General features: G+C 59.3%; 99 protein-coding genes. 53 read left to right on the forward strand and 46 right to left on the reverse strand.

All coding sequences use genetic code 11. The features are described from left to right. Positions 1-33 precede the first annotated feature (33 nt). Complete coding sequence (locus TU84_RS17085) at positions 34-1089, reverse strand: HAD family hydrolase (RefSeq protein ID WP_048371028.1); 1056 nt, start codon at positions 1087-1089, stop codon at positions 34-36. Between the two features lie 228 nt (positions 1090-1317). Between TU84_RS17085 and TU84_RS17090 the strand changes: the two genes are divergently transcribed. Next, complete coding sequence (locus TU84_RS17090; protein WP_048371029.1) at positions 1318-2709, forward strand: L-cystine transporter; 1392 nt, start codon at positions 1318-1320, stop codon at positions 2707-2709. Between the two features lie 95 nt (positions 2710-2804). On the opposite strand, the gene TU84_RS17095 is transcribed toward TU84_RS17090, so the two are convergent. Further along, on the reverse strand, positions 2805-3317 hold the full coding sequence (locus TU84_RS17095; protein ID WP_048371031.1) for a dihydrofolate reductase: 513 nt from the start codon (positions 3315-3317) through the stop codon (positions 2805-2807). Positions 3318-3415: 98 nt separating this feature from the next. On the opposite strand from TU84_RS17095, the gene TU84_RS17100 reads away from it, so the two are divergent. Together TU84_RS17100 and TU84_RS17105 are read left to right on the forward strand one after the other, a co-directional pair. Next, positions 3416-4795, forward strand: a complete 1380-nt coding sequence (locus TU84_RS17100; protein ID WP_048371205.1) for a DUF2868 domain-containing protein — start codon at positions 3416-3418, stop codon at positions 4793-4795. Continuing rightward, positions 4788-6152 carry a GTPase/DUF3482 domain-containing protein gene (locus TU84_RS17105; protein WP_048371033.1) on the forward strand — a complete coding sequence of 455 codons (1365 nt, stop codon included), beginning with the start codon at positions 4788-4790 and terminating at the stop codon, positions 6150-6152. The genes TU84_RS17100 and TU84_RS17105 overlap by 8 nt, the downstream gene beginning before the upstream one ends. Positions 6153-6258: 106 nt before the next feature. Here TU84_RS17105 and TU84_RS17110 read toward each other — a convergent pair whose 3' ends face one another. The 7 genes from TU84_RS17110 to TU84_RS17140 all read right to left on the reverse strand — a co-directional run bounded on the left by TU84_RS17110 (position 6259) and on the right by TU84_RS17140 (position 15248). After that, positions 6259-6816 carry a phosphonate degradation HD-domain oxygenase gene (locus tag TU84_RS17110; protein WP_048371034.1) on the reverse strand — a complete coding sequence of 186 codons (558 nt, stop codon included), beginning with the start codon at positions 6814-6816 and terminating at the stop codon, positions 6259-6261. After that, a complete protein-coding gene (locus TU84_RS17115) occupies positions 6816-7937 on the reverse strand; it encodes a TIGR03364 family FAD-dependent oxidoreductase (RefSeq protein WP_048371038.1) in 1122 nt (373 codons plus the stop codon). The genes TU84_RS17110 and TU84_RS17115 overlap by 1 nt, the downstream gene beginning before the upstream one ends. Before the next feature lie 117 nt (positions 7938-8054). After that, complete coding sequence (locus TU84_RS17120; protein WP_048371040.1) at positions 8055-9077, reverse strand: putative 2-aminoethylphosphonate ABC transporter substrate-binding protein; 1023 nt, start codon at positions 9075-9077, stop codon at positions 8055-8057. 25 nt (positions 9078-9102) lie between these two features. Continuing rightward, the gene (locus TU84_RS17125) at positions 9103-10827 is read right to left on the reverse strand and encodes a putative 2-aminoethylphosphonate ABC transporter permease subunit (protein WP_048371042.1); all 1725 of its coding nucleotides are present in this window, start codon (positions 10825-10827) and stop codon (positions 9103-9105) included. Between the two features lies 1 nt (position 10828). Further along, positions 10829-11905: a putative 2-aminoethylphosphonate ABC transporter ATP-binding protein gene (locus TU84_RS17130; RefSeq protein ID WP_048371044.1), complete on the reverse strand. Its 1077-nt coding sequence runs from the start codon at positions 11903-11905 to the stop codon at positions 10829-10831. 195 nt (positions 11906-12100) lie between these two features. Continuing rightward, positions 12101-12964 carry a LysR family transcriptional regulator gene (locus TU84_RS17135; protein ID WP_048371046.1) on the reverse strand — a complete coding sequence of 288 codons (864 nt, stop codon included), beginning with the start codon at positions 12962-12964 and terminating at the stop codon, positions 12101-12103. A gap of 16 nt (positions 12965-12980) precedes the next feature. Then, positions 12981-15248, reverse strand: coding sequence for a heavy metal translocating P-type ATPase (locus TU84_RS17140; RefSeq protein WP_048371047.1), 2268 nt, complete (start codon positions 15246-15248; stop codon positions 12981-12983). An 84-nt stretch (positions 15249-15332) separates the two neighbouring features. Here TU84_RS17140 and cadR point away from each other — a divergent pair, with 84 nt between their 5' ends. Continuing rightward, positions 15333-15782, forward strand: coding sequence for a Cd(II)/Pb(II)-responsive transcriptional regulator (gene cadR / locus TU84_RS17145; protein ID WP_048371049.1), 450 nt, complete (start codon positions 15333-15335; stop codon positions 15780-15782). Between the two features lie 120 nt (positions 15783-15902). On the opposite strand, the gene TU84_RS17150 is transcribed toward cadR, so the two are convergent. The 3 genes from TU84_RS17150 to TU84_RS17160 are packed head-to-tail and all read right to left on the reverse strand — an operon-like array spanning position 15903 to position 18526. Next, a complete protein-coding gene (locus TU84_RS17150) occupies positions 15903-16874 on the reverse strand; it encodes a thymidylate synthase (RefSeq protein ID WP_048371051.1) in 972 nt (323 codons plus the stop codon). Between the two features lie 50 nt (positions 16875-16924). Continuing rightward, entirely contained in the window at positions 16925-17731 is an 807-nt protein-coding gene (gene lgt, locus TU84_RS17155; protein ID WP_048371053.1) for a prolipoprotein diacylglyceryl transferase, read from the reverse strand. Between the two features lie 12 nt (positions 17732-17743). Continuing rightward, positions 17744-18526 (reverse strand): sulfite exporter TauE/SafE family protein, encoded by a 783-nt coding sequence (locus TU84_RS17160; protein WP_048371054.1) that lies wholly within the window; start codon positions 18524-18526, stop codon positions 17744-17746. 120 nt (positions 18527-18646) lie between these two features. On the opposite strand from TU84_RS17160, the gene TU84_RS17165 reads away from it, so the two are divergent. Next, on the forward strand, positions 18647-19396 hold the full coding sequence (locus TU84_RS17165; RefSeq protein ID WP_048371056.1) for an NRDE family protein: 750 nt from the start codon (positions 18647-18649) through the stop codon (positions 19394-19396). Between the two features lie 121 nt (positions 19397-19517). Here the strand turns inward: TU84_RS17165 and ptsP are convergent, their stop codons facing one another. Further along, on the reverse strand, positions 19518-21797 hold the full coding sequence (ptsP, locus tag TU84_RS17170; RefSeq protein ID WP_048371058.1) for a phosphoenolpyruvate--protein phosphotransferase: 2280 nt from the start codon (positions 21795-21797) through the stop codon (positions 19518-19520). Between the two features lie 21 nt (positions 21798-21818). Then, positions 21819-22298, reverse strand: a complete 480-nt coding sequence (locus TU84_RS17175; protein WP_019828104.1) for an RNA pyrophosphohydrolase — start codon at positions 22296-22298, stop codon at positions 21819-21821. Positions 22299-22441: 143 nt separating this feature from the next. Here TU84_RS17175 and TU84_RS17180 point away from each other — a divergent pair, with 143 nt between their 5' ends. Continuing rightward, a complete protein-coding gene (locus tag TU84_RS17180; RefSeq protein WP_048371060.1) occupies positions 22442-23098 on the forward strand; it encodes a histidinol-phosphatase in 657 nt (218 codons plus the stop codon). Positions 23099-23180: 82 nt separating this feature from the next. Here TU84_RS17180 and TU84_RS17185 read toward each other — a convergent pair whose 3' ends face one another. Both TU84_RS17185 and ilvA read right to left on the reverse strand, forming a co-directional pair. Further along, positions 23181-23609, reverse strand: a complete 429-nt coding sequence (locus TU84_RS17185) for a DUF2269 family protein (RefSeq protein WP_048371066.1) — start codon at positions 23607-23609, stop codon at positions 23181-23183. Positions 23610-23649: 40 nt separating this feature from the next. Continuing rightward, positions 23650-25164: a threonine ammonia-lyase, biosynthetic gene (gene ilvA / locus TU84_RS17190; protein WP_048371068.1), complete on the reverse strand. Its 1515-nt coding sequence runs from the start codon at positions 25162-25164 to the stop codon at positions 23650-23652. Positions 25165-25296: 132 nt separating this feature from the next. Between ilvA and rpiA the strand changes: the two genes are divergently transcribed. Beyond that, on the forward strand, positions 25297-25968 hold the full coding sequence (rpiA, locus tag TU84_RS17195; RefSeq protein ID WP_048371069.1) for a ribose-5-phosphate isomerase RpiA: 672 nt from the start codon (positions 25297-25299) through the stop codon (positions 25966-25968). Between the two features lie 88 nt (positions 25969-26056). Here rpiA and TU84_RS17200 read toward each other — a convergent pair whose 3' ends face one another. Both TU84_RS17200 and TU84_RS17205 read right to left on the reverse strand, forming a co-directional pair. Further along, complete coding sequence (locus tag TU84_RS17200) at positions 26057-26965, reverse strand: SdiA-regulated domain-containing protein (protein WP_048371071.1); 909 nt, start codon at positions 26963-26965, stop codon at positions 26057-26059. Positions 26966-27037: 72 nt separating this feature from the next. Further along, the gene (locus TU84_RS17205; protein ID WP_048371073.1) at positions 27038-27970 is read right to left on the reverse strand and encodes an SdiA-regulated domain-containing protein; all 933 of its coding nucleotides are present in this window, start codon (positions 27968-27970) and stop codon (positions 27038-27040) included. A gap of 637 nt (positions 27971-28607) precedes the next feature. On the opposite strand from TU84_RS17205, the gene TU84_RS17210 reads away from it, so the two are divergent. The 8 genes from TU84_RS17210 (at position 28608) to TU84_RS17245 (ending at position 36705) form a co-directional block, all read left to right on the forward strand. Continuing rightward, positions 28608-29372, forward strand: a complete 765-nt coding sequence (locus TU84_RS17210; RefSeq protein ID WP_048371074.1) for a hypothetical protein — start codon at positions 28608-28610, stop codon at positions 29370-29372. Positions 29373-29579: 207 nt separating this feature from the next. Continuing rightward, a complete protein-coding gene (locus TU84_RS17215) occupies positions 29580-30821 on the forward strand; it encodes an SfnB family sulfur acquisition oxidoreductase (RefSeq protein ID WP_048371076.1) in 1242 nt (413 codons plus the stop codon). A gap of 11 nt (positions 30822-30832) precedes the next feature. Then, positions 30833-32029, forward strand: coding sequence for an SfnB family sulfur acquisition oxidoreductase (locus TU84_RS17220; protein WP_048371078.1), 1197 nt, complete (start codon positions 30833-30835; stop codon positions 32027-32029). After that, a complete protein-coding gene (locus TU84_RS17225; protein WP_048371080.1) occupies positions 32029-33384 on the forward strand; it encodes an LLM class flavin-dependent oxidoreductase in 1356 nt (451 codons plus the stop codon). The genes TU84_RS17220 and TU84_RS17225 overlap by 1 nt, the downstream gene beginning before the upstream one ends. Before the next feature lie 107 nt (positions 33385-33491). Next, positions 33492-34283: a MetQ/NlpA family ABC transporter substrate-binding protein gene (locus tag TU84_RS17230; RefSeq protein WP_048371082.1), complete on the forward strand. Its 792-nt coding sequence runs from the start codon at positions 33492-33494 to the stop codon at positions 34281-34283. A gap of 2 nt (positions 34284-34285) precedes the next feature. After that, positions 34286-35407, forward strand: a complete 1122-nt coding sequence (locus tag TU84_RS17235) for a methionine ABC transporter ATP-binding protein (protein WP_048371084.1) — start codon at positions 34286-34288, stop codon at positions 35405-35407. Then, positions 35397-36041, forward strand: coding sequence for a methionine ABC transporter permease (locus TU84_RS17240; RefSeq protein ID WP_048371085.1), 645 nt, complete (start codon positions 35397-35399; stop codon positions 36039-36041). Before TU84_RS17235 ends, TU84_RS17240 begins: the two co-directional genes overlap by 11 nt. A gap of 40 nt (positions 36042-36081) precedes the next feature. Beyond that, the gene (locus TU84_RS17245; RefSeq protein ID WP_048371087.1) at positions 36082-36705 is read left to right on the forward strand and encodes a class I SAM-dependent DNA methyltransferase; all 624 of its coding nucleotides are present in this window, start codon (positions 36082-36084) and stop codon (positions 36703-36705) included. A gap of 93 nt (positions 36706-36798) precedes the next feature. On the opposite strand, the gene TU84_RS17250 is transcribed toward TU84_RS17245, so the two are convergent. The 9 genes from TU84_RS17250 to TU84_RS17290 form a co-directional block, all read right to left on the reverse strand. Next, complete coding sequence (locus tag TU84_RS17250; protein WP_048371089.1) at positions 36799-37257, reverse strand: REP-associated tyrosine transposase; 459 nt, start codon at positions 37255-37257, stop codon at positions 36799-36801. A 186-nt stretch (positions 37258-37443) separates the two neighbouring features. Further along, positions 37444-37659 carry a TOBE domain-containing protein gene (locus TU84_RS17255; RefSeq protein WP_003444581.1) on the reverse strand — a complete coding sequence of 72 codons (216 nt, stop codon included), beginning with the start codon at positions 37657-37659 and terminating at the stop codon, positions 37444-37446. A gap of 31 nt (positions 37660-37690) precedes the next feature. Next, positions 37691-38497 carry an aliphatic sulfonates ABC transporter ATP-binding protein gene (gene ssuB, locus TU84_RS17260; RefSeq protein WP_048371090.1) on the reverse strand — a complete coding sequence of 269 codons (807 nt, stop codon included), beginning with the start codon at positions 38495-38497 and terminating at the stop codon, positions 37691-37693. After that, positions 38494-39300, reverse strand: coding sequence for an aliphatic sulfonate ABC transporter permease SsuC (gene ssuC / locus TU84_RS17265; protein WP_048371091.1), 807 nt, complete (start codon positions 39298-39300; stop codon positions 38494-38496). Before ssuC ends, ssuB begins: the two co-directional genes overlap by 4 nt. Positions 39301-39307: 7 nt before the next feature. Continuing rightward, complete coding sequence (gene ssuD, locus TU84_RS17270; RefSeq protein WP_048371092.1) at positions 39308-40456, reverse strand: FMNH2-dependent alkanesulfonate monooxygenase; 1149 nt, start codon at positions 40454-40456, stop codon at positions 39308-39310. 31 nt (positions 40457-40487) lie between these two features. Beyond that, the gene (locus TU84_RS17275; RefSeq protein ID WP_048371094.1) at positions 40488-41453 is read right to left on the reverse strand and encodes a sulfonate ABC transporter substrate-binding protein; all 966 of its coding nucleotides are present in this window, start codon (positions 41451-41453) and stop codon (positions 40488-40490) included. Between the two features lie 103 nt (positions 41454-41556). Continuing rightward, on the reverse strand, positions 41557-42150 hold the full coding sequence (gene ssuE, locus TU84_RS17280; protein WP_048371096.1) for an NADPH-dependent FMN reductase: 594 nt from the start codon (positions 42148-42150) through the stop codon (positions 41557-41559). A gap of 201 nt (positions 42151-42351) precedes the next feature. Continuing rightward, the gene (locus TU84_RS17285; protein WP_048371098.1) at positions 42352-42990 is read right to left on the reverse strand and encodes a peroxiredoxin; all 639 of its coding nucleotides are present in this window, start codon (positions 42988-42990) and stop codon (positions 42352-42354) included. 311 nt (positions 42991-43301) lie between these two features. Beyond that, the gene (locus tag TU84_RS17290; protein ID WP_048371100.1) at positions 43302-44669 is read right to left on the reverse strand and encodes an OprD family porin; all 1368 of its coding nucleotides are present in this window, start codon (positions 44667-44669) and stop codon (positions 43302-43304) included. Positions 44670-45167: 498 nt separating this feature from the next. On the opposite strand from TU84_RS17290, the gene tauA reads away from it, so the two are divergent. The 4 genes from tauA to tauD are packed head-to-tail and all read left to right on the forward strand — an operon-like array spanning position 45168 to position 48689. Then, on the forward strand, positions 45168-46148 hold the full coding sequence (tauA, locus tag TU84_RS17295) for a taurine ABC transporter substrate-binding protein (protein ID WP_048371102.1): 981 nt from the start codon (positions 45168-45170) through the stop codon (positions 46146-46148). A gap of 27 nt (positions 46149-46175) precedes the next feature. Then, positions 46176-46970, forward strand: a complete 795-nt coding sequence (tauB, locus tag TU84_RS17300; protein WP_048371104.1) for a taurine ABC transporter ATP-binding subunit — start codon at positions 46176-46178, stop codon at positions 46968-46970. Beyond that, the gene (gene tauC / locus TU84_RS17305; protein ID WP_048371105.1) at positions 46967-47800 is read left to right on the forward strand and encodes a taurine ABC transporter permease TauC; all 834 of its coding nucleotides are present in this window, start codon (positions 46967-46969) and stop codon (positions 47798-47800) included. Before tauB ends, tauC begins: the two co-directional genes overlap by 4 nt. Before the next feature lie 55 nt (positions 47801-47855). Beyond that, positions 47856-48689 carry a taurine dioxygenase gene (tauD, locus tag TU84_RS17310; RefSeq protein ID WP_048371106.1) on the forward strand — a complete coding sequence of 278 codons (834 nt, stop codon included), beginning with the start codon at positions 47856-47858 and terminating at the stop codon, positions 48687-48689. On the opposite strand, the gene TU84_RS17315 is transcribed toward tauD, so the two are convergent. The 3 genes from TU84_RS17315 to TU84_RS17325 all read right to left on the reverse strand — a co-directional run bounded on the left by TU84_RS17315 (position 48686) and on the right by TU84_RS17325 (position 53874). Then, a complete protein-coding gene (locus TU84_RS17315) occupies positions 48686-51592 on the reverse strand; it encodes an RHS repeat-associated core domain-containing protein (protein WP_082148747.1) in 2907 nt (968 codons plus the stop codon). The two genes, tauD and TU84_RS17315, sit on opposite strands and share 4 nt — an antisense overlap. Positions 51593-51738: 146 nt before the next feature. Beyond that, the gene (locus TU84_RS17320) at positions 51739-52383 is read right to left on the reverse strand and encodes a TetR/AcrR family transcriptional regulator (RefSeq protein ID WP_048371107.1); all 645 of its coding nucleotides are present in this window, start codon (positions 52381-52383) and stop codon (positions 51739-51741) included. 114 nt (positions 52384-52497) lie between these two features. Continuing rightward, a complete protein-coding gene (locus TU84_RS17325) occupies positions 52498-53874 on the reverse strand; it encodes a glutamine synthetase family protein (protein WP_048371112.1) in 1377 nt (458 codons plus the stop codon). A gap of 278 nt (positions 53875-54152) precedes the next feature. Here TU84_RS17325 and TU84_RS17330 point away from each other — a divergent pair, with 278 nt between their 5' ends. The 8 genes from TU84_RS17330 (at position 54153) to TU84_RS17365 (ending at position 63394) form a co-directional block, all read left to right on the forward strand. Then, complete coding sequence (locus TU84_RS17330; protein WP_048371115.1) at positions 54153-54929, forward strand: gamma-glutamyl-gamma-aminobutyrate hydrolase family protein; 777 nt, start codon at positions 54153-54155, stop codon at positions 54927-54929. Between the two features lie 36 nt (positions 54930-54965). Further along, positions 54966-56324: a glutamine synthetase family protein gene (locus tag TU84_RS17335; protein WP_048371116.1), complete on the forward strand. Its 1359-nt coding sequence runs from the start codon at positions 54966-54968 to the stop codon at positions 56322-56324. 58 nt (positions 56325-56382) lie between these two features. Next, positions 56383-57747, forward strand: a complete 1365-nt coding sequence (locus TU84_RS17340) for an aspartate aminotransferase family protein (RefSeq protein WP_048371118.1) — start codon at positions 56383-56385, stop codon at positions 57745-57747. A 184-nt stretch (positions 57748-57931) separates the two neighbouring features. After that, entirely contained in the window at positions 57932-59044 is a 1113-nt protein-coding gene (locus tag TU84_RS17345) for a polyamine ABC transporter substrate-binding protein (RefSeq protein ID WP_048371120.1), read from the forward strand. A 239-nt stretch (positions 59045-59283) separates the two neighbouring features. Beyond that, positions 59284-60378, forward strand: a complete 1095-nt coding sequence (locus tag TU84_RS17350) for a polyamine ABC transporter substrate-binding protein (protein ID WP_048371121.1) — start codon at positions 59284-59286, stop codon at positions 60376-60378. A gap of 69 nt (positions 60379-60447) precedes the next feature. Continuing rightward, positions 60448-61590, forward strand: coding sequence for an ABC transporter ATP-binding protein (locus tag TU84_RS17355; protein ID WP_048371122.1), 1143 nt, complete (start codon positions 60448-60450; stop codon positions 61588-61590). After that, positions 61587-62507: an ABC transporter permease subunit gene (locus tag TU84_RS17360; protein WP_048371123.1), complete on the forward strand. Its 921-nt coding sequence runs from the start codon at positions 61587-61589 to the stop codon at positions 62505-62507. The genes TU84_RS17355 and TU84_RS17360 overlap by 4 nt, the downstream gene beginning before the upstream one ends. Continuing rightward, a complete protein-coding gene (locus TU84_RS17365; protein WP_048371124.1) occupies positions 62504-63394 on the forward strand; it encodes an ABC transporter permease subunit in 891 nt (296 codons plus the stop codon). The genes TU84_RS17360 and TU84_RS17365 overlap by 4 nt, the downstream gene beginning before the upstream one ends. A gap of 170 nt (positions 63395-63564) precedes the next feature. Here TU84_RS17365 and TU84_RS17370 read toward each other — a convergent pair whose 3' ends face one another. Beyond that, on the reverse strand, positions 63565-66348 hold the full coding sequence (locus TU84_RS17370; protein ID WP_048371125.1) for a C2H2-type zinc finger protein: 2784 nt from the start codon (positions 66346-66348) through the stop codon (positions 63565-63567). A 152-nt stretch (positions 66349-66500) separates the two neighbouring features. Next, a complete protein-coding gene (locus tag TU84_RS17375; protein WP_048371131.1) occupies positions 66501-66878 on the reverse strand; it encodes a COG4315 family predicted lipoprotein in 378 nt (125 codons plus the stop codon). A gap of 151 nt (positions 66879-67029) precedes the next feature. Here TU84_RS17375 and phoB point away from each other — a divergent pair, with 151 nt between their 5' ends. From phoB to TU84_RS17415, 8 genes are all read left to right on the forward strand, one after another. Next, complete coding sequence (phoB, locus tag TU84_RS17380; RefSeq protein ID WP_048371134.1) at positions 67030-67722, forward strand: phosphate regulon transcriptional regulator PhoB; 693 nt, start codon at positions 67030-67032, stop codon at positions 67720-67722. A gap of 88 nt (positions 67723-67810) precedes the next feature. Then, a complete protein-coding gene (gene phoR, locus TU84_RS17385) occupies positions 67811-69133 on the forward strand; it encodes a phosphate regulon sensor histidine kinase PhoR (RefSeq protein WP_048371136.1) in 1323 nt (440 codons plus the stop codon). Positions 69134-69256: 123 nt separating this feature from the next. Continuing rightward, the gene (locus tag TU84_RS17390) at positions 69257-70597 is read left to right on the forward strand and encodes a hemolysin family protein (protein WP_048371137.1); all 1341 of its coding nucleotides are present in this window, start codon (positions 69257-69259) and stop codon (positions 70595-70597) included. Positions 70598-70828: 231 nt separating this feature from the next. After that, positions 70829-72487: a Na/Pi cotransporter family protein gene (locus tag TU84_RS17395; protein ID WP_048371139.1), complete on the forward strand. Its 1659-nt coding sequence runs from the start codon at positions 70829-70831 to the stop codon at positions 72485-72487. A gap of 109 nt (positions 72488-72596) precedes the next feature. Further along, on the forward strand, positions 72597-73979 hold the full coding sequence (locus TU84_RS17400; protein WP_048371141.1) for a M16 family metallopeptidase: 1383 nt from the start codon (positions 72597-72599) through the stop codon (positions 73977-73979). A gap of 89 nt (positions 73980-74068) precedes the next feature. Further along, positions 74069-74995, forward strand: coding sequence for a serine O-acetyltransferase EpsC (gene epsC / locus TU84_RS17405; RefSeq protein WP_048371143.1), 927 nt, complete (start codon positions 74069-74071; stop codon positions 74993-74995). A 515-nt stretch (positions 74996-75510) separates the two neighbouring features. After that, the gene (locus tag TU84_RS17410; protein WP_053225260.1) at positions 75511-75936 is read left to right on the forward strand and encodes a BRO-N domain-containing protein; all 426 of its coding nucleotides are present in this window, start codon (positions 75511-75513) and stop codon (positions 75934-75936) included. 471 nt (positions 75937-76407) lie between these two features. Continuing rightward, on the forward strand, positions 76408-76833 hold the full coding sequence (locus TU84_RS17415) for a BRO-N domain-containing protein (protein ID WP_053225261.1): 426 nt from the start codon (positions 76408-76410) through the stop codon (positions 76831-76833). A gap of 94 nt (positions 76834-76927) precedes the next feature. Here the strand turns inward: TU84_RS17415 and trpA are convergent, their stop codons facing one another. Together trpA and trpB are read right to left on the reverse strand one after the other, a co-directional pair. After that, positions 76928-77740, reverse strand: a complete 813-nt coding sequence (gene trpA / locus TU84_RS17420; RefSeq protein ID WP_048371145.1) for a tryptophan synthase subunit alpha — start codon at positions 77738-77740, stop codon at positions 76928-76930. Further along, entirely contained in the window at positions 77740-78960 is a 1221-nt protein-coding gene (gene trpB / locus TU84_RS17425; protein ID WP_048371147.1) for a tryptophan synthase subunit beta, read from the reverse strand. Before trpB ends, trpA begins: the two co-directional genes overlap by 1 nt. A 113-nt stretch (positions 78961-79073) precedes the next feature. Between trpB and TU84_RS17430 the strand changes: the two genes are divergently transcribed. Continuing rightward, positions 79074-79964, forward strand: a complete 891-nt coding sequence (locus TU84_RS17430) for a LysR family transcriptional regulator (RefSeq protein WP_048371148.1) — start codon at positions 79074-79076, stop codon at positions 79962-79964. Here the strand turns inward: TU84_RS17430 and TU84_RS17435 are convergent. Beyond that, a complete protein-coding gene (locus tag TU84_RS17435) occupies positions 79961-80284 on the reverse strand; it encodes a DUF883 family protein (RefSeq protein ID WP_048371150.1) in 324 nt (107 codons plus the stop codon). The genes TU84_RS17430 and TU84_RS17435 overlap by 4 nt on opposite strands. A gap of 155 nt (positions 80285-80439) precedes the next feature. Between TU84_RS17435 and TU84_RS17440 the strand changes: the two genes are divergently transcribed. Beyond that, a complete protein-coding gene (locus TU84_RS17440) occupies positions 80440-80655 on the forward strand; it encodes a dodecin (RefSeq protein ID WP_048371152.1) in 216 nt (71 codons plus the stop codon). Between the two features lie 118 nt (positions 80656-80773). Then, positions 80774-80998: a DUF1161 domain-containing protein gene (locus TU84_RS17445; RefSeq protein ID WP_048371153.1), complete on the forward strand. Its 225-nt coding sequence runs from the start codon at positions 80774-80776 to the stop codon at positions 80996-80998. A gap of 77 nt (positions 80999-81075) precedes the next feature. Here the strand turns inward: TU84_RS17445 and TU84_RS17450 are convergent, their stop codons facing one another. Then, positions 81076-82080 (reverse strand): LLM class flavin-dependent oxidoreductase, encoded by a 1005-nt coding sequence (locus TU84_RS17450; RefSeq protein ID WP_048371155.1) that lies wholly within the window; start codon positions 82078-82080, stop codon positions 81076-81078. Positions 82081-82295: 215 nt separating this feature from the next. Here TU84_RS17450 and TU84_RS17455 point away from each other — a divergent pair, with 215 nt between their 5' ends. Together TU84_RS17455 and TU84_RS17460 are read left to right on the forward strand one after the other, a co-directional pair. Further along, positions 82296-82727 (forward strand): OsmC family protein, encoded by a 432-nt coding sequence (locus TU84_RS17455; protein WP_048371157.1) that lies wholly within the window; start codon positions 82296-82298, stop codon positions 82725-82727. 145 nt (positions 82728-82872) lie between these two features. Further along, entirely contained in the window at positions 82873-83106 is a 234-nt protein-coding gene (locus tag TU84_RS17460; protein WP_048371159.1) for a DUF1161 domain-containing protein, read from the forward strand. A gap of 4 nt (positions 83107-83110) precedes the next feature. Here the strand turns inward: TU84_RS17460 and TU84_RS17465 are convergent, their stop codons facing one another. After that, complete coding sequence (locus TU84_RS17465; protein ID WP_048371212.1) at positions 83111-83527, reverse strand: PA0061/PA0062 family lipoprotein; 417 nt, start codon at positions 83525-83527, stop codon at positions 83111-83113. Between the two features lie 125 nt (positions 83528-83652). On the opposite strand from TU84_RS17465, the gene TU84_RS17470 reads away from it, so the two are divergent. Further along, entirely contained in the window at positions 83653-84720 is a 1068-nt protein-coding gene (locus tag TU84_RS17470) for an aminopeptidase (protein ID WP_048371160.1), read from the forward strand. Here TU84_RS17470 and TU84_RS17475 read toward each other — a convergent pair. Beyond that, positions 84717-85355: a dual specificity protein phosphatase family protein gene (locus TU84_RS17475; protein WP_048371163.1), complete on the reverse strand. Its 639-nt coding sequence runs from the start codon at positions 85353-85355 to the stop codon at positions 84717-84719. The two genes, TU84_RS17470 and TU84_RS17475, sit on opposite strands and share 4 nt — an antisense overlap. 296 nt (positions 85356-85651) lie before the next feature. Between TU84_RS17475 and TU84_RS17480 the strand changes: the two genes are divergently transcribed. Genes TU84_RS17480 through TU84_RS17490 form a run of 3 tightly spaced genes read left to right on the forward strand, consistent with a single transcriptional unit; the run spans position 85652 to position 89451 of the window. After that, on the forward strand, positions 85652-86398 hold the full coding sequence (locus tag TU84_RS17480; RefSeq protein ID WP_048371165.1) for a gluconate 2-dehydrogenase subunit 3 family protein: 747 nt from the start codon (positions 85652-85654) through the stop codon (positions 86396-86398). Between the two features lie 2 nt (positions 86399-86400). After that, a complete protein-coding gene (locus TU84_RS17485) occupies positions 86401-88185 on the forward strand; it encodes a GMC family oxidoreductase (protein WP_048371167.1) in 1785 nt (594 codons plus the stop codon). Between the two features lie 12 nt (positions 88186-88197). After that, complete coding sequence (locus TU84_RS17490) at positions 88198-89451, forward strand: cytochrome c (RefSeq protein ID WP_048371168.1); 1254 nt, start codon at positions 88198-88200, stop codon at positions 89449-89451. 50 nt (positions 89452-89501) lie between these two features. Here the strand turns inward: TU84_RS17490 and TU84_RS17495 are convergent, their stop codons facing one another. Then, on the reverse strand, positions 89502-90002 hold the full coding sequence (locus TU84_RS17495; protein ID WP_048371214.1) for a transporter substrate-binding domain-containing protein: 501 nt from the start codon (positions 90000-90002) through the stop codon (positions 89502-89504). 138 nt (positions 90003-90140) lie between these two features. Between TU84_RS17495 and TU84_RS17500 the strand changes: the two genes are divergently transcribed. Further along, positions 90141-90566 carry a DUF4399 domain-containing protein gene (locus tag TU84_RS17500; protein ID WP_048371171.1) on the forward strand — a complete coding sequence of 142 codons (426 nt, stop codon included), beginning with the start codon at positions 90141-90143 and terminating at the stop codon, positions 90564-90566. Between the two features lie 56 nt (positions 90567-90622). On the opposite strand, the gene serA is transcribed toward TU84_RS17500, so the two are convergent. Next, positions 90623-91852, reverse strand: a complete 1230-nt coding sequence (serA, locus tag TU84_RS17505) for a phosphoglycerate dehydrogenase (RefSeq protein WP_048371173.1) — start codon at positions 91850-91852, stop codon at positions 90623-90625. Positions 91853-92058: 206 nt separating this feature from the next. Between serA and TU84_RS17510 the strand changes: the two genes are divergently transcribed. The 7 genes from TU84_RS17510 (at position 92059) to TU84_RS17540 (ending at position 98947) form a co-directional block, all read left to right on the forward strand. Continuing rightward, the gene (locus TU84_RS17510) at positions 92059-93453 is read left to right on the forward strand and encodes an FAD-binding oxidoreductase (protein WP_048371175.1); all 1395 of its coding nucleotides are present in this window, start codon (positions 92059-92061) and stop codon (positions 93451-93453) included. Between the two features lie 23 nt (positions 93454-93476). Continuing rightward, the gene (locus tag TU84_RS17515) at positions 93477-94142 is read left to right on the forward strand and encodes a fumarylacetoacetate hydrolase family protein (protein WP_048371177.1); all 666 of its coding nucleotides are present in this window, start codon (positions 93477-93479) and stop codon (positions 94140-94142) included. A gap of 176 nt (positions 94143-94318) precedes the next feature. After that, positions 94319-95362, forward strand: coding sequence for a DUF5924 family protein (locus tag TU84_RS17520; protein ID WP_048371179.1), 1044 nt, complete (start codon positions 94319-94321; stop codon positions 95360-95362). Positions 95363-95441: 79 nt separating this feature from the next. After that, entirely contained in the window at positions 95442-96572 is a 1131-nt protein-coding gene (locus tag TU84_RS17525; protein WP_048371181.1) for an ABC transporter permease, read from the forward strand. Then, positions 96569-97372: an ABC transporter ATP-binding protein gene (locus TU84_RS17530; protein ID WP_048371183.1), complete on the forward strand. Its 804-nt coding sequence runs from the start codon at positions 96569-96571 to the stop codon at positions 97370-97372. Before TU84_RS17525 ends, TU84_RS17530 begins: the two co-directional genes overlap by 4 nt. Before the next feature lies 1 nt (position 97373). After that, on the forward strand, positions 97374-98312 hold the full coding sequence (locus TU84_RS17535; RefSeq protein WP_048371185.1) for an MlaD family protein: 939 nt from the start codon (positions 97374-97376) through the stop codon (positions 98310-98312). Then, positions 98309-98947: an ABC-type transport auxiliary lipoprotein family protein gene (locus tag TU84_RS17540; protein WP_048371187.1), complete on the forward strand. Its 639-nt coding sequence runs from the start codon at positions 98309-98311 to the stop codon at positions 98945-98947. The genes TU84_RS17535 and TU84_RS17540 overlap by 4 nt, the downstream gene beginning before the upstream one ends. Positions 98948-99053: 106 nt before the next feature. Here the strand turns inward: TU84_RS17540 and TU84_RS17545 are convergent, their stop codons facing one another. From TU84_RS17545 to exbB, 6 genes are all read right to left on the reverse strand, one after another. Further along, a complete protein-coding gene (locus TU84_RS17545; RefSeq protein WP_048371216.1) occupies positions 99054-100454 on the reverse strand; it encodes an aminoacyl-tRNA deacylase and HDOD domain-containing protein in 1401 nt (466 codons plus the stop codon). 80 nt (positions 100455-100534) lie between these two features. Beyond that, positions 100535-102610, reverse strand: coding sequence for an ATP-dependent DNA helicase RecG (recG, locus tag TU84_RS17550; protein ID WP_048371189.1), 2076 nt, complete (start codon positions 102608-102610; stop codon positions 100535-100537). A gap of 9 nt (positions 102611-102619) precedes the next feature. After that, entirely contained in the window at positions 102620-103540 is a 921-nt protein-coding gene (locus tag TU84_RS17555) for a hydrogen peroxide-inducible genes activator (protein ID WP_048371191.1), read from the reverse strand. Between the two features lie 266 nt (positions 103541-103806). Next, on the reverse strand, positions 103807-104553 hold the full coding sequence (locus TU84_RS17560; protein WP_048371193.1) for a TonB family protein: 747 nt from the start codon (positions 104551-104553) through the stop codon (positions 103807-103809). Then, positions 104550-104975 (reverse strand): TonB system transport protein ExbD, encoded by a 426-nt coding sequence (exbD, locus tag TU84_RS17565; RefSeq protein WP_019828186.1) that lies wholly within the window; start codon positions 104973-104975, stop codon positions 104550-104552. Before exbD ends, TU84_RS17560 begins: the two co-directional genes overlap by 4 nt. Positions 104976-104981: 6 nt before the next feature. After that, a complete protein-coding gene (gene exbB, locus TU84_RS17570) occupies positions 104982-105962 on the reverse strand; it encodes a tonB-system energizer ExbB (RefSeq protein ID WP_048371195.1) in 981 nt (326 codons plus the stop codon). Between the two features lie 189 nt (positions 105963-106151). Here exbB and TU84_RS17575 point away from each other — a divergent pair, with 189 nt between their 5' ends. Further along, positions 106152-107006, forward strand: coding sequence for an SDR family oxidoreductase (locus TU84_RS17575; RefSeq protein ID WP_048371197.1), 855 nt, complete (start codon positions 106152-106154; stop codon positions 107004-107006). Positions 107007-107447: the final 441 nt, after the last annotated feature.

The following is a 107447-nucleotide window of genomic DNA, read 5'->3' on the forward strand; positions in this document are numbered from 1 at the left end:
ATCGCGAGGCAAGCTCGCTCCTACAACAGAGAGTTACTGAATTTCATCGGGCTTGACGATCACCCAGTTTTTGTCCGCCGTCACCGCCAAGCCGGCTTTGGCCTGGGCCGCTGCGTTTTTGGCAATCATGCCTCGCAGCTGCGCCATGTATTTGTCTTTACGGTTTATCCACAGGTGGATCCCGCCTTTGTCCACGTCAACGCTGTGGAACAACATGTAGCCGTCACTCGATGGCGTATCGCCGCCCACCAGCACCGGTTTTTTCCATTGGTCGATGTAGGTCAGGATCGCCGCCTGTTTGCCTGCCATCCAGGTGGCCGGGGTCCAGAGGTAAGGCGTGAGTTCCAGGCCCATGTTGGCCTCTTCGTTGTACGTGCCCGCGCTGATCTGTTTACGCGCCGTGGTCAGCTCGCCGGTGTCGCGGTTTTTCAGCAGGGTGCTGACACCGATGACGTTCTGCGGTTTGACGTTATAGCCGTACTTGGGATCGGCCGCGACCATGCGCACCAGCTCTTCTGAAGCAGCGGTCATGACGTAAACGTCGATGCCGTTTTCCATCAGCTTGTTGAACAGTTCAACCTGACCGGCAAACACCTTGGGCGGCTGGATTTCAGCAGTCTTGACCGTGTCGCCTTCGTAGTAAGACACCGGGATCGGCTGGCCGGACGCCATTAACTCATCCACATAGCCTTTGAGCTGTTGCAGGGTGAAGCCCGAAAACACCTGCGCCACCCACGGGTAGCAGACCATGTCGTCGATTTCGCACAAACGGTAGTAGTAGCTGAACAGGCTTTCCTGGTGCTCAGCCGTGTCTTTGAACGGGATCAGCTTGAGGGACGGGTCCAGGCTGTCACGGGTGATCAGGCCGAGGTTTTCCATGTACGGCAGCAACGCTTCTTCAAGGTCGTTGCGGTAGCTGGTGTTGTCCATGTCAAAGACCGCGAAGTTTCCTTTGTTCGCGTTGGCCGCAATCATGGCGTTCAATTGCTTCGCCTGATCGGCCGGCCAGTGTTCCAATTCGGTTGCCAACACCTGCCCGGCCAAGCCCAAACACAGGGTTGCAGCTATCAACTTCGCCGTCAGCCTCATCGACTATGCTCCTTAAGAAAGGCGACGACGCTAGCAAACCTCTGTGACAGTTTTAGCGTGGATGCGACCTCGACCGTCTTGATAACGCCATGCGCTTATTCCAAAAGTGAAGGTAGTCATTCCAGAACGATATATTTCGAGCTATATCAACCTGTTAGCATTTCCGGTTCGAAAATTTTATCGCTTGAAGACGTCACCTGCGTCGTCCCCCTCTCCCCCGGAGCCCTCATGAATGTCCCGCTGATTCTCAATCTGCTGGTGTTCCTCGCGTTGCTGTTCGGCTTGTCGCTGACCCGCCACACCGCGTGGAGCCTGGCAAAAAAAGTCCTGCTGGCGCTGGTTATCGGCGTGCTCTTTGGCTTGGGCTTGCACCTGGTCTACGGCACGGACAGCCAAACCCTTAAAACCTCCATTGGCTGGTTCGAACTGGTCGGCAGTGGCTACGTGCAACTGCTGCAGATGATCGTCATCCCGCTGGTCTTTGCCTCGATCCTGAGCGCCGTGGCGCGCCTGCATAACGCCTCGTCGCTGGGCAAGATCAGTTTCCTGACCATCGGCACGTTGCTGTTTACCACCATGATCGCGGCGCTGGTGGGCATCGGCCTGACCAACCTGTTCGGCCTCACCGCCGATGGCCTGGTCGCGGGCGCTGCCGAAATCAGCCGCCTGCACGTGATCCAGAGCGACTACGCCGGCAAGGTCTCAGACCTTAACGTGCCGCAGTTGCTGCTGTCGTTTATCCCGCAGAACCCGTTCGCTGACCTGGCCCGCGCCAAGCCGACGTCGATCATCAGCGTGGTGATCTTCGCCGCCTTCCTTGGCATTGCCGCCCTGCAACTGTTCAAGGACGAGCCGGAAAAAGGCAGCAAAGTGCTCAACGCCATCGACACCCTGCAAGCCTGGGTGATGCGTCTGGTGCGTCTGGTGATGAAACTGACCCCGTACGGCGTGTTGGCGCTGATGACCAAAGTGGTCGCCACCTCCAACCTGCAAGACATCCTCAAGCTGGGCAGCTTTGTGGTGGTGTCGTACATCGGCCTGGCGCTGATGTTCGTGATTCACGGGGTGATTTTGTCGATGTCGGGGGTTAACCCGCTGCGCTTCTTCCGCAAAGTCTGGCCGGTGCTGACCTTCGCCTTCACCAGCCGTTCGAGCGCGGCGAGCATCCCGCTGAGCATAGAAGCGCAAACTCGCCGCTTGGGCATTCCGGCTTCGATTGCCAGCTTTGCGGCCTCGTTTGGCGCGACCATCGGGCAAAACGGCTGTGCAGGTCTGTACCCGGCCATGCTCGCGGTGATGGTTGCCCCCACGGTCGGCATCAACCCGATGGACCCGGTGTGGATCGCTTCGTTGGTGGCCATTGTGACCATCAGTTCGGTGGGCGTTGCGGGCGTGGGCGGCGGTGCAACCTTCGCGGCCCTGATCGTGCTCCCGGCCATGGGCTTGCCGGTGTCATTGGTGGCGTTGCTGATCTCGGTTGAGCCGTTGATCGACATGGGCCGCACGGCGCTGAACGTCAGCGGCTCGATGGTCGCCGGTACGGTCACCAGCCAAGCGTTGCACCAGACCGACAAGGCCATTCTGGCCGAAGACGATCATGGTGATCTGGCGCACGCCTAACCCTCAATCCCTTGTAGGAGCGAGCTTGCCTCGCGATCTTTTAGAAGATCAAAAGATCGCGAGGCAAGCTCGCTCCTACAGGGGATGTGTCAGCCTTACAGCCGCTCCCACACCTCAAAGCTGAACGCCGGTTTTCCCTCTGCGGCGTCATGCTTGTCTTCTGACACCAACGTCCACTGCGCCTGATCGAACTCAGGAAACCACGCATCCCCTTGCGGGCTCAGATCCACACGCGTCAGGTACAGCCGGTCGGCATCCGCCAGCCCTTGGGTGTACAACTGCGCGCCGCCAATCAGCATCAGCTCGTTCACTTCGTGCTCAATGGCCCAGGCTTCGGCGCGCTCGACGGCGGCCTCAAGCGAAGCAAACACTTCGGCACCTTCGAGCTGCAAGCCGGTCTGACGACTTACCACCAGGTTCAAGCGCCCCGGCAGCGGGCGGCCCAGCGAATCCCAGGTCTTGCGACCCATGATGATCGGCTTGCCCAAGGTGGTGGCCTTGAAATATTTGAAATCCGCCGGCAAATGCCACGGCATGCTGTTGTCGACGCCGATCACACGGTTTTCACCGAGGGCCGCAATCAGGCAGAGGGGGAGTGATTTTTTCATGCCGCCGAGGATACCAGAGCCGCCGGCGCTGTCAGTACCCCGCCTGACTAACTGGCATACAGCGGTTATGCTCATGACTCACTTGAATGGAATGCCGCGTGACTGAACTTTCCCCGTTGCAACGTCTTTGGCTGACCGAAACCGTGCGCCTGCGCGAAGAACACGCAGGCCCGCTGGACGATCTGGAAGCCAACCGCCGCGCCCGCAACAGCGCCGGTGATCTGAGCACACGCCTGCAAAACCGTGCGCTGTGGCTGGCCGAGCGCGATGGCCTGGTCACGGCCATGCGCCATTGGCTGCAAGGCTCACGCCTGGCGCTGCTGGGCCTCGCCGTGCTGGCCGTCATCAGCGGCGGCGGGCTGGCCTTTGCCGCGCTGGGCAATGGGCAAACCCCGGTCAATGTGTTCTGGGCACTCGGCAGCCTGCTCGGCATCAACCTGATTTTGCTGATCAGTTGGCTGCTGGGGCTGGTTTTCGCCGGTGAACACAGCGCCAGCCTTGGCCGTTTGTGGCTGTGGCTCAGCGACAAGTTTGCCCGCGACGCCAAGGCTGCGCAGTTGGCCCCGGCGTTGTTGCTGGTGCTGCAACGGCAAAAACTCAATCGCTGGGCGCTGGGTACCTTGGTCAATGGCTTGTGGCTACTGGCAATGCTCAGCGCGCTGACGCTCATGCTCTTGCTGATGGCCACCCGCCGTTACGGCTTTGTCTGGGAAACCACCATTTTGAGCGCCGATGTGTTTGTCAGCGCCACCCGCGCCTTGGGCGTGGTGCCCGGGTGGCTTGGGTTTAGCGGGCCGACCGAAGCGATGATCCGCGCCAGTACCGACACCGCTTACAGCAGCGAAGCCGTGCGTCAGGCCTGGGCCGTGTGGCTGGTGGGCGTAGTCGTGGTCTACGGTGTGTTGCCGCGTCTGTTGCTCGCGGCCTTCTGCCGTTGGCGCTGGATCCGGGGGCGCAACGCGCTGCAACTGGACCTCACCCTGCCCGGCTACAGCCAACTGCGCGAACGCCTGATGCCGAGCAGCGAGCGCCTTGGGGTCAACGACGTAGCCCCCGAGCAGTTGCATAACGTGCACGCCGGGCAGACCGACCTGGACACCGATGGCGCGCTGATCGTCGCCATCGAGCTGGACGACCAGCACCCGTGGCCGCCCAAATTGCCGACCACGGTCAAAGACGCGGGCATCCTCGACAGCCGCGAGTCCCGGCAAAAACTGCTGGAGCAAATGACCCGCTTCCCGCCTGCACGGCTGGCGATTGCCTGCGACCCACGGCGCTCGCCCGACCGGGGCAGCCTTGCACTGATCGGCGAACTGGCGCGCAGCGCAGCCGCCACCCGCATCTGGCTGCTGCAAGCACCACCCGGCCAGGCGCTGGACGCCGACCGCCTGAGCGACTGGCACCATGCCCTGGAAAAACTCGGGCTGCCGTTTGCCACCAGCGCACCCATCAACTGGCTGGAGACAGGCCATGACTAAGCCACTGACGCTGGCCGTGGTCGGCCACACCAATGTCGGCAAAACCTCGCTGCTGCGCACCCTCACCCGCGATGTCGGCTTTGGCGAAGTGTCCCATCGCCCCAGCACCACCCGGCATGTGGAAGGCGCGCGGTTGTCGGTGGACGGCGAACCGCTGCTGGAGTTGTACGACACGCCGGGGCTGGAAGACGCCATCGCCCTGCTCGACTATCTGGAACGCCTCGACCGCCCCGGCGAGCGCCTTGACGGCCCGGCGCGGGTTGCACGGTTTCTCGACGGCAGCGAAGCGCGCCAGCGGTTTGAACAAGAAGCCAAAGTGCTGCGCCAGTTGCTGGCCTCGGACGCCGGGCTGTATGTGATCGACGCCCGCGAGCCGGTGCTGGCCAAATACCGCGACGAACTCAGCGTACTGGCCAGTTGCGGCAAGCCGCTGTTGCCGGTGCTCAACTTTGTCAGCAGCCCGCAGCACCGCGAGCCTGAATGGCGCGACGCCTTGGCCCGGCTCGGCCTGCATGCGCTGGTGCGTTTTGACAGCGTGGCCCCGCCGGAAGACGGCGAGCGCCGCCTGTATGAAAGCCTCGCCTTGCTGCTGGAGCATTCACGCGGCGCGCTGCAACGCTTGATCACTGATCAGGAGGCTCAACGCGAAGCACGCAAACACAGCGCCCTGCGCATGATCGCGGAACTGTTGATTGACTGCGCCGCGTGCCGGCGTAGCGTGGCCAGCGAAAAAACTGTCGAGCAACAGGCCATCAATCAACTGCGCGAAGCGGTTCGCCAGCGTGAACAACGCTGCGTCGAGGCGCTGCTCAAGCTGTACGGTTTTCGCCCCCAGGACGCGGCGGCCAGCGACTTGCCGTTGCTGGACGGACGTTGGGGCGACGACTTGTTCAACCCCGAAACCCTCAAGCAATTGGGGGTGCGCGTGGGCAGCGGGATTGCCGCCGGCGCCGCTGCCGGGGCGGGTGTGGACTTAATGGTCGGCGGCCTGACCCTGGGCGCCGCAGCACTGGCCGGGGCGATTGCCGGAGGCGCGCTGCAAACGGCGCGCAGCTATGGCAGCCGCTTGCTGGGCAAGCTCAAGGGCCAGCGCGAACTGACTGTGGACGACAGCGTATTGCGCTTGCTGGCCTTGCGCCAACGCCAGTTGCTGCACGCGCTGAACGCTCGCGGGCATGCGGCCGTCGACAGCATCCAGGTCGCCACCCCGCAGGACAAAACCTGGCGCGAAGGCAAACTGCCCGAGCCGCTCAATAAAGCCCGGGCGTACCCGCAATGGTCATCGCTCAACCCGCACCCCAAATTGAGCCAGGCCGAGCGCCAGGAGCAGATCGAGTTGCTGGCCGAGCAAATCTGACTACGGCACCTCTTCTGTGGGAGCGGGCTTGCTCGCGATACAGGCAACACGGTGCATCCGCTAAAACGCGGTGATTTCATCGCGAGCAAGCCCGCTCCCACAAGGGTTAGGTGTTTAACAGGTTCAAGGCTTTGGCCTTGAGCAGTTGCAGGTCGATGAGCGGGGTGTGCAATTGCTTGGCCTGTTCATCCCACAGGCGCATGCGCAGGCTAAGCCCGCACAGCGGGTCTTGCTCAAAGGCATCGGCCTCGGCTTCGCTCATCACGCCGCCCTGGTAACCCAACGTCCTGATACTGGCTTCGCTCAACAGGTCGTAATAGCCGGGCTGACGCAACGTCAGGTAGCGCTTGGCCTGCACGTGGTATTCCACCAGTTTGGCCATGCGCTCACTAAAACCCGCCTGGCGCAGGTAATCGGCGCCCACCTGTTCATGGCTGACCACGCCGTATCCGCCCATGTTCGGCGCATCTTTGACGCACAAATGCCCAATGTCATGAAAGAACGCGGCCAATACCACTTCATCGTCATGCCCTTCGGCAATCGCCAACTGCGCCGCCTGGGACATGTGTTCGAGCTGTGACACCGGCTCGCCGATATAATCGTCGGTGCCGAACTGCTGATACAAGGCAAAAACCCGTTCTACCGCCAGTTGTGTCGGGGTCATCACGCCTCCTCCAGTAAACGCGCGATGTTGCGCTCGGCCATCGCCGGACCCACGCTCATGCCCACGCCGGTTTGCATCAAGGCGGCGCTCAGGCCCGGCGCCACCGGCAGCCAAGTAAACGGCTTAGCCCCGCGCGCGCCATAAACGCCTTGCCAGCGCTCCATCACCTGCACTTCACAGCCCAGTGTGTCTTCGCACAGTTGCAGCATCCAGTTATCGACCTGTTCGGCGTTAAACGGTGATGGATCGCTGCCGTAATTATGTGAATCACCGACGATCAACTCGCCGTAGGGCGTCGGACTGATCAACAAATGAATGCCGTGCTCATCCAGGTACGGGCTGTCGCGCAGAATCTCGGCCTGCACCGCGGTCGCTTCCGGCAAATCGGCAAAGGCGCCGTAATGCACGCAGCTCAGGCCGGTGAGCAAGGCGTGTTGCAGCTGCAAGTCGATTGTTGGCCGCACTCGCAGCATTTGCAGGCGACAAACCTGTGGGTTGAGCGTCGCCAGTGGCTCGGCCAGCAGGGTTTGATAGTCGTGCCCTGAACAGACAATCACCTGCGCGCCTTTAAAGCTGCCCGCCGTGGTGTGAACCTGCCCCGGCTCGACGTCGCGCACCAGGGTTGAAAAGTGAAACTCGACGCCGAAGTCGCGCTGCAGGTACTGCACCAGCGCCGGAATGGCCTCACGCGAATACACCTGCTGGTCGTCCAGCCCGTGCAACGCGGCGCGATGGTGGTTGAACTGGCCGCCGTAGAGGGCGTCCAGTTCGGCACCGCGCAGCAGTTCGGCGCGATAACCGTGTTCACGGGCACGGCCTTGGCAAAAGGCCTCCAGCAGGTGTTCTTCAGCCTCGGTGCGGGCAAACAGGTACGCGCCGTTGCGTTTGAGGTCAAAGCCCGCCTGCTGCGCCCACTCGCCCCAGATACCCCGGCTGGCCCGGGCCAGATCGAGCATCACCCCCGGTGGCTGGCCGGTGACCAGCGCCTGGCCGAAGTTGCGCACCGACGCGCCCAAGGGCGTGTGTGTGCGTTCGAAGACATGGACCTTAAGCCCGCGTTTGGCGGCCGCGTAGGCATGGGACAAACCCAGAATGCCAGCGCCGACGATAAGAATAGTCATACACCTGTCCTGAAGAGCACATCCAATCCCTGTAGGAGCGAGCTTGCCTCGCGATTTTTTAAAAGATCAAAAGATCGCGAGGCAAGCTCGCTCCTACAGGGTCAGGTTACTGAAGAGTTATTCGGCCACTTTCTCGGACTTGCCGTCATAGCGTTTGCGCCATTCGGTCAAAATGTGATCGCGGTTTTTTGAGGCCCAGGCGAAGTCGTTTTTGATCAGGCGTTGCTCGTAGTCAGCCGGCAATTCTGTCTGCGGCTTGGCAATTCCAGGCTGCGCGAGCACGGCGAAGTTCTCTTTATAAAGCTCCATCGCCGCCGGGCTGGCTGAGAAGTCAGCGAGCTTTTGTGCCGCCGCTTCATGGGGCGTGCCTTTAATCACGGCCGTGGCTTCGATCTCCCAGCCCAGGCCTTCTTTAGGCAGGATGATGTCCAGTGGCGCGCCCTGGCGCTTGAGCTGCACAGCCGGGTATTCAAACGAAATGCCAATCGGGAACTCGCCCGAGGCGGCCAATTTGCATGGCTTGGAACCGGAGTGAACGTATTGGCCGATGTTCTGGTGCAGGCCGTCCATGTACACCCAGCCCTGCTTCTCGCCAAAGGTTTGCAGCCACGCGCTCACGTCCAGAAAACCCGTGCCGGACGACGCCGGGTTCGGCATCACGATCTTGCCCTTGTACTCGGGCTTGGTCAGGTCTTGCCAGCTCACCGGCTTGCTCAGGCCCTGCTTTTCGGCCTCAACCGTGTTGAAGCAAATGGTCGCGGCCCACACGTCCATGCCGACCCAGGCCGGTGGATTGGCCGGGTCACGGTAGTTGGGGCCGATTTTGGCCAGGTCTTGCGGTGCGTAGGGTTGCAGCATGCCTTGCTGATCAAGGATCGCCAGGCTCGACGCGGCCAGGCCCCAGACAGCATCCGCCTGCGGGCGGTCTTTTTCAGCGAGCAGTTTGGCGGTGATGATGCCGGTGGAGTCACGCACCCACTTGATCTCAACGTCCGGGTTGGCCTTCTCGAAAGCTTGTTTGTAGCTCTTCAGTTGCTCGGCTTCGAGGGCGGTGTAGACGGTTAGCTCGGTCTTTGCAGCAAACGCGTTAACGCTCAAAGCGGTGAGGACAGCAGCGACAAGAGCAAGAGGCTTGAACATGGTGCGGTTCCTTGAGGTGGAAGGGTTATTGCGCCGGTGCGCCTTGGCGCCAGGCTTGGGAGCGGCGCAACACGCCGCGTGAAGCCCAGGCCAGGAGCAGGGACACGCCAATGGAGGTCAGCAAAATCAGGGTCGACATGGCCGCCGCGCCGCCAACGTTGCCGGCGTCGTCCATGTTCAGCACCGCCACCGCCGCGAGGATGGTGTCGGGGCTGTAGAGGAAGATCGCCGCCGACACGGTGGTCATTGCCGAGACGAACAGGTAGCGCACGATGTCCAGCAGCGCGGGCAGGCAAATCGGTACGGTGACGCGCCAGTAATGGCGGTACAGCGGCGCCTTGAGCGACAGCGCAGCGGCTTCGAACTCGCCGTCAAGCTGGCGCAATGCAGTGGTGGCGGTCATTTGCGCAGTGGTCAAATAGTGAGCAATGGTGCACACCACCAGCAGCGCCATGGTCCCGTAGAACACATGCAGCGGATTACCCGGCAGGTTGAAGAAAAACACGTAGCCCAACCCCAGCACCAAACCCGGCACCGCCATGGGGATGAAGCTGAGCATGCGCAGCACCAGGTTCAGGCGCTTCTGGGTGTGGGTTTTTTCCATCAGGTAGGCGCCGGTGAAGATCACCGCGCTGCCGATCAGCGCCGTGCACAGGGCCATGGTCACGCTGTTGCGGTAGGCCAGCCAGCCGCCACCGGCGGTGTCATTGAACTGGTAGTGGTTGAGGGACAGCGACAGGTTGTACGGCCAAAATTTGACCAGCGATGAGTACACCGCCATCCCGAACACCAGCAGCAAGGCGGCGCAGATCAGCAACACGATGGCCAGGTAGCAGCCATCTCGCAGCCTCGAAGGCACCGGCTTGAACACCTGGGCACGGCCGCTCATGGCGTCGCCGTGCTGACGGCGCAGCCAGGCATCGACGCCGAAGCTGAACAGCGCGGGCAACAGCAAGACCATGCCAATCAAGGCGCCGCGACCAAACTGTTGCTGCCCGACCACCGCTTTGTAGGCTTCCAGCGCCAGCACCTGATAGTCGCCACCCACCACCACGGGCACGCCGAAGTCGGTGATGGTCAGGGTGAACACCAGGCAAAACGCGGCGAACACGGCCTGACGCGTCCCCGGCCAGGTGATGCTGCGAAAGGCTTTGAATGGCCCCGCGCCCATGCTCGATGCCGCATCAAATAACCGGGCATCGGCCAGCGACAAGGCGGACAGCAGAATCATCAAAGCATGAGGAAAGGTGTAGATCACCTCGCCAAGGACGATGCCCCAGAAACCGTAGATGTTGTCTGCAATCAGCCCGCGAAGCAGGCCCTGATTGCCGAACAAATACACCAGGGCAATGCCCGGCAACATCGACGGCGCCATCAGTGGCAGCAACGACAACCCGCGCCAGACGCGCTTGCCGGGGATCAAGGTGCGTTGCAACGCGTAGGCAAACAGGTACGCCAGCGGCACGACTATCGCCGCCACGCTGAGCGACACTTTGAGGCTGTTACCCACCAGCCAATGAAAGTTATCGCTGGTCACCAACTCCCGCGCGGCGACCCAGCCACCGCCCTGGCCGTCTTGCGCACTGAAACCACGCCAGAAGATCGCCAGCAACGGCATCAGCACGGCAATGGCCAATAACAGCAGCAACAGCAGTTTGCCGCCGAGGACAAACAACGTGTCGCCCCGTTCAGCCCGCGCAGCGTTACGGGCCAGGGTGTCGGACAGGGGCAAGGTCATTGGCGCGGCCATGTCAGGCAAACACCTGAAGGCTGTTCGGCGGCAAGGCGACGAAGATGTCCTGGGCGCCGAGACGCGGCAAATCCTGGCTGCCGACTTCGGCGGTGAGCGGGTGGCCCGGCAGGTGGTTGAGTTCGAAGCTCATGCGGCAGCGATTGCCGAGGAAGGTGATGTCCCGCACCCGTGCCGGGAACAGGTTTTCTTCGTGCAGCACCGGGTTCACGCTGATTGCCTCGGGGCGACAAAACAGCCGCCCCGACTCGACGCGCCCCGCGTCGGCCGCCAAGCGCATATTGACCCCGCCGACCTGCGCGTAGGTGCCGCTGTTATGGTCAAACGGCAGCCAGTTGCCTTGCCCGACAAACTCGGCAACAAAGGGCGTGGCGGGCTTGTTGTAGATCTCTTGCGGGGTGGCGTACTGCTCGACCTTGCCGTTGTTCATCACGGCGATGCGGTCGGCCATCAGCATGGCTTCGTCCTGGTTGTGGGTCACCATCAAAGTGGTGATGCCCAGGCTGCGCTGCAATTGGCGCAACTCGGTGCACAAATGCTCGCGCACCCGGGCATCCAGGGCCGACATCGGTTCGTCGAGCAAGAGCAGCGACGGTGCAGGCGCCAAAGCGCGGGCCAGGGCGACTCGCTGCTGCTGACCGCCGGACAGTTGGCCGGGGAATTTCTTTTCGCTGCCCGTGAGGCCCACCAGTTCGAGCATCTCGCTGACGCGCTTGCGCACCACGTCGCGGTTGCTGCCAGCCAGGCCGTAGGCGATATTGGCCTCAACGGTCAGGTTGGGGAACAGTGCGTAGGACTGAAACAGGATCCCGTAGTCCCGGGCTTGCGGGGCGAGGTCTGAGACATCCCGTGAACCGAGGTACAAAACGCCTTCGTCCTGACGCTCCAGCCCAGCGATGCAGCGCAGCAAGGTGGTTTTACCGCACCCCGAAGGCCCGAGCAGACACACCAGCTCACCCGCCGCCACCTCCAGCGAGACGTTGTCCAGCGCGGTAAAAGCGCCAAAGCGCTTGCTCACGTTGCGCACCTTCATCGGCACGCCGGGTTGGGTCAAAGGGGTTGCGTTCGAGCGGTTCATGGATGCACCTCATCAAGCAGATGGGGTCATCCTAGAGGCGCTATGCGTACAAGATGTGGCAGTCAGGCAAAAGCTGCCGATAGAGGTATTGGTGGATTTGGGAGTAATGCTCACAACATCCCTGTGGGAGCGGGCTTGCTCGCGAGCTTTTAAAAAGATCAAAAGATCGCGAGGCAAGTTCGCTCCTACAGGGGGTCAGGCCGGGGCCATTTCCTGCGCCAGCCCCAGAAAAGCCGCAGGCAAGCGCGCTGATTTTCGCTCTTTGAGGCAGTACAAATACTCGGCGATCAGCGGCGCACCTTCGAGGGTCAGTACGCGCAGTTGCGGGTCGTGGGGGACTTCCTGGCGGGCGATGATGCTGATGCCGATACCGCGCAGCACCGCTTCGCGGATCGACTCGCGGCTGCCAATTTCCAGCAGCGGGCCAAAGCCGACCCCGGCGCTGCTGAGCAGTTCTTCGGTCAATTTACGCGTGGTCGAGCCTTGCTCGCGCATCAACAGGCAATGCCCGGCCAAGGCACTCAGCGGCACGTGATCGAGCTTGGCCAGCGGGTGATTGCGGTGCACCGCCACCACCAGCGGGTCGGAGCCCAGAACCCGGCGTATCAGCCGTGGGTCTTCGAGCAGTTGCGACGAGGCGGCGATGTCGACGCGGTATTCGTCCAGCGCTTCGAGCACTTGCTGGGAATTGCCAATGTCTACCGACACGACAATCTGCGGCAGGCGCTCGCGGAAGGCTTTGACCAGATCAAGGATGTAATACGGCGCGGTGGCGGCGATGCGCAACGTGCCGGTGCCGTGACCGCTGTTGCGCAAAAAGAACTCGATATCGGCTTCTTGCTGCAACAGCGTTTTAACCATGGGCAGCAAGCGCACGCCTTCATCGCTGAGGGTCAGGCGCCGCCCGCCACGGTAGAACAGTTCTACACCGTACTGGCTTTCGAGCTGGCGGATCTGGGTGGTCACGGTCGGCTGGCTCAACCCGAGCTTTTTCGCCGCCTGTGTGATGCTGCCCAACTGGGCCACCCGGTAAAACGCTTTCAGCTCGGCACTCAGCACTGTGGCCTCTCTTGATCTATTTGCGCACCAGGCGCAACCCGTTAAACACCACCAACAGGCTCACGCCCATGTCAGCAAAGACGGCCATCCACATGGTGGCCAAGCCCATGAAGGTTACCGCAAGAAAGATCGCTTTAATGACCAATGCCAAGGCAATGTTCTGTTTAAGGATGCTCGCGGTGTCCCGTGACAAGCGAATGAAAGCCGGTATTTTGCGCAGATCGTCGTCCATCAGGGCGACATCTGCGGTCTCAATAGCGGTATCCGTACCCGCTGCCGCCATGGCAAAACCGATCTCGGCGCGAGCCAACGCCGGGGCGTCGTTGATGCCGTCACCGACCATGCCCACGTGATGGCCCTGTGCATAAAGGGCTTCGATGGCTTTGAGTTTGTCCTCCGGCAGCAGGTTGCCCTGCGCCTGGTCGATGCCCACCTGGGCCGCAATCGCGTTGGCGGTGTGCGGGTTGTCGCCGGTCAGCATCAGGGTTTTGACCCCCAGCGCGTGCAACTCGCGGATTGCTTCGCGGCTGGTTTGCTTGACCGTGTCGGCCACGGCGAACAACGCCATGGGGCCTGCGCTGTCGATCAGCAAGATCACGGTTTTACCTTGCTCTTCCAACGCAAAGAGCTTCTCTTCAAGGGCGGGCGAACACAGGCCCAGCTCTTCGATCAGGCGGTGGTTGCCCAAGTGGTAAACCTTGCCGTCGATGTCGCCACGCACGCCACGCCCGGCCAGCGCCGTGAAGTTATCCACAGTGCACAGCGCGAGGTTTTTATCCACAGCGGCATTGGCCACGGCCATTGACACCGGGTGATCTGAACGCGAAGCCAGGCTTGCAGCCAGCAACACCGCGCTCTCAGTGTGCAGCGGGTCGAGCGGCAGGTAGTCGGTTTGCACCGGCTTGCCGTGGGTGATGGTGCCGGTTTTATCCAGCGCCAAAAAGTCCAGCTTGTGGCCGCTTTCGAGGTACACACCGCCTTTGACCAGGATGCCTTTACGCGCAGCGGCCGCCAGACCGCTGACGATGGTTACCGGGGTCGAGATCACCAGCGCGCACGGGCACGCCACCACCAGCAGCACCAGCGCACGGTAGATCCAGTCGAACCACGCCTCGCCCATAAACAGCGGCGGGATAATCGCCACAGCCAGAGCCAGCAGGAACACCACCGGGGTGTAGATTTTGGAGAAGCTGTCAACAAAACGCTGGGTCGGCGCACGGGCACCCTGGGCTTGTTCCACAGCGAGGATGATGCGTGCCAGGGTCGAGTGGTTGGCCGCCGCGGTAACGCGGAACTCCAGCGAACCGGCCTGGTTGATGGTGCCCGCAAAGACTTTATCGCCCACGGTTTTTTCCACCGGCAGGCTCTCGCCGGTAATCGGCGCCTGATCGATGCTTGAGCTGCCCGCCACCACTTCGCCGTCCAGGCCAATGCGCTCGCCGGGTTTAACCCGCACGATGGCGCCCAGCTCGACGTCTTTAACCTCACGTTCCAGCCATGTGCCGTCGGCTTGCTGCACGGTGGCTTTGTCCGGGGCCATTTGCATCAGGCCGCTGATGGCGTTGCGCGCACGGTCCAGGGACTTGGCTTCGATCAGCTCGGCCACGGTAAACAGGAACATCACCATCGCCGCTTCGGGCCATTGGCCGATCAGCAGGGCGCCGGTCACGGCGATGCTCATCAGCGCGTTGATGTTCAGGTTGAAGTTTTTAAGGGCAATCCAGCCTTTTTTGTAGGTGGTCAGGCCGCCGCTGAAGATCGACACCAGCGCCACCAAAGCAATCACCCAGGTCGGCGCAGCGCCGGTGAAGTGCAGCACTTCTGCCGCCAATGCACCGACACCGGACACCGCCAACGGCCACCAATGCTTTTTCGGCGCAGGCGGCAGCGGCGCGTCAGCATCGGCGCCGGTTTGCAGCGGGTCGGCCTGCATGCCCAGGGATTTAATGGCCGCGACAATCGGATCAGTCGACGGCAGGTCGTGGGTCACCACCAGCACGCGATTGATCAGGTTGAACTCCAACTGCTGCACACCGGCCAGCTTGCCCAGCTTGTTCTGGATCAGGGTTTGCTCGGTCGGGCAGTCCATGGCTTTAATGCGGAAACTGCTCAGGCGCGCGCCCACGGTGGGCGTGGCGCTGAGTTTGATCACGCTCGGCCCGGCAGCGCTTGAACAGCAACTGTGCGCGTGGCTGGCGTGGTCGTGCTTTTCCTCATGGCCGTGGTCATGGTCATGGTCATGGTCAGCGTGTGGTGTGTGCGGAGTGTGAATGGAGTCGCTCATCGGGTGCGTCCAAAAAGGTGCCTGTTGCCAAGTAAAGACCCTGTAGCCACTATAGGGTCAAGCATCCTTTGGGAGATAAGCGCGATGAAGATTGGTGAACTGGCGAAATTGACCGATTGTCAGGTCGAAACCATCCGTTATTACGAGCGTGAAGGCTTGTTGCCAGAGCCTGCGCGCAGTGACGGCAACTACCGTTTGTACACCCAGGCGCATGTCGAGCGGCTGACGTTTATCCGCAATTGCCGCAGCCTGGACATGACCCTCGAAGAAATCCGCAGCCTGCTCAACCTGCGCGATAGCCCGCAGGACCAATGCGAAAGCGTGAATGCGTTGATCGACGAGCACATCCACCACGTCAAGGCGCGCATTGATGGCTTGCAAGCTTTGCAGGCGCAACTGCTCGACCTGCGCCAACGCTGTGGCGAAGGGCCGGGGATGGATCAGTGCGCGATTTTGCAGCGTCTGGAAGTCAGCGGTTCAGTGGCAGCGCCAGAAGGCGAGCCAAGCCATGTGGGCAGAAGCCACGGGCATTAGCCCAACACCCTCGCCCCGTGGGAGCGGGCTTGCTCGCGATACAAACGACTCGGTGCTCTTTTAGACCACAGCGATTCGATCGCGAGCAAACCCGCTCCCACAAGGCGCGAGGGACGCGGGTTACACCGCCATCGGCGCGGTCATGGGAGCGTGGTGCTGGTAGCCTTCGAGGCTGAAGTCGCCCGGCTCGATCAGTTCCAGCCACTCCGGCTGGTAAACGCCGGTCTTGGCGAATTCCGGTACGCGGTCCGAGATCACCAGTTTTGGCATCGGGAACGGTTCGCGGGTCAGCTGTTCGTTGAGCATGTCCAAGTGGTTTTCATACACGTGGGCATCGCCAATGAAGTAGGTGAACCAGCGCGGCGTGTAGCCGGTCAGGCGGCCGATCAGGCTCAGCAACGCGGCGCCTTCGGTCAGGTTGAACGGCGTGCCCAGGCCCAGGTCGTTGGAACGGATATAGAGAGTCAGGGAGATTTCCTTGGTCTCGACGTTCGGGTGGAACTGGTACAGCAGGTGGCACGGCGGCAGGGCCATTTCGTCGAGCTGGGCGCAGTTCCAGCCGTGGAACAGAATACGGCGGCTGCCCGGGTCATTGATGATCGTGTCGACGCACTGGCGTACCTGGTCGATGGCTTTGTACAGCACCACGTAGGCCGCGCCGTCTTCTTCACCTTCGGCGATCTGGCGATAACCCTGGCTCAGGCACAACTCGATGGCGGCCTGGTTGCTGCGCGCCACTTGCTTGTAGGCTGGCCACTTGCGCCATTGCACGCCGTAGATCTCGCCCAGGTCGTCTTCGCCCTGACGGAACGGGTTGGCCAGCCATTGGGCGTTTTCGTTGGCGTTCTGGTCCCAGACCTTGCAGCCCAACTCACGGAAGTCAGCGGCGCTGTTGACCGGGCGCAAAAAGCCGCACATCTCGCCAATCGCCGATTTGAACGCCATGCGGCGCGTAGTGATGGCCGGGAAGCCTTCTTTGAGGTCGTAGCGCAACATGGCGCCCGGCAGACTGATGGTCTTCACGCCGGTACGGTTGGCTTGCAAGGTGCCGTTTTTAATGACGTTGGCAACGAGGTCAAGATATTGCTTCATGGTTTTCCTAGCGTTTGAATGCAGGGCCGCGCAGGCCCTGCGATTCGAATTTAATGCGCAGCTTTTTGAGCCGCCGGATCACGGTTGTAGGCCAGCCAGATCAGGAACAGGCCGCCCGCGATCATCGGCAGGCAGAGGATTTGCCCCATCGTTACCCAGCCGAACGCCAGATAGCCTAGCTGAGCGTCCGGCACGCGGACGAACTCGACGATGAAACGGAAGATCCCGTAAAACAGAGCAAACATCCCGGAAACCGCCATTGTAGGGCGAGGTTTGCGCGAGTACAGCCACAGCACCAGGAACAGTGCCACACCTTCCAGGGCAAACTGGTAAAGCTGCGACGGATGGCGCGCCAATTGTTGTGGGTCGGTGGGGAAGATCATTGCCCACGGCACGTCGCTGGCCTTGCCCCACAACTCGCCGTTGATGAAGTTACCAATGCGCCCTGCGCCCAGACCAATCGGCACCACAGGGGCGATGAAGTCGAGGATCTGGAAGAACGATTTGCCGTTGCGCTTGCCGAACCACCAGGTCGCCAGCATCACACCGATCAGACCGCCGTGGAACGCCATGCCGCCTTTCCACACTTCAAAAATCAGCAGCGGGTTGGCGATGTAGGCGCTCAGGTCGTAGAACAGCACGTAGCCCAGGCGGCCGCCGACTATCACGCCCATGGCCACCCAAAACACCAGGTCCGAGAGTTTCTCTTTGTCCCAGGTCGGGTCGAAGCGGTTGAGACGTCGCGACAGGATCAGCCAGGCGGCGCCAATGCCGATCAGGTACATCAAGCCGTACCAATGGATTTTCAGCGGTCCGATAGCCAATGCCACCGGGTCAATCTGCGGGTAAGGCAGCATTGCGACTCCTCGTTAGATCAGGAAACTCAAACCGACACAGAACAACAGTGCGGCAAACAGCCGTTTCAGCAGGCGCGGCGAAAGTTTGTGGGCCAAACGCGCACCGAAACGGGCAAAAAACATGCTGGTCAGGGCGATCCCGACCAACGCGGGTATGTAAACAAACCCGAGACTATGCGCGGGCAAGTCAGGGTTGTGCCAGCCAATCATCATGAAACTTAACGCACCGGCAACCGCGATGGGCAAACCGCAGGCCGACGAAGTGGCCACGGCTTGCTGCATGGTCACGCCGCGCCAGGTCAAAAACGGCACGGTCAGCGAGCCGCCGCCGATACCGAAAATCGCCGACGCCCAGCCAATCACGCTACCGGCCAAGCTCAGACCCACCTTGCCCGGCACCGTTCGGCTGGCCTTGGGTTTTAAGTCCAGGGCCATTTGCAGGGCGATGATCACGGCAAACACGCCAATGATTTTCTGCAAGTGCGGGCCTGAGATCGCCTCGGCGGTCAATGCGCCTATCCCGGCCCCGACCAGAATGCCCAGGCTCATCCAGGCAAACAGAGGCCACAGCACCGCGCCTTTGCGGTTGTGCGCAATCACTGAGTTGATCGAGGTAAAGATAATGGTCGCCAATGACGTGCCAACGGCCAAATGGGTCAACACCTCGTTGCTGAAACCTTGCAAGGTGAAACTGAACACCAGCACCGGCACGATGATCAGCCCGCCACCGACTCCGAACAATCCGGCCAGTACCCCAGCGAAGCCCCCCAACACCAGATAGAGCAGAAATTCCATGACGCCCCCTATTTTTGATCCGCATGGTAACGGAGCAAGGGCTCGGGCTCCATCCCGCATGGCGTAACACGCAGGGGCAATCTATAAGTACAGTGATTAAAAAAACATTAAGGACTGCCCATGTGCCTGATTGTCTTCGCTTGGCGCCCCGGCCACGCACAGCCTCTGGTCGTTGCGGCCAACCGCGATGAATTTTATGCGCGCCCCACTAAACCGCTGGCCCAGTGGGTTGAAGCACCGCAGGTGTTTGCCGGGCGTGACCTGCAGGCAGGCGGCACCTGGCTCGGCATAGGGGCCAATGGCCGCTTTGCCGCACTGACCAATATCCGTGAACCGCACCAACCGCCCGGGCGGCATTCGCGGGGTGAGCTGGTGTCTGATTTTTTGAGTGGCAATCAGCCCATTGCTGAGTATTTCGAGGATGTTGACCGACGAAGGCTGAGTTATGCCGGTTTTAATCTGCTGCTGGGGGATGGTGACCAGCTCTGGCATTTCAATTCCAAAGAGCTGGTGCCGCAGCCCTTGAGTGCGGGGATTTATGGCTTGTCGAATGCCGGGCTGGACACCCCGTGGCCCAAGCTGCTCAGGGCCAAGGCGGCGCTGGCCGAGGTGCTGAACGACCCGCAGCCGCAAGCCTTGCTGGCCCTGCTCAAAGACCCGCAAGCAGCGCCCTTCAATAAATTGCCGGACACCGGCGTCGGGCTGGCCACGGAGACGTTGTTGTCGAGTGTGTTTATCGCCAGCCCCAATTACGGCACCCGCGCCAGCACGGCGCTGATCGTCAATGCCGATGGTTCACGGGTGATGGTGGAGCACAGCTTCGGGCCGCTGGGCGGGCGTTTGGGTGAGGTGCGGCTGGAACACCCCTGACTCATGCCAAAACCTGTAGTCGCTGCCGAGGCACGAGGCTGCGATACGGGCCGCAGGCCCGCTGTATGGGGTCGCTGCGCAACCCATCGCAGCCTCGTACCTCGGCAGCGACTACAGGGTTTTAATAAGGCTTGATCGCCGCCGGGTTCATCATGCGCGTCAGGCCCATGTTTTTCAGGGCCAGCTGGATGGTACTGCGGATGACTTGCGGGTTGTCGATGGTCATGACTTCAGCCAGCAACTCCTTGGCCCGGCTCAGGCTAACCTGGCGCAACATCCACTTCACCTTGGGCAAGTTGGTGGCGTTCATCGACAGGCTGTCAAAACCCATGGCCATCAACAAGATCGCAGCCGCCGGGTCACCGGCCATTTCACCGCAGATACTCGCAGGCTTGCCTTCGGCGTGGGCGTCACGCACCACCGCCTGCAAGGCTTGCAGCACGGCCGGGTGCAGGTAGTCGTACAAATCGGCCACCCGCGGGTTGTTGCGGTCCACCGCAAGCAGGTACTGGGTCAAGTCGTTGGAACCTACCGACAAAAAGTCCACCTGACGGGCCAGCTCTTTGGTCTGGTACACCGCCGCTGGGACTTCGATCATCACGCCAATCGGCGGCATCGGCACGTCGGTGCCTTCGTCGCGCACTTCACCCCAGGCACGGTGCAGCAGGTGCAGGGCTTCTTCGAGTTCGTGGGTGCCGGAGATCATCGGCAGCAAGATGCGCAGGTTGTTCAGGCCTTCGCTGGCCTTGAGCATGGCCCGGGCCTGCACCAGAAAGATTTCCGGGTGGTCGAGGGTCACGCGGATCCCGCGCCAGCCCAGGAACGGGTTGTCTTCTTTGATCGGGAAGTACGACAGCGACTTGTCGCCGCCAATGTCCAGGCTGCGCATGGTCACCGGCTGCGGATGGAAGGCCGCCAACTGCTCGCGATAAATCGCCAGTTGCTCTTTTTCGCTCGGGAAACGCTGGTTGATCATGAACGGCACTTCGGTGCGGTACAGACCTACGCCTTCTGCGCCCCGCTGTTGCGCGCGCGCCACATCGGCCAACAGGCCGGTGTTGACCCACAGCGGCATGCGGTGGCCGTCCGGGGTGATGCACGGCAGCTCGCGCAGGGCGTCGAGGCCCTGGGACAACTGGCGTTCTTCTTCAACTACGTCGGCGTATTGCTTGCGCAACACGTCGCTGGGGTTGGTGTAGACCTCACCGTGGTAGCCGTCGACGATCAACTGGATGCCGTCGACCTTGGAGTACGGCAGGTCAACCAGGCCCATCACGGTCGGGATGCCCATGGCACGGGCCAGAATCGCCACGTGGGAGTTACCCGAACCCAATACCGAAACCAGGCCCACCAGCTTGCCTTCAGGCACTTCGCCGAGCATGGTCGCGGTCAGTTCTTCACTGACCAGAATGGTGTTGTCGGGGTAGACCATGGTTTGCTGGTGATCGTGCTGCAAATAGGCCAGCAAGCGGCGCCCGAGGTCACGCACGTCCGACGCCCGCTCGCGCAGGTAGTCGTCGTCCATCAATTCGAAACGGTTGACGTGATCAGTCACCACCTGACGCAGCGCGCCCTGGGCCCACTGACCGGTCTTGATCACATTTTTGACTTCGCTGCCCAGCGAGGCGTCGTCGAGCATCATCAGGTACACGTCGAACAGCGCCTGCTCTTCGGGGCGCAGTTGCGTGGCGAGCTTTTTCGACACCGCGCGCATGTCGTTGCGCACGCCTTCGAGGGCGTTTTTGAACAGCGCTATTTCGGCAGGAATATCGGTGATGGTCTTGTCGGGCACCACGTCCAGATCGGCCGGAGGCAGCATGACCACCGCGGTACCGACCGCGGCGCCGGGCGAACCGGGCACGCCGACGAACTTGGCTTCCTGGATACCTTTGCCCTGACGCCCCAGGCCACGAATCGACCCCGTGGCTTCTGCGTGGGCAATAACCCCGGCCAATTGCGCGCTCATGGTCACGAGGAAGGCTTCTTCACCTTCATCGAACTGGCGGCGTTCTTTTTGCTGAATGACCAACACCCCCACCACACGGCGGTGGTGGATAATCGGCGCGCCGAGGAATGAGGCATAGCGCTCCTCACCGGTTTCGGCAAAGTAGCGGTAGCGCGGGTGATCGGCGGCGTTTTCGAGGTTCAGAGGCTCTTCGCGGGTACCCACCAGACCGACCAGGCCTTCGTTGGGTGCCATGCTGACTTTGCCGATCGAGCGCTTGTTCAAGCCCTCGGTGGCCATCAGTACAAAACGGTTGGTCTCTGGATCAAGCAAATAGACCGAGCAGACCTGGCTGCCCATGGCCTCTTTGACGCGCAACACAATAATCCCCAACGCCGCCCTGAGATCTTTGGCAGCGTTTACTTCCTGGACGATCTTGCGCAGCGTATTGAGCATGGCTCGGGGTCGAACTCCGTGTCAGGCGCGCGTTAATAGGCGCGGTGCAAGTTCTTTGAGCGCGCGACGGTAGACCTCGCGCTTGAATGTCACCACCTGGCCCAACGGATACCAATAGCTGACCCAGCGCCAGCCATCGAATTCCGGTTTACCGGTTAAATCCATCCGCACCCGTTGCTCATTCGAGACCAGGCGCAGCAAAAACCACTTTTGCTTCTGGCCGATGCACAGCGGTTGGCTGTGGGTACGGACCAGGCGTTGCGGCAAACGATAACGCAACCAGCCTCGCGTGCAGGCGAGTATTTCTACATCTTCGCGTTCCAGGCCAACTTCTTCGTTCAGCTCGCGATACAAGGCGTCTTCCGGCGTCTCATCAGGGTTGATTCCGCCCTGTGGAAACTGCCACGCGTCTTGATTGATACGGCGAGCCCACAGTACCTGTCCGGCATCATTTGTCAGAATAATCCCGACATTAGGACGGAAACCATCGGGGTCGATCACGGCAACAACCTCGCAAACGCATGTCGCCGCATTGTTCCACAAAGGTTGTGAAAGCAGCAACGCGCCTTCCTGCCTTATGTGCACTCTTATTAAAAGACCGTATTCTTGTGGGCTTTCAACCGACAGCTCAGCGGGTAATTGCAATGCGTTTGGCTTTATTCGACTTGGACAACACCCTTTTAGGCGGCGACAGCGACCACGCGTGGGGCGATTACCTCTGCGAACGCGGCATTCTCGACGGTGACGCCTACAAAGCCCGTAACGACGAGTTTTACAAGGATTACCTGGCCGGCAAGCTCGACAATGCCGCCTATCTTAATTTCAGCATGGAAATTTTTGGCAAAAATGACATGGATCAACTCGATCAATGGCACCGAGAATTCATGCACGACTGCATTGGCAAACTGATGCTGCCAAAAGCCCAGGCACTGTTGGCCAAACACCGCGACGCGGGCGATACGCTGGTGATCATCACCGCGACCAACCGTTTTATCACCGCACCCATTGCGGCAAAGCTGGGCGTGGAACATTTGATCGCCACTGAATGCGAGATCGTTGATGGCCGTTACACCGGCCGCAGTACCGACGTGCCGTGCTTCCGTGAAGGCAAAGTGACACGCCTGAACCGCTGGATGGCAGAAAACGGCCACAGCCTCGAAGACAGCTACTTTTACAGCGATTCGATGAACGACCTGCCATTGCTGGAGCAAGTGACCCACGCCGTGGCCGTCGACCCGGATGAAAACTTGCGGGCAGAAGCGGTTAAACGTGGCTGGCCAGTGATTTCGCTGCGCGATTAAACCCAATCCTGTAGGAGCGAGCTTGCCTCGCGATCTTTAAAGTCAAAAGATCGCGAGGCAAGCTCGCTCCTACAGGGGGTGGTTAAACCGGTTTTGCGCCCATCATGGCCGCAATCGCAATAAAGCAAATCGCACAAAAAGCCGCCAGCACCACGGTAAAGCCCGGGTGTTTGGCCATTCGCCCCAGCCGCAAGCGGTTGAGGCGTACCAACAGCCACAACCAGCTCAAGCCACCCAGCAGGTACAAACTGCTCCCGCCCAGCAACCACAGCTGGCTCAGCGGCCAACCCGCCATGTGCACCAAAAACCAGCCACTCACCGGCAGCGCCAGCAGGCACAGGCCCATCAGCCCCCAGAGAAACGCCCACGGGCGGCGCACCAGGCCACCCGCCAGGAAGGCGTCACCGGCACGCCGACGGCGAATCACCACAACCAGCAATACAAGCGCACTGACAAACAGCAGCAGTGTCGACACGCCATGCAGCAGTTTTAACGCGGTGAACGTTTCCATTTGATTTATCTCTTGAGCCGTTCAATCAGCGTAGCGTTTATCAGCCAAGAAACAGCTGATACGCCGGGTTATCGCTTTCATCCCAGTACGGATAGCCGATTTCCGCCAGCGCCGCAGGCACCAGATGGCGTTCATCGGCGGGCACTTGCAGACCGGCCATCACCCGGCCATCTGCCGCGCCATGGTTGCGGTAATGGAACATCGAGATGTTCCAGCGCCCGCCCAGCTTGCTGAGGAAGTTGAACAGCGCCCCCGGGCGTTCCGGGAATTCAAAGCGGAACAGCAACTCATCGCTGACCTTGGCCGCGTGCCCGCCCACCATGTGGCGGATGTGCAATTTGGCCAGTTCGTTTTCAGTCAGGTCGACCACCGGGAAGCCCTGCTCGGCCAGGCTGGCCAGCAATGCGCTACGCGGGTCGTTCTCGGGATGGGTCTGCACCCCGACGAATATGTGGGCTTCGCTGCCGGTGTGGTAGCGATAGTTGAATTCGGTGATCTGGCGTTTGCCGACCGCCTGGCAGAACGCCTTGAAGCTGCCCGGCACCTCGGGGATGGTCACGGCTATGATCGCCTCGCGACCTTCACCCAATTCGGCCCGCTCGGCCACATGGCGCAAACGGTCGAAGTTAACGTTGGCGCCCGAGTCGATGGCCACCAGCGTCTGGCCGCGCACACCGCGTTGCTCGACGTATTTTTTGATCCCGGCCACGCCCAGCGCACCCGCAGGCTCGGTGATCGAGCGGGTGTCATCGAAGATGTCCTTGATGGCCGCGCAGATTTCATCGGTGCTCACGGTGATGACTTCGTCGACGTAGTCTTTGCAGATATCAAACGTGTGCTGGCCGATCTGGCCCACGGCAACGCCGTCGGCGAAGATCCCGACGCTTGGCAAGACCACGCGCTCACCGGCCGCCATCGCGGCTTGCAGGCAGTTGGAGTCATCGGGCTCGACGCCAATGACTTTAATATCTGGCCGCAGGTACTTCACATACGCCGCAATACCGGCAATCAATCCGCCACCGCCCACCGGCACGAAGATCGCATCCAGCGGCGTCGGGTGCTGACGCAGAATTTCCATCGCCACGGTGCCCTGCCCGGCGATGGTGTGCGGGTCATCGTAGGGATGTACGTAAACGTAGCCTTTTTGTTCAACCAGTTGCAGCGAGTACGCCAGGGCTTCCGGGAAGGAGTCACCGTGCAGCACCACAATACCGCCACGTGAACGCACGCCTTCAATCTTGATCTCGGGGGTGGTTTTGGGCATTACGATGGTGGCTTTCACCCCCAGCACCTTGGCGGCCAGCGCCAGGCCTTGTGCATGGTTACCGGCCGAAGCGGTGACGACGCCGCAGGCACGCTCGGCGTCGGTCAATTGCGTGAGCTTGTTGTAAGCGCCACGAATCTTGAACGAAAACACCGGCTGCAAATCTTCGCGTTTGAGCAAAATCTGGTTGCCCAGACGCGCAGACAATTGATTGGCAGGCTGCAATGGGGTTTCTACCGCGACGTCATAAACGCGCGAGGTGAGTATCTTCTTAACGTACTGTTCGAGCATCGGAAAGCTTCACTGGGCGGTTAGCAGGGACCAAGGAGTCTACCCCAGCGTTTACACGGGCGACCATACGAATCCAAAGGTTTTAGTTATACTCCACGCCCTTCTGTTTACCCTTCCCGCCCCGGAGCCCGCATGACCCAGGATCAACTCAAACAAGCCGTAGCCCAGGCGGCTGTCGACTTCATCCTCCCGAAACTGGATGACAAGAGCATCGTTGGGGTCGGCACCGGCTCCACGGCCAACTGCTTCATTGACGCGCTGGCCTTGCACAAAGGCGCTTTCGACGGTGCCGTGGCCAGTTCCGAAGCCACCGCCGCACGCCTCAAGGGCCACGGTATTCCTGTGTACGAGCTGAACACCGTGAGCGATCTGGAGTTCTACGTGGACGGCGCCGATGAGAGCGACGAACACCTCAACCTGATCAAAGGCGGCGGCGCCGCCCTGACCCGTGAAAAAATCGTCGCGGCCGTGGCCAAAACCTTTATCTGCATCGCTGATGCCAGCAAGCTGGTGCCAGTGCTGGGCGCGTTCCCGCTGCCGGTTGAAGTGATCCCGATGGCCCGCAGCCACGTGGCCCGCGAACTGGTCAAACTGGGCGGCGACCCGGTGTACCGCGAAGGTGTGCTGACGGACAACGGCAACATCATTCTTGACGTGCACAACCTGCAAATCGTCGACCCGGTGAAACTGGAAACTCAGATCAACGCCATCGTCGGTGTGGTGACCAACGGTTTGTTCGCTGCGCGCCCGGCGGACCTGTTGCTGCTGGGGACGCCTGAAGGCGTGAAAACCCTGAGCAAATAACCCGTAACCGTGCAGGAGCGAGCTTGCCTCGCGATCTTTTAAACGATCAAAAGATCGCGAGGCAAGCTCGCTCCTGCGCGGTGTTGATTCAGGGCTTTTTGAACACGTAAAACAGGTTCGGCTCACTCACCAGATACAACGTCCCTTCGTCGTCCATGGCGACACCTTCCGCTTGCGGCACTGACTCTTGCAGACCATTGCGGCCCTTTTTCAGCGACAACGTGCTGAACGGGCGGCCACTGATGTCCAGTTCCAGCAGCAACTTCGATTCATCCGACAGCGCCAGCAAATGGCCGCTGCGCTCATCAAACTGCAAGCTCGACAAATCACGCACAAACAGTCGCGCATCACGTCGCGGGTTGGTAATCACGTGGGTGGCATAGGGTTGTTGCGGGTTGTCATGGGGAAAGCCGCGCACTTCGTAAATCAGCATCGGGTCGCGCTCTTTGGTCACAAACAGGCGCTTGCCTGCCGAATCGTACGCCAGCCCTTCGAACCCTTTGTTGCCCGACGGGCTGATGCCCAAGGTCAGTTGCTCGGCATCTGCGGCATTGAGCTCGCGGGTGGCCTCGTCGATTTTCACTTTGATCAGGCGCTGGGTGTATTCATCGGTGATCACGTAGGTGTTCTCATCAATGAACTCTATGGCCTCGGCATCACCAAACCCGGTCAGTTTTATCCGCCGCACTATCCGCCCATCCAGCGATAACTCCACCAGCTCCGGGTTTTTATTGGTCACGGTAAACAGGCTTTTGCGCACCGGGTCGTAGGTCAGGGCCGAGACATTGTCTTCAAGCCCCTCAATCACCCGGCCTTGCAGCACCGCACGGTAATCGCCCAGGTTGATGGCATTCGGGTTGGCAGGCTGCCACAGCAGGCTGAGGTTGAACCAGGTTCGGTCGAACAGGCGGTAATGCTGGGCCGCGAAACCCGCGGCCAACAGCGCCACGAGCAACACGCCCAGAAAAAGCGGGGTAGAACGGCTGACACGCGACATAAGGACAAGCTCTTGAAAAATCAGTCGGATGAAATATCACGGCTGCATGAATTCAAGCTTAATCCGTCATGGCTATTTGGCTTTCTTTTCGAAACGGTAGAAAAGATTGGGCTCGCTGACCATGTACAAGGTGCCGTTGTTATCAATCGCCACGCCTTCGGCCCGAGGGATGGTGCTCTTGAGGCCATTGAAGCCGCGCAGCAGGGTCATGAAGCTGACCTGCTCGCCCAGTTCATCGAGCTCCAGCAGCAGGTGTGAATCGGCCGAAAGCACCAGCGTGTGGCCCGTGCGCGGGTCAATGCTCAGACCCGACAAGTTGCGCAGGTCGAGCTCATCGCTCGGCACTTTCTGCTTGTTGCCCAAAAGGGTCTGGCTACCGTCGCTTTTCCACACATACATCGCCGGTGGGCGCTCTTCACCCAGCAGCAACTGCTGACGGCGCGGGTCCCAGGCAATGGCCTCGAAGGCTTTGTTCTGATCTTTGGAAGGGCCAAGGTCGTACTTGGGGAAGTCCTTGATGTTCAGGGTCTTGGTATCGGCGTCGACTTTGACGATGGTCAATAAATGATCACGCTCATCGACGATACCCAGCAGGCCGTTCTCCATCACGGTCAAGCCTTCAGGGTTGCTCCAGCCCTCCAGGGGGATTTTGCGCAGCACATCGCCCTCAAGGCTGAGCTCAACCAGAAACGGGTTTTTGCCCATGACTGAAAACAGCGTGTTGGTCTTGGGGTTATATGACAGGTCCGAGGCCTCGTCCTTCTCCAGCCCTGTCATCGGCTTGCCATCAATGACCACGCGGTAGTTTGGCAGCCAGACACTCTCATTTTGATCGTTCTGGCTCTCGAACTGCTCCAGCACCCACAGTGCACCCCGGTCGTCCCAATGCAGAATTGACGCGATCCCATAGAACAGCGCAGCCAGCAGAAAAAGCCAGGAATACCAACGCAAGCGAAAGCGCGAAGGTCGCGGGTCAGACGAGGTCTGCAGAGGGTCTGTGGCCATTAACGTGATCATCCAGGAAATTTTGCTACGTCTAAATAACACAAAGCGGGCAAAATCGATTGCCCCTCCCGCGGGTATTATGCAGAGAGTGTGTGAAATTATTGCTAAGAAGCACCGCCCTCGGTTCTCCTTCGATAGAGCGCTGCCTCAACTCAGCCCTTGCAACTTACCTGCCCGAATACATCAGCACATTCGTAGGAGTTGTCTTTAATTATTTGAAGTAACAAGCGCGCATTCATCCAACCCCCTTTTAAAAATCCACATTTGGTTTAAATGACGTACGACTTGTGCCCACGTCTTTAACACATTCCCTCGCCTGCTAATTATTCACAAACCCCCTAGACTGCCGCCGCTCACGTCACATTAAACGTCTTGCCAGTAGGAACTTTCTGAATATGACTCAGAGATTAATAATTGCAAGATCGCTCCTTGACACTCTTGCAGCAAGACTCTTATCTAATAAACAACCTGACTCACCCGCACCCAACCTCACTATTGAACACGCTATAACGGTGCACACGGATTGTTAAACCGATTACTCCGGTAACACAGCACCCGCGCCCTTGGACGCCACCGTCCGGACTCACTCAATTGCCGTGCTCTGTGCCGCCTAAAAGTTAGACAGGAGTTTACATTTATGCCATTTACCTCACACGCCCAAAAGTTGGCAGCCCCCACACTTGCACAATCGAACAAGCAGACTATTTGTGCCCGTGCTGCCGAACAACTGTTTGTCAGCATCGCGCCCTATATAAATATGGAAGAAGGTGACTTGATTGAATTGTTCTGGGACGGCTGTTATGTATCTTCACGGCAACTTTACCGGGCCGATATAGGGCAACCGGTATCACTGCGAGTGCCTGAAAGTTTTATTCAAAACGGCACCGCCCGTCTTTATTATCGCGTGATGCACATTGGCAGCAGCCCTGCTCTTTCCGCGCAACTTAAAGTACTGGTCAAACTTGACTGCCCTGGCGGAGTGGCCATCGGAGAAGAGAATCAGGGCCTCGCGCCCTTGATGATCCCGGAGCAAATCCAACGCTACGGGGTCAATCCCAGCCAGATGAAACGCGGGGTGCCGCTGACCATCGAGCCTTATCGCAACATGGCCGGCGAAGATGAAATCACCTTGCTGTGGGGGGACGTGCGCCTCGACCTGCCCAAGTTGCGCCACATCGACATCAACAAGCCCGTCAGCGTGTTCGTGCCCCCTGAAATCATCCAGGAAGCCGGTGAAGACCCGAAACTTGAAATCACCTACTGCGTGATTGATCGCGTGGGCAACAACTCACGCTGGGCACCGACCCGCACGCTGAAGGTGGGCGCCAACAAGCGTTACATCAACTCTGCCCCTCGCGAAATCCTGCGGGCTGCCGAAACACGGCCCAACTGGCGCGACTGACCCTGGCGGGCAGCACGAATCATCTATCCATATTCCGAAAAGTTAGTTCTTTTAATTTTTATACTCAATTAGGGTATATGCACCGGACCACCGGACTCTCTTGCTTTACATCGCGCCGCTCAAGCGGCGCTCCAAAGATGAGGTAGGTATGGTCAGCAACACAATTACCCTTTACGGGGCATTGCGTGCAGCCAAGGAGCGGAACTAATGACTCTCTTGGCAACTGCACAACTGCAAAGCGACCTGGATGTCGCGCCCCTGTTGTTAGCAGCGCACGTCCTGCGCACCGACAACGAAGCCCTTCAAGCCGCCCACGCCCTGGCTGACGCCGCGCGTGAGCACGCTGCAAAACGCGATCAGCAACGCAAGCTGCCGTGGTCACTCATAGAAACCTTCACCCGCAGCGGATTGGGCGGTATTTCGATAGCCCGTGAATTTGGCGGCGCTCAGGTGTCGTTTGTGACCTTGGCTGAAGTCTTCGCGATCATCTCGGCGGCCGACCCGGCGCTGGGGCAGATCCCGCAGAATCAGGTCGGGCTGCTCAACCTGATTGCCAGCGTCGCGAGCCCTTCGCAAAAAGAGCAGTTGTTCACCAGCGTGCTGCAAGGCTGGCGCATAGGTAATGCGGGCCCTGAGCGCGGCACCAAAAACACCCTCGAATTGAAGGCCCGGATCACCGCCGACGGCGATGATTTTGTGATCAATGGCCAGAAGTTTTACTCCACCGGCGCGCTGTTTGCGCACTGGATCGCCGTCAAGGCACTGAACCACGATGGCAAACAGGTCATGGCCTTTGTCCGCCGTGGCACGCCCGGCTTGCGCGTGGTCGATGACTGGTCCGGTTTCGGCCAGCGCACCACCGCCAGCGGCACGGTCCTGCTGAACAACGTAGCCGTTGAAGCAGAACTGGTGATCGACAACTGGCGCCTGGCGGAGGTGCCGAATATTCAAGGCGCGATTTCGCAGTTGATTCAGGCCGCCATTGACCTGGGCATTGCTCGCGGTGCCATTGCCGACACCATCAGCTTTGTCCGCGAGCGATCGCGCCCCTGGGTGGATGCCAAGGTCGAGCGCAACAGCGATGACCCTTACGTGATCGCCGACATCGGCAAGTTACACATCGAGTTGCATGCCGCCGAAGCGCTGTTGCGCAAGGCCGGTCGGGTGCTCGACGAGGTCGGCGCGGCACCGATTGATGCAGGCGCTGCGGCCCGCGCCTCGATTGCCGTGGCCGAAGCCAAGGCGCTGAGCACTGAGCTGTCGTTACTGGCCAGTGAAAAGCTGTTCGAACTGGCGGGCAGCCGCGCCACCCTTGCCGAGTTCAACCTGGACCGCCATTGGCGCAACGCACGGGTACACACCCTGCACGACCCGGTGCGCTGGAAATACCACGCCATCGGCGCCTATCGCCTCAACGGCACTTTGCCTGCACGGCATTCCTGGATCTAACGGAGACACCCATGTCACTGATATCCAAACAGGTCCCGGTCATCCAGAGCGATGCCGAGGCCCTGAGCGTAGCGCGTGAGCTGGCCGCCCATTTCAAACGCGAAAGCACCGTGCGAGATCGCGAACGGCGCCTGCCTTTTGATGAGCTGGAACTGTTTTCCCACACCGGTCTGTGGGGCATCACCGTGCCCAAGGCCTATGGCGGCGCAGGCGTATCCAACGTCACCCTCGCCGAAGTGGTCAGCCTTATTTCAGCGGCCGACAGCTCGCTGGGGCAAATCCCGCAGAACCATTTTTATGCCCTCGAAGTGCTCCGGGTAAACGGCAGCGAGGCGCAAAAACAACGGCTGTACACCGAGGTGTTAAACGGCCAGCGCTTTGGCAATGCCCTGGCCGAACTGGGCACCAAAACCGCCCACGATCGCACCACGCATTTGGCCAAGACCGAACACGGCTATCGCATCAATGGCCGCAAGTTCTACGCCACCGGCGCGCTGTATGCGCAGCGTATTCCGACCTCGGTAGTAGATGACCACGGCGTGCAGCACCTGGCGTTTGTGCGCAGCGACAGCGACGGCCTGAACGTGATCGACGACTGGAGCGGCTTCGGCCAGCGCACCACGGGCAGCGGCTCGGTGGTGTTCGACAACGTGTTTGTTGCCAGCGATGACGTGATCCCGTTTCAAAGCGCCTTTGAACGGCCAACCCCAGTGGGCCCGCTGGCGCAGATTCTGCACGCGGCCATCGACACCGGCATCGCCCGCGCCGCCTTTGAAGACGCGCTGAACTTTGTGCGGCACAAAACCCGGCCCTGGATCGACGCCAGCACCGACATTGCCAGTGAAGACCCGCTCACCCTTAAAAGCTTCGGCCAGTTGAGCGTGCGCCTGCATGCGGCTGAAGCCTTGCTGGAGCGCAGCGGCGAGTTCCTCGACATCGCCCAGACCAACACCACCGCCAGCACCGTCGCAGCCGCCTCGATTGCTGTAGCCGAAGCCCGCGCCATCAGCACCGAAGTGGCCCTGAGCGCGGCCAGCACCCTGTTTGAACTGGCCGGCAGCCAGGCCACCCTGGCCGAATACGGCCTTGACCGCCACTGGCGCAACGCCCGCGTGCACACCCTGCACGACCCGGTGCGCTGGAAGTACCACGCTGTCGGTAACTACTACCTCAACAGTGAAAACCCACCGCTGCGGGGGACCATCTGATGAGCAAAAAGAAAATCCTGCTCAATGCCTTCAACATGAACTGCATCGGGCATATCAACCACGGGCTGTGGACGCATCCGCGCGACACCTCAACGCGCTACAACACCCTGGAATACTGGACCGAGCTGGCGCAACTGCTGGAACGCGGGCTGTTTGACGGGCTGTTTATCGCTGACATCGTCGGCGTGTACGACGTTTATCAACAGTCAGTTGATGTTCCGCTTAAAGAATCCATCCAGCTGCCGGTCAACGACCCATTGCTGTTGGTTTCAGCCATGGCCGCCGTCACCAAAAACCTCGGTTTTGGCTTGACCGCCAACCTCACCTACGAGCCGCCGTATCTGTTCGCACGGCGCATGTCGACCCTCGACCACCTGACCCGTGGCCGCGTGGGCTGGAACATCGTCACTGGCTACCTGGACAGCGCCGCCAAGGCCATGGGCCTGACCGAACAAGTGGAGCACGACCGCCGTTACGACCAGGCCGACGAATACCTGGAGGTGCTGTACAAACTCTGGGAAGGCAGCTGGGAAAACGACGCCGTGCTCAACGACCCCGCGCAGCGCATCTACGCCCAGCCCGACAAAGTGCACAAGGTCAAACACGCGGGCGAGTTCTATCAGGTCGAGGGTTATCACCTCTGCGAGCCGTCGCCACAGCGCACCCCCGTGCTGTTTCAGGCGGGCAGCTCGGACCGTGGGCTGGCCTTTGCCGGGCGCCATGCCGAGTGCGTGTTCATCAGCGGGCAGACCAAGGCCGCGACCAAACTCCAGGTCGACCGGGTCCGCGCCAGCGCGGCTGCATCGGGCCGCAACCCGGATGACATCAAAGTGTTTATGGGCCTGAACGTGATCGTCGCGCCGACCGAAGCCCAGGCGCTGGCCAAGCGTGAGGAATACCTGGCCTACGCCAGCGCCGAAGCCGGGGTCGCGCATTTTTCCAGCTCCACCGGCATCGACTTTGCCGATTACGAGCTGGACGAGCCGATCCAGTACGTGAAAAGCAACGCCATCCAGTCCGCGACCAAAGTGCTGCAAAACAACGACTGGACGCGCCGCAAGTTGCTGGAACAACACGCCTTGGGCGGGCGCTACATCACCGTGGTCGGCTCCCCCGAACAGGTCGCCGATGAGCTGGAGTCATGGATCGAGCAAACCGGCCTGGACGGCTTCAACCTGACCCGCATTGTCACGCCCGAAAGCTACGCCGACTTCATTGATTGGGTGATCCCCGAGCTGCAACGCCGGGGCTCTTACAAAACCGCCTATGACACCGGCAGCCTGCGGCAAAAACTGTTTGTCGAAGGCGATGCGCACCTGCCTGAACGGCATACCGGCGCCTCTTTTAGACCTTAAAAACTGTAGGAGCGAGCTTGCCTCGCGATCTTTTAAAGATCAAAAGATCGCGAGGCAAGCTCGCTCCTACAAGACCGAATGATGCCCTTTTTGACCGGAAAAATTTCATGAACAAAAAACACGCTCTGGTTCTCGCGCTCGGCCTGTTCAGCAGCCTTGCCTTCGCCGCCGAAAAACCGCTCAAGGTCGGCACCACCGCCGCCTTCGCCATTCCGCTGGAAGCCGCTGTGGCTGAAGCGGACAAACAAGGCCTGAAAGTTGAACTGGTGGAATTCACCGACTGGATCGCCCCCAACGTCAGCCTCGCCAGCGGTGACATTGACGTGAACTACTTCCAGCACATCCCGTTCCTGGAAAACGCCAAGGCCGCCAGCGGCTTTGATCTGGTGCCGTACGCACCGGGCGTGATCAACAACGTGGGCCTGTATTCGAAGAAGTACAAAAGCTTTGATGAACTGCCCACCGGCGCCACCGTGGCCATCGCCAACGACCCGATCAACAGTGGCCGTGGCCTGCAATTGCTGGCCAAGGCCGGACTGATCACGCTCAAACCCGGCGTGGGTTACAAAGCCACCGAAGAAGACATCACCGACAACCCGAAAAAACTGAAAATCCTGCAAGTCGAAGCCGTGCAACTGGTACGCGCCTACGACGATGCCGACCTGGTGCAGGGCTACCCGGCTTACATCCGCCTGGCCAAAACCTTCGATGCCACCTCCGCGATCCTGTTCGACGGCATCGACCACCCGGAGTACGTGATTCAGTTCGTCATCCAGCCCAAGAGCAAAGACGACCCGCGCCTGGCCAAGTTCATCGACATTTACCAGCACTCACCGGTGGTCAAAGCCTCGCTGGATAAAACCTACGGCACCCTGTACCAACCTGGCTGGAAGAACTGACGATGAACCTGGCCCTTGATCGCGCCCGCCTCGACGAGCCGCAGCCCGATGCCGTTCGCACCGAACTGCACCCGGAGCTGACCAACGCCCACGTGCGCTTTATTGGCGTGGGCAAAACTTATGACGGCCGCCAAGGCCCGGTAGACGCCCTCAAAGGCATTGATCTGGCGATTCAGCGCGGTGAAATCTTCGGCATTATTGGCCGCAGCGGCGCCGGTAAATCGTCGTTGATTCGCACCATCAACCGCCTTGAACAGCCCAGCAGCGGGCGGGTGTTGATTGATCAAATCGACATCGGCGGGTTTGACGAAGACAAGCTGGTGGGATTGCGCCGCAAGATCGGCATGATCTTTCAGCACTTCAATCTGATGTCGGCCAAGACCGTGTGGCAGAACGTCGAGTTGCCGCTCAAGGTAGCGGGTGTGCCCAAACCGCAACGCGAACAAAAGGTCCGCGAACTGCTGGAACTGGTGGGTCTGCAAGGCAAGCACACGGCCTACCCGGCGCAACTCTCCGGCGGGCAAAAGCAACGTGTGGGCATTGCCCGCGCACTGGTTCACGACCCGCAGATTTTGCTCTGCGACGAGGCTACCTCGGCCCTCGACCCGGAAACCACCCAGTCGATCCTCGGCTTGCTGCGCGAGATCAACCAGCGCCTGGGCCTGACCATCATCCTCATCACCCACGAAATGGCGGTGATCCGCGACATTTGCCACCGCGTGGTGGTGCTGGAGCAAGGCCGTGTCGTGGAGCAAGGCCCGGTGTGGCAAGTGTTTGGCGACCCGCAACACGAGGTCAGCAAAACCTTGCTCGCACCCCTGCAAGACAACCTGCCCGAGGCGCTGCAACACCGCATCAGCGCAACGCCACAGTCGTCGCAATCAAGCGTGATTCTGCGTCTGCGCTTTACCGGCGGCCAGGCCCAGGAGCCCGATTTGGGCGCGCTGTTTAACGCGCTGGGCGGCCAGGTGCGTTTACTCCATGGCGGCGTCGAGCAGATCCAGGGGCATGCCCTGGGGCAACTGCTGCTCAGCGTGACCAGCGCCTCACTGGGGGCAGAAGAACTGCGCAAGCGCGCTGAACAATGGGCACAACAGGTCGAGGTGCTGGGCTATGGGGTTTGATCGTTTATGGCAGGGCGTGATCGACACCTTTTTGATGGTCGGCGTGTCGTCACTCATTGCGTTGATTCTGGGCATTCCGCTGGCAGTGATTCTGGTCACCAGCGGCAAGGGCGGCATCTATGAAGCCCCGGCGCTGAACAAAGCCCTGGGCGCGTTTGTAAACCTGTTCCGTTCCATCCCGTTTCTGATTTTGATGGTGGCGCTCATTCCGTTTACCCGGCTGATTGTCGGCACCACTTACGGTGTGTGGGCGGCCGTCGTGCCGCTGACCATCGCCGCCACGCCGTTTTTTGCGCGCATTGCCGAAGTGAGCCTGCGCGAGGTGGATCACGGGCTGATCGAAGCTGCCCAGGCGATGGGCTGCAAACGGCATCACATCATCTGGCACGTACTGCTGCCAGAAGCGTTACCGGGCATTGTCGGGGGTTTTACCATCACCATCGTCACCATGATCAACTCCTCGGCCATGGCCGGGGCGATTGGTGCCGGGGGCTTGGGCGACATTGCCTACCGCTACGGTTACCAGCGCTTTGACACCCAGGTCATGCTCACCGTGATTGTTTTGTTGGTGGTGCTGGTGGCGGTGATTCAGCTCGGCGGCGATCGTTTGGCGCGTGTGCTGAACAAACGCTGAGGTATAGTCGGCGGCAACACCGCCGCCGACCGAGCCTGCAATGACCCTGGACCCCACCACCCTCGAACAGATTGCTGCCACCACCCTGGCGCATTACCAGCAGAGTGCCGAAGGCTTTCGCGAAGGCACGCGCGACCACGACGTCAGCCAGAACATCGACGCTTTGCTGCGCCACCTTCAAGGTGCGGCGCCGTTCACGATTCTGGATTTCGGCTGTGGCCCTGGCCGCGACCTGCAAGCCTTCACCCGCTTGGGGCATGTCGCTATCGGCCTGGACGGTACCGAGCGCTTCACCCAAATGGCCCGCGAAGACAGCGGCTGTGAAGTGTGGCACCAGGACTTTCTCAAGCTAGATCTACCGGCTGAGCGCTTTGACGGCATCTTCGCCAACGCCTCGTTGTTTCATGTCCCAACCCAAGAACTTGAGCGCGTGCTGAGTGAACTGCACGCCAGCCTCAAACCGGGCGGTGTTCTGCTCAGTTCCAACCCACGCGGCGACAACCGCGAAGGCTGGAATGGCCAGCGCTACGGCGCGTACCACGACCTCGAACACTGGCGCGCGCTGCTCACTGCGGCAGGTTTTGCCGAGCTGGAACACTACTACCGCCCCACCGGCCTGCCCCGCGACCAGCAACCATGGCTGGTGAGTGTTTGGCGTAAGTAACCCCTTTTTTTTGTAGGAGCGAGCTTGCCTCGCGATCTTTTGATCGTTTAAAAGATCGCGAGGCAAGCTCGCTCCTACAGTGGGGCGGTGTGTTTATAGCCAGATGGCATCCCAGTGAGGGTAGTCACCCAAACGCTTGACCAAGCCTGCCCGCAAGGGGTTGGCAACGATATAGCGGGCAGCATGAACCACATCTTCGTCATAACGGATTGCCCGGTCGTGATAGCCCTTTTGCCAAAGCTTGAGCGGGCTTCCTTGTGCAACGCCGATGCTCATGGCAGCACGTGATTTTGTCCGTTGCATCACCGTTGAAAGACTGGCGTGCTTGAGCTCGATCAGCCAATGAAAGTGATCCGGCATCACAACCCACGCCAGTGATGTGACGTTACGTTCTTGATGAGTTCGCTTCAGTTCATTGACCAATAAGCGAGCGACAAGAAAATCACTGAAAAACGGCTCACGATTTTTCACCACTGCAGTGACCAGATAAATACGGCCACTTTCGGAATATCTTCCTGTTCGTAACCGACATCCATGAGCCGAATCTGCCATTCCCTTTCCTTGTGAATAAGCATCAAAAGAAAAAGGTTAGTGTCGTCGCGGCAATAGCGGACCCCGCCTGTGGTTCTGAATATGTCCAAAACCCTCTGTAGGAGCGAGCTTGCCTCGCGATCTTTTCATCCCATAAAAAAACCCCGAAGGGCTCGCGCCTTTCGGGGTTGTGGGTCTTGGCATGGGTTACAACTTGGCGATGGACACTTCGGTGGATTTTACGAAGGCGATCACTTCGCTGCCGACCACCAGTTCCAGCTCTTTGACCGAGCGGGTGGTGATGACGGAGGTGACGATGCCGGAGGCGGTTTGTACGTCGATTTCGGACAGTACGTCGCCCAGGACGATTTCTTTGATGTGGCCTTTGAATTGATTACGAACGTTGATGGCTTTGATGGTCATGGTGTCGATTCCTGTCTTGAGAAAAGTAGGTTTAAAGCGCCCAACGCAGTTGCGTAGGCAGCGGTGCAACAGGGTCTGGCTCAGGTGGCGAGCCAGGTAAAGCGAGCACTCGGTGAAGCACTTCGGTTTCCAGTGCCGCCAGTCGATGTGAACCACGCACCCGAGGGCGCGGCAGTTCGACGGTGAGGTCGAGCCCCACTTCACCGTCTTCGATCAGGATGACCCGATCAGCAATCGCAACCGATTCGCTGACGTCATGGGTCACCAGTAATACGGTAAAGCCATGCTGGCGCCACAGGCGTTCGATCAGTTGTTGCATCTCGATGCGGGTCAGCGCATCCAGTGCACCCAAAGGTTCGTCCAGCAAGAGCAAACGCGGTTGGTGGATCAAGGCGCGGGCTAGCGCTACACGCTGCTTTTGCCCGCCCGACAAGGCCGCCGGCCATTCATTGGCGCGCTCGGCCAGGCCGACTTCTTCCAGCGCCTTGAGGGCTTTTGGCCGCCAGTCGCCTTTGAGGCCAAGGCCCACGTTGTCGATGACTTTTTTCCAGGGCAGCAAGCGCGCTTCCTGAAACATTAAGCGTGTGTCTTCACGGGCTTCTTGCAGCGGCGCGCTGCCAGCCAGCAGTTCGCCGCCCGTGGGCTGGTCAAGCCCGGCCAGCAGGCGCATCAAGGTGCTTTTGCCGCAACCGCTGCGGCCTACAATGGCGACAAACTGGCCTGCCGGAATGTGCAGGTTGATGCCTCGCAGCACCAGACGATCACCAAAGGCTTTTTGCAGGCCCTTGACCACCAGCGGGATGCCCTGACGCAAATGCGGAGGTTGTTGAGCTGTCATGCGGCACCGCCTTTTGGCACTTGATAAGCCGGGTGCCAGCGCAACCAGACACGTTCCAGACCTCGGGCGGCAGTGTCTGCCAGCTTGCCGAGGATCGCGTACATCACAATGGCCAATACCACCACGTCGGTCTGTAGGAACTCCCGGGCGTTCATCGCCAGGTAGCCAATGCCGGAGCTTGCGGAGATGGTTTCAGCCACGATCAGCGTCAGCCACATAAAGCCCAGGGCGAAGCGCACGCCAACCAGAATCGACGGCAACGCGCCCGGCAGGATCACTTGCCAAAACAGGCTGAAACCCGACAACCCGTAGCTGCGCGCCATTTCTACCAGCGCCGGATCGACGTTACGGATGCCGTGATACGTGTTGAGGTAGATCGGGAACAAAGTGCCCAACGCCACCAGAAAAATCTTCGCTGACTCGTCGATGCCGAACCACAAAATCACCAGCGGGATCAGCGCCAGGTGCGGCACGTTACGGATCATTTGCACCGAGCTGTCGAGCAGGCGCTCGCCCCACTTCGACAGGCCGGTGATAAAGCCCAGCGCCAGGCCGATGCTGCCGCCGATCGCGAAGCCCACACCGGCGCGCCAGCCGCTGATGGCGAGGTGTTTCCAGATCTCGCCACTGCGCACCAACTCCACGCCCGCTTCAATCACTGCAATGGGTGAGGGCAGGATCCGCGTCGACAACCAGCCCGCCGACACCGACAACTGCCACACCGCCAACAGCAACACGGGCAATGCCCAGGGGGCAAACGTGTGGGCGACTTTATGAAGGCTTGTAGCCTTTGCCGTACTCATGCTCGCCTCAGCTCTGCGACGCAGCTTTAGGGAGGATGTCGTTGGCGACCATTTCGCCAAACGGGCTCACGTAGCCTGCGCTTTTGGGCAGTTCCGGGCGCTCGATGTCCAGGTGCGGGAACAGCAGTTCAGCCACGCGGTACGACTCTTCCAGGTGGGGATAACCCGAGAAAATAAAGGTGTCGATGCCCAGGTCTGCGTATTCCTTGACCCGCGCCGCAACGGTTGGGCCGTCGCCGACCAGTGCCGTGCCCGCGCCGCCGCGAACCAGGCCCACGCCCGCCCACAGGTTAGGGCTGACTTCGAGGTTGTCGCGGCTGCCGCCGTGCAGCGCAGCCATGCGCTGCTGGCCTACCGAGTCAAAGCGCGACAGTGATGCCTGGGCACGGGCGATGGTGTCGTCGTCCAAGTGCGAGATCAGTTTGTCGGCGGCTTTCCATGCCTCTTCGTTAGTTTCACGCACGATCACGTGCAGGCGAATACCGAAGCGCACGGTGCGGCCGAGCTTGGCGGCTTTGTCGCGCACTTGCTGGATTTTTTCTGCGACCGCAGCCGGCGGCTCGCCCCAGGTCAGAACCATTTCAACCTGTTCGGCGGCCAGGTCTTGCGCTGCTTCTGACGAGCCACCGAAGTACAGCGGCGGACGCGGTTGCTGGATCGGCGGGTAGAGCAGCTTGGCGCCTTTGACCTGGATGTGCTGGCCGTCGTAGTCAACGGTTTCGCCTTCCAGTACGCGGCGCCAGATGCGGGTGAATTCCACCGAGGCCTGATAGCGTTCTTCGTGGCTCAGGAACAGGCCGTCACCGGCCAGTTCGTCCGGGTCACCGCCGGTGACAAGGTTGAACAGGGCACGGCCACCGGACAGTCGGTCCAGGGTCGCCGCCTGGCGTGCCGCCACGGTGGGCGAAATAATGCCGGGGCGCAGGGCCACCAAAAATTTCAGGCGCTGGGTCACCGGGATCAGCGAGGCGGCCACCAGCCAGGAGTCTTCGCATGAGCGTCCAGTCGGGATCAGTACGCCGCCAAAACCCAGGCGGTCTGCGGCTTGCGCCACTTGTTGCAGGTAACCGTGATCAACCGCGCGAGCACCTTCGGAGGTGCCAAGGTAATGGCCATCCCCGTGGGTAGGCAGGAACCAGAAAATGTTGAGGCTCATGGAGTGGTCTCCTAAAGGGGTACGGCAAGCATTAAGGGGCTGTGGCCGCGGTGGCGGGCGGCGTCCAGATCACGTCTTTAATCGTCAACGGCTTGGGGATGAGCTTGAGCTGGTAAAAACTGTCGGCAATTTTTTGCTGCGCGTTGACCACTTCCGGGGTCAGGAACTGCGCGCCGTAACCCTGGCGCTTCACCGAGGTTTCGGTGATATCGACCGGCAGGCCGAGCAGCGGAGCAACCTGTTGGGTCACTTCGTCAGGGTGTGCCTTGGCCCACTCACCGACATTGCGCACTTCTTCGATCAGGGTTTCGATGACTTTGGGGTGTTTTTCAGCAAACGGCTTGGTCGCCAGGTAGAACTGGTGGTTGTCAGCAATGCCGGTCGCATCACGCAGCGTACGGGCGTGCAGTTGTTGCTCGGCGGCGGCCTGGTACGGGTCCCAGATGACCCAGGCATCAACACTGCCACGCTCAAAGGCGGCACGGGCGTCCGCTGGCGGCAGGAAGACGGTCTGGATGTCGGTGTATTTCAGGCCGGCGTCTTCAAGGGCGCGCACCAGCAGGTAGTGCACGTTGGAGCCTTTGTTGAGGACTACTTTTTTACCTTTGAGGTCTTTGACCGAGGTGATAGGCGAGTCTTTGGGCACCAGAATCGCTTCGCTGGTCGGCGCTGGCGGCTCGTACGCGACGTACAGCAGGTCGGCACCGGCGGCCTGGGCAAACACGGGCGGGGTTTCGCCGGTCACGCCGAAGTCGATGGAGCCTACGTTGAGGCCTTCCAGCAACTGTGGGCCGCCGGGGAATTCAGTCCATTGCACGTCGACGCCCTGATCGGCCAGACGCTTTTCCAGCGTGCCTTTGGCCTTGAGCAGCACCAACGTACCGTACTTCTGGTAGCCAATACGTACCGTATCGGCCTGGGCTTGCAGTGCCACGCCTAATGACACGGCTGCAGCCAGCAGTGTGGCCAAACCACGACGCAAAATGACAGGGCGCATGGCGCTCTCCTTATTTTTGTTCTGTAGGAGCGAGCTTGCCTCGCGATCTTTAGATCTTTTAAAAGATCGCGAGACAAGCTCGCTCCTACAGTTGTGTGTTAGTTCAGATACTCCAGCGAGCCGTGCGCAGGCGCTCGTTGAGGATGTCGGGGTCCAGCGGTTTTGGGCGACGGGCCAGGGCGCTGTAAAAGTGCTCCAGTGACTCGTTCAAACGTTGTTCCAGCACCGGCACCAGCTGCGCCTGAGCGCTGCCTTCGCCGTAAGCAATCTGGCTGTCTTCGGCAAAGATGCCGTGCAGCATTTCTTGGGCCTTGAGCGCCGACAGCACGGGCTTGAGCGCGTAGTCCACGGCCAGCATGTGGGCGATGCTGCCGCCGGTCGCGATGGGCAACACCACTTTGTGGCTCAAGGCACGTTCAGGCAGCAGGTCGAGGATGGTTTTCAGCGCACCGCTGAAAGAGGCCTTGTACACCGGAGTCGCAATCACCAGGCCGTCGGCCCGCTCAATCTGCTCCAGCAGGTCGATAATTTTTGGACTGTCGAAACGCGCATGCAGCAGGTCTTCAGCCGGAAAGTCACGTACCTGGTAACTCACCACTTCGACGCCATTCTGGTTGAGCCAGTGTTTGGCGCGGTCCAGCAACACCCCGGAACGGGAGCGTTGACTTGGGCTACCTCCGATTGTCACAACCAGCATTTACGGTTTCCTTGAATGAAATTTTTCAATTTTCTGTCAGCGTTTTCGCTTAGATGGAACTGACCTTAACAGGTGTTTTTTATATCCATAAATCATATTTGTTCATTTGTTTATTCCTTAAACGCATATGAATTGACAGGCAAAAAAAAGGCCGTCGAAACGGCCAAAACCCTGTGACTTTGAAGGTGATGAATACGGTCGTTACTTGTTTGGCTGTGGCGTCAGGCGCAGGTAGGGCTTCACAGCGCGATAACCTTTAGGAAAGCGTTTGTTGATTTCGTCTTCGTCTTTGAGCGATGGCACGATCACGACTTCGTCGCCGTCTTGCCAGTTGGCCGGGGTGGCCACTTTGTAGTTGTCGGTGAGTTGCAGCGAATCAACCACACGCAGAATTTCGTTGAAGTTACGCCCCGTGCTGGCCGGATAAGTAATGGTCAGGCGGATCTTTTTGTTCGGGTCAATCACGAACAGTGAGCGCACGGTAAGGGTGTCGCTGGCGTTAGGGTGGATCAGGTCGTAGAGGTCACTGACCTTGCGATCGGCGTCGGCCAGGATCGGGAAGTTGACGACTGTGTTTTGCGTTTCGTTGATGTCGCCAATCCACTTGTGGTGCGAGTCTACCGGGTCAACCGACAGCGCGATGGCCTTGACGCCACGCTTGGCAAACTCATCCTTGAGCTTGGCGGTGAAGCCCAGTTCAGTGGTGCACACCGGCGTAAAGTCAGCCGGGTGAGAAAACAAAATGCCCCAGCTGTCGCCCAGCCAATCGTGAAACTTGATGGTGCCAGCGCTGGAATCCTGTTCGAAATCGGGGGCGATATCGCCAAGTCTTAGGCTCATGGTGCAGCTCCTTTTTTGTCGTGAGTGGCGGGGCGTGATGGGCTTACTCTGCCTGCTTCACGAACTAATTAAAAAGAATAAATATCGATTTAATTAGAACCAAAAGGAATACTAAAAACTGTTTCATTGGACGCGACAAAGCACCAGGTCCACTCTGGATTCAGGTTTAGGCAAGGGGAGCGGCAAGGAGCTGCGACTACTCAATGTGTTACGAATGAGCCGTCTGGCCCTTCGGTAAACACCCTGCCCGGCATTGCGCCGGGCAGGATTTTTCTTACTTTTACGTCTTACTTTTTTTCGCTACAAGCGACTTACAACAGTGGGATCGAGTAGCTCACGATCACACGGTTTTCGTCCTGGTTGCGCTGGCCAGCAATGGTGTTGCGCCACATGGCGTTTTTCCACATGAAGCCCAGGTTCTTCAGAGCACCTTCCTGAACAACGTAAGCCACGGTGATGTCGCGTTCCCACTCGGTCGCGCCATCGTTGTTTTGCTTGCCGCCGCTGTAGGTGTCGATGTTGTTGCCGCGCAGGTACACAGCACCGGCGGTCAGGCCAGGTACGCCAACCTTGGCGAAGTCATACGAGTAGCGTGCTTGCCAGGTACGTTCGCCAGCACGGCCGAACTTCTGGATTTGCGAGTCGGTGATGGTGTAGTTCGACGAACCGTCGCCCTGGTTCAGCCAAGGGAAGTCGCTGCTGCCGTTGCTGACCTGGTAGCCGCCACCGAAGGTGTGGCCTTCAACCGAGTACAGGAACAAGGCGCTGTACAGGTTGTTGTCGACTTCGCCTTTACCGTTTTTGAGAACGCTGTTGGCGTAGTTACCATTGCTGAAGTACAGCGGGTCGTAACCGTTTTTGCCGTCGTTTTTGCTATTGAAGTAGCGCAGGTCAGACTTCAACACGCCCGGGCCGATTGCCCAGTTGTGGACCAGGCCCAGGAAGTTCTGTTTGTAGAACTTGTCCAGGTTGCCGTAGTAGTACTGAACCAACAGGTCCTTGTTGATTTTGTAGTCACCACCGGCATAGACGAATTTGTTGCTGTTGGCTGTACGAGCGTTCGCACCACCAATGGACATTTGTTCGTTGTTGCTGGAGTTACGGCCTTTAACGTGCTCGATCTGACCGGCGATCAGGGTCAGGTCCTTGATCTCGTTGGAGGTGACCTGGCCACCTTCAAAGGTCTGTGGCAGCAGACGACCATCGTTATAGGAGATGACCGGCAGTTTCGGCATCAGGGTGCCGTAACGCAGTTCGGTCTGGGAGAACTTGGCTTTGGCAGTCACGCCCAGGCTTGAGAAGTCATTAACCGCTTTGCCGTCGGACTTGCTCGGGAACACAGTGCCGCCGTATGAGGTCGAGGTAGCGCCGTTGGTGCCGCCGCCCGAATCAAGACGTACGCCCAGCAGAGCGATAGCGTCCAGACCGAAACCCACAGTACCTGCGGTAAAGCCCGAGGTGTAATCCACCTGGAAGCCTTGGCCCCACTCTTCGTTCTTGCTTTGCACACCGGCCACTTTGTTTGCGGCAGAGCCCGCCTGAGAATCGCGGTTGTCGGTGTTGATGTAGAAGTTACGCAGTTTCAGCGTCGCTTTGCTGTCTTCGATGAACCCTTCAGCGCTCGCTTGTTGCGCCAGCAAGCCGAGGGCTACAGCCACGGCTACGGTGGACTTCTTCATGGTGCTGCTCCTTTGAATTCTAATTTTTGTAGTTCTTTAGCCCGAAATCTGACGTCTCGGTGCTCCAGATGCGCGATTAGCGCCAGACAGTGACTGCCAAGTCAATCGTAACGTTTGAGGTTTACGACCTTTGTCTAGTCCTCTGCGGTGTGTGCGTAGGTTAAAGACTTTTTTATAAACCAAAAAAGAATTATTTCAAGATCCTTCATAACTAATTGGCATATTAAAGGAAATTTCCTACGACCACGCGGGCGGATGCTATCGGCCTTTGGTCTTATTTATAAATAGATTTTTATGAAATTTTTAATAAGCGTTCATGTCACGGCGCTGAAGCGATTTTCTGCGTCCGGAAAAACCCGTTAAAGCTCGTGCGCGCGCACGTAAAGAAGGATCAATAACTTTATAAGCTAATGCATAAAAGTTATTTATTTACTCATTCTTAGATCATTTAACCTCGCATCCAGCCAATTAACGGCCGCCAGCCGAGGATTCCCCCAGATGAAACTGAACACCCCCCTACGCCTTTTGGCTGCACTCTCTCTGGCCGGTGCCAGTTTCTTTGCGCAAGCCGCCAACGACGTAACCGTGGCTTACCAAACCACCGTTGACCCGGCCAAAGTGGCCCAGGCTGACGGCGCTTACGAAAAAGCCACCGACGCCAAAATCAACTGGCGCAAATTTGATAACGGTGCCGACATCATTGCCGCCATCGCCTCGGGCGACGTGCAGATCGGCTACCTGGGGTCGAGCCCGCTGACCGCCGCCATCACCCGCGGTGTTCCGGTTGAAACCTTTTTGGTCGCCACCCAGATCGGCGGCGCTGAAGCCCTGGTAGCCCGCAACGGCTCCGGCATCAACAGCCCACAAGACCTGGTAGGCAAAAAAGTCGCCGTGCCGTTTGTATCGACCGGCCACTACAGCCTGCTGGCAGCGCTGAAACACTGGAACATCGACCCGTCGAAAGTGACCATCCTGAACCTCGCACCACCGGCCATTATCGCGGCCTGGAAGCGCGGTGATATCGACGCCACTTACGTGTGGGACCCGGCACTGGGCGTGGCCAAAGACAGCGGCAAAGTGCTGATCACCTCTGGCGAACTGGGCAAGCTCGGTGCTCCCACATTTGATGCCTGGATTGTGCGCAAGGACTACGCGGCCAAGCACCCGGAAATCGTCAAGGAATTCGCCAAAGTCACCCTGGATGCCTACGCCGACTACAACAAGGACCCTAAAACCTGGGTTGCCAACCCAAGCAACGTCGACAAGGTTGTGAAACTTTCCGGCGCCAAGGCTGCTGACATTCCTGGCCTGCTGGAAGGCAACGTTTACCCGGTAGCGGCTGAACAAAAAGTGCTGCTGGGTGCACCGACCACCAAAGCCCTGACTGACACCGCCGCCTTCCTGAAAGAGCAAGGCAAGGTCGACGCTGTGCTGCCGGATTACGCACCGTCAGTGACCGCCCAGTTCGTCACTCAATAACCTACGCCAACTGAGGAATCGACCGTCATGGCCTTGTTATCACTGGAGCGCATCAGCGCACAGTACCCAGGCGCAGCTGAGCCGGTGCTGTCGGATATTTCCGTCAATCTCGGACCTCAGCAGTTGCTGGTCGCACTTGGCCCTTCGGGCAGCGGGAAAACCTCGCTGCTCAACCTGATTGCCGGTTTTGTTGAACCTAGCGCCGGGCGCATCACTCTGGATGGCGCCCCGGTCAAAGGCCCGAGCGCCGAACGCGGCGTGGTGTTTCAAGACGACGTTTTGCTGCCCTGGCAAGACGTGTTGACCAACGTGGCTTTCGGCCTGGAACTGGCCGGCGTTGCGCGCAACAAACGCGAAGCGCGTGCCCGTGAAATGCTTGCGCTGGTGGATTTGTCGGGCTTTGAAAAGCGCCGTGTGTGGGAGCTGTCGGGCGGTCAACGCCAGCGCGTGGGCCTGGCCCGTGCCTTGGCGGCCGACCCGCGTGTGCTGCTGATGGACGAACCCTTCGGCGCCCTCGATGCGTTCACCCGTGAACAGATGCAAGAGCTGTTGCTGCAAGTGTGCAAACGCACCGACAAACCCGTGTTCCTGATTACCCACGACATTGAAGAGGCCGTGTTTTTGGCCACGGATCTGATTCTGTTGGCGCCCAACCCTGGCCGTATCGTTGAGCGCCTGACCCTGGATTTCGGTCAGCGTTATAACGCTGGCGAGTCCGCTCGCTCGATCAAGTCCGACCCCCGCTTTATCGAAACCCGTGAACACGTACTTGAGCACGTGTTTTCACAACGTGGTGCCGCCCAGCGGCAGGAGCGCGCATGAGCAGTTATGAAGTCGCCGCAGCCCCCGTTGCTGCACCTCACGCGCCGCGCCCGGCAAAGCGCAGCCTGAGCACACGCTGGATCAGCGTGCTGACCCTCGCCACGTTGATCCTTGCCTGGTGGGGCGTAACCGCCGCCGGCTTGATTGAACCGCTGTTTTTACCGCCACCGTCTGCCGTGCTGGAAAAAGGCTGGTTGCTGGCGACCAAAGGCTACATGGATTCCACCCTGTGGCAGCACTTGAGCGCGAGCCTGAGCCGTATCGGTCTGGGGCTTGGCTTTGCGATTTTGACGGCCGTGCCGGTGGGCATTGCTATTGGCCATAACCGCATTGCGCGGGGCATTTTCGACCCGCTGATCGAGTTCTACCGCCCGATCCCGCCGCTGGCTTACTTGCCGCTGATCGTGATCTGGTGCGGCATTGGCGAACTGTCGAAAGTGCTGCTGATTTATCTGGCGATTTTTGCCCCGATTGCGATTGCGACCGCCACTGGTGTGCGCACCGTCGACCCGGCCAAGATCCGCGCCGCACAGTCGTTGGGCGCCACGCGCTGGCAGTTGATCCGCCATGTAATTATGCCGAGCGCCTTGCCGGATATTTTGACCGGTATCCGCATTGGCCTCGGGGTCGGCTGGTCGACGTTGGTTGCAGCAGAGCTGATCGCCGCCACCAGCGGCCTGGGTTTTATGGTGCAGTCTGCCGCACAGTTTTTAGTCACCGACGTGGTGGTGCTGGGCATTCTGGTGATCGCCATCATCGCCTTCGCCATGGAAATGGGCCTGCGCGCCCTGCAACGCAAACTGGTGCCGTGGCACGGCCAGGTTCACTAATTACACCGAATATCACACGACGCCGACCCATCGGCGCGCTGCTAGCGAGACGACCATGAGCCTGACCATTACCCCCATTAGCTCTGCCCTTGGCGCCGAGATTGACGGCGTTGACCTGACCCGGCCACTGAGCCTGGAACAGCGCGATGCCATCGAGCAGGCGCTGCTTCAGCACCAGGTGATTTTCTTCAAGAACCAGGTCATCACCCCGCAACAGCAAGCGCGTTTTGCCGCCAACTTTGGTGACCTGCACATTCACCCGATTTACCCCAACGTACCGGAGCAGCCTGAAGTGCTGGTGCTGGACACGGCCGTGACCGACGTACGCGACAACGCGGTGTGGCACACCGACGTGACCTTTTTGCCAACCCCAGCACTGGGCGCGGTTTTGAGCGCCAAGCAGTTGCCGGCCTTCGGTGGCGATACCCTGTGGGCCAGCGGCATCGCGGCCTTTGAGGGCTTGTCCAAACCGCTGCAAGTGCTGCTGGACGGCCTGACCGCCACCCACGACTTCACCAAATCGTTCCCGCTGGAGCGTTTTGGCTCGACCCCCGAAGACCTCGCGCGCTGGGAACAGACCCGCAAAAACAACCCGCCGCTGTCCCACCCGGTGGTGCGCACGCACCCGGTGAGCGGGCGTAAATCGTTGTTCGTCAACGAAGGCTTCACCACCAAAATCAATGAACTGTCAGAGGCCGAAAGCGACGCGATTTTGAAGTTGCTGTTTGCCCACGCCACCCGCCCTGAATACACCATCCGCTGGCGCTGGCAAGAAAACGACGTGGCCTTCTGGGACAACCGCGTCACCCAGCATTACGCCGTGGACGACTACCGCCCCAACCGTCGCGTGATGCACCGCGCGACCATTTTGGGTGATGCGCCGTTCTAACGCCCCCTGCGGGCGCCAGGGTCAGTCATGAAAGGCAGCGTCTTTCGTCTTTGCGCAGAGACCGATGTTTCGCGCAAGACGAAATGCGTGGCCGCGGGCGCATACGCTCTGATCGCCAGGTTTGATACGCCTGCGTGCTCAATCGTGAATGCCGTCTCAAGCGGGTAAATGCGCTCAGCTTCATTGACCGGCGAAAAGAGTTTGACTGCACTGCTGCCCATCACCGTCAGCATGACCTCATTGAACGTACCTGGCCGAGTGTCATAGGCCCCGCTGGCAAAGCTTTTGGCAACACTGCGCTTGTCACTGACCGACATAAACTGCTCGGTACGCACTACGTCGCCTTTGCCGGCATGGGCAGTTAACGCCTTTAAGCCCACATCGGAAACACGATGCCCGCGATAGGTGGTGGTTTGGCCGCCGGGATTTGTTCTGACATGAAAATCCAGTAATTCAACCGCTTCGGTCCTGCTGATGCTCAACGCCATTTTAATGTCGGCCAGCGAGGATTCCGTTTGAGCCCTGTCTTCGGGCAGCATCCTTGAATAGGTCTCTACGATGCTAGGGCCCGTCCACTCTCCGGGATCAGTGTGCATGGATTCGTTGATCTTGAACCGGGCTGGCTCATTAAAATAGTTGGCCGAGGCAATATAGGCTTCGGTCAAGCCGATGAAAATATTCGCCGGGTACGGCGCCTCGATGCTCACTGACTGGTTGTAACTGCTCATCTCGTCGTAACTGTATCCAGCAGCTCTCACGGCACGCACGGCAACGTCCATGGGGGTATTTCGATGTTGGGCAGTCAAGGTGTACCGATGGTCAAAGAAATTCAAAGGGGACGGGTAAATATGCGGGTGGTTCACTCGCAAAAACGTGTCCAGGGCCTGGATGCGCAGGGGTCGGGTATCCGGATTGCCGCCATTAAGGCCCCACTGGTCTTTAAACGTGATGGGGTTGTTACTCACCATCGCGAACAGGTTCAAGCCATCAACCTCACCGACCGGGTCTGCGCTGACCCAACGCTGAAGCCACGGCGCGTAGTACCTGAAGCCAAAGTAGTAGAGCCCGCTCGCATCGCGCTCCTTGCCCGAATAACGGGTGATTTTGTACTCCCCCTGCAAGGCACTCCTGGCCGCCCACCACGCCGTACCACCGAACGGGTAATAGCTTTCCTGAGTGATTAACCCGGCCTTGCCATCAAGCTCCAGAAGGCTACTGCCCAGATGATCTGACAGACTAAAACGCAGGCTGTTATCGGGCATGTCCTGCGGGCGCCCTACGTCCCACTGCAAGACCTTGATATCGCTGTTGCCTGCTTGCACTTTGATGACGTTGAGGTACTCCCCCGTGGCGCTGTCGCGGCGAATTTCCAGGCCGGGCAAGTACAGCACCTCCACTGTATGTGTCAGGCCCTGAGTGCGGGTGGTACGTACTTTTCGGGTGCGCTGCCCAAGGCCGTCATAGGCATACATTTCATCGTCACTGCTGCCGTTGTCCCGGGTCACCAGCGTCACGGCTTGCAGGTTATTGTTCACATTCCATTGCAGGGTCTGGCCGCGCACTAACGCCAGCTGGTTGCCGTTTAAATCAAAATCACGGCCTAACCCCGGTGGTAACGCTGGGGTGTCCGTGCTTTTCAATACAGCATGGTTGCTGGATTGGGCTATCAACATCGAACGGGTGTAACCATGACCTGTGCTGACTTGGTGTTTTAACTCTGCAAGATTGCCGCCCTCATCGTAGGTATAGGTCTGGGTGTAATTGCGCCACACACTGTTATCGGTCGCGCCGAACCGAACCAGCCTTGGAATGTTCGAGGTTGAAGTGTTGTGCGCATTTTCCCGACCCGTGGCACTGATCAGCTGGTACAGCGAGTCATACAGATAGGTGCTGACAGCATTGATTTGTGCATTGTTCGACCACTGCGTGGGTTGGGCCGTATCGCTGACCCGCAGCACATTCCCCACGTGGTCATAGTCGTAGGTCAAATCCTGCAACGGGGTATTTTTCTCGCCTGAACGATAGGTCGTCAGACGTTTCAAACGGCCATCCAGGGGGGAATACTGCATCGTGGTCAGGACATTGTTGCCTGAGCGCTCGGACTCCAGTTGCCCCCTTGCATTGACCACGCGCTGGTCAACCAACACTTGCTGACTGCCGCCCTTGAGCGTCAAGGCATGTTGCTGCAATTGCCCATCGACTGCGTACTGGGTGTGTTGCAAATTGCCCTTGGCGTCGGTGTGTTCGACGACCTCTGCGAAGGCGTTGTAGCGCCAGGTGGTGCTGTAGCGCGGCGAGTCTGCTTTTAGATCATGCTCTGTCAGTGACGGGTAGAACATCCGCTGCTCGCTCAACAATTGGCCCTGCAACGAATACGTTTCGTACAGCAATGCCCCTGAAGGGTCATCATGACGAATGAGTCGACCACTGCGGTTGACTTGGCGATTGGACGCATCGCTGGCGCCGTAGGTAAAGCACTCGACATGTCGGGCCGTGGCCTCGTGCGCAGCCTGCTCGAACACATTCGTGGGCCTGAGCAACGCGTCAAAATCATAGCGTTGCTCAGCACCGCGAGAGTCCCAGCGGGCAACCACTTGCCCGGCCACGCCTCGCAATAACACACGCGCTCCCGCGTCGACACTCTGCGTGCGCAAGGCCTGGCCCGTCAGGCTGTAATGGGTTCGTTGATTGGGGTGCGTTTGTGGATGATCAAGGCGCAGGGCATACAAGCGCGGGTCCCATTGTGTTTCCAGCAAGCCCGTCGCCCCGTAAGTGTGTCGGCGGATGCGAGCCTGCGGCGCAGTAGCGGCTGACGCTCGGTGATAAGCCACACTGCGCAGCACCAGACCACGGGGGTCCATTGCCGCAAGCGTTGGCGTGTGCCGGTGTAGAAGGCTGGGCATGACAATATCCTTAAAGGAGAAATGGCCATGCGAACGTACAAACTCGGCTGAGTGGGCGGGTGGTAAATAATACTGTGGTTGTGTGTGAATGAGTGGGGGGAGCTCTTTGTCCCTCACCCCAGCCCTCTCCCGAGGGAGAGGGAGCTTTACGGTTGTCGTTTTGGCAAAAACGGCGGCAGGTATAACCCCAAATACGCATCCACCACGCGCAGGCCTTCTTCGGCCATGCGCGGGGTGATGCTGTCGTGCAACTGGATAGAGCGCGCATACACCCGATCACCCAGCTCCATTGCCAAGGCAAAGACGTCGACGTCTTGCGGCAGTACCGGCAATTCAAAATGGCGCATAAACAACGCGTGCAGCAGTTGCCCCAGTTCCAGGTCGTGCTGACGGTCTGCCCGGGTGACTTCGGTAAGGCCATGCTGCGCCAGGATCAGTTGCCGGGCCGCTGCATCTTCGCTGTAGATAGTCATCATGCGCTGCTCGACCACCCGTGACAGATCACGCCAGGTCGTCAATGCGCCGTGGTCGATGGGCGCTTGCAGGCAGGCGCGGAAAGCACCGTGCACATCCTCGGTGAGTGCTTCGAGCAAGGCCGGCACGCTGGCGAAAAAGTGATACACCGATGACGGCGGGATGCCCGCATGCTCGGCCACGCTGTAAATCGACAGGCTGGCGACGCCCTGTATCGCCAGCAAGGTCCGGGCGGCGGCAAGGATCGAATCAATTCGGCCCTGGCTGCGTGCGCGAGGTTTGCGAGGGGTGGCTCGTGGTGTGGCGAGGCGCGTCATGGGTGTCTCCTGCGGGGCTGCAGGCATTGTACGAGCCGGGTCAACCGATTGCACAGCGCAAAAAAAACGCCACGGGCAGTAAAGCCCGTGGCGTTTCTTGAGTACTGCAATCGCTTATACGGTATGCAGGTACCAGTTGTATTCGAGGTCGGAGATAGAGTGTTCAAACTCTTCCAGCTCGCTCTCTTTACAGGCCACAAAAATATCGATGTATTTTGGATCGATGTATTTGGCCATGACCTCGCTATCGTCCAACTCACGCAGTGCATCACGCAGGTTGTTCGGCAGGCTTTGCTCGTTTTGCTCGTAGGAGTTGCCTTCTACAGGAGCACCCGGTTCGATTTTGTTGGTCAGACCGTGGTGTACACCGGCCAGCACAGACGCCATCAGCAAGTACGGGTTGGCATCGGCACCGGCAACCCGGTGTTCAATACGCACGGCATCGGAGGAACCAGTCGGTACGCGGATCGCTACCGTACGGTTATCCAGGCCCCAGCACGGCGAGTTCGGCACGTAGAACTGTGCGCCGAAACGACGGTAGGAGTTGACGTTAGGGCAAAGGAACGCCATCTGCGCCGGTAGGGTCTCGAGCACACCGCCGATCGCGTGACGCAATGCGGCGTTCTGCTCGGGATCCTCGCTGGCAAAAATATTTTTGCCATCTTTGTCCAGAATCGAAATATGGACGTGTAGCCCGTTGCCTGCCTGGCCTGGGTAAGGCTTGGCCATGAAGGTGGTGTCCATCTCATGGTCGTAGGCGATGTTTTTGATCAGACGCTTGAGCAGTACCGCGTAGTCGCAGGCCTTGATCGGGTCGGCAACGTGGTGCAGGTTCACTTCGAACTGCGCCGGGGCACTTTCTTTAACGATGGCGTCAGCCGGAATGCCTTGCTCTTTGGCACCTTCCAGAATGTCCTGGAGGCAGTCGACGTATTCGTCGAGGTCGTCGATCAGGTAAACCTGTGTCGAGTGCGGGCGCTTGCCGGAAATCGGGGAGCGTGGCGGCTGTGGGCGACCGTTTACGTTCTCCTGGTCGATCAGGTAGAACTCCAGCTCAAAGGCTGCGCAAATGGTCAGGCCAAGATCGTCAAATTTGGTAACAACTTGACGCAGTACTTCGCGCGGATCGGCGAAGAAAGGGTCACCTTCAAGTTCGTGCATGGTCATCAGCAGTTGCGCGGTTGGGCGCTTTTGCCATGGCTCGTTGCACAGGGTGTCAGGGATTGGATAACAGATTCGGTCTGCGTCGCCGATGTCCAGACCCAAGCCGGTGCTTTCCACCGTTGAGCCATTGATATCCAGGGCAAATAAAGAGGCAGGCAAGTTGATGCCCTTCTCGTAAACCTTGTGGAGGCTGGTGCGTTCGATGCGCTTGCCGCGCACCACACCATTCATATCCGCAATTAGAAGGTCTACGTACAGAACCTCAGGATGATCCTTAAGGAACGCGTTCGCTTCGTTAAGCTGAACGGCACGCGGGGGTACCGACATGATGCAACACCTTTGTTGTTAAAAATATCAATCATTGAGCGCTACGGGTTTCAGTCAACCCGAACGGCATACCGAAGTCAAGCAACCTATTTTTTGCCCCAAAAAAGCGCTCGAAGGGCATTTTTGACGCATTTTAGGGCGAATTTCGCCCTTATATCGCTTCACTACCCGCAGGCTTGAGCGGGCCGTGTTGTATTTTTTACGGGGGTGTTGTGTAAAAAAATGAACGAGGCTAAGCTCGATTCAAACCCATAACAGCAATAATACCGGGGTGTTACATGTCACGCCTGCCGATAATCGGCGTCACCGCCTGCACCAAGCAGATCGGTTTGCATCCTTATCACATCACTGGCGATAAGTACGTGCGAGCTGTCGCGGTGGCAGCCAAAGGCTTGCCTCTGATCCTGCCGTCTCTGGCAGAACTCATACAACCGTCCGATATTCTGGACGGTCTGGACGGCCTGCTCTTTACCGGGTCACCCTCCAATATCGAACCGCATTTGTATCACGGCCCGGCCAGCGCGCCTGGCACGCTGCATGACCCTGAACGTGATCGCACCACCCTCCCCTTGATTCGCGCCGCACTGGCAGCCGGCGTTCCGGTGCTCGGCATTTGCCGAGGGTTTCAAGAATTAAATGTAGCCCTGGGTGGCTCACTTCACCAGAAATTGCACGAAGTCGAAGGCTTCATAGAGCACCGTGAAGACCCGAGCGCACCGCTTGAGGTGCAGTACGGTCCCAGCCATGCCATGCACGTTCAACCGGGCGGCGTGCTGGCGGGTTTGGGCCTGCCGAGCGACTTCGACGTCAACTCGATTCACACCCAGGGCATTGACCAGTTGGCCCCGGGGTTGCGCATTGAAGCCACTGCACCGGACGGGCTGGTAGAAGCGGTCTCGGTAAAAGACGGCAAGGCTTTTGCTTTAGCAGTTCAATGGCACCCCGAATGGCAGGTAAGCTCTAACCCGATTTACCTCGCAATCTTCCAGGCATTCGGAGATGCCTGCAGGCGGCGCGCACACCAACGCGACGCCGATGCGTCAGTAAACGCCTGACTTATTCAAGTCAGGAAACTCAGCCCAGAGGCATTTATGAGTAACAACCTCGACCAGCTCACCGATTGGTTGAAAGACCACAAGATCACAGAAGTCGAATGCATGATCGCCGACCTTACCGGCATTGCCCGCGGTAAGATCTCGCCGACCAACAAATTCATTGCCGAAAAAGGCATGCGCCTGCCCGAGAGCGTATTGCTGCAAACCGTTACGGGCGACTACGTCGAAGACGACATCTATTACGAACTCCTCGATCCGGCCGACATCGACATGGTCTGCCGTCCCGATCAGAACGCCGTCTATGTTGTGCCCTGGGCCATTGAGCCAACCGCTCAAGTGATTCACGACACCTACGACAAGCAGGGCAACCCGATTGAGTTGTCACCGCGCAACGTGCTGAAAAAGGTCCTCAAACTCTATGCCGACCACGGCTGGCAGCCGATCGTGGCGCCAGAAATGGAGTTTTACCTGACCAAGCGCAGCGAAGACCCGGACTACCCGTTGCAGCCGCCGGTTGGCCGCTCGGGTCGCCCGGAAACCGGCCGTCAGTCCTTCTCTATTGAAGCAGCCAACGAGTTCGACCCGCTGTTCGAAGACGTGTACGACTGGTGCGAGCTGCAAGAGCTGGATCTCGACACTCTGATCCACGAAGACGGCACCGCGCAGATGGAAATCAACTTCCGTCATGGCGATGCCCTGTCGCTGGCCGACCAGATCCTGATTTTCAAACGCACCATGCGTGAAGCCGCGCTCAAGCACGACGTGGCCGCCACCTTTATGGCCAAGCCCATGACCGGCGAGCCGGGCAGCGCGATGCATTTGCACCAGAGCATCATCGATATCGCCACGGGCAAAAACATCTTCTCCAATGAAGACGGGACGATGAGCCAGCTGTTCCTCAACCACATCGGCGGGTTGCAGAAGTTCATCCCTGAACTGCTGCCGCTGTTTGCACCGAATGTGAACTCCTTCCGCCGCTTCCTGCCTGATACCTCAGCGCCGGTGAACGTGGAATGGGGCGAAGAGAACCGCACCGTCGGCCTGCGCGTACCGGATGCCGGCCCGCAAAACCGCCGTGTCGAAAACCGTTTGCCGGGCGCCGATGCCAACCCGTACCTGGCCATTGCGGCCAGCTTGCTGTGTGGCTACATCGGCATGGTCGAAGGCATCAACCCAAGCGCGCCTGTAGTAGGCCGCGGCTATGAACGTCGCAACCTGCGCTTGCCGTTGACCATCGAAGACGCCCTGGAGCGGATGGAAAACAGCAAGACCGTCGAGAAGTACCTCGGCACCAAGTTCATCACCGGTTACGTCGCCGTCAAACGTGCCGAACATGAGAACTTCAAGCGCGTCATCAGTTCGTGGGAGCGGGAATTCCTGCTGTTCGCCGTCTGACACGCCGGGAGCCGCGCCTGGAAGGTGCGGCTCCCCAACTGAATAAAAGGAGAGCTGTATGACTAGCAAGAACCCGCAAACGCAAGCCTGGCAACAACTGAGCAACGATCACCACCTGGCCCCTTTCAGTGACTTCAAGCAATTGAAAGAAGTTGGCCCGCGCATCATCACTCACGCTAAGGGCGTGTACCTCTGGGACAGTGAAGGTCACAAGATTCTCGACGGCATGGCCGGCCTGTGGTGTGTTGCCATTGGTTATGGCCGTGACGAACTGGCCGATGCCGCCAGCAAGCAAATGCGCGAACTGCCGTACTACAACCTGTTCTTTATGACCGCTCACCCGCCGGTGCTTGAGTTGTCCAAAGTCATCGCCGACATCGCCCCCGAAGGCATGAACCACGTGTTCTTCACCGGTTCCGGTTCGGAAGGCAACGACACCATGCTGCGTATGGTCCGCCACTATTGGGCGATCAAAGGCCAGCCGAACAAGAAAGTCATCATCAGCCGTAAAAACGGCTACCACGGTTCGACCGTGGCGGGCGCAAGCCTGGGCGGCATGACCTACATGCACGAACAGGGCGACTTGCCGATCCCGGGCATTACCCACATCCCCCAACCGTACTGGTTCGGTGAAGGCGGCGACATGTCCCCGGAAGAGTTCGGTATCTGGGCGGCCAATCAACTGGAAGAAAAGATCCTTGAGCTGGGCGTCGACAACGTCGGTGCTTTTATTGCCGAGCCTATTCAGGGCGCCGGTGGCGTGATTGTTCCGCCAGACACCTACTGGCCGCGCATCAAAGAGATCCTCGCCAAGTACGACATTCTGTTCGTGGCTGACGAAGTGATCTGCGGCTTTGGCCGGACCGCCGAGTGGTTCGGCAGCGACTTCTACGACCTCAAACCCGACATGATGACCATCGCCAAGGGCCTGACCTCGGGCTACATCCCGATGGGAGGCCTGATCGTGCGCGATGAAGTGGTGGCCGTGCTCAACGAAGGCGGCGATTTCAACCACGGGTTCACCTACTCCGGTCACCCGGTAGCCGCCGCCGTTGCCCTCGAAAACATCCGCATCCTGCGCGACGAAAAAATTATCGAGAAGGCCAACGCCGAAACGGCACCGTATTTGCAAAAGCGTTTACGCGAACTCAACGATCACCCGTTGGTGGGCGAAGTGCGCGGTGTTGGCCTGTTGGGCGCCATTGAACTGGTGCAGGACAAAGCCACTCGCAAACGTTATGAAGGCCGGGGTGTGGGCATGATCTGCCGTCAGTTCTGCTTTGATAACGGCCTGATCATGCGCGCCGTCGGCGACACCATGATCATCGCGCCACCGCTGGTCATCAGCAAAGACGAGATCGATGAGTTGGTGACCAAGGCGCGTAAGTGCCTGGATCTGACCTTGGAAGCATTGCAGGGTTAACTGCTAGGCTTTGGGCGCAAGAAAACTGCGGATTTTATGTAGGCAATTGCGCTTAGAGCCTTAAGAATCAAGGCTCTTCCCTTGAAAGCCTGCCCTGGATCTTGCCAGACTAGCCGCCGGCTTTGGTTACCCTGACATCAGGTCGCTGAATCGGTGGTTTAAAAGAACAATTGGAGCATTACAGATGAAGGCATCAGGTTTTAAAAAAGCTGGCAAGACCCTTCTCGCCCTGTCCTTGATGGGTGTGATGGCCGGGGCAGCACAAGCAGCAGACAAAGTGCTGCACGTTTACAACTGGTCCGATTACATCGCACCCGATACCGTCAAAAAGTTTGAAGACAAGACCGGTATCAAAGTGGTTTACGACGTGTTCGACAGCAACGAGACCCTTGAGGCCAAACTGCTGGCGGGCAAGTCTGGCTACGACATCGTCGTGCCATCCAACAACTTCCTGGCCAAGCAGATCAAAGCCGGCGTTTACCAGGAGCTGGACAAGTCCAAGCTGCCTAACTGGAAAAACCTCGACCCTGCTCTGCTCAAGGCCGTTGGCGATGCCAGTGACCCGGGCAACAAATTTGCGTTCCCGTACATGTGGGGCACCATTGGCATCGGCTACAACCCTGAGAAGGTCAAAGCCGCTCTGGGCGTCGACACCATTGATTCCTGGGACGTGATCTTCAAGCCCGAGAACATCGAGAAGCTGAAAAAATGTGGCGTGAGCGTGCTCGACTCGCCAACCGAAATGCTGCCGGTGGCGCTGCATTACCTGGGCTTGCCGACCAACAGCCAGAAGAAAGACGATCTGCAGAAAGCTGAAGAGCTGTTCCTCAAGGTGCGTCCTTCGATCGCTTACTTCCACTCCTCCAAGTACATCTCTGACCTGGCCAACGGCAACATCTGCGTTGCAGTGGGCTACTCGGGCGACCTGGAGCAATCCATCAGCCGCGCCAAAGAAGCCGGTGACAAGGTCAAACTCAAGTACGTGATTCCGAAAGAAGGTGCAGGCAGCTTCTACGACATGGTCGCCATCCCTAAAGATGCCGAAAACGTTGATGCCGCTTACGCCTGGATGAACTACCTGCTGGAACCGGAAGTGATGGCCGAGATCACTAACAGTGTTCGTTTCCCGAACGGTAACAAAGCTGCAACACCGTTGGTGAATAAAGACATCTCGGGTGACCCAAGCATCTATCCGTCGGATGAAGTCAAAGAACATCTGTACGCGATCAGTGACTTGCCACCTGCAACCTTGCGCCTGCTGACCCGCAGCTGGACCAAGATCAAATCCGGTAAGTAACACGGCAATCTTGTAGGAGCGAGCTTGCCTCGCGATCTTTTAAAAGATCAAAAGATCGCGAGACGAGCTCGCTCCTACAAGCCAGATTTCATGTGAAATCAGCGTGTTATCGCAATAAATCGCAGAAAACTTTGCTGTGCAGGTTTATCGAGGGTAAGTTGCGCGCCGGTTTTGTCTTTAGCGGTTCAGCTGCCGGAAGACACGGGCAACTCAGGCCCAACTATTTAGAGGACCACCACGTGTCTATTTCCTTGTTTCGCAAGACCTTGATGGTCGGAGCCGGTCTAGCGCTTGCAGTCAGCGTTCAAGCGGCCCCCACCGTGCACATTTATAACTGGTCGGACTACATAGCACCCGATACCTTGGCCGATTTTGAAAAGGCCACCGGCATCAAACCGGTGTATGACGTCTTCGATTCCAACGAAACGCTGGAAGGCAAGCTGCTGGCTGGCCGTACCGGTTATGACGTGGTTGTGCCGTCTAACCACTTCCTGGGCAAACAGATCAAAGCGGGCGCTTTCCAAAAGCTCGACAAATCGCAGCTGCCCAACTATTCCAACTTGGATCCTGCCTTGCTCAAGCGCCTTGAGCAGAACGATCCGGGTAACCAATACGCCGTGCCGTACCTGTGGGGCACCAATGGCATTGGTTACAACGTCGATAAAGTCAAAGAAGTCCTGGGCGTCGACAAAATCGACTCGTGGGACGTGGTCTTCAAGCCAGAGAACATCAAAAAGCTGCAAGCCTGCGGCGTATCGTTCCTGGATTCGGCCGATGAAATGATGCCGACCGTGCTCAACTACCTGGGCCTGAACGCCAACAGCACCAACCCTGAAGACTACAAGAAGGCCGAAAAAACCCTGTTGGCGGTGCGTCCTTACGTCACCTACTTCCACTCGTCCAAGTACATCTCAGACCTTGCCAACGGCAACATCTGCGTCGCGATCGGTTTCTCCGGTGATGTGTTCCAGGCCAAAAACCGTGCCGAAGAAGCGAAAAAAGGCGTGAACATTGCCTACGTCGTGCCCAAGGAAGGCGGCGCCCTGTGGTTTGACATGCTGGCGATTCCAAAAGACTCCAGCAACGTTAAAGAAGCCCACACGTTCATCAACTACCTGCTGCAACCTGAAGTCATCGCCAAGGTCAGTGACTACGTTGGCTATGCCAACCCAAATCCTGGGGCTGACAAGGTAATGGATGAGTCCATTCGTACCGACGAAGCGGTTTACCCAACCCAGGCGGTACTGGACAAGGCTTACGTTTCGACCGAGCTACCGCCGAACATTCAGCGTCTGATGACGCGTTCGTGGACTAAGGTCAAAACGGGTAAATAGCTCGCAAGACCACCTATCCAAGGCCCGAACCTCTTGTTCGGGCTGCTAAATTTGTTGGGAGTTTCGTAAATGGCTGTTGCCTCCGGCGCCTATAAGAAAGCCCTCGAGGGCGATCAGACCCCTAAACAGGTTCTGGTCAAAATCGACCGGGTCACGAAAAAATTCGACGAGACGATTGCAGTGGACGATGTGTCCCTGGAAATCAACAAAGGCGAGATCTTCGCCTTGCTCGGCGGATCGGGATCGGGCAAATCCACCTTGCTGCGCATGCTCGCCGGTTTCGAGCGCCCAACAGAGGGCCGTATTTTCCTCGATGGCGTGGACATCACCGACCTGCCGCCCTATGAGCGGCCGATCAACATGATGTTCCAGTCCTACGCTCTGTTCCCGCACATGACCGTGGCGCAAAACATCGCCTTCGGCCTCAAGCAGGACAAAATGGCGAGCGCTGAAATCGATGCCCGCGTTGGCGAAATGCTCAAGCTGGTGCACATGACCCAGTACGCCAAGCGCAAACCGCATCAATTGTCGGGCGGTCAGCGCCAGCGTGTGGCCCTGGCCCGTTCGCTGGCCAAGCGTCCTAAATTGCTGCTGCTCGACGAACCCATGGGTGCGCTGGACAAAAAACTGCGTTCGCAGATGCAACTGGAGCTGGTGGAAATCATCGAGCGCGTCGGCGTGACCTGCGTCATGGTGACCCACGACCAGGAAGAGGCCATGACCATGGCCCAGCGCATCGCGATCATGCACCTGGGCTGGATCGCCCAAATCGGCAGCCCGATCGACATCTATGAAACCCCGGTGAGCCGCCTGGTGTGCGAATTCATCGGTAACGTCAACCTGTTCGAAGGTGAAGTGGTCGACGACGCCGAGGGCTACGCGCGCATCAACAGCCCGGAGCTGGAGAACGACATTTACGTCGGGCATGGCGTGACCACCTCGGTCGAAGACAAACACATTACCTACGCGATCCGCCCGGAAAAGATGCTGATCACCACCGAAAAGCCGGCCTACGAGTACAACTGGTCGCGCGGCAAGGTGCATGACATCGCTTACCTGGGCGGCCACTCGGTGTTCTACGTCGAACTGCCCTGCGGCAAGCTGGTGCAATCGTTTGTGGCCAACGCTGAACGCCAGGGCGCTCGTCCGACCTGGGACGATCAGGTCTACGTCTGGTGGGAAGACGACAGCGGCGTGGTACTGCGCTCATGAACATGCGAAAGCTTAAACGCCGACTGCAACGAATAACCCCCGGTGGCCGTCATGTGGTCATCGGGATTCCATTCCTGTGGCTGTTTCTGTTTTTCATGCTGCCGTTCTTCATCGTTCTGAAGATCAGCTTTGCTGAGGCAGACGTCGCGATTCCGCCGTACACCGAGATCCTCAACTACGTTGACCAGAAGCTCGAGATCCTGCTGAACCTGGGCAACTACGCCATGTTGGGCGACGATGAGCTGTATATCGCCGCGTATCTGGGCTCGCTGAAAATGGCCTTTATCAGCACGCTGTTGTGCCTGCTGATCGGCTATCCGATGGCCTACGCCATCGCCAACGCGCGCAAAGAAATGCAGACCGTACTGGTGCTGCTGATCATGATGCCGACCTGGACAGCGATCCTGATCCGCGTGTATGCGTGGATGGGCATTCTGAGCAACAACGGCCTGCTCAATGGCTTCTTGATGTCCATGGGCTGGATCGATCAACCATTGCAGATCCTCAACACCAACACCGCGGTGTACATCGGTATTGTCTACTCGTACCTGCCGTTCATGATCCTGCCGTTGTACGCCAACCTCGTCAAACACGACCACAGCTTGCTGGAAGCCGCGTCTGACTTGGGTTCGAGCACTTTCAACAGCTTCTGGAAGATCACCGTTCCGTTGTCTAAAAACGGCATCATCGCGGGCTGCATGCTGGTGTTTATCCCGGTAGTGGGCGAGTTCGTGATCCCGGAACTGCTGGGCGGACCAGAAACCCTCATGATCGGTAAAGTGTTGTGGCAAGAGTTCTTCAACAACCGTGACTGGCCGGTAGCTTCTGCACTGGCGGTGGTCATGCTGGCGATCCTGATTGTGCCAATCATCCTGTTCAACCGCAGCCAGGCTAAAGAGCTGGAGGGCAAGATATGAAGCGCATCCGTTTCTCTAGCTTTATGTTGGTGGTAGGGCTGTTGTTCATCTACCTGCCAATGCTGATCCTGGTGATCTACTCCTTCAACGCCTCCAAACTGGTGACGGTGTGGGGCGGCTGGTCGCTGAAGTGGTACACCGGCCTGACCGACAACACCCAACTGATGGGCTCGGTCATGCGCTCACTGGAAATCGCCTGCTACACGGCGATTGCAGCGGTCGCATTGGGCACCCTCGCAGCGTTCGTGCTGACCCGTATCAGTCACTTCAAGGGCCGCACGTTGTTCGGCGGCCTGGTGACGGCGCCGTTGGTGATGCCTGAAGTGATCACCGGTCTGTCGCTGTTGCTGCTGTTCGTGGCCATGGCGCAGATGATTGGCTGGCCGCAAGAGCGCGGCATCGTCACCATCTGGATCGCCCACACCACGTTCTGTGCGGCCTATGTGGCGGTGGTGGTATCGGCCCGGCTGCGCGAGCTGGACCTGTCCATCGAAGAAGCGGCCATGGACCTGGGTGCCAAGCCGTGGAAGGTGTTCTTCCTGATCACCATCCCGATGATCGCCCCGTCACTGGCGGCTGGCGCCATGATGTCCTTTGCCCTGTCGCTGGACGACCTGGTACTGGCCAGCTTCGTGTCCGGCCCGGGCTCCACGACCTTGCCGATGGAAGTGTTCTCGGCCGTGCGTCTGGGGGTTAAACCCGAGATCAACGCCGTGGCCAGCTTGATCCTGCTGGCGGTGTCGCTGGTGACCTTCCTGGTGTGGTTCTTCAGCCGCCGCGCCGAAGAGCACCGCAAAAAAGCCATCCAGCAAGCCATCGACGAAGCCGCTGCCGAGTCGTGGAAACAACCCGATGTACGCCGTCCAAAGTCGCCTGACGCCGCTTAAGACTGCGATTTAAAAACCTCGCCTCCTGTCACAGGGGGGCGAGGTTTTTTTATGGGCATTGCTTAATGCCCGCTCTTGAGCCAGTGCCGTTTTAAATGATGATTGTGGCTAAAGCGTTGGGTGCAACCCCCATGCGTACAGATCGTAAGGCCGTGAAGCGACGTCATGGGCTAAGTACTCCGGCCGGCATGAGTTCGCATGTGACGCGTAAGCTGGCTGTTCTGGCTAAAACTCTTTGAGCATCCAGGCGCAGTGCATGGGTACGGCTTCTCGCCGGTATGAGTTCGCAAGTGCTCCTTAAGGTGGCTGTTCACGCTAAAGCTCTTTGAGCATCCAGGCGCAATGCACGAGTACGGCCTCTCGCCGGTATGAGTTCGCATGTGATCCTTAAGATTACCGTTCAGGGTAAAGCTCTTTGAGCATCCAGGCGCAGTGCACGGGTACGGCTTCTCGCCGGTATGAGTTCGTAAGTGACGCTTAAGACTGATGAGAATTGCAAAGCTCATTGAGCATCCAGGTTCAGTGCACAGGTGCGGCCTCTCGCTGGTATGAGTTCGCAAGTGAACCGTAAGCTGGCCCTTCTGCTTAAAGCTCATTGAGCATCCAGGTTCAGTGCACGGGTGCGGCCTCTCGCCGGTATGAGTTCGCAAGTGATCCTTAAGATGGGTCTTCCATCCAAACCCTTTCATGCAACCAGCCGCACCACAGTAAAAGCGCTTAAGTGCTGGCACAGCAGGCACTAGGAATGTGCCCTGCGAAGACGTCCCAGGCTGAGGCTCTGCAACAGCCGCCGGCAAGCTCTGTATGATCTGCTGAAACTGATCTTGAAAATCACTCTCTTGAAGGTCTGCATCTGCAACCTCCGCCGCGAGTGCAAAATCTCCAGCTTTACTGTCTTGTGTATCGTCATCGGCCAATAACGCTCGGGCTTGCGCGCCGGTCATTTCAGGGGCGGCCCCCACTGCGTCCACAATCCAATCCTCCCCGAGCTCCACGTCTGAGAGCTTGCGCACGCGTATACGCCCGTCCGCATCCACATGCCCTATCGGGTCGTTGCCGACAAACCCATACAGGTTCAAGCCATCAATGGCGCCACCCGGATCGGGGTTCAGCCAGCGGTTTAGCCACGGGGCGTAGTAGCGATAGCCGTAGTAATACAGCCCTGAGGCATCGCGTTCCTTGCCTGAGTAACGAAGGGTTTTGTAGCTGGCTTCCACTTCATTGCGCCCGGCCCAGCACGCGGTACCGCCGAACGGGTAGTAGGTTTCCTGGCTGATCAGTTGGGCCTGATCGTCCAGCTCCAGCGTGCTGGAACCCAAGTGGTCATCGAGGGTGTAGCGCAACTGATCGTTGCCAAGGCCGGTGGGCGGTGTGTCCCAATGCAACCATTGCACGCGGCACCGCCCGGCCTGAACAGTGACGACCTCAAGCTGTTCCTGGCTGGCGCTGTTGGTGCGCACCTCCAGCCCCGGCAGGTAGCGGGTTTCGGCGGTGTGACTGTTGGCCTGCGCTTGCCAGGTGCGGACTTTGCGCAGGCGCTTGCCTCCACCGCCGTAGATATAGCGCTCCTCGTCATTGGCGGCGTGCTGACGGGTGACCTGGGCGATTGCGCACAGTTGATTGCGGGCATCCCACTGTAGGGATTGGCCGGACTGCAAGATCAGCACATTGCCATTGGCGTCGTAGCTGTGTTCCGTTTCGCCGCTGCGCATAAGGCGGTTGCTGTGTGGGGCGATGTGCATCGACAGCGTGTGATTGATCGCCCCCAGGTGAATGCGCTCCAGCAGATTGCCCGCCGCATCGTAGCGATAGGTTTCGCTGTAATTGACCACCTGGCTGGTGTCCGAAGTCTGCCAGGCCGGCAAGTCCGGGCCGAGTGACGGCTTGGCAGTCTCCCAACCGCTGGCTGCAATCAGTTGGTAGAGGCTGTCGTGGGTAAAGCGGCGAATGGGCTCGATGCGCTGATTGGCAAAATGTCGGGTGGCCAGGGTTGTGTCTTCAATCTCAACAAGGTTGCCGACCGGGTCGTAGCGGTAATGCAAATCTTGCAACAACGGTTTACCGGGCGCTTGCGCCTGTAGCCGAGCCAGACGGCCGGTCGACGCTTCGTGGACCAGACGCGTGACAACGCCATTGCCAGCGGTTTCGCTTTCGACTTGAGAAAAGGCGTTGTAGCAGATGTTGCTGACCAAGATTTTTACAGCGCTGCTGCCCGCAACTTGCAGGCCGGTTTCGCGCAGTTGCCCGGCCACGGTGTGGCTGAAGTGTTGTTGATGCCCTTTGGCATCGGTCTGGCTGAGCACTTCGCCAGCAGCGTTGAAATGCCAGCGGCTGATAAGCGGGTCGGCCTCCTCCAGCAACAGGTCGCGCTGCGCCTCAGGCTCGGGCCAATGAGGCAGGTCAAGGCTACGCCAAAACTGTTGGGTTTCTTCCAGCATTCCGCCTGCCAGACCGTATTCAGTCATGTGCCGCGTACCCGCCGGGTCGTCGTGGCGCAGTAACCTGCCGCAGCGGTTGTGCCGGGCGCTCTGCGCGCTGGCGCTGGCGTAGGCAAAGCGCTCGATCACATGGCTACGGTTTTCAGTCACGCTGACCGGGCGCATCGAGTCGTCATAAGCGGTTTGCCAATGGCTCTCGCGGGTGTCCCATACCTCCAGCATCTGCCCGGCCTCGCCCGCCAGGCTGACCCGCCACCCCGCATCGCTGCTGTCAGTGGCCAACACCTGACCGGACAGGCTGAACACGGTCAGCAGATTGGCCGGAGCCGAAGCGTGCGCGAACACACGCGGGTCGCGCTGTGCCACCAGCCGCCCCATGGGATCGAACACGCTCTGCGTCACCCGTTGCTCAGATGCTTGCCCACTCACTGAGCACGCAAACGCCACCGTGCGAATCGGCAAACCGCGCGGGTCGATAACGGCTAGCGTCGGCGTATGGGCGTGGAGCGACGTCATGGGCAAGCTCTTGGGAGTGACCTGCCTCACAGCATGCGCTCAGGAGGTGAGCACGTCTGCTGTCAGAAATGACAGTCATGAGCTGGAGGTCTGTGCATCACTGAATCGCGAGCAAGCCCGCCCCCACGAATGAGCGGGCCCGCTTTAAAGGTTTATGGCTTGGCCACGTGCCACACACCGCCTTTGCCGTCGCCGGTTTTTTCACCAGGGCTCTTGTCGCCTGCAAAGGTGTACAGCGGCTTATCCTTGTAGACCCATTGTTTCGTGCCGTCTGTGCGCTCGGTCGTTTTCCAGTCACCCATGTCTTTGGCGTCGGACTTGGCGGGCAGCGGTGGCCAGTTTTTGGCGCAGGTGTCGTAGCACGTCGACTTACCGTCCGCATCCTTGTCGTACGTGTAGAGCGTCAAGCCGACGTGATCAACCAGAAATCCGTCCTTGACCATCGCCGGCTCGTCAGCAAAGGCCAGCCCCGGAAGCGCCAGCGCGGCGGCCAGCAGCAATGCCTTCAGGGAAGTAGTGTTATAAGTCATCGGAATCGTCCTTTTTGTGGTTGTACGATTTGAGATCAAAGCGTAGTCCACTAATCTGCGGAGCGCTTTTAGGCCCAAAGCTGTCACACGACTGCAATAATTCCGTTATCTAATGCGCCACAAGACAGTTAAATGACACGAGGGTTACGGCATGGTTGGCAGGAGCATTTTGATCGTAGATGACGAGGCACCGATCCGCGAGATGATCGCGGTGGCCTTGGAAATGGCTGGCTACGATTGCCTGGAAGCCGACAATGCTCAGGACGCTCACGCCATCATCGTGGACCGTAAGCCTGACCTGATTCTGCTGGACTGGATGCTGCCCGGCGGCACATCGGGGATCGAATTGGCCCGTCGCCTGAAACGCGAAGAACTGACCAATGACATTCCGATCATCATGCTCACCGCCAAAGGCGAAGAGGACAACAAGATCCAGGGCCTGGAAGTGGGCGCTGATGACTACATCACCAAGCCGTTTTCCCCGCGTGAACTGGTCGCCCGCCTCAAAGCCGTGCTGCGCCGTGCAGGCCCCGCCGACAACGAATCACCGATTGAAATCGGCGGCCTGCTGCTCGACCCCATCAGCCACCGCGTCACCATCGACGGCACCCCGGCCGACATGGGCCCCACCGAATACCGCCTGCTGCAATTCTTCATGACCCACCAAGAACGTGCCTACACCCGTGGCCAGTTACTTGACCAAGTGTGGGGCGGCAACGTGTACGTTGAAGAACGGACCGTCGACGTGCACATCCGTCGCTTGCGCAAAGCCCTCGGCGAGGCGTATGAAAATCTGGTACAAACCGTGCGCGGCACCGGTTATCGGTTTTCAACAAAAGCTTAAGAGCAGCAGCTAGCTATTGGCTGTAAGCGGCAAGCTTGGAGCTTGCTGCTTATAGCTTGCCGCTTAAGCCCACAACGGGACGTGTGACTTGAACCCAAATTGGCATGGCACTCTGATTCGCCATCTATTGCTTTTGATTACCGGCTGCCTGTTCATCGGGTTGATCAGTGGGTATTACGGCTGGAGCCTGGTCGTCGGTCTGGGCCTTTATCTGGGCTGGACCCTTAAACAGCTGCTGCGCCTGCACGATTGGCTGCGCAACCACCAACCCGACGAAGCACCGCCCGATGGCTATGGCCTGTGGGGTGAGGTGTTTGACAGCATCTACCACCTGCAACGCCGCGACCAGCGCGTACGCGGGCGCCTGCAAGCGGTGATTGACCGTGTGCAAGAGTCCACCGCCGCCCTCAAGGACGCCGTGGTCATGCTCGACAGCCATGGCGACCTGGAATGGTGGAACCGCGCCGCCGAAACCCTGCTGGGCCTCAAGACCCCGCAAGACAGCGGCCAGCCGGTCACCAACCTGGTTCGCCACCCGCGCTTCAAGGAATACTTCGACAACGGCAATTACGCCGAACCGCTGGAAATTCCTTCGCCGGTCAACGACCACCTGCGCATCCAGCTCTACATCACCCGCTATGGCAACAACGAGCACCTGATGTTGGTGCGTGATGTCACCCGCCTCCACCATCTGGAGCAAATGCGCAAAGACTTCATTGCCAACGTCTCCCATGAACTGCGCACGCCGTTGACGGTGATTTGCGGCTATCTGGAAACCCTGCTCGACAACGTCGATGACGTGAACCCGCGCTGGAAGCGCCCGCTGTCACAAATGCAGCAACAGGGCGAACGCATGCAGACGCTGCTCAATGACCTGCTGTTGCTGGCCAAGCTGGAAGCCACCGACTACCCCTCGGACAACCAGCCGGTGCCTATCGACGCCTTGCTGCGCTCGATCAAGGGCGACGCCCAGGCGTTGTCCGGGCAACGCAACCAGACCATCACCCTGGACATCGACACCAACGTGGCCCTCAAGGGCAGCGAAGCCGAGCTGCGCAGCGCGTTCTCCAACCTGGTGTTCAACGCCGTCAAATACACCCCGGACGGCGGCTCTATCCGTATTCGCTGGTGGGCAGACCACTTGGGCGCGCACCTGAGCGTGCAGGATTCGGGGGTCGGCATCGACAACAAACACCTGCCGCGCCTGACCGAACGCTTCTACCGCGTAGACTCCAGCCGCAATGCCAGCACCGGCGGTACGGGCCTGGGGCTGGCCATCGTCAAACACGTGCTATTGCGCCACCACGGGCACCTGGACATCAGCAGCGTATTGGGCCACGGCAGCACTTTTACCTGCCAATTCGACCCGGTTCAGGTCATAAAACCCAGGATTAGCGCCTCCGTCAGCTGACCCGTGTGGCAAAAGCCCACTAGGCAAGCACCGCATCAGCCGCTACATTGCTTGGCCGGGGCCTGCATATGCAGGCCCTGAAACCCTCAACTCGTTGAATATTGGAACCCGTAAAACTCCATCATGGACCCTTCCCCTGGCTTGACCCTCGCAACACTCTTCGCCGACTTCGGCATGATTCTTTTTGCTCTGATCCTGGTACTGCTCAACGGCTTTTTCGTTGCGGCTGAATTTGCCATGGTCAAACTGCGCTCGACCCGGGTCGAGGCCATCGCAGACGTCAACGGCTGGCGCGGGCAGATCCTGCGCACCGTGCACAACCAGCTCGACGCTTACCTGTCCGCCTGCCAATTGGGTATCACCCTGGCCTCGCTGGGCCTGGGCTGGGTCGGTGAGCCGGCGTTTGCCCACTTGCTCGAACCGCTGCTCGGCGCGCTGGGCGTGCAGTCGCCTGAAGTGATCAAAGGTGTGTCGTTCTTTACCGCCTTCTTCATCATTTCGTACCTGCACATTGTGGTCGGCGAACTGGCCCCTAAATCCTGGGCCATCCGCAAACCCGAAACCCTGTCGCTGTGGACAGCCGTGCCGCTGTACCTGTTCTACTGGGCCATGTACCCGGCCATCTACCTGCTCAACGCCAGCGCCAACGCCATTTTGCGGATTGCCGGCCAAGGCGAGCCCGGTGCTCACCATGACCACGCCTACAGCCGCGAAGAACTCAAACTGATCCTGCACTCCAGCCGTGGCCAGGACCCGAGCGACCAAGGCATGCGCGTGCTGGCCTCGGCCGTGGAAATGGGCGAGCTGGAAGTGGTCGACTGGGCCAATTCACGCGAAGACCTGGTGACCCTGGACTACAAGGCGCCGCTCAAGGAAATCCTTGCGCTGTTCCGCCGTCACAAGTTCAGCCGCTACCCGGTCTACGACGCCGACACCAACACCTTTGTCGGTCTGTTGCACATCAAGGACCTGCTGCTTGAGCTGGCTGACCTCGATCACCTGCCCGAAACCTTCAACCTTGAAGAACTGATCCGCCCGCTGGAGCGCGTGTCACGCCACATGCCGCTGGCGCAGCTGCTGGAGCAGTTCCGCAAGGGCGGCGCGCACTTTGCGCTGGTGGAAGAAGCCGACGGCAAAGTGGTCGGCTACCTGACCATGGAAGACGTGCTCGAAGTGCTGGTGGGCGACATTCAGGACGAACACCGCAAGGCTGAGCGCGGCATCCTCTCGTACCAGCCGGGCAAACTGCTGGTGCGCGGTGACACGCCGTTGTTCAAGATTGAGCGCCTGCTGGGCGTCGACCTTGACCACGTCGAAGCCGAAACCGTTGCGGGCCTGATCTACGACACCCTCAACCGCGTGCCCGAAGAAGAAGAGCAACTGGAAGTCGAAGGCCTGCGCATCATCATCAAAAAGATGAAAGGCCCGAAAATCGTCCTGGCCAAAGTGCTGAAGCTCAATTAACCCGGCCTTCCTGTAGGAGCGAGCTTGTCTCGCGATCTTTTGAGCGTTTAAAAGATCGCGAGGCAAGCTCGCTCCTACAGTGAAGATGCAAATGTTTCACAAATGTTTCAACACACCGCCAGCTGTGCGATGCTGGCGTTCTGCTCAATTGCCGACTACAGCTTAAGAAACATCTGTAAGAACGGCCTGCAGCTATCTGATCCTCCAAAGTATCCACCACAGGGAGCCAGCATGCTGACCCTGCTCAATCTTCTCTCTGCCGTGACCCTGCTGATCTGGGGCACGCATATCGTGCGAACCGGTATCTTGCGGGTTTACGGCACGAACTTGCGCCATGTCATCGGGCAAAACGTGTCCAGACCGATACTCGCGTTTATCGCCGGTATCATCGTCACCGCCATGGTGCAAAGCAGCAACGCCACCGCCCTGCTGGTGACCTCCTTTGTCGGCCAGGGCCTGATGACGCTCACACCCGCGCTGGCAACCATGCTCGGGGCCGACGTCGGGACCGCGCTGATGGCACGGGTGCTGACCTTCGATTTGTCGTGGCTGTCACCGCTGCTGATTTTTTTGGGTGTGATCTTCTTCCTGTCACGCAAACAAACCCGCGCCGGGCAACTGGGCCGCGTCGGGATTGGCCTGGGCCTGATTATTCTGGCGCTGCAACTGATCGTCGAAGCCGCCTCGCCCATCACCCATGCCCAAGGCGTGAAGGTGATTTTCGCCTCGTTGACCGGCGACCTGCTGCTCGATGCACTGGTCGGCGCGGTGTTTGCGATGGTCTCGTACTCCAGCCTGGCCGCCGTGCTGCTCACCGCGACCCTGGCCGGCGCCAGCGTGATCAGCCTGCCTGTGGCCGTTGGCCTGGTGATCGGCGCCAACATTGGCAGCGGCGTGCTGGCGTTTCTCAGCACCAGCATGCAAAACACGGCGGGGCGGCAGGTGGCGCTCGGCAGCCTGCTCTACAAATTGATCGGTTTGCTGCTGATCATGCCGGTGCTCACGCCGCTGGTGGACTGGATGGACAGCCTTAACTTCAGGCCCCAGGAACTGGTCATCGGCTTCCACCTGCTCTACAACACCACGCGCTGCTTCTTGATGCTGCCCACCATCGGCCTCATGGCACGGCTGTGTGCCCGGCTATTGCCCGAGCGGGACCTCGCCAACGGCAGCATCACCCCACGCCACCTCGACCCTGCAGCACTCGACACACCCACCTTGGCGCTGACCAACGCCGTGCGCGAAACTCTGCGCATTGGCGACCTGATCGACACCATGTTGGTCAATATGCTCGACGTTCTGCGCGGCAAGCAAACCTCGATGACGCAGGCAATGCGCACCCTCAGCGATGACGTCGAAGTGCTCTACAGCGCGGTCAAACTGTACCTGGCGCAAATGCCCCGCGAAGACCTGGGCGAACACGACAGCCGCCGCTGGGCCGAGATCATCGAACTGGCGATCAACCTCAAACTGGCCAGCGACCTGATCGAGCGCATGCTGCGCAAAGTCCAGCAGCAGAAAACCTCGCAACGCCGTTCGTTTTCGGCCACCGGGCTTGAAGAGCTGGTAGACCTGCAAACCCAGCTCATCGAGAACCTGCGCCTGGGCCTCACGGTGTTCCTGAACTCGGACCCACACATCGCCCGCCAACTGCTGCGCGAAAAACGCCGCTTTCGCGCACAAGAGCGGCGCCTGGCCCACGCTCACGTGAACCGTTTGCAACAGAAAATCACCCAAAGCATCGAAACCAGCTCCGTGCATCTGGAACTGATCGCCGACATGCAGCGCCTGAACTCACTGTTTTGCGGCAGCGCCTACGTGGTGCTGGAAAACAGTGATACCGGCGCCCTGGAACCTGAAGACAACGCCGACACCCTGCATTCACCCTGAACGTTGCACGCGAACGTGTTGTCAGTCTGTAAGCAGCGTCTAACCTGCACAGACTGACGCGCTGCGCCACTCGCCCTCTCAAAACGGATTCAGAGATCCAGGGATTTTTATGCGTTGCCTGCTGTTTATCTGCGTGCTGCTGGGAGCAGCTCAGAGTTTTGCCCTCGACCGCTTCAGCGTAGAGGGCTATCAACTGCCTAACGGCTTGCAACTGATCCTCAAGCCCGGCTACGAGCGCGGCCATGTGTCCATTCGCTTGGTGGTCGGCGTGGGCATGGATGACTTCAGTTGCGCCGATCAACAGTTGCCCCACCTGCTTGAGCACTTATTGTTCAGCGGCGTCGACGACAGCGGCGAAGGCGGCCTGGAAGAACGCATGCAAGCGCTGGGCGGCGAATGGAACGCCTACACCAGCAACGCCGACACCACGTTTGTGATCGAAGCCCCGGCGAAAAACCAGCGCAAAATCCTCGACCTGCTGCTGAGCCTGCTGACCCGCACGCAAATGACCGACCAGCGCATCAGCGAGGCCAAGCAAGTGGTTGAGCGCGAAGACGGCGGCCACTATTCGCACCTGCAACGCTGGCTGGACCGCCAGGACCTCGGGCACAGCGCCAGCAACCAGTTGGCGGTGGAACTGGGCCTCAAATGCGCCGAGCGCGCCGAGGTGCATAACCTCACGCGCCAACAGCTCGAAGCGGTGCGCAACACGTGGTACGCCCCCAACAACATGACCCTGATCATGGTCGGCGACCTCGACCGCCTGCTGCCGGCGTATCTGGAACGCACCTACGGCGCACTCGAACCGGTCGACCCCAGCGAGCACCTGCCGCTGCCCGCCATTGAAGCCAGGGCTGACACCGAGCGCACATTGGTGCGCGGTGTGGTCGGCGAGACGGCCAAGCTGCATTGGTTGCTGCCTGAGCCGGTGATCGACGACCAGAACGATGAAACCTGGGACCTGCTTCGTGATTACCTGGAGTGGTCGTTGTACAACGAGCTGCGGCTCAAACACGGGTTGTCTTACGGGCCTTGGGCCGAGCGCGAAGTGTTTGGCGGCGTGAGCTTTTTAAGCCTCAACGCCGACCTCGCCCGCGATGACGTTGCCAAGGCTCAACAGGTGATGGGCGAACTCAAACAACGTTTGCTCAAGGACGGCCTCGACCCGCAGACCTTTACCCGCCTCAAAAACGCCGCCGTAGCGCGCCAGGCCTGGGCTGTGCAGGGCAACAGCGCCTTGGCTGATTACTACTGGAGCGCCTTGGGCGACTACGACGGCGGCCGGTTTGCCGACCCGTCCAAACGCTTGCAAGCGGTGACACTTGAGCAAGCCAACAGCGCGTTGCGCCACTTGTTTGCCAAGCCCGGTTATGTGCGTATCGAGAAACCGCTGTTCAGCTATAACGGCTTGACCGTGGCGCTGGCGGCGGCGTTGAGCGTGTTGGTGCTGATGTTCGTGGGCTGGCGAATCTGGCGTCGACGCACGCGTTGATTGGCTAAGCCCGAAACAGTTTGATACCGTAAAAATCATTGCCCATTCGCGGCTGATCAATCAGCCCCCCAGCGCGCGGAGAATTCAGCGTGAGTGAACGTTCCAACCCTTGGCAGTTGCAAACCATCGTCGGCCAATTGCGCACGGCCCGTAACCAGTGGCGCTCGCAAAACGGCCGTGTCAGCGGTGAACTGGGCGGCCGCGAGCTGCCTTCGCGCGCCGCGATGGCCGAGATTCTAGAGGCCCTGTGCGGCGCGTTGTTCCCGATGCGCCTGGGCCCGGTCGACCTTCGTGAAGAGAGCGAAGATTTCTACGTGGGCCACACCCTCGACGTAGCGCTCAACGCGCTGCTGGCCCAGGCGCGACTGGAACTGCGCTACGCGGCGCGTCAGGCAGGTTTACCGGATGCGGGCGTGGACGAAACGGCGACCGTGTTGATCCAGGACTTTGCCCTGGCCTTGCCGCGCCTGCGCAGCATCCTCGACACCGACGTCCTGGCCGCCTACCACGGCGACCCGGCGGCGCGCAGTGTCGACGAAGTGTTGCTGTGCTATCCGGGGATTCTGGCGGTGATTCACCACCGCCTGGCGCACCACATGTACCGCGCCGGCCTGCCTTTGCTGGCCCGCATCAGCGCCGAAATCGCGCATTCGTCCACCGGCATTGATATTCACCCGGGCGCGCAGATTGGCCGCAGCTTCTTTATCGACCACGGTACGGGCGTGGTGATCGGAGAAACCGCGATCATCGGCGAACGTGTGCGTATCTACCAAGCGGTGACCTTGGGCGCCAAACGTTTCCCGGCGGACGAATCGGGCCAACTTCAAAAAGGCCACCCGCGCCATCCGATCGTTGAAGACGACGTGGTGATCTATGCCGGCGCGACCATTCTGGGGCGCATCACCATTGGCAAAGGCTCGACAATTGGCGGCAACGTCTGGCTCACCCGCAGCGTGCCGGCGGGCTGCAACCTGACCCAGGCCAATCTGCAACATGATGACGGCTCGCAGAAGTAAGACCGCGTGATGCCTTGCCCTCACCCTAGCCCTCTCCCGGAGGGAGAAGGAACCGATTGGGGGATGTTGTAGATGTTCTGCGGCCTGCAAGCCATGCGCTGAACCTAAGAACACCTCGGTAAAGTGCGGCCTGCAAGCCATGTACTGAACCTGAGAACACCTCGGTAAAGCTCCCTCTCCCGGAGGGTGAGGGTTGGGGTGAGGGCGACTTCTCGGACATTTCCTGCAACCCGTAGCGGCGTTGACCCGCTTGTGGGGCCGGGTTGGCAGGCCTAGTCTTGGGCTGTCACTGCAAAATCAGTGACAGGGTGTGGAAGCCCTTATATCGTTAGGCGCACAAAGCGCCACCTAGTCAGGCGTTTTTTATTGCCTGTGCTTTATGGTGGCTGTGCGCGGGGCACTCTCGAGTGCGCCGGGTGCCTAACGTCCCGGTCTTCCACACCTGCGTACAGCCGCCACCTATCATGTGGAAGTGATGTTTAGCGGCTCCAACCCATACGTTAGGAAGCAGCCAAATGAAAACCATCACACCCGACCCACCCCGCTCAAACAACGACTACACCCACACCTTGCTCAGCGACCATGCGGCCACCCGGCGTGCCTTGGCGCATTACCAGATTGACCCCGAGCCACTTAACAGCCGAATTTTTGTGCGTCACCGCCTGCAATTGCGAGTGGTGTGGTTGGGGGATCAAATGTGGTGTTGCGCACGCGATCTCGGCCGTTTGATGGGCCGCACGTTAGGGCGTAAAGGGTTGGCCAAGCTGGATGCTGATCAGCATCAGGAATTACCGATCCGCAGCCACGGCGCCGTGCAAGACACCTTGATGCTCAGCGAATCGGGGGCGTATGCCATGCTGCTGTACCACTACCACCCCGAGAACCGCCATTTGCGCCAATGGCTGACCCATGAAGTGGTGCCCGCCATACGCTGCGGGTGAAACGACACACATCCTCTGTAGGAGCGAGCTTGCCTCGCGATCTTTTGATGTTTAAAAGATCGCGAGACGAGCTCGCTCCTACACGTTTTTAGCATTAACAATGACGACTGCTCGCAGAAGTAACCCTTCACACAAAGCCCTCGTCAGCGGCTACAGTTTCTCGGACATTTCCTGCAACCCGTAGCGGCGTTGACCCGCTTGTGGGGCCGGGTTGGCAGGCCTAGTCTTGGGGCTGTCACTGCAAAATCAGTGACAGGGCGTAGGAACCCTTTTTTACCCTCGGCGCGCAAGTGTCCACCTTTCTGATTGCGGCACTTTTTTTGTGTCCGTACCATCAGTCATGGCGGTCGTGCGCGGGCACGTTTCGACGTGGCCGGTTACCCTGGGACCCGGTTCCTACCCCGCGCATGGCTGCCACCCAGCCAGTAGGAAGGCTATTGGCAGTTCCTCAACGCCCAGGAACCGCACCTCATGAAAACCCTCACACCCGACCCACCCCGCTCAAACACCGACTACACCCACACCTTGCTCAGCGACCACGCCGCCACCCGGCGTGCCTTGGCGCATTACCAGATTGATCCCGAGCCACTTAACAGCCGAATTTTTGTGCGTCATCGCCTGCAATTGCGAGTGGTGTGGTTGGAGGATCAAATGTGGTGTTGCGCACGCGATCTCGGCCGTTTGATGGGCCGCACGTTAGGGCGTAAAGGGTTGGCCAAACTGGATGCTGATCAGCATCAGGAATTACCGATCCGCAGCCACGGCGCCGTGCAAGACACCTTGATGCTCAGCGAATCGGGGGCGTATGCCATGCTGCTGTACCACTACCACCCCGAGAACCGCCATTTGCGCCAATGGCTGACCCATGAAGTGGTGCCCGCCATACGCTGCGGGTGAAACGACACACATCCTCTGTAGGAGCGAGCTTGCCTCGCGATCTTTTGATGTTTAAAAGATCGCGAGACGAGCTCGCTCCTACAGGTTTTTAGCGTTAACCCGCGCGAGCAGTCCGCACGCCTTCGGCCAAGGCCGCGCACAGGCTCAGCACGCCGTCGACCGCTTGTTCCGGGGTGGCCGCGTTTTCGATTTTGTCGATCAAGGCCGAGCCCACCACCACGCCATCCGCCAAGCGGGCAATCGCCGCCGCTTGTTCCGGGGTGCGAATCCCGAAGCCTACGCTGATCGGCAAGTCGGTGTGACGGCGCAGACGCGCAATCGCTTCGCTCACTTGGTCTGTGGTCGCCGAACCGGCGCCGGTCACGCCTGCCACCGACACGTAGTACACAAAGCCCGAGCTGCCATTGAGCACTTTAGGCAGGCGCGCATCGTCAGTGGTCGGGGTGGTCAGGCGGATGAAGTCCAGGCCTGCCGCTTGCGCAGGGTCGCACAGCTCTGAGTTGTGCTCGGGTGGCATGTCGACCACGATCATGCCGTCTACACCGGCCGCCTTGGCGTCAGCGATGAATTTAGCCACGCCGTAATGGTGGATCGGGTTGAAGTAACCCATCAGCACCAGCGGCGTGTCGCTGTTGCCTTCGCGGAACTCGCGCACCATTTGCAGGGTTTTCGCCAGGTTTTGCTTGGCGCCCAACGCACGGATGTTGGCCAGCTGGATCGCCGGGCCATCGGCCATTGGATCGGTGAAGGGCATGCCCAACTCGATCACGTCAGCGCCCGCAGCAGGCAGGCCTTTGAGGATGGCCAGCGAGGTGGCGTAATCCGGGTCACCGGCGGTGACAAAGGTCACCAGCGCAGCGCGGTTTTGTTCTTTGAGTTCGGCAAAACGCGTTTGCAGGCGGCTCATCAGTGTTTCTCCTGCTGGGACTGTTCAACGTGGTGCATCACGGTTTGCATGTCTTTGTCGCCTCGGCCAGACAGGTTGACCACCATCAGGTGATCGGCCGGCAAGGTCGGTGCACGCTTGAAGACTTCGGCCAGCGCGTGGGCGCTTTCCAGGGCCGGGATGATGCCTTCAAGGCGGCAGCATTTATGGAACGCATCCAGCGCTTCGTCGTCGGTGACCGAGGTGTACTGGACGCGACCGATGTCATGCAACCACGCGTGTTCCGGGCCAATGCCGGGGTAGTCCAGGCCCGCCGAGATCGAGTGGGCGTCGATGATCTGGCCGTCGTCGTCTTGCAGCAGGAAGGTGCGGTTGCCGTGCAACACGCCCGGCTCGCCGCCATTGAGGCTGGCCGCGTGTTTGCCGGTTTCAATGCCGTAACCGGCCGCTTCAACACCAATGATTTCAACGCCGGTGTCGTCCAGGAACGGGTGGAACAAGCCCATCGCGTTGGAACCACCGCCGATGCACGCCACCAGGCTGTCCGGCAGGCGGCCTTCCTGGGCTTGCATCTGCTCGCGGGTTTCCTTGCCGATTACGGCCTGGAAGTCGCGCACCATCGCCGGATACGGGTGCGGGCCAGCCACGGTGCCAATCAGGTAGAAGGTGCTGTCGACGTTGGTCACCCAGTCACGCAGCGCTTCGTTCATGGCGTCTTTCAAGGTGCCGGTGCCGGCCACAACCGGGATCACTTCGGCGCCCAGCAGTTTCATGCGAAACACGTTGGCCTGTTGGCGCTCGATGTCGGTGGTGCCCATGTAGATCACGCATTGCAGGCCAAAGCGTGCGGCCACGGTGGCCGTCGCAACGCCGTGCATGCCTGCGCCGGTTTCGGCGATGATGCGTTTTTTGCCCATGCGCCGCGCCAGCAGAATCTGCCCGATGCAGTTGTTGATCTTGTGCGCGCCGGTGTGGTTCAGCTCTTCGCGCTTGAGGTAGATCTTGGCGCCGCCGCAGAACTCGGTCAGGCGCTCGGCAAAGTACAGCGGGCTTGGACGGCCCACGTAGTCGCGCTGGAAGTAGGCGAGCTCTTTGATGAACTCAGGGTCTTTTTTGGCCAGCTCATACTCGCGATCGAGGTCGAGGATCAGCGGCATCAGGGTTTCAGCGACGTAGCGGCCGCCGAATGAGCCGAACAGGCCATTGTCGTCCGGGCCGTTACGCAATGTGGATTGGGTCATGTGACGCTCCAGATAAAGAGGTGCGAAGGTCGATGGGCCTGACTTTACGCGCGACAACGCCAGATGAAAACCGATAAGATCGCCACAACCTGTCAGGAAAACTCACAGATACCATGAGCCGCGATCTCCCGCCCCTGAACGCCCTGCGCGCGTTCGAAGCCACCGCCCGCCTGAACAGCGTCAGCCAGGCGGCTGAACAGCTTAACGTCACCCACGGTGCCGTTAGTCGGCAAATCAAAGTGCTTGAAGAGCACTTGGGGGTCAGCCTGTTTGTGAAGGAGGGGCGCGGCCTGAAGCTCACGGATGCCGGGATCCGTCTGCGCGATGCCAGCAGCGAAGCCTTTGATCGCTTGCGCAATGTATGCACTGAACTCACGCAAAGCCATATCGACGCGCCGTTTGTACTGGGCTGTTCGGGCAGTTTGCTGGCGCGCTGGTTTATCCCGCGTCTGGGCCGTTTAAAAGCCGACTTGCCGGATTTGCGCTTGCATCTGTCGGCCGGTGAAGGCGATCTGGACCCGCGCCGCTCCGGGCTGGACGCGTGGCTGGTGTTTGCCGAGCCGCCATGGCCCGCCGACATGCAGGTGTACGAATTGGCCAGTGAGCGCATCGGCCCGGTGCTGAGCCCGCATTATGCGCATTACCCGCAACTGTGTCAGGCACCGGCCAGCGCCCTGCTGGCTGAACCGCTCCTGCACACCACGTCGCGACCGCAGGCGTGGCCCAGCTGGGCACAGCAACAGGCGATCGATGCGAAGGCGTTAAATTACGGGCAAGGATTTGAGCACTTGTACTACTTGCTCGAGGCCGCAGTGGCGGGCCTGGGTGTGGCGATTGCCCCCGAACCGTTAGTGGCGGAGGACGTGCGGGCCGGTCGCCTGGCTGCGCCGTGGGGCTTTACTCAAACCCCGGCGCAGCTGGCGTTATGGGTGCCAAAGCGCGCCGCAGACGGGCGCGCTCGGCAACTGGCGCAATGGCTCAAGGCTGAGCTTGCGCAGGATTAGTTACGCTTGCAGAGCAGAAAAGCCGCCAGCAGGCCCAATGCACCCAGCGCAACACCGGCGGTGGCATACGGATGCTCTTGCGCGTATTCACGGGTGGCGATGGCGGTTTCGCGGGTTTTGTCTTTTACCTCTTCATACGCGTCGCTGAGCAGGTGACGCGAGTGTTTCAGCGCGTTCTCGGCATTGCTTTTAAGGGCGCCAAGGGTCTTCTTGGACTCGTCAGACGCGTCGTGCTTGAAGCTCTCCAGAGACTTGAGCAGGCTCTCGATCTCGGCTTCCATGCTTTGCAATGACGCTTTACGTGAAGTATTGCTAGCCATTAGGGCTCTCCTGCATTTGTGAGTGAGGGTGCGTGTTTAGTCCGACTGCGCCGTTTTCAGAAAGTGCAAAAAACCTGAACTTTTCCTTGCGAACGGCCCACGAAGTATTCAGCAGATTCGCTGCTAGGCTTTGATTGACGACAAAGGAGAACGTTATGTCTGACCATCACACCTACAAGAAAATCGAACTGGTAGGCTCGTCCCCAAGCAGCATAGAAGACGCCATCAGTCATGCACTGGCCGAAGCCAACAAAACCATCAAACACCTGGAATGGTTTGAGGTGCTGGACACGCGCGGGCATATCAAGGACGGCAAGGTGGCGCACTATCAGGTGACGCTGAAGGTAGGTTTCCGGATCGCCAGCAGCTGACCTGCGTCAGACTTTTAGCCAACAAACTGGCCGTTTGCCACAAAGTCCGCTAAACCCTCTGGGTGCGACATGAGCAGTCGTGTCGCACCCATTTTGTTTTGATCTGGGGAACTGACCGATGAAAAAGATTTTAGTGGCTGTAGCTTTACTGAGTCTGGCGGGCACTGCTTTCGCAGCGGGCAAGCCTTGTGAAGAACTGAAGAGCGAAATTGCTGCGAAGATTGATGCTAATGGCGTCCCGCACTATTCGCTGGAAGTGGTCGACAAGGGCACTGCCTCTGACGGAAAAGTCGTGGGCTCGTGTGAAGGCGGCACCAAAGATATCGTTTACAAGCGCGGCTGATTCTGTGGGAGCGGGCTTGCTCGCGATCTTTTCAATGATCAAAAGATCGCGAGACAAGCTCGCTCCTACAGAGCGGTTTAGGCCCCTTTCATGACTTGCGACAGCAGTTCGTAGGAATGAATACGGTCTGCATGCTCGTACAGGTCACAGGTAAAGATCAGTTCATCCGCCTGGGTCTGTTCGACCAGCACTTGCAGTTTGGTGCGGATTTTCTCGGGGCTGCCGACCATCGCCAGGCCCAAAAAGCTCATCACTGCTTCTTTCTCGTGGGGTAGCCACAGCCCGTCCATGGTTTTCACCGGCGCGCGCTGTACCAGGCTCTGCCCACGCATCAAAGCCAAAATACGTTGCAGCACCGAGGTGGACAGGTATTCAGCCTGCTCATCGGTATCGGCCGCGACCAGCGGCACACCCAACATCACATACGGCTTGTCGAGCACCGCCGAAGGCTTGAAGTGGTTGCGGTAGACGCGAATCGCTTCGTGCATCAAACGCGGTGCGAAATGTGAGGCGAAGGCGTAGGGCAAGCCACGCTCACCAGCCAGCTGCGCACTGAACAGGCTCGACCCCAGCAGCCACACCGGCACGTTGGTTCCGGTGCCCGGCATGGCGATCACTCGCTGATCCGGGGTGCGTGGACCCAGGTAGCGCATCAGCTCGGCGACGTCTTCCGGGAAGTCATCCGCGCTGCCGGAACGCTCACGGCGCAGGGCGCGGGCAGTCATTTGGTCGGAGCCCGGCGCACGGCCAAGGCCCAGGTCGATGCGACCAGGGTAGAGGCTTTCGAGGGTGCCGAACTGCTCGGCAATCACCAGCGGCGCATGGTTGGGCAGCATCACCCCGCCCGAACCGACGCGAATGGTCGAGGTGCCACCGGCCAGATAACCGATGAGCACCGATGTCGCCGAGCTGGCGATGCCGTCCATGTTGTGGTGTTCGGCTACCCAAAAACGGTTGTAGCCAAACTTTTCTACGTGTTGGGCCAAATCCAGCGAGTTGTGCAACGACTGGGCGGCGCCACCGTTTTCGCGCACGGGCACCAGGTCGAGGGTCGAGAATTTGACATCAGACAATCGTTTCATCAGCTGGCTACTCCAAGTGAGGGGCAGGTTCAGGCACTCGCAGAAACCCGCCAGTGATGACAGCAATATGGGCATATACCCGAGTTTCAATGACATCGATGATTTGAGCTACAAAAAAATGCGATTTGTCCGACAAGATGAACTTTGTGGAGCCGACTACCCTCACAACTCCAGTCAAGGCGTGAAACCTTCACGCCGTTCTTCAGGAGGCACGTATGAGTATTAAAAAGACTGCATCGGCACACTGGGCAGGCGACCTTAAAACCGGCATCGGTTCCATCTCTACCGAGACGGGCGTGTTGCGCGACGCACCGTATGGCTTCAAGGCCCGCTTTGAAGGTGGCAAGGGCACCAACCCTGAAGAACTGATCGGCGCCGCCCATGCCGGTTGCTTTTCGATGGCCCTGTCGATGATTTTGGGCGATGCCGGGCTTAAGGCCGACAGCATCGACACCAAGGCTGAAGTCACCCTGGATCAAGTCGAGGGTGGGTTTGCGATTACTGCGGTGCACTTGATCCTCAAGGCCAAAATACCGGGCGCGACCCAGCAGCAGTTCGATGAGCTGACCAAAAAAGCCAAAGAAGGCTGCCCGGTGTCCAAGGTGCTGAACGCCAAAATCACCCTCGACGCTACGCTGCAGGCCTGATCGATAGACCCGACGTACGCCCCCGCCTGCATCGCAGTGGGGGCGGCGTTAGCCCGGACAGTTCGCAGACATCGCCGAATGTGATCGAATAGCCGCCGATTGCGTCTGACCATTACTGTGCGTTCTGCAAGAAGGGAGTCTCATCATGAAACGTTTTGCTTTAGCGGTAATCAGTTGTGCTTTGGCCACCTCGGTATGGGCAGCGCCCAAACCTTGCGACGAGTTGAAGGCTGAAATCGAAGCCAAGATTCAGGCCAATAACGTGTCGTCTTACACGCTCGAGATCGTGACCAATGACGAAGTACACGATCAGAACATGGTGGTAGGTTCGTGCGAAAACGGCACGAAGAAGATCATCTATCAGAAAAACGATAACTGACGGACTAAGGCAGGCAGTTCACCAGCCGCTCCTCGGCCAGCACCTTGCCTTCGGCGTTGTACAACCGCGCGTAAGCGTTAAAGCCCAGTGAGCGTGCCTGCAACCGGTAGCGTTGGCCGGGCTGGAAATCAGCGTAGTTGACAGAGAGGTAGCACAACCGCTCTTGCGGCTCGCTGAACATACCCATCCCGCCGATAAACACTTCGTAGTCAAAGCGCACCATCAGCTCATGGCTGCCGGGGGTTACCTGAAAGTAACGCCCGTCGTTCAGGCGCTTGTTATCCAGGCGCTCGGCCATGATCAACTTGCCGGTTTGGGTTTCCAGATCAACCCAGGCCATGTTCGGATCGTGTGGTGGCAGAGGCGTGCTGGCACAGGCGCTGAGCAGGCTGGCCGTGAGCAAGAGCAAAAACGTGCGCATGGGAGTGTCCATCAGGATGTAATGCATCAGCATAGTGCCAGACCACTCTCACAGGGTGCTGTGCTTTTTCACACGCGTCACATAGGGTGTGCTGGATGAGCACTTGTCGCCCACTGGACCGCACCATGCCCCTGACTTTTCGCTGCCTGCTTGCCCTCGCCTTTCTACCTCTTTTATACGGTTGCTCCAGTACGGGTTACTACTCGCAATTGCTCACCGGCCAATGGCACGTGTTGCAAGCCCGCGAGCCGGTGGCCAAGGTAGTGGCCGACCCTCAGCGTGACCCTGTGCTGCGCCAGCATCTGGCCCGGTCCCAAGCGGCCCGGACCTTTGCCAGCGAACAGTTAAAGCTGCCTGACAACCAGAGTTATCGCCTGTACGCCGATATCCAGCGACCGTACGTGGTGTGGAATGTCTTTGCGACAGCGGAGTTTTCGCTCGACCCGGTCACCTATTGCTTTCCGGTGGCCGGGTGCGTGGCCTACCGGGGTTATTACTCTCAGGGCGCCGCTCGCGGGGATGCCGCGCTCAAGCGCGAGCAAGGCATGGATGTGTGGGTCAGCGGGGTTGAGGCGTACTCGACCCTGGGCTGGTTTGATGACCCGATCCTTAACAGCATGCTGCACTGGGGCGATGAGCGACTGGCCACGCTGATTTTTCACGAGCTGGCGCATCAGCGTTTTTATGTGAAGGACGACACTGAGTTCAACGAGTCATTTGCCAGCTTTGTCGAGCAGGAAGGCACGCGCCAATGGCGCGCCTACCAAGGGCTGCCAGCGGCACACACCAAGGGTTTGCAGCAGCGCGAAGCGTTTATTACCTTGGTTCTGAGCACGCGCCAGCGCCTGCAGCAGCTGTACAGCCAAACGTTGCCAGCGGCTGAGATGCGCCAGCGCAAAGCCGCGGAGTTTGAGCGCATGCGCCGTGAATACCGTGCGCTTCGCGACCAGCAATGGGCGGGCAACAACCGCTACGACGCGTGGGTCAATGCCCCGATGAACAACGCCAAGCTGCTGCCGTTCGGGTTGTATGACCAATGGGTGCCGGCCTTTGCTGCGTTGTTCAAGCAAACCGGCGGTGACTGGGCGGTGTTTTACAAGGCCGTTGAACAATTGGGCAAGCTCCCACCGTTGCAGCGCACAGCGGCGCTGCGCCAGTGGGCCGGACCTTCACACAAGGCCAATAACCCTTAAACCTTGGGGCTCAACCAGTTCTTGACCACGCAAGAGGCGAACGGGCTGGTGCTGCACGCGCCGCTGGCCAGGGCTTGACGCAGTTTCGGGATATTGGCTTGCATCATGTATTTCTCGCCATCCTTGAAGTGCGAGTTTTCGCCAAAGCCACCTTGAGTCATTTCTTTCAGGGCGTCTTCTTTACTCCAGTCTTGCACCACCACGCGGTACATGGCTGCCATCAAGCCTGTGCGGTCGACACCATGTTTGCAGTGCATCAATACCGGGCCATGGGCCTGAGCCGTCTGGATGGCGCGCAAGGCGGCCAGCACATCGGCGTCATCGACATGATTGGTGCGGTACGGCAATTGGACTTGTTCAACCCCCGGGGTTTTTAACCAGCTGCTGTCGGCTTCGGGCAAAAAGTTGATCACGGTGCCGATGTGCAGTTTTTCCAGCAACGGCTGGGCCTGGTCATCCGGCAAGGCGCTGCGGTACAGCGTGGGCGACATTTGGTACAGGTTGTATTGCGCATCAACCGGCTGCGCCCACTGGGGCGGGCGCGCCACGGCAAAATCATCGGCCATCGCCTGGGGCAGCGAAAACGCCGCCAATAATGTCAGGCACAGGGCAGGAGCAAACCGGGCTTTGGGCATGTCAGCGCAACCACTTCGACTAAAGGATAAGGAGGTGGCGCTAGAGTGAGTCAGGCCTGATAAAAACTGTGTGAGCCACTTGTCAAAAATTCGTGATTAGCCAGCGCTGTTGCAGCGCTGAGGTGCGGCAAAATTACGCATGAATCGATTCAGCCTCGCCCCTTACCTGCTAGTATTTGTAACTATTAATTGCTGATACCTATTTTTTAAGCTCATCTGCGACGCTTGTCGCTGCCAACATGAAAGTTGCCACTGAGCAACTGCTACCCGTGAATGTCTGAAGAGGTGCCCCTCCCATGTCTGAACAAGACAACCCGCGGCGTGAGTTTTTGCGCAAAACCCTAACGCTGATTCCGGTGGTCACTGTGGCAAGCACCGGCCTCGGCGGTTCCGTGCTCATGGCGACACCCGCTGCGGGCGCCACAGCCACACCTGAACCTGTGGGGCGCACGTCTTCCCCTGCCACACCTTATGAGCCGACGTATTTCACGGCCCAGGAATGGGCATTTCTGAACGCTGCGGTAGCACGCCTGATCCCCGCCGACGAGCAAGGCCCTGGCGCTCTGGAAGCTGGCGTCCCGGAGTACATAGACCGGCAAATGCACACACCGTACGCCAGCGGCGCTCTGTGGTTCATGCAGGGCCCGTTCAATACCGATGCGCCGGCCGAGATGGGCTGGCAGAGCAAGCTTGTGCCCAAACAGATCTACCGCTTGGGCATCGCTGCCACGGAGGCTCTGTGCAAAACGACCTATAACTCAACATTTGCTGGGCTAGACAGCGCTACCCGAGACGAAGTGCTCAAACAGCTGGAGGCCGGAACGCCCCACTTCGAGAGCGTCCCGGCCAAGATGTTTTTCAGTTTCCTGCTGCAAAACACTAAGGAAGGCTTCTTTTGCGACCCCATTCACGGCGGTAATAAGGGCATGGTCGGCTGGACCATGATCGGCTTCCCCGGCGCTCGCGCTGACTTTATGGACTGGGTCGAACGCAACGAGCAGTACCCCTTCCCGGCAGTTTCCATTCGCGGCGAGAGGGCCTGAGCATGTCGACCGTTATGAAAAAAGTAGATGCCGTCATCGTTGGTTTCGGCTGGACCGGCGCGATCATGGCCAAAGAGTTAACCGAAGCCGGTCTAAACGTTGTAGCCCTTGAGCGCGGCCCGATGCAGGACACGTATCCGGACGGTAACTACCCTCAGGTCATCGACGAACTGACGTACAGCGTGCGCAAAAAGCTCTTTCAGGACGTATCGAAAGAAACCGTGACCATTCGCCATAGCGTCAATGACGTGGCCTTGCCTAATCGCCAGTTGGGGGCGTTCTTGCCTGGCAACGGTGTGGGCGGCGCCGGGTTGCACTGGTCGGGGGTACATTTTCGGGTTGACCCGATTGAACTGCGCATGCGCAGCCACTACGAAGAACGCTACGGCAAAAACTTTATCCCCAAGGACATGACCATCCAGGACTTCGGCGTCAGTTATGAAGAACTGGAACCGTTCTTCGATTACGCCGAAAAAGTGTTCGGCACCTCGGGCCAGGCCTGGACCGTGAACGGCCGCATTGTGGGCGAAGGCCGGGGTGGCAACCCGTATGCGGCGGATCGTTCCGACCACTTTCCGCTGGTATCGCAAAAGAATACGGTGTCGGCCCAACTCTTCCAGAAAGCGGCCACTGAGGTGGGCTACAAGCCGTATAACCTGCCGTCGGCCAATACATCAGGGCCTTATACCAACCCGTATGGCGCACAAATGGGGCCGTGCAACTTCTGCGGTTTCTGCAGCGGTTATGTCTGCTACATGTACTCCAAAGCCTCGCCAAACGTGAACATTTTGCCCGCGCTCAAGCCGCTGCCCAACTTTGAGTTGCGCCCTGACGCCCATGTGATTCGGGTCAACCTGGACAGCACCAAGAGCAAAGCCACGGGCGTCACTTACATCGACGCGCTGGGCCGTGAGATCGAACAACCGGCAGACCTGGTGATTCTGGGTGCTTTCCAGTTCCACAACGTGCGCTTGATGCTGCTCTCGGGCATCGGCAAACCGTACGACCCGAAAACCGGCGAAGGGGTGGTCGGCAAAAACTTTGCGTACCAGAACATGGGCACCATCAAGGCCTATTTCGATAAAGAGGTGCACACCAACAACTTTATCGGCGCAGGCGGTAATGGCGTGGCCATTGATGATTTCAACGCCGATAACTTTGACCACGGGCCACATGGCTTTGTGGGTGGCTCGCCGATGTGGGTCAACCAGGCCGGCAGCCGTCCCATTGCCGGCACGTCCAACCCGCCTGGCACACCGGCCTGGGGCAGTGCCTGGAAAAAAGCCACCGCCGATTACTACACCCACCAGGTATCAATGGACGCGCACGGCGCGCATCAATCCTACCGTGGTAACTATCTCGATCTAGACCCGGTTTATCGCGATGCCTACGGCCAGCCTCTTTTGCGGATGACCTTCGACTGGCAAGAAAACGACATCAAAATGAACCGTTTCATGATGGAGAAAATGGGCAAGATCGCCGAGGCGATGAACCCCAAAGCCATCGCCCTGCTCGGTAAAAAAGTGGGTGAACACTTCAACACTGCGTCCTACCAGACCACTCACCTGAACGGCGGCGCGATCATGGGCACTGACCCGAAAACCAGTGCGCTGAACCGTTACCTGCAATCGTGGGACGTACACAACGTGTTCGTACCGGGCGCCTCGGCGTTCCCGCAGGGGCTGGGTTACAACCCGACCGGTCTTGTGGCCGCGCTGACCTACTGGTCGGCCCGGGCGATTCGCGAACAGTACCTGAAAAACCCCGGCCCGCTGGTTCAGGCATAAGGAGCGATGACCATGAAAACAGTTGTTATCGCGACCTTGGCCCTGCTGGGCAGTTTTTCGGCTCTGGCTGCTGAAGTCGATCAGGCAGCCTTGATCAAACACGGTGAATACCTGGCGCGAGCCGGTGACTGTGTGGCGTGTCATACGGCCAAAGGTGGCAAGCCTTTCGCTGGCGGCCTGCCCATGGAAACCCCGATCGGTACGATTTACTCGACCAACATCACTCCCGACCCGAGCGGCATCGGCGCCTACAGCTTTGACGATTTCGACAACGCTGTGCGCCATGGCATCGCCAAAAACGGCAGCACGTTGTACCCGGCGATGCCTTACCCGTCTTATGCGCGGGTCAACCAGGCCGACATGCAAGCGCTGTATGCCTACTTCATGCAGGGCGTTAAGCCGGTCGCTGCCGAGAACCGGGCGGTCGATATTCCCTGGCCGTTAAGCATGCGTTGGCCATTGGCTATGTGGCGCTGGAGCTTTGCCCCTGCAGTGGCCGACTTCACCCCTGCCCCTGGGCAAAATCCGGTGGTGAGTCGCGGGGCGTATCTGGTGGAAGGTCTAGGACATTGCGGTGCATGCCATACCCCACGGGCGCTGACCATGCAGGAAAAAGCCTTGAGCGCGACAGAGGGCAGCACGTTTCTGTCGGGCAGTGCGCCGCTGGAAGGCTGGATCGCGAAGAACCTGCGCGGCGACCACAAGGACGGCCTAGGCAGTTGGAGCGAAGAACAACTGGTGCAGTTTCTCAAGACCGGCCGCAGTGATCGCAGCGCGGTGTTCGGCGGTATGAGCGACGTGATCGTACACAGCATGCAGTACATGTCTGATGCCGACCTGACCGCTATCGCTCGCTACTTGAAGACATTGCCTGCGGTCGATTCGGCAGACAGACCTCATAAATATGACCCGACAGTGCCCGATGCCTTATGGAACGGTAATGACAGCAAGCGCGGTGCGGCGGTGTACATCGACAACTGTGCGGCCTGCCATCGCACCGATGGGTATGGCTACACCCGTGTGTTCCCGGCATTGGCGGGTAACCCGGTGTTGCAATCCGATGACCCGACTTCGCTGATTCACATTGTGCTTAAAGGCGGCACCTTGCCGGCCACGCACACCGCGCCCTCAACCTTTACCATGCCGGGTTTCGACTGGAGGCTGTCGGATCAGGAAGTAGCCGATGTGGTCAATTTCATTCGTACCAGTTGGGGCAATAAAGGCGCTGAGGTGAAACCGGCAGAGGTGAAGGCGTTGCGCGACTAAAGACGCGGGCACACACCATGGCCCCAGGCACTCATGCGCAGCGCCTGGGGTTATTGATCTGAAGCCTGGGGCTCAGTCGCGTCATTGGCCAGCCACTTCTCTGACAATGCCGCCAAACGGCCATCAGCCTTGATGCGCTGCAAGGCTTTGTCCAGGCTGCCCTGAAACGCCGGGTTGTCTTTCTGAAAAGGGATCGCCTGCTCGGGCGAGGCTAAATAAGGTTCACTGAAATCGAACCGATCCTGAAGTTCAGGAGTCATAGCCATGTGGTTGATGGCCACGTCGTACTTGCCGCTCTCAACACCCGAAAGCAGGTCATCACTGTCTGTGACCAAGAGCGAGGAATTGACCTCCAGCTCCCGGGCCAGCATTTCGCCCAGCTCGACGTCAAAGCCGGTTAAGTGGCCATCCTGCTGGAAGCTGTAAGGGGCCTGATTGCCCTCAAGTGCGATACGCAATTCACCACGATCGTTTACGTCGTCCATCAGTTCTGCGTGAGCAAAAGGACTCGCCAATGGCAATAAAAGCATCAGGCCTGGCAAAAAACGCATGGTCACTCCTTTGAATTTAATGAAAGCGATTCGCAATGAGCGCTCGCTTTGCTTTATGTTGGTCAACTGCGGCGTTGGACAGCGGATCTGCTCAAAGTTGTGCATGCCCGACGATTTTTTCAAAAACCGGAGATACAAATGAAAGCTCTACTGTCTCGTGTTGCGTTGGCTTCTGTGTTGATGGGCGCTTCGGTTCTGGCCCTGGCTGCCACTCCCGCGCCTGAGGGCGCAAAAGTGTCGATTATCTCCCCGGCGGATGGCGCCACTGTAGATAAAACCTTCACCGTAAAGTTCGGCATTGAAGGCATCGACCTCAAACCTGCTGGCGATCCGGCTCCACACTCTGGCCATCACCACTTGCTGGTCGATGTAGACCAGCCGATTGCGCCAGGCCAGGTGATCCCGACTGACGACCATCACCTGCATTTCGGCAAAGCGCAGACTGAAACCCAACTGACCCTGGCCCCAGGCAAACACACCTTGCAACTGGAGCTGGGCGACACTGGCCACCAAGCCTTTGACCCGGTGATCGTGTCGAAGAAAATCACGGTTAATGTGAAGTAAGTACAGCAGTCAAAAAAAAGGGAGACCCGAGGGTCTCCCTTTTTATTGCGCGCGATTTAGAACAACACGCGGCAACGGATGGTGCCGTTGATGCTTTGCAGCTTCTCTTGCGCCAGGTCCGAGGACTCGGCGTCGACGTCGATCACCACATAACCCACTTTTTCGTTGGTTTGCAGGAACTGGCCGGAGATGTTGATACCGTTTTCGGCGAAGACCTTGTTGATCTCGCTCATCACACCCGGGATGTTCTCGTGGATGTGCAGCAAACGGTGCTTGCCAGGGTGAGCCGGCAGGGCCACTTCCGGGAAGTTGACAGACGATACGGACGTACCGTTGTCGCTGTACTTGACCAGTTTTTCTGCCACTTCCAGGCCGATGTTGGCTTGGGCTTCAGCGGTGGAACCACCGATGTGCGGGGTCAGGATCACGTTGTCCAGGCCACGCAGCGGGCTTTCGAACACGTCGTCGTTGGAACGCGGCTCAACCGGGAACACGTCGATAGCGGCGCCGATCAGGTGCTTGTCCTTGATCGCGTCAGCCAGGGCGTCCAGCTCAACCACGGTGCCACGTGCGGCGTTGATCAAAATGCCGCCCTTTTTGATGGCGCGGATTTCTTTCTCGCCGATCATCCACTGGGTAGCCGGGGTTTCAGGCACGTGCAGGGTGACGATGTCGGACATGCCCAACAGTTCGTGCAGGTTGCCGACCTGAGTGGCGTTGCCCAATGGCAGCTTGGTCACGGTGTCGTAGAAGAACACTTGCATGCCCAGGCCTTCAGCCAGTACCGACAGCTGAGTACCAATCGAACCATAACCGACGATACCGAGCTTTTTGCCACGGATTTCGAAGGAGTTGGCCGCGCTTTTGATCCAGCCACCACGGTGGCAGGAAGCGTTTTTCTCAGGGATGCCGCGCAGCAACAGGATCGCTTCAGCCAGCACCAACTCAGCCACCGAACGGGTGTTGGAGTAAGGAGCGTTGAATACAGCGATACCGCGTTCGCGAGCAGCGTTGAGATCGACTTGGTTGGTGCCGATGCAGAAACAACCAACAGCCACCAGTTTCTTGGCGCAGTCGAACACTTCTTCGGTCAGCTGAGTACGGGAACGGATGCCGATGAAATGGGCATCAGCGATCTTTTCCTTCAGCAGGGCTTCAGGCAAGGAACTGGTGATGTACTCGATACTGGTGTAACCAGCAGACTTCAGTACTTCAACAGCGGATTGGTGGACGCCTTCTAAAAGAAGGAACTTGATCTTGCTCTTATCGAGAGAAGTCTTGCTCATCTGCGTAAACCTGTGTCCCAGAGAAAAAATGGCAGGGAATGGACAGCCTGAGCTGGCCTGGCCGGCGTGAAGACCGGCACCGTGAATCGTCCTACGGCTCGATTCGACGGGGGGGTCGTATGCTAGCATAAGCGCCCCGCTAAACACCCATTCCTGCGACGTGAAGCGTACTCAGGATGACCATGAATTGTTCGAGAGTTCTGTTGATGACCCATCCTGCCGTAATTGAAGAGCTGAAGACCCTGGTAGAGCCTGGCAAGGTTCTCACCGATGCTGATTCCCTTAATGCTTACGGCAAGGACTGGACCAAGCATTTCGCTCCAGCGCCCACCGCGATCGTCTTTCCGAAAACCATCGAACAGGTCCAGGCCATCGTGCGTTGGGCCAACACCCACAAGGTCGCGCTGGTGCCATCGGGCGGGCGTACTGGCTTGTCGGCTGCGGCCGTTGCGGCGAATGGCGAAGTGGTGGTGTCTTTCGATTACATGAACCAGGTGCTCGATCTCAACCTGACTGACCGCACAGCGGTTTGCCAGCCGGGCGTGGTCACTAAGGCCCTGCAAAACCTGGCCGAAGAAAACGGCCTGTACTACCCGGTGGACTTCGCCTCGGCCGGCTCCAGCCAGATTGGCGGCAACATCGGCACCAATGCCGGCGGGATCAAGGTGATTCGTTACGGCATGACCCGCAACTGGGTGGCGGGCATGAAAGTCGTGACCGGCAAGGGCGACGTGCTGGAACTGAACAAGGACCTGATCAAAAACGCAACCGGCTATGACATGCGCCAGCTGTTTATCGGCGCCGAAGGCACGTTGGGCTTTGTGGTCGAAGCCACCATGCGCCTGGACCGGGCACCGAAAAACCTGACGGCCATGGTGCTCGGTACCGCCGACTTCGACGCCATCATGCCGGTGCTGCACGCCTTCCAGAGCAAACTGGATCTGACGGCTTTTGAGTTTTTCTCTGACAAGGCATTGGCCAAAGTCATGGCCCGTGGCGACGTACCTTCGCCGTTTGACACCGACTGCCCGTTCTACGCGCTGCTGGAATTTGAAGCGACCACTGAAGAAGTGGCCAACACCGCGCTGGAAACCTTCGAGCACTGCGTCGAGCAAGGCTGGGTACTGGACGGCGTGATGAGCCAGAGCGAAACCCAGCTGCACAACCTGTGGAAGCTGCGTGAGTACATCTCCGAGACCATTTCGCACTGGACGCCGTACAAAAACGACATCTCGGTCACCGTTTCGAAAGTGCCGGCCTTCTTGAAAGAAATTGACGCCATCGTCGGCGAATACTACCCGGACTTCGAGATTGTCTGGTTCGGCCACATCGGCGACGGCAACCTGCACTTGAACATTCTCAAGCCCGAGAACCTGAGCAAGGACGAGTTCTTTGCCAAGTGCGCGACGGTCAACAAATGGGTCTTTGAAACGGTCGAGAAGTACAACGGCTCGATCTCGGCAGAACACGGCGTGGGCATGACCAAACGTGATTACTTGACCTACAGCCGCTCGCCGGTTGAGATCGAGTACATGAAAGCCCTCAAGGCTGTGTTCGACCCGAACGGCATCATGAACCCAGGCAAGATTTTTGCGGTTTAACTAACCCCCAGCGGAGTCGATCCATGAGCTATCAGCACCAATACGTCGACGGTACCCGGATTCACTTTCCTATCGGCAAAGTCGTGTGCATCGGGCGTAACTATGCCGAGCACGCCAAAGAGCTGGATAACCCGATCCCGACTGAGCCGCTCTTGTTTATCAAGCCAGGCAGTTGTGTAGTGCCGACCGAAGGCGGGTTTGCCATCCCGCACGACCGCGGCTCGGTGCATTACGAAGCCGAAATTGCGGTGTTGATCGGCAAGCCTTTGTCCAACAACCCTAGCGCCGAAGAAGTGCTGGACGCGATCTCGGGCTTCGCTCCGGGCCTGGACCTGACCCTGCGCGACAAGCAGTCGGAGCTCAAGGCTAAAGGCCTGCCGTGGGAAGTCGCCAAGTCGTTCGACGGCGCCTGCGTACTCGCACCGTTCGTACCGAGCTGCACGTTCCCGGACGTGACTGACATTGGCATCCGCCTGACCATCAACGGCGAAGTGCGCCAGGACGGCAACAGCGCCCTGATGCTCAACCCGATTGTGCCGATGATTCAGTACATGGCCGGGTGCTTCTCGCTTCAAGCGGGCGACGTGATCATGACCGGCACCCCGGTGGGTGTTGGCCCGCTGAACGTGGGCGATGAACTGGTGCTGGAACTGCCAGGCGCCAGCCGCTTCGAAAGCATCGTGCGTTAATCCATAAAACCGCGCCGATCTTATCGCGGGCAAGCCCACTCCCACAGGTTTTGCACTGACCTTGTGGGAGCGGGCTTGCTCGCGATGAGACCACCACCGTGCAATCCCCCGGACGCCAACCGCGCTAAACCGTTATTCTGTTGTGGATTTTTCCTACGCAGAATGTGAATCACCGAATGCCAAACTGGAACCACTACGTACAGCGCGTCCTGGAGTTGATGAAGCGTTACCCAGGGCTGATTGCGCTGTTCGGTTTTTGCTCGGGTGTGGGCAGTTTTATTCTGGTGGACCGCCAGCAAGGCATGGCCCGCTGGATCGCGGTGATCCTGCTGGTGAGCTGGGTCTGGCTGATGCTCGAAAACACCCTGACCCAATGGTTTGCCCGCGTCTTTAAACGCGAAATCCCCCCGCCTTTGTTGCGTTACGCAACGCAGATGATCCATCAGGAAAGCCTGTTTTTCGTCCTGCCGTTCTTTTTTATCACCACCACCTGGAACAGCGGCCAACTGGTGTTTACCGGTCTGCTGGGCGCCGCCGCGCTGGTGACCATCACCGACCCGCTGTATTACAAATGGCTGGCACCACGGCGCTGGCTGTACCTGGGCATGCACACGCTGGCGTTGTTCGCGGCGCTGCTGACTGCGTTGCCGATCATCCTCAATCTGACCACCGCCGAGAGCTACAAACTGGCGCTGGGCGCAGCCGTGCTGCTTTCCATCCCCAGCATGGCGGTCAGCCTGCCCCTTAAAACCTGGCGTGGCTGGCTGGTGTTGCCGCTGATCGTCATCGCGCTGGGGGCGACGGGCTGGCTGCTACGCTCGTGGGTGCCGCCCGCAACGCTGTGGATGACCGAAGTCGCGGTCACGACGCAAGTCCAGAGCCGCACACCCGGCGAGAGTATCGAGCAGATCAGCGTCAGCCAACTGCGCAGCCAGGGTTTGTATGCCTACACCTCGATCAATGCGCCCCGTGGCCTCAACGAGCGGATCTACCACGTGTGGCTGCTCAACGGCCAAGAGGTGGACCGCATCGCCCTGGATATTCACGGCGGACGCAAGGAAGGCTACCGGGCCTGGACCCACAAATTGAACTTCCCGCCCAACCCGGCCGGGCGCTGGCAGGTCAAAGTGTTGACCGAAGATGGGCAAATGCTTGGGGTGCTGCGCTTCAAAGTCACCGACACAGATCAATCCACGCCCACCGATGTACAGGCAAACTGAAACACTTTTACGAGAGTGTGCTATTACATAAGGTCTGCGTTTAAGCGTACTGAGCATGGAGCCTACGACTATTACTGCCATGGCGGGCGATGCCCAACTAGACACGTCAAGTAATCCTGCGCGGCTGATAATCAGTGGCCAATGGACGCTGGCCAATTATGCCCGGTTGAAAAAGCTGACTGAACAGCTCGCGGGCAAATACGACGCCAGTACCCACATTGACCTCGATGACGTGTCCCGCCTGGACACCGCAGGCGCGTCGTTGCTGGTTGAGTTGCTGGGCGCCGAGCGCGTCAGCCAACTGGCCGACAGCGCCACCAAACTCCCCGAGGCCGACCGCGCCCTGCTGCAAACCGTGTATTCGTCGATGCGCGACTTCTGCGTGCCGGTCAAAGCGGTCGAAATCAATATCGGCCTCTTGCTGCTGAGCCGCATCGGCAGCGCGGTCTACAAGCTCTGGCAAGACACCTTGCAGTTGCTGGGCTTTATCGGGGTCATTCTGCAAAGCATTGCCCGCAACCTGTTACGCCCCAAGCAATGGCGGGTCACGCCGGTGGTGGCGCAGATCGAGCAGATCGGTCTCAACGCCACGCCGATTGTGGCGCTGCTGACCTTTATGGTGGGCGCCGTGGTGGCGTTTTTGGGGGCCACGGTGCTGGCCAATTTTGGCGCTGGGATCTACACCGTCGATCTGGTGGCGTTTTCGTTTCTGCGTGAGTTTGGCGTGCTGCTTACCGCCATCCTGCTGGCGGGCCGGACGGCCAGTTCGTTTACCGCGCAAATTGGCTCGATGAAGGCCAACGAAGAGATCGATGCGATCCGCACGCTGGGCCTGGACCCCATGGACCTCTTGGTGGTGCCACGGGTGCTGGCGCTGCTGATCGCCCTGCCGATGCTGACCTTTCTGGCCATGATGGCCGGTATTTTGGGCGGCGCGGTGGTGTGCGTGGTGTCGCTGGGCATCTCGCCGGACATGTTTATTTCGATGCTGCACTCCGACATCGGCGTTAAAAACTTTTTGGTGGGCATGGTCAAAGCGCCGTTCTTTGCGTTTTTGATTGCCGCCGTCGGTTGCCTTGAGGGCTTTAAAGTCAGCGGCAGCGCCGAGTCGGTGGGGGCGCACACCACCTCCAGCGTGGTGCAGTCGATCTTTATCGTGATCCTGCTGGACGCCGTGGCCGCGCTGTTCTTTATGGAGATGGGCTGGTGAGTACGCCAACGAAGACGCCCCGCGAGGCGGTGATCGAAGTGCGCGACCTGTGCAACCGGTTTGGCACCCAAACCGTGCACGAGCACCTCGATCTGGATGTGTACAAAGGCGAGATTCTCGGCGTGGTCGGCGGCTCGGGCACGGGCAAATCGGTGCTGTTGCGCAGCATTGTCGGCCTGCGCCGCCCCACAGAAGGCGAAGTGCGGGTGTTCGGCCAAGACCTGCTCAGCCTGCCCGAAGCCCAGCGCTCGTTGATTGAGCGGCGTTTTGGCGTGCTGTTTCAGCAAGGCGCGCTGTTTTCGTCGCTGACGGTCACCGAAAACATCGCCATGCCCTTGATCGAACACGCCGGGCTGAGCCGCCCCGACGCCGAGCATCTGGCGCTGGTCAAGCTGGCGTTGGCCGGGCTGCCGCTGTCGGCTGCCGATAAGTACCCCTCGGCGCTGTCTGGCGGCATGATCAAGCGCGCCGCCCTAGCTCGCGCCCTGGCGCTGGACCCGGACATCCTGTTTCTTGACGAACCCACGGCCGGGCTCGACCCGATTGGCGCGGCGGCGTTCGATCAACTGATTCTGACCCTGCGCGATGCGCTGGGTTTGAGTGTGTTTTTGGTCACCCACGACCTCGACACGCTATACACCATCACGGACCGGGTGGCGGTGTTGTCGCAAAAACGGGTGTTGGTCGCTGCACCAATCGCCGAAGTCGAAAACTTCGACGATCCCTGGATTCATGAGTATTTCCATGGCCCTCGTGGCCGCGCCGCGTATGAAGCGGCAACCCAGCGTAAGGAGCATTGACATGGAAACCCGCGCCCATCATGTATTGATCGGCCTGTTCAGCGTGTTGGTCGTCGCAGGCGCCATGCTGTTTGGCCTGTGGCTGGCGAAGTCGAGCATGGACGATACGTTCACGGACTACGAAGTGGTGTTCAACGAGGCAGTCAGCGGCTTGTCCAAAGGCAGCTCGGTGCAATACAACGGGATCAAGGTCGGTGACGTGATTGAACTGCGCCTGGACGACAAAGACCCGCGTCGCGTATTGGCGCGCATTCGTTTGGCCGCCGGCACCCCGGTTAAAGTCGACACCAAGGCCAAGCTGGCACTGACCGGCGTGACCGGCACCTCAATCATCCAGCTCAGCGGCGGTGATCCGGGCAGCCCGATGCTCAAAGGCAAAGACGGCAAATTGCCGGTGATTGTGGCCTCGCCCTCGCCGATTGCCCGACTGTTGACCGATGGCAACGACATGCTGGCCAACATCAACATTCTGCTGCACAACGCCAACCGGCTGTTCTCCCATGAGAACGTCGACAGCGTGGCCAAGACCCTGTCGAACTTTGAGCAAACCACCAGCGCCATTGCTGACCAGCGCAACGACATTGCGCAGACCCTCAAGCAATTGTCGCAAGTGGGCAAGCAAGCCTCGGCCACGCTGGAGCAAACCACCGCGCTGATGCGCAACGCCAACGGCTTGCTCAACAGCCAGGGCAAGCAAGTGTTCACCAGTGCCGAGCAGGCCATGCACTCGCTGGAGCAGAGCACGGCGACCATCAACACGCTGATCAACAACAACGAAGCCTCGCTCAACAGCGGGCTGCAAGGGCTTAATCAGTTGGGCCCGGCGGTCAATGAGTTGCGCGAGACGCTGAACACGCTGCGGGGCATTTCGCGGCGTCTGGAAGCCAACCCGAGCGGTTACTTGCTGGGCCGCGAGCAGAACAAGGAATTCACCCCATGATCCGACCTTATCGCCTGGCAGGCTCCCTCTTCCTGGCCGCCAGCCTGAGCCTGCTCAGCGCTTGCTCGATTTTCCCCAAGCCCGAAGTGGTGGACGTGTATCGCCTGCCCGATGCGCAAACGCCGATTGCGGCCAGCCAGGGCGCCCCGGTGAAGTGGTCGCTGCGCCTTGAAAAGCCGATGGCCAGCAACACGCTGAACAGCCAGAACATCGCCGTGGTGCCCGAGGGCAACCTGATCAGCAACTACAAGGGCGCGCGCTGGAGCGACCCGGCCCCGGCATTGCTGCGCAATCGCCTGCTGGACGCCTTTTTACAAGACGGCCGGGTGCAGGCGCTGAGCACCGATGACAGCAACTTGCAGTCCGATTACGAATTAGGGGGCGAGTTGTTGGCGTTCCAGACGCACTACAACGGCAAAAGCCCGGAAGTGCTGGTGCAATACAACGCCCGACTGGTGCGCAGCAGCGACCAGCGCATTATCAGTTCCAAGCGTTTTGAAGCGCGCCAACCGCTGAGCAACCCACTGGTGCCACAGGTTGTCGCAGGCTTTGGCCAGGCGGCCGATACGCTGATGCCGCAAGTGGTGCAGTGGGCGATCCAGCAAGGGCAAGCCCACTCGCAGTCGCAACGGTAACTATCTGTGGGAGCGGGCTTGCTCGCGATGGGACAGACTCGGTGTTACAGACACACCGCGTCGCCTATATCGCGAGCAAGCCCGCTCCCACATGAAAGGTTATGCGTTAAGCCTGGCTGAACTTGTTGGCCAGTTCGCGCAGCAGCACTTCGGCCTCCAGCACTTTGTTGACCGCGTCTTCGGCTTTTTCGCGGGTCACGTTCAAGCGCTCGAACAGCGCATCAGGCAGCGGCGCATAGGCCCCGTGGCCAACCCCGCGATTGCGCAGCAAACCCAGCGCCATACACACCAGGTTCGGGTATTCGGCATCGGCGTCGATGTAGTCCGGGTCGTGCTGGAAACGCAACGCGGCGGTCAATTCATCCGGCATGCCCCAATGGCGCATCAGCCAGGCACCCATTTGTTCGCGGCTGATGCCCAGCAGGTGCTGCTCAATCACGCTGTGGCTAACGTGCGGGTTGACCTCAAGGTGGCGGCAGATCAGCGAAAAGTGCGGCGGAAACACGTGGGCCAGCAACAGGTAGCCGAAGTTGTGCAGTAGCCCGGCCAGATACGCCAGCCCGGTTTCCGGGCGTTTGTCACGCGGCATGCTGCGGGTCAGGCCTTCAATCACCGCCGCCGTGTAGATCGACTGTTGCCAGTACGGCGTGCAGGACTGCGGGTTGTCCTTGGGCAAGCTCAGGGTTTTACCCAGTGACAGGCTCAAGGCCAGGTTGATCACCAGGTCGACCCCGAGCACGCGCACGATGGCGTCCTCAACCGAGCGGATTTTGCTCGGCGCCGCGTAGTACGACGACGATGCCCAGCTCATGACTTGGGCCGCCAGCGCCGGGTCGGTTTCCACCACGCTGGTGATTTCATCGATGGTGACTTCAGGGTCAACCCGCAGGCGCATGATTTTGCGCACGCTCTCTGCCAGGGGCGGTATTTCGATGGTGGCTTCAAGTCGCTGCTGAATGCGCCGCGCCGTGAAGGCCTTGACTGCCTGGGTGATGGCTTCGCTGTCGTCGTCAGGGCGGTTCAGGTTGAGGATAATCTCGCTCAGAGGCTCACCAAAGCGCCCGGCGTTGGCCACGCCGAGCAAGCGCAGGAAGTCTTCGCGGGTGACTTCCAGCAACAGGCCCGGCTCACCCGAGCTGATCAGCAGCAGCGGCTGTTGCAGGAGTTGCTCTTCGTACAGGCAAGACGAACGGGTAATGGCCGGCAGCCCCGGCAGTTGCTTCAGGCCGTGGCGGTCGAGTATCTCGCGCAGCCGGCTTTGAGCAACGGCGGTCATGCGACGCCCGATCAAGTCGGCCAAGCGGTTGAGGTCAAGCAAATGGCTCTGGGCGAACATCACCATCAAGGCGCCAGCGGTGTCATCGAGCAGCACGGCCTGGACCTTGCTGTCCGGGTTGAGCCCCGGATGGTCGAGGACTTCTCGATAGGCAACCGCCCGCTCACTGAGCAACTGCTGAATAACCGGTGGCGTGCTCGGAACGGCGAGGGCAATAGCGACTTTACTCATGGTCTGCATCCGATGTGTGCAACTCAAATTTGATAACCCGGTATTGGATCGGCCGCGTCTGTATTTACTGAACGATCTTTTTACACCTGACCGTACTGCTGGCCATGGCGTAACCAGCGATCCAGTAACGGACTGACGTGACTCGGCCAGCGCTCCAGCAACGCCAGGGCGGCGTCGCGCACGGCGGGTAGCAAATCGGCATCGCGCATCAAGTCGGCCACTTTGAATTGCAACAGCCCGGTTTGCCGGGTGCCGAGCATTTCGCCGGGGCCGCGCAGTTCAAGGTCTTTTTCAGCGATCACAAAACCATCGTTGGTTTCACGCATGATGCCCAGACGCTGACGTCCGACTTGTGACAGCGGCGGATGGTAGAGCAGCACGCAATGGCTGGCCGCGCTGCCCCGGCCCACGCGCCCGCGTAGTTGGTGCAGTTGCGACAAGCCGAGACGCTCGGGGTTTTCGATGATCATCAGGCTGGCATTGGGCACGTCCACGCCGACTTCGATCACGGTGGTTGCGACCAGCAATTGCAGCTCGCCGGCTTTGAATTGGGCCATGACCTCGGCTTTTTCAGCGGCCTTCATGCGGCCGTGGATCAAGCCGACGCGCAGCTCGCCCAACGCACTGGAGAGGTCTTCGAAGGTGCTCTCGGCAGCCTGGCAGGTCATTTCTTCGGATTCTTCAATCAGGGTGCACACCCAATACGCCTGTCGCCCTTCGGCGCAGGCCGCGCGCACCCGCTCAATCACTTCAACCCGCCGCGTGTCGACCACCAGCACGGTGTTGACCGGGGTCCGGCCGGGCGGCAGTTCGTCGAGGATAGAGGTGTCGAGGTCGGCGTAGGCGCTCATGGCCAGGGTCCGCGGGATCGGGGTAGCGGTCATGATCAACTGGTGCGGGCACATGACCCCGCCCACGCCTTTATTGCGCAGGGCCAGGCGTTGCTGCACGCCGAAGCGGTGCTGCTCGTCGATGATTACCAGCGCCAGGTTCTTGAACTGCACCTGGTCCTGGAACAACGCATGGGTGCCGACCACCATGGGGGCGCCATTGGCGATTTGCTCCAGCGATGCCGCCCGCGCCTTGCCCTTGAGCTTGCCGGCCAGCCAGGCGACTTCGAGGCCCAGCGGCTCCAGCCAGCGTTTAAAGCTGATGAAATGCTGCTCGGCGAGGATTTCAGTGGGTGCCATCAAGGCCACCTGATAACCGGCCTCCAGCGCCTGCAAGGCGGCCAGGGCTGCGACCACGGTCTTGCCCGCGCCCACATCGCCCTGGATCAGGCGCAGCATGGGTTCGGGCTGGCTGAGGTCGTAGGCGATTTCGTTGCCCACCCGCACTTGCGCGCCCGTGGGCGGGAAGCCCAGGTTGGCGAGGTATTGCTTGGGCAGCTTTTTAGCCTTGGGCAACGCCGGGGCTTGCTGCGAACGCAGGCTCTCACGCAGGCGTTGCTGCGAGAGCTGGTGAGTCAGCAGTTCTTCAAACGCCAGGCGGTGCTGGGCCCAGTGATGGCCCAACGCGAGTTCTTCAACATCGGCATCGGCGGGCGGCTGATGCAAATAGCGAATGGCCTCGTCCAGCGGCGCCAGTTGGTAGTCCTTGGCCAGTTCGGGCGGCAACCAGTCGGGCAGGCTGCGCGGCCCCAGCATGGCCAGGCTTTGCTGGCTGAGCTGGCGCAAACGCTGCTGGGTCAGGCCTTCGGTGGTCGGGTAGATCGGCGTCAGGGTGGTGTCGACTGGTGGCGGCTCAGCGCCAGTAATGGCGCGGTATTCGGGGTGGTAAATCTCCAGCCCCGACGCGCCGGGCCGCGCCTCGCCATAGCAGCGCACTTCGGTGCCGCGCTTGAGGCTTTCTTTTTGCGCATTGCTGAAATGGTAAAAGCGCAGGCTCAAGCCGCCGGTGCCGTCGTTAATACGTACCAGCAGGCTACGGCGCTTACCCATCACCACGTCGAGACCGATCACCCGGCCTTCGACCACGGCGTCTTGCCCCGGCCGCAGCGCGCCAATCGGCACCACACGGGTGCGGTCCTGATAGCGCAATGGCAGGTGGAAAAGCACGTCCTGAACGGTTTCGAGCCCGACCTTGGCCAATTTCTCGGCCATGGCCTCACCGACGCCCTTGAACACGGTGACCGGCACGTTAGACAACTCAGTCATTTCAGCTTCTTACGTCGCAGCAGGTGGCTTGGCCACGGAACACAGGCGGATCGAGTCCGCGAGGATTTCAATGGCTTTTGGCCGTGGGAAGCTCGCGCGCCAGGCAATCGCTACCGTGCGAAACGGCACCGGCGGGGTCAGCGGGCGCACCGACAAAATGCCGGGGGCGTAATGGTGGCTGTCGACCGCCGACAACGGCAGGATCGAAATCCCCAGACCCGAGGCCACCATGTGGCGGATGGTTTCCAGCGAGCTGGATTCCACGGTGGTGTGCTTGGCGCCATCAGCGCCTTTGGTCAGCGTGGGGCAAGCCTCAAGCACCTGATCACGGAAGCAGTGGCCTTCACCCAACAGCAACAAGCTTTTGTCATTGAGCAGGTTGGCGTCGATGGTTTCTTTTTTGCTCCACGGGTGCTCGCTCGGCATCAGCACGTAGAACGGCTCGTCGTAGAGCGGCAACGTCAGCACGTCGGCTTCGTGGAAAGGCAGCGCGATGATGATCGCGTCCAGCTCGCCGTTGCGCAGTTTGTCGCGCAGCACGTGTGTGAAGTTTTCTTCGATGTACAACGGCATTTGCGGGGCGACCCGATGCAGTTGCGGAATAAGATGTGGGAAAAGGTACGGGCCAACGGTGTAAATCGCCCCTACTTTGAGCGGCGCGGTCAGTTGGTTCTTGCCGGCCTGAGCCAGTTCGCGAATCCCCTGGGCTTGCTCAAGCACCTTTTGCGCCTGGGCAACGATGCCTTCACCCACTGGCGTGAGACGCACAGCGCTTTTGCTGCGCTCGAAAATCAGCACACCGAGTTCGTCTTCCAGTTTTTTCACGCCCACTGACAGCGTCGGCTGGCTGACGTGGCAACGCTCGGCGGCATGGCCGAAGTGTTGTTCTTGGGCGAGCGTAACGATGTAGCGCAATTCAGTAAGAGTCATAGCGGGCGTCCCTGTATTGACGAGCCAAGCATAACGGCTGCAATCGATAGACGCACGTTATCACTCATTGCCCGGGGAACCACAGTGACTGCGGCAGGTTTCATCCGCTGCTTTGTAGTCGCTGACGAAGCATGAGGCTGCGATGGGTTGCGAAGCGACCCCGAACGGCGGTCCTGCGGCCCGCATCGCAGCCTTCGTACCTCGTCAGCGGCTACAGGGGCGGGGCCAACATGCAAAAAGGGCACCCTGAGGTGCCCTTTTTGGTGTTAACGCCGACGTTTATCGATGGAATAAACGAACGGTGCCACGATTTCGATGCTGCCGTTGGTCAGCATTTCTGGCGGCGGCTTGGGCAATGGCTGTGCCCGGCGAATCATTTCCAGGGTGGCCCGGTCCAGATCCGCGTTGCCGGAGCGGCCTACCAACTCGTAGGACAGCACCTTGCCTTCAGCGTCGACTACGAAGCGCAGACGGTTCAGACCTTCTTTGCCTCGCGACTGCGCCGCTGGCGGGTACTTCTTGTACTTGCCCAAGTGGGCCAGCAACGTACCTTCCCAGCTGGCTTTGGCAGCCAGTTGTTGTGGCGACGGGCCAGGAGCCGGTGCAGCAGACTTCTCAGTCGGCGCTTTGGTCGGCGTGGCGTCGCTTGGTTTCTCTTCTGACGGCTTTTCTTTGACCGGATCAGGTTTTTCCACAGGCTTGGGCGGTTGAGGCTTTTGCTTGGGTTTGACCGGTTTCGGAACAGCGATCTTCGGCTTGGGCGCTTCAGCCAGCTTGGGTATCGGCAACTCTTCCACTGGGGCCGGTGGTTGCGGTGGTGTCACCACTTTCGGCGGCGCAGGCGGTGGTGGTGCTGGCATCGGCGCCAGATCAACCATCATGGCTTGCGGTGGAAGTTCGATAGCCCGTGGGTTGGACCATTGCAGGGCAAGAATCACTGCCACTGCATGGACACCCAACACCACGGCCAAGCTGATTGCGTAACGCGTCATCTTTTGGCGCGCTATGGTCATTTCTTGGCTGCCGTCTCTAATCCGACCAGACCTACCTTCAAGTAACCGGCTGCGCGCAGTGCATCCATCACGCTCATCAAGTCACCGTAGTCCACGCCTTTGTCGGCCTGGAAGAAGATCGTCGTGTCTTTGTTGTTGTGAGTCCTGGCATCCAGGGTCGGACCCAACGCCTCAACCGTGACCGGCTCTTCGCCCAGGTACAGGCGCTGGTCAGCCTTGACGCTGAGGAACACCGGTTTCTCTGGCCGCGGCGCCGGCTTGGCTGTCGAAGCGGGCAGGTCAACCTTGATATCCACAGTGGCCAGCGGTGCGGCCACCATGAAGATGATCAGCAGTACCAGCATCACGTCAATAAAGGGGGTGACGTTGATTTCATGGTTCTCGGCGAGATCGTCATCGCCTTCTTTTAAATGCAGGCCCATGGCCGATTACCCCACTTTCACCATGTGCGGTTGCGAGCTGCGCTCGGGCGGCAGGTGATCGAGGTCACGGCTAACCAGCAGCAACACTTCTGCTGACGCATCAGCCACCTGAGCTTTGTAGCCGGTGATGGAGCGGGCGAAGACGTTGTAAATCACTACCGCAGGGATCGCTGCAACCAGGCCCAGTGCAGTGGCCAGCAAGGCCTCGGCAATACCCGGTGCAACCACGGCAAGGTTGGTGGTTTGGGTTTTAGCGATACCGATGAAGGAGTTCATGATGCCCCACACGGTACCGAACAGACCCACGAACGGGGCGGTGGAACCGATAGTTGCCAGCACGCCGGTGCCGCTGCTCATGTTACGACCGCAAGCCGCTACCAGGCGCTCAAGACGGAAGCTCACACGCTCCTTGATGCCTTCTTTCTCACGGCTATTGGCCGACAGGCGCATTTCTTCCATCGCGTCTTGTACCAGCAGGTGCGCGAGGGTGCCTTCTTTGGCTGCGGTTTCGCTGGCTTCCTGAAGGGTACGGGCTTTTTTCAGGTTGGCGATTTCACCGCGCAGACGACGCTTGGCGCCCAGGACTTCAAAGCCTTTGGCAATCCAGATGGTCCAGGTGATGATCGACGCAATGGCCAGGCCGATCATCACGATTTTTACGATGATGTCAGCGTTTTTGTACATGCCCCATGGGGACAGGTCGTGGGCCATGCCAAGGCTATTGTCTTCTTCGGCGATCACTTGCGGTGCATCTTCGGCCGGTGCGCCAGCGCCTTCTGCCAGGGCAGGGTCGGTCGCGACAGGGGCAGCAACAGGCGCCGGGGCCGCAGCTTCGGTTGCAGAATGTGCAGCGGGGGCAGCAGGCTCATCGGCAAAGGCCGCAGCAGGTGCCAGCAAGAAGCTGAACATCAGCGCCGCAAGCCCACGCCACAGACGTGAAGGGCTCGAAAGCTGGGTTGGCGAAGCGGTGGGTTGATTGCGTGTCATGCTAGCCGGACCTGAAGAAAGAAAAAGAAGAATTGCCCTACAGCGCGTCTTAAGACCCAGGGCAAACGATGCGTTATTATTGCAAGTAATTCTTGTTAACAAAAGCAAATGCACTTGTTTTTTTCAAATGTCACGACCTTGGTCGTGTCCGTTCAGCCATTTTTGTAACATTTAGTAAGGAGTTTTGAGATGTCCAATGCCACAGCGTTGATCGTCGGTTGCGGTGATGTCGGAAGTCGCTTGGCCACTCAGTTGCTCGATAAAGGCTGGCAGGTCTATGGGCTGCGCCGCTCCATCGATCGCTTGCCGGCAGGCGTCATCGGTGTCGCAGGCGACCTGTTCAATGAGGCATGCCCGGCTGACTGGCCGACCGGCCCGATTGATTACCTGGTGTACAGCACTGCGGCCACCGAACACGACGAGGCGGGTTATCAGGCGGCTTATGTTGAGGGCTTGAAGCACACCTTGAGCTGGCTCAAACAGCATAACCAGCAGCCCAAGCGCCTGTTGTTTGTGTCCAGCAGCGGCGTTTATGTGCAGCAAGACGGGGAATGGGTCGATGAAACCTCCCCTGCGCGGTCCACCAATTACTCCGGCCACATTATGCTCAAGGCCGAGCAAGTGGCGCTGAGCAGCGGTGTACCCGCCAGTGTCGTGCGCCTGACCGGCATTTATGGGCCGGGCCGGGAATGGCTGCTGGGGCAAGTGCGCAAGGGTTACCGGGTTGCGGTCAACCCGCCGCTGTACGGCAACCGCATTCACGCCGATGACGCTGCCGGGCTGCTGGCCTTTTTGCTGGAAGCGGCTGATCAGGGCAAAACGCTGGACGACTGCTACATCGGTGTCGACAACGCACCCGCGCCGCTGGCTGAGGTGGTGGACTGGTTGCGTGAGCGCCTGGGCGTGACTGAATGGGCCGAAGAGGCGAGCGTGCGCCGTGCGGGCAGCAAGCGTTGCAGTAATGCACGGGCTAAAGCATTGGGCTGGGAGCCGCGCTACCCAAGCTACCGTGAAGGCTATGCCGCGATTCTCGAGAACAGCTGATCGTAGGAGTTGTCGAGGCACGAAGGCTGCGATCTTTTGAAGATCAAAAGATCGCGAGACAAGCTCGCTCCTATCAAACACAAAATAAGTGATTGATTCTAAAGGCCCTGTAGGAGCGAGCTTGCTCGCGATCTTTTGATCTTTATCTAAGAGCACCCCTCACCCTAGCCCTCTCCCGAAGGAGAGGGAACCGATTGGGGGATGCTGAAGATATTCGGTGGCCTGTTTGCTGCGCGACAGCGCGGCGTCGAAGACGGGGCGGCCGCTCTTATCAAACATAAAATAAGTGATTGATTTTAAAGGCTTTGTAGGAGCGAGCTTGCTCGCGATCTTTTGATCTAGATCTTGCTTTTGATCTTGATCTAAAAGGCCCCATTAAACCACGCTGGCCGAACGCAGGTTTTGCGCAGTGGGTAACCCGGCAGGACGCCGGGTTAGCCG

The sequence above is a fragment of the Pseudomonas helleri genome, assembly GCF_001043025.1.
Taxonomy (GTDB): domain Bacteria; phylum Pseudomonadota; class Gammaproteobacteria; order Pseudomonadales; family Pseudomonadaceae; genus Aquipseudomonas; species Aquipseudomonas helleri.

Coding starts and splice junctions, on each gene's coding strand:
- ssuB (WP_048371090.1), bottom strand. CDS start 38,497: ATGACAGCTCAACAACCTCCGCATTTGCGTCAGGGCATCCCGCTGGTG.
- TU84_RS17235 (WP_048371084.1), top strand. CDS start 34,286: ATGAACCTGGCCCTTGATCGCGCCCGCCTCGACGAGCCGCAGCCCGAT.
- TU84_RS17490 (WP_048371168.1), top strand. CDS start 88,198: ATGAAAACAGTTGTTATCGCGACCTTGGCCCTGCTGGGCAGTTTTTCG.
- TU84_RS17095 (WP_048371031.1), bottom strand. CDS start 3,317: ATGAAAAAATCACTCCCCCTCTGCCTGATTGCGGCCCTCGGTGAAAAC.
- TU84_RS17335 (WP_048371116.1), top strand. CDS start 54,966: ATGAGTAACAACCTCGACCAGCTCACCGATTGGTTGAAAGACCACAAG.
- rpiA (WP_048371069.1), top strand. CDS start 25,297: ATGACCCAGGATCAACTCAAACAAGCCGTAGCCCAGGCGGCTGTCGAC.
- TU84_RS17330 (WP_048371115.1), top strand. CDS start 54,153: ATGTCACGCCTGCCGATAATCGGCGTCACCGCCTGCACCAAGCAGATC.
- TU84_RS17365 (WP_048371124.1), top strand. CDS start 62,504: ATGAAGCGCATCCGTTTCTCTAGCTTTATGTTGGTGGTAGGGCTGTTG.
- TU84_RS17360 (WP_048371123.1), top strand. CDS start 61,587: ATGAACATGCGAAAGCTTAAACGCCGACTGCAACGAATAACCCCCGGT.
- TU84_RS17290 (WP_048371100.1), bottom strand. CDS start 44,669: ATGAAGAAGTCCACCGTAGCCGTGGCTGTAGCCCTCGGCTTGCTGGCG.
- TU84_RS17125 (WP_048371042.1), bottom strand. CDS start 10,827: ATGGCCGCGCCAATGACCTTGCCCCTGTCCGACACCCTGGCCCGTAAC.
- tauD (WP_048371106.1), top strand. CDS start 47,856: ATGAGCCTGACCATTACCCCCATTAGCTCTGCCCTTGGCGCCGAGATT.
- TU84_RS17575 (WP_048371197.1), top strand. CDS start 106,152: ATGTCCAATGCCACAGCGTTGATCGTCGGTTGCGGTGATGTCGGAAGT.
- TU84_RS17210 (WP_048371074.1), top strand. CDS start 28,608: ATGCCATTTACCTCACACGCCCAAAAGTTGGCAGCCCCCACACTTGCA.
- TU84_RS17445 (WP_048371153.1), top strand. CDS start 80,774: ATGAAAAAGATTTTAGTGGCTGTAGCTTTACTGAGTCTGGCGGGCACT.
- TU84_RS17165 (WP_048371056.1), top strand. CDS start 18,647: ATGTGCCTGATTGTCTTCGCTTGGCGCCCCGGCCACGCACAGCCTCTG.
- TU84_RS17180 (WP_048371060.1), top strand. CDS start 22,442: ATGCGTTTGGCTTTATTCGACTTGGACAACACCCTTTTAGGCGGCGAC.
- TU84_RS17415 (WP_053225261.1), top strand. CDS start 76,408: ATGAAAACCCTCACACCCGACCCACCCCGCTCAAACACCGACTACACC.
- TU84_RS17450 (WP_048371155.1), bottom strand. CDS start 82,080: ATGAAACGATTGTCTGATGTCAAATTCTCGACCCTCGACCTGGTGCCC.
- TU84_RS17215 (WP_048371076.1), top strand. CDS start 29,580: ATGACTCTCTTGGCAACTGCACAACTGCAAAGCGACCTGGATGTCGCG.
- TU84_RS17540 (WP_048371187.1), top strand. CDS start 98,309: ATGATCCGACCTTATCGCCTGGCAGGCTCCCTCTTCCTGGCCGCCAGC.
- TU84_RS17470 (WP_048371160.1), top strand. CDS start 83,653: ATGCCCCTGACTTTTCGCTGCCTGCTTGCCCTCGCCTTTCTACCTCTT.
- cadR (WP_048371049.1), top strand. CDS start 15,333: ATGAAGATTGGTGAACTGGCGAAATTGACCGATTGTCAGGTCGAAACC.
- TU84_RS17185 (WP_048371066.1), bottom strand. CDS start 23,609: ATGGAAACGTTCACCGCGTTAAAACTGCTGCATGGCGTGTCGACACTG.
- TU84_RS17495 (WP_048371214.1), bottom strand. CDS start 90,002: ATGCGTTTTTTGCCAGGCCTGATGCTTTTATTGCCATTGGCGAGTCCT.
- TU84_RS17085 (WP_048371028.1), bottom strand. CDS start 1,089: ATGAGGCTGACGGCGAAGTTGATAGCTGCAACCCTGTGTTTGGGCTTG.
- TU84_RS17430 (WP_048371148.1), top strand. CDS start 79,074: ATGAGCCGCGATCTCCCGCCCCTGAACGCCCTGCGCGCGTTCGAAGCC.
- TU84_RS17240 (WP_048371085.1), top strand. CDS start 35,397: ATGGGGTTTGATCGTTTATGGCAGGGCGTGATCGACACCTTTTTGATG.
- TU84_RS17525 (WP_048371181.1), top strand. CDS start 95,442: ATGGCGGGCGATGCCCAACTAGACACGTCAAGTAATCCTGCGCGGCTG.
- TU84_RS17515 (WP_048371177.1), top strand. CDS start 93,477: ATGAGCTATCAGCACCAATACGTCGACGGTACCCGGATTCACTTTCCT.
- tauC (WP_048371105.1), top strand. CDS start 46,967: ATGAGCAGTTATGAAGTCGCCGCAGCCCCCGTTGCTGCACCTCACGCG.
- ptsP (WP_048371058.1), bottom strand. CDS start 21,797: ATGCTCAATACGCTGCGCAAGATCGTCCAGGAAGTAAACGCTGCCAAA.
- TU84_RS17200 (WP_048371071.1), bottom strand. CDS start 26,965: ATGTCGCGTGTCAGCCGTTCTACCCCGCTTTTTCTGGGCGTGTTGCTC.
- tauA (WP_048371102.1), top strand. CDS start 45,168: ATGAAACTGAACACCCCCCTACGCCTTTTGGCTGCACTCTCTCTGGCC.
- TU84_RS17160 (WP_048371054.1), bottom strand. CDS start 18,526: ATGGAATTTCTGCTCTATCTGGTGTTGGGGGGCTTCGCTGGGGTACTG.
- recG (WP_048371189.1), bottom strand. CDS start 102,610: ATGACTGAGTTGTCTAACGTGCCGGTCACCGTGTTCAAGGGCGTCGGT.
- TU84_RS17245 (WP_048371087.1), top strand. CDS start 36,082: ATGACCCTGGACCCCACCACCCTCGAACAGATTGCTGCCACCACCCTG.
- TU84_RS17340 (WP_048371118.1), top strand. CDS start 56,383: ATGACTAGCAAGAACCCGCAAACGCAAGCCTGGCAACAACTGAGCAAC.
- TU84_RS17375 (WP_048371131.1), bottom strand. CDS start 66,878: ATGACTTATAACACTACTTCCCTGAAGGCATTGCTGCTGGCCGCCGCG.
- TU84_RS17230 (WP_048371082.1), top strand. CDS start 33,492: ATGAACAAAAAACACGCTCTGGTTCTCGCGCTCGGCCTGTTCAGCAGC.
- ssuE (WP_048371096.1), bottom strand. CDS start 42,150: ATGCTGGTTGTGACAATCGGAGGTAGCCCAAGTCAACGCTCCCGTTCC.
- TU84_RS17090 (WP_048371029.1), top strand. CDS start 1,318: ATGAATGTCCCGCTGATTCTCAATCTGCTGGTGTTCCTCGCGTTGCTG.
- TU84_RS17500 (WP_048371171.1), top strand. CDS start 90,141: ATGAAAGCTCTACTGTCTCGTGTTGCGTTGGCTTCTGTGTTGATGGGC.
- TU84_RS17150 (WP_048371051.1), bottom strand. CDS start 16,874: ATGAAGCAATATCTTGACCTCGTTGCCAACGTCATTAAAAACGGCACC.
- TU84_RS17120 (WP_048371040.1), bottom strand. CDS start 9,077: ATGTTCAAGCCTCTTGCTCTTGTCGCTGCTGTCCTCACCGCTTTGAGC.
- TU84_RS17520 (WP_048371179.1), top strand. CDS start 94,319: ATGCCAAACTGGAACCACTACGTACAGCGCGTCCTGGAGTTGATGAAG.
- TU84_RS17485 (WP_048371167.1), top strand. CDS start 86,401: ATGTCGACCGTTATGAAAAAAGTAGATGCCGTCATCGTTGGTTTCGGC.
- TU84_RS17395 (WP_048371139.1), top strand. CDS start 70,829: ATGCTGACCCTGCTCAATCTTCTCTCTGCCGTGACCCTGCTGATCTGG.
- lgt (WP_048371053.1), bottom strand. CDS start 17,731: ATGCTGCCTTACCCGCAGATTGACCCGGTGGCATTGGCTATCGGACCG.
- TU84_RS17460 (WP_048371159.1), top strand. CDS start 82,873: ATGAAACGTTTTGCTTTAGCGGTAATCAGTTGTGCTTTGGCCACCTCG.
- TU84_RS17510 (WP_048371175.1), top strand. CDS start 92,059: ATGACCCATCCTGCCGTAATTGAAGAGCTGAAGACCCTGGTAGAGCCT.
- serA (WP_048371173.1), bottom strand. CDS start 91,852: ATGAGCAAGACTTCTCTCGATAAGAGCAAGATCAAGTTCCTTCTTTTA.
- TU84_RS17205 (WP_048371073.1), bottom strand. CDS start 27,970: ATGGCCACAGACCCTCTGCAGACCTCGTCTGACCCGCGACCTTCGCGC.
- TU84_RS17370 (WP_048371125.1), bottom strand. CDS start 66,348: ATGACGTCGCTCCACGCCCATACGCCGACGCTAGCCGTTATCGACCCG.
- TU84_RS17250 (WP_048371089.1), bottom strand. CDS start 37,257: ATGGCAGATTCGGCTCATGGATGTCGGTTACGAACAGGAAGATATTCC.
- TU84_RS17440 (WP_048371152.1), top strand. CDS start 80,440: ATGTCTGACCATCACACCTACAAGAAAATCGAACTGGTAGGCTCGTCC.
- TU84_RS17555 (WP_048371191.1), bottom strand. CDS start 103,540: ATGACTCTTACTGAATTGCGCTACATCGTTACGCTCGCCCAAGAACAA.
- TU84_RS17320 (WP_048371107.1), bottom strand. CDS start 52,383: ATGACGCGCCTCGCCACACCACGAGCCACCCCTCGCAAACCTCGCGCA.
- ilvA (WP_048371068.1), bottom strand. CDS start 25,164: ATGCTCGAACAGTACGTTAAGAAGATACTCACCTCGCGCGTTTATGAC.
- TU84_RS17115 (WP_048371038.1), bottom strand. CDS start 7,937: ATGACTATTCTTATCGTCGGCGCTGGCATTCTGGGTTTGTCCCATGCC.
- phoB (WP_048371134.1), top strand. CDS start 67,030: ATGGTTGGCAGGAGCATTTTGATCGTAGATGACGAGGCACCGATCCGC.
- TU84_RS17400 (WP_048371141.1), top strand. CDS start 72,597: ATGCGTTGCCTGCTGTTTATCTGCGTGCTGCTGGGAGCAGCTCAGAGT.
- TU84_RS17390 (WP_048371137.1), top strand. CDS start 69,257: ATGGACCCTTCCCCTGGCTTGACCCTCGCAACACTCTTCGCCGACTTC.
- TU84_RS17345 (WP_048371120.1), top strand. CDS start 57,932: ATGAAGGCATCAGGTTTTAAAAAAGCTGGCAAGACCCTTCTCGCCCTG.
- TU84_RS17455 (WP_048371157.1), top strand. CDS start 82,296: ATGAGTATTAAAAAGACTGCATCGGCACACTGGGCAGGCGACCTTAAA.
- TU84_RS17255 (WP_003444581.1), bottom strand. CDS start 37,659: ATGACCATCAAAGCCATCAACGTTCGTAATCAATTCAAAGGCCACATC.
- TU84_RS17225 (WP_048371080.1), top strand. CDS start 32,029: ATGAGCAAAAAGAAAATCCTGCTCAATGCCTTCAACATGAACTGCATC.
- ssuD (WP_048371092.1), bottom strand. CDS start 40,456: ATGAGCCTCAACATTTTCTGGTTCCTGCCTACCCACGGGGATGGCCAT.
- TU84_RS17220 (WP_048371078.1), top strand. CDS start 30,833: ATGTCACTGATATCCAAACAGGTCCCGGTCATCCAGAGCGATGCCGAG.
- trpA (WP_048371145.1), bottom strand. CDS start 77,740: ATGAGCCGCCTGCAAACGCGTTTTGCCGAACTCAAAGAACAAAACCGC.
- TU84_RS17275 (WP_048371094.1), bottom strand. CDS start 41,453: ATGCGCCCTGTCATTTTGCGTCGTGGTTTGGCCACACTGCTGGCTGCA.
- exbD (WP_019828186.1), bottom strand. CDS start 104,975: ATGGGCCTGCATTTAAAAGAAGGCGATGACGATCTCGCCGAGAACCAT.
- TU84_RS17560 (WP_048371193.1), bottom strand. CDS start 104,553: ATGACCATAGCGCGCCAAAAGATGACGCGTTACGCAATCAGCTTGGCC.
- TU84_RS17475 (WP_048371163.1), bottom strand. CDS start 85,355: ATGCCCAAAGCCCGGTTTGCTCCTGCCCTGTGCCTGACATTATTGGCG.
- TU84_RS17465 (WP_048371212.1), bottom strand. CDS start 83,527: ATGCGCACGTTTTTGCTCTTGCTCACGGCCAGCCTGCTCAGCGCCTGT.
- TU84_RS17480 (WP_048371165.1), top strand. CDS start 85,652: ATGTCTGAACAAGACAACCCGCGGCGTGAGTTTTTGCGCAAAACCCTA.
- trpB (WP_048371147.1), bottom strand. CDS start 78,960: ATGACCCAATCCACATTGCGTAACGGCCCGGACGACAATGGCCTGTTC.
- TU84_RS17140 (WP_048371047.1), bottom strand. CDS start 15,248: ATGAGCGACTCCATTCACACTCCGCACACACCACACGCTGACCATGAC.
- TU84_RS17355 (WP_048371122.1), top strand. CDS start 60,448: ATGGCTGTTGCCTCCGGCGCCTATAAGAAAGCCCTCGAGGGCGATCAG.
- tauB (WP_048371104.1), top strand. CDS start 46,176: ATGGCCTTGTTATCACTGGAGCGCATCAGCGCACAGTACCCAGGCGCA.
- exbB (WP_048371195.1), bottom strand. CDS start 105,962: ATGACACGCAATCAACCCACCGCTTCGCCAACCCAGCTTTCGAGCCCT.
- TU84_RS17285 (WP_048371098.1), bottom strand. CDS start 42,990: ATGAGCCTAAGACTTGGCGATATCGCCCCCGATTTCGAACAGGATTCC.
- TU84_RS17545 (WP_048371216.1), bottom strand. CDS start 100,454: ATGAGTAAAGTCGCTATTGCCCTCGCCGTTCCGAGCACGCCACCGGTT.
- TU84_RS17325 (WP_048371112.1), bottom strand. CDS start 53,874: ATGTCGGTACCCCCGCGTGCCGTTCAGCTTAACGAAGCGAACGCGTTC.
- TU84_RS17110 (WP_048371034.1), bottom strand. CDS start 6,816: ATGACCCCGACACAACTGGCGGTAGAACGGGTTTTTGCCTTGTATCAG.
- TU84_RS17105 (WP_048371033.1), top strand. CDS start 4,788: ATGACTAAGCCACTGACGCTGGCCGTGGTCGGCCACACCAATGTCGGC.
- TU84_RS17130 (WP_048371044.1), bottom strand. CDS start 11,905: ATGAACCGCTCGAACGCAACCCCTTTGACCCAACCCGGCGTGCCGATG.
- TU84_RS17535 (WP_048371185.1), top strand. CDS start 97,374: ATGGAAACCCGCGCCCATCATGTATTGATCGGCCTGTTCAGCGTGTTG.
- TU84_RS17435 (WP_048371150.1), bottom strand. CDS start 80,284: ATGGCTAGCAATACTTCACGTAAAGCGTCATTGCAAAGCATGGAAGCC.
- TU84_RS17410 (WP_053225260.1), top strand. CDS start 75,511: ATGAAAACCATCACACCCGACCCACCCCGCTCAAACAACGACTACACC.
- TU84_RS17315 (WP_082148747.1), bottom strand. CDS start 51,592: ATGCCCAGCCTTCTACACCGGCACACGCCAACGCTTGCGGCAATGGAC.
- ssuC (WP_048371091.1), bottom strand. CDS start 39,300: ATGAGTACGGCAAAGGCTACAAGCCTTCATAAAGTCGCCCACACGTTT.